Origin of the sequence: Cryobacterium sp. TMT1-2-2 (assembly GCF_004403505.1) — a bacterium.
Taxonomy (GTDB): domain Bacteria; phylum Actinomycetota; class Actinomycetes; order Actinomycetales; family Microbacteriaceae; genus Cryobacterium; species Cryobacterium flavum.
This window is the reverse complement of record NZ_SOGS01000006.1, coordinates 112,700-225,752: the sequence shown is the minus strand read 5'-3', so window position 1 is coordinate 225,752 and position 113,053 is coordinate 112,700. Positions and strand designations below refer to the sequence as shown.

The 113,053-nt window shown below is 66.9% G+C and carries 104 protein-coding genes, 1 tRNA gene, 1 other RNA gene, 2 pseudogenes and 1 riboswitch (1 of these 109 only partly in view); of the genes and pseudogenes, 44 read left to right on the top strand and 64 right to left on the bottom strand.

Translation table 11 applies throughout. From position 1 onward, the window contains the following. Positions 1 to 60: 60 nt before the first annotated feature. The 6 genes from E3T35_RS05065 to E3T35_RS05040 all read right to left on the bottom strand — a co-directional run bounded on the left by E3T35_RS05065 (position 61) and on the right by E3T35_RS05040 (position 8,054). Positions 61 to 2,439, bottom strand: a complete 2,379-nt coding sequence (locus E3T35_RS05065; protein ID WP_134378023.1) for a sensor histidine kinase — start codon at positions 2,437 to 2,439, stop codon at positions 61 to 63. Then, the gene (locus tag E3T35_RS05060; protein WP_134378022.1) at positions 2,439 to 3,092 is read right to left on the bottom strand and encodes a response regulator transcription factor; all 654 of its coding nucleotides are present in this window, start codon (positions 3,090 to 3,092) and stop codon (positions 2,439 to 2,441) included. The genes E3T35_RS05065 and E3T35_RS05060 overlap by 1 nt, the downstream gene beginning before the upstream one ends. A gap of 200 nt (positions 3,093 to 3,292) precedes the next feature. Then, positions 3,293 to 3,922, bottom strand: coding sequence for a thymidine kinase (locus E3T35_RS05055; protein WP_104089025.1), 630 nt, complete (start codon positions 3,920 to 3,922; stop codon positions 3,293 to 3,295). Then, positions 3,922 to 5,337 (bottom strand): hypothetical protein, encoded by a 1,416-nt coding sequence (locus tag E3T35_RS05050; RefSeq protein WP_134378021.1) that lies wholly within the window; start codon positions 5,335 to 5,337, stop codon positions 3,922 to 3,924. Before E3T35_RS05050 ends, E3T35_RS05055 begins: the two co-directional genes overlap by 1 nt. 49 nt (positions 5,338 to 5,386) lie before the next feature. Next, the gene (locus E3T35_RS05045) at positions 5,387 to 6,688 is read right to left on the bottom strand and encodes an ATP-binding protein (RefSeq protein WP_134378020.1); all 1,302 of its coding nucleotides are present in this window, start codon (positions 6,686 to 6,688) and stop codon (positions 5,387 to 5,389) included. 124 nt (positions 6,689 to 6,812) lie between these two features. Then, on the bottom strand, positions 6,813 to 8,054 hold the full coding sequence (locus E3T35_RS05040; protein WP_134378019.1) for an Rv2578c family radical SAM protein: 1,242 nt from the start codon (positions 8,052 to 8,054) through the stop codon (positions 6,813 to 6,815). Positions 8,055 to 8,445: 391 nt separating this feature from the next. Between E3T35_RS05040 and E3T35_RS05035 the strand changes: the two genes are divergently transcribed. The 3 genes from E3T35_RS05035 (at position 8,446) to E3T35_RS05025 (ending at position 10,415) form a co-directional block, all read left to right on the top strand. Beyond that, complete coding sequence (locus E3T35_RS05035; RefSeq protein WP_134378018.1) at positions 8,446 to 9,621, top strand: DNA topoisomerase IB; 1,176 nt, start codon at positions 8,446 to 8,448, stop codon at positions 9,619 to 9,621. Between the two features lie 85 nt (positions 9,622 to 9,706). Beyond that, positions 9,707 to 10,099, top strand: coding sequence for a hypothetical protein (locus E3T35_RS05030; RefSeq protein WP_134378017.1), 393 nt, complete (start codon positions 9,707 to 9,709; stop codon positions 10,097 to 10,099). Between the two features lie 34 nt (positions 10,100 to 10,133). Continuing rightward, positions 10,134 to 10,415, top strand: a complete 282-nt coding sequence (locus E3T35_RS05025) for a hypothetical protein (RefSeq protein WP_092340305.1) — start codon at positions 10,134 to 10,136, stop codon at positions 10,413 to 10,415. A 21-nt stretch (positions 10,416 to 10,436) separates the two neighbouring features. On the opposite strand, the gene E3T35_RS05020 is transcribed toward E3T35_RS05025, so the two are convergent. The 6 genes from E3T35_RS05020 to E3T35_RS04995 all read right to left on the bottom strand — a co-directional run bounded on the left by E3T35_RS05020 (position 10,437) and on the right by E3T35_RS04995 (position 16,317). Further along, positions 10,437 to 10,745 carry a hypothetical protein gene (locus E3T35_RS05020; RefSeq protein ID WP_134345434.1) on the bottom strand — a complete coding sequence of 103 codons (309 nt, stop codon included), beginning with the start codon at positions 10,743 to 10,745 and terminating at the stop codon, positions 10,437 to 10,439. A 123-nt stretch (positions 10,746 to 10,868) separates the two neighbouring features. Continuing rightward, a complete protein-coding gene (locus E3T35_RS05015; protein ID WP_134378016.1) occupies positions 10,869 to 12,347 on the bottom strand; it encodes a malate:quinone oxidoreductase in 1,479 nt (492 codons plus the stop codon). A 44-nt stretch (positions 12,348 to 12,391) separates the two neighbouring features. Next, positions 12,392 to 13,582: a PP2C family protein-serine/threonine phosphatase gene (locus E3T35_RS05010; RefSeq protein WP_134378015.1), complete on the bottom strand. Its 1,191-nt coding sequence runs from the start codon at positions 13,580 to 13,582 to the stop codon at positions 12,392 to 12,394. Next, positions 13,579 to 14,019: an ATP-binding protein gene (locus E3T35_RS05005; RefSeq protein ID WP_166789834.1), complete on the bottom strand. Its 441-nt coding sequence runs from the start codon at positions 14,017 to 14,019 to the stop codon at positions 13,579 to 13,581. Before E3T35_RS05005 ends, E3T35_RS05010 begins: the two co-directional genes overlap by 4 nt. Position 14,020: 1 nt before the next feature. Further along, positions 14,021 to 14,353: an STAS domain-containing protein gene (locus E3T35_RS05000; protein WP_134378013.1), complete on the bottom strand. Its 333-nt coding sequence runs from the start codon at positions 14,351 to 14,353 to the stop codon at positions 14,021 to 14,023. After that, entirely contained in the window at positions 14,353 to 16,317 is a 1,965-nt protein-coding gene (locus E3T35_RS04995) for a glycosyltransferase (RefSeq protein WP_241988736.1), read from the bottom strand. The genes E3T35_RS05000 and E3T35_RS04995 overlap by 1 nt, the downstream gene beginning before the upstream one ends. A 316-nt stretch (positions 16,318 to 16,633) precedes the next feature. Here E3T35_RS04995 and E3T35_RS20155 point away from each other — a divergent pair. Then, positions 16,634 to 16,747, top strand: a pseudogene (locus tag E3T35_RS20155) (helix-turn-helix domain-containing protein); the annotation flags it as partial. Positions 16,748 to 17,015: 268 nt separating this feature from the next. On the opposite strand, the gene E3T35_RS04985 reads toward E3T35_RS20155, so the two are convergent. The 5 genes from E3T35_RS04985 to E3T35_RS19705 all read right to left on the bottom strand — a co-directional run bounded on the left by E3T35_RS04985 (position 17,016) and on the right by E3T35_RS19705 (position 23,467). Continuing rightward, entirely contained in the window at positions 17,016 to 18,083 is a 1,068-nt protein-coding gene (locus E3T35_RS04985) for an aspartate-semialdehyde dehydrogenase (RefSeq protein WP_134378011.1), read from the bottom strand. A 102-nt stretch (positions 18,084 to 18,185) separates the two neighbouring features. Next, a complete protein-coding gene (locus tag E3T35_RS04980; RefSeq protein ID WP_134345442.1) occupies positions 18,186 to 19,463 on the bottom strand; it encodes an aspartate kinase in 1,278 nt (425 codons plus the stop codon). A gap of 334 nt (positions 19,464 to 19,797) precedes the next feature. Beyond that, positions 19,798 to 20,397 (bottom strand): recombination mediator RecR, encoded by a 600-nt coding sequence (gene recR, locus E3T35_RS04975; RefSeq protein ID WP_092340318.1) that lies wholly within the window; start codon positions 20,395 to 20,397, stop codon positions 19,798 to 19,800. A 3-nt stretch (positions 20,398 to 20,400) separates the two neighbouring features. Further along, positions 20,401 to 23,232 (bottom strand): DNA polymerase III subunit gamma and tau, encoded by a 2,832-nt coding sequence (locus E3T35_RS04970; RefSeq protein ID WP_174777080.1) that lies wholly within the window; start codon positions 23,230 to 23,232, stop codon positions 20,401 to 20,403. A gap of 4 nt (positions 23,233 to 23,236) precedes the next feature. Continuing rightward, complete coding sequence (locus E3T35_RS19705; protein ID WP_174777079.1) at positions 23,237 to 23,467, bottom strand: hypothetical protein; 231 nt, start codon at positions 23,465 to 23,467, stop codon at positions 23,237 to 23,239. Positions 23,468 to 23,659: 192 nt separating this feature from the next. On the opposite strand from E3T35_RS19705, the gene E3T35_RS04960 reads away from it, so the two are divergent. The 3 genes from E3T35_RS04960 to E3T35_RS04950 all read left to right on the top strand — a co-directional run bounded on the left by E3T35_RS04960 (position 23,660) and on the right by E3T35_RS04950 (position 25,395). Further along, positions 23,660 to 23,842, top strand: a complete 183-nt coding sequence (locus tag E3T35_RS04960; protein WP_134378009.1) for a hypothetical protein — start codon at positions 23,660 to 23,662, stop codon at positions 23,840 to 23,842. 130 nt (positions 23,843 to 23,972) lie between these two features. After that, entirely contained in the window at positions 23,973 to 24,167 is a 195-nt protein-coding gene (locus E3T35_RS04955; protein WP_134378008.1) for a hypothetical protein, read from the top strand. A gap of 367 nt (positions 24,168 to 24,534) precedes the next feature. Beyond that, entirely contained in the window at positions 24,535 to 25,395 is an 861-nt protein-coding gene (locus tag E3T35_RS04950) for a hypothetical protein (RefSeq protein WP_134378007.1), read from the top strand. 108 nt (positions 25,396 to 25,503) lie between these two features. On the opposite strand, the gene E3T35_RS04945 is transcribed toward E3T35_RS04950, so the two are convergent. The 4 genes from E3T35_RS04945 to ffs all read right to left on the bottom strand — a co-directional run bounded on the left by E3T35_RS04945 (position 25,504) and on the right by ffs (position 31,928). Further along, positions 25,504 to 26,754 carry an acetate/propionate family kinase gene (locus E3T35_RS04945; RefSeq protein WP_134345446.1) on the bottom strand — a complete coding sequence of 417 codons (1,251 nt, stop codon included), beginning with the start codon at positions 26,752 to 26,754 and terminating at the stop codon, positions 25,504 to 25,506. Further along, positions 26,751 to 28,961 (bottom strand): phosphate acetyltransferase, encoded by a 2,211-nt coding sequence (gene pta / locus E3T35_RS04940; RefSeq protein WP_134378006.1) that lies wholly within the window; start codon positions 28,959 to 28,961, stop codon positions 26,751 to 26,753. The genes E3T35_RS04945 and pta overlap by 4 nt, the downstream gene beginning before the upstream one ends. Before the next feature lie 125 nt (positions 28,962 to 29,086). Then, entirely contained in the window at positions 29,087 to 31,552 is a 2,466-nt protein-coding gene (locus E3T35_RS04935; RefSeq protein ID WP_134378005.1) for a phosphoketolase, read from the bottom strand. Positions 31,553 to 31,831: 279 nt separating this feature from the next. Beyond that, positions 31,832 to 31,928, bottom strand: an RNA gene (gene ffs, locus E3T35_RS04930) — signal recognition particle sRNA small type. 122 nt (positions 31,929 to 32,050) lie between these two features. Here ffs and E3T35_RS04925 point away from each other — a divergent pair. Next, positions 32,051 to 32,138: transfer RNA gene (locus E3T35_RS04925), tRNA-Ser, on the top strand. 305 nt (positions 32,139 to 32,443) lie between these two features. Here E3T35_RS04925 and E3T35_RS04920 read toward each other — a convergent pair. The 5 genes from E3T35_RS04920 to E3T35_RS04900 form a co-directional block, all read right to left on the bottom strand. Further along, positions 32,444 to 32,956, bottom strand: a complete 513-nt coding sequence (locus E3T35_RS04920) for a DUF664 domain-containing protein (RefSeq protein WP_134345448.1) — start codon at positions 32,954 to 32,956, stop codon at positions 32,444 to 32,446. Positions 32,957 to 33,320: 364 nt separating this feature from the next. Beyond that, positions 33,321 to 34,484 carry a sulfate/molybdate ABC transporter ATP-binding protein gene (locus E3T35_RS04915; RefSeq protein ID WP_134345449.1) on the bottom strand — a complete coding sequence of 388 codons (1,164 nt, stop codon included), beginning with the start codon at positions 34,482 to 34,484 and terminating at the stop codon, positions 33,321 to 33,323. After that, positions 34,481 to 35,263: an ABC transporter permease gene (locus E3T35_RS04910; RefSeq protein ID WP_134378004.1), complete on the bottom strand. Its 783-nt coding sequence runs from the start codon at positions 35,261 to 35,263 to the stop codon at positions 34,481 to 34,483. The genes E3T35_RS04915 and E3T35_RS04910 overlap by 4 nt, the downstream gene beginning before the upstream one ends. 163 nt (positions 35,264 to 35,426) lie before the next feature. Beyond that, complete coding sequence (gene modA, locus E3T35_RS04905) at positions 35,427 to 36,200, bottom strand: molybdate ABC transporter substrate-binding protein (protein ID WP_134378003.1); 774 nt, start codon at positions 36,198 to 36,200, stop codon at positions 35,427 to 35,429. Beyond that, entirely contained in the window at positions 36,197 to 36,601 is a 405-nt protein-coding gene (locus E3T35_RS04900; RefSeq protein ID WP_134378002.1) for a molybdopterin-binding protein, read from the bottom strand. Before E3T35_RS04900 ends, modA begins: the two co-directional genes overlap by 4 nt. A 319-nt stretch (positions 36,602 to 36,920) precedes the next feature. Here E3T35_RS04900 and E3T35_RS04895 point away from each other — a divergent pair, with 319 nt between their 5' ends. The 6 genes from E3T35_RS04895 (at position 36,921) to E3T35_RS04870 (ending at position 41,664) form a co-directional block, all read left to right on the top strand. After that, a complete protein-coding gene (locus E3T35_RS04895) occupies positions 36,921 to 38,222 on the top strand; it encodes a ThiF family adenylyltransferase (RefSeq protein ID WP_134378001.1) in 1,302 nt (433 codons plus the stop codon). Positions 38,223 to 38,225: 3 nt separating this feature from the next. Further along, positions 38,226 to 39,803: a gephyrin-like molybdotransferase Glp gene (gene glp, locus E3T35_RS04890; RefSeq protein WP_134378000.1), complete on the top strand. Its 1,578-nt coding sequence runs from the start codon at positions 38,226 to 38,228 to the stop codon at positions 39,801 to 39,803. Beyond that, positions 39,800 to 40,309 carry a cyclic pyranopterin monophosphate synthase MoaC gene (gene moaC / locus E3T35_RS04885; RefSeq protein ID WP_134345454.1) on the top strand — a complete coding sequence of 170 codons (510 nt, stop codon included), beginning with the start codon at positions 39,800 to 39,802 and terminating at the stop codon, positions 40,307 to 40,309. Before glp ends, moaC begins: the two co-directional genes overlap by 4 nt. Before the next feature lie 160 nt (positions 40,310 to 40,469). Next, entirely contained in the window at positions 40,470 to 41,156 is a 687-nt protein-coding gene (locus E3T35_RS04880) for a molybdenum cofactor guanylyltransferase (RefSeq protein ID WP_134377999.1), read from the top strand. Then, positions 41,153 to 41,425: a DUF6457 domain-containing protein gene (locus E3T35_RS04875; protein WP_134377998.1), complete on the top strand. Its 273-nt coding sequence runs from the start codon at positions 41,153 to 41,155 to the stop codon at positions 41,423 to 41,425. Before E3T35_RS04880 ends, E3T35_RS04875 begins: the two co-directional genes overlap by 4 nt. Next, a complete protein-coding gene (locus E3T35_RS04870) occupies positions 41,425 to 41,664 on the top strand; it encodes a MoaD/ThiS family protein (RefSeq protein WP_134377997.1) in 240 nt (79 codons plus the stop codon). The genes E3T35_RS04875 and E3T35_RS04870 overlap by 1 nt, the downstream gene beginning before the upstream one ends. A 109-nt stretch (positions 41,665 to 41,773) precedes the next feature. Here E3T35_RS04870 and E3T35_RS04865 read toward each other — a convergent pair whose 3' ends face one another. Then, positions 41,774 to 42,238 carry a molybdenum cofactor biosynthesis protein MoaE gene (locus tag E3T35_RS04865; RefSeq protein ID WP_092340341.1) on the bottom strand — a complete coding sequence of 155 codons (465 nt, stop codon included), beginning with the start codon at positions 42,236 to 42,238 and terminating at the stop codon, positions 41,774 to 41,776. Then, the gene (locus E3T35_RS04860; protein ID WP_241987763.1) at positions 42,238 to 42,753 is read right to left on the bottom strand and encodes a molybdenum cofactor biosynthesis protein B; all 516 of its coding nucleotides are present in this window, start codon (positions 42,751 to 42,753) and stop codon (positions 42,238 to 42,240) included. Before E3T35_RS04860 ends, E3T35_RS04865 begins: the two co-directional genes overlap by 1 nt. Positions 42,754 to 43,077: 324 nt before the next feature. On the opposite strand from E3T35_RS04860, the gene E3T35_RS04855 reads away from it, so the two are divergent. The 3 genes from E3T35_RS04855 to E3T35_RS04850 all read left to right on the top strand — a co-directional run bounded on the left by E3T35_RS04855 (position 43,078) and on the right by E3T35_RS04850 (position 46,032). Continuing rightward, positions 43,078 to 44,403, top strand: coding sequence for an MFS transporter (locus E3T35_RS04855; RefSeq protein ID WP_134377995.1), 1,326 nt, complete (start codon positions 43,078 to 43,080; stop codon positions 44,401 to 44,403). A gap of 98 nt (positions 44,404 to 44,501) precedes the next feature. Next, the gene (locus tag E3T35_RS19150; RefSeq protein ID WP_166789833.1) at positions 44,502 to 44,639 is read left to right on the top strand and encodes a hypothetical protein; all 138 of its coding nucleotides are present in this window, start codon (positions 44,502 to 44,504) and stop codon (positions 44,637 to 44,639) included. A gap of 163 nt (positions 44,640 to 44,802) precedes the next feature. Further along, entirely contained in the window at positions 44,803 to 46,032 is a 1,230-nt protein-coding gene (locus tag E3T35_RS04850; RefSeq protein WP_134345459.1) for an NAD(P)/FAD-dependent oxidoreductase, read from the top strand. 126 nt (positions 46,033 to 46,158) lie between these two features. On the opposite strand, the gene E3T35_RS04845 is transcribed toward E3T35_RS04850, so the two are convergent. The 7 genes from E3T35_RS04845 to E3T35_RS04815 form a co-directional block, all read right to left on the bottom strand. Further along, the gene (locus tag E3T35_RS04845) at positions 46,159 to 47,580 is read right to left on the bottom strand and encodes a dicarboxylate/amino acid:cation symporter (RefSeq protein WP_134345460.1); all 1,422 of its coding nucleotides are present in this window, start codon (positions 47,578 to 47,580) and stop codon (positions 46,159 to 46,161) included. A gap of 135 nt (positions 47,581 to 47,715) precedes the next feature. Then, the gene (locus E3T35_RS04840; protein WP_134345461.1) at positions 47,716 to 48,069 is read right to left on the bottom strand and encodes a DUF488 domain-containing protein; all 354 of its coding nucleotides are present in this window, start codon (positions 48,067 to 48,069) and stop codon (positions 47,716 to 47,718) included. A 9-nt stretch (positions 48,070 to 48,078) separates the two neighbouring features. Next, positions 48,079 to 48,837, bottom strand: a complete 759-nt coding sequence (gene narI / locus E3T35_RS04835) for a respiratory nitrate reductase subunit gamma (RefSeq protein WP_134345462.1) — start codon at positions 48,835 to 48,837, stop codon at positions 48,079 to 48,081. Beyond that, entirely contained in the window at positions 48,834 to 49,532 is a 699-nt protein-coding gene (narJ, locus tag E3T35_RS04830) for a nitrate reductase molybdenum cofactor assembly chaperone (RefSeq protein ID WP_241988735.1), read from the bottom strand. The genes narI and narJ overlap by 4 nt, the downstream gene beginning before the upstream one ends. Before the next feature lie 38 nt (positions 49,533 to 49,570). Further along, positions 49,571 to 51,238: a nitrate reductase subunit beta gene (narH, locus tag E3T35_RS04825; protein ID WP_134345463.1), complete on the bottom strand. Its 1,668-nt coding sequence runs from the start codon at positions 51,236 to 51,238 to the stop codon at positions 49,571 to 49,573. Beyond that, positions 51,238 to 55,011 carry a nitrate reductase subunit alpha gene (locus E3T35_RS04820; protein ID WP_134345464.1) on the bottom strand — a complete coding sequence of 1,258 codons (3,774 nt, stop codon included), beginning with the start codon at positions 55,009 to 55,011 and terminating at the stop codon, positions 51,238 to 51,240. Before E3T35_RS04820 ends, narH begins: the two co-directional genes overlap by 1 nt. Positions 55,012 to 55,116: 105 nt before the next feature. Next, positions 55,117 to 55,824: a metalloregulator ArsR/SmtB family transcription factor gene (locus tag E3T35_RS04815; protein WP_166789832.1), complete on the bottom strand. Its 708-nt coding sequence runs from the start codon at positions 55,822 to 55,824 to the stop codon at positions 55,117 to 55,119. Positions 55,825 to 55,976: 152 nt separating this feature from the next. On the opposite strand from E3T35_RS04815, the gene pdhA reads away from it, so the two are divergent. From pdhA to E3T35_RS04800, 3 genes are read left to right on the top strand one after another with little or no spacing between them, the layout of a single operon-like run. After that, positions 55,977 to 57,053 (top strand): pyruvate dehydrogenase (acetyl-transferring) E1 component subunit alpha, encoded by a 1,077-nt coding sequence (gene pdhA, locus E3T35_RS04810; protein WP_092340351.1) that lies wholly within the window; start codon positions 55,977 to 55,979, stop codon positions 57,051 to 57,053. Then, on the top strand, positions 57,050 to 58,072 hold the full coding sequence (locus E3T35_RS04805; RefSeq protein ID WP_241987765.1) for an alpha-ketoacid dehydrogenase subunit beta: 1,023 nt from the start codon (positions 57,050 to 57,052) through the stop codon (positions 58,070 to 58,072). Before pdhA ends, E3T35_RS04805 begins: the two co-directional genes overlap by 4 nt. 9 nt (positions 58,073 to 58,081) lie before the next feature. Then, positions 58,082 to 59,377: a dihydrolipoamide acetyltransferase family protein gene (locus E3T35_RS04800; RefSeq protein WP_166789831.1), complete on the top strand. Its 1,296-nt coding sequence runs from the start codon at positions 58,082 to 58,084 to the stop codon at positions 59,375 to 59,377. Here E3T35_RS04800 and E3T35_RS04795 read toward each other — a convergent pair. Genes E3T35_RS04795 through E3T35_RS04785 form a run of 3 tightly spaced genes read right to left on the bottom strand, consistent with a single transcriptional unit; the run spans position 59,374 to position 61,683 of the window. After that, on the bottom strand, positions 59,374 to 59,610 hold the full coding sequence (locus tag E3T35_RS04795; protein WP_134345151.1) for a ferrous iron transport protein A: 237 nt from the start codon (positions 59,608 to 59,610) through the stop codon (positions 59,374 to 59,376). The genes E3T35_RS04800 and E3T35_RS04795 overlap by 4 nt on opposite strands. Further along, on the bottom strand, positions 59,607 to 60,305 hold the full coding sequence (locus E3T35_RS04790; protein WP_233197457.1) for a TrkA family potassium uptake protein: 699 nt from the start codon (positions 60,303 to 60,305) through the stop codon (positions 59,607 to 59,609). The genes E3T35_RS04795 and E3T35_RS04790 overlap by 4 nt, the downstream gene beginning before the upstream one ends. Beyond that, complete coding sequence (locus tag E3T35_RS04785; protein ID WP_241988734.1) at positions 60,298 to 61,683, bottom strand: TrkH family potassium uptake protein; 1,386 nt, start codon at positions 61,681 to 61,683, stop codon at positions 60,298 to 60,300. The genes E3T35_RS04790 and E3T35_RS04785 overlap by 8 nt, the downstream gene beginning before the upstream one ends. Before the next feature lie 186 nt (positions 61,684 to 61,869). Here E3T35_RS04785 and E3T35_RS04780 point away from each other — a divergent pair, with 186 nt between their 5' ends. After that, entirely contained in the window at positions 61,870 to 62,397 is a 528-nt protein-coding gene (locus tag E3T35_RS04780; protein WP_134377992.1) for a hypothetical protein, read from the top strand. A gap of 34 nt (positions 62,398 to 62,431) precedes the next feature. Here E3T35_RS04780 and E3T35_RS04775 read toward each other — a convergent pair. The 4 genes and pseudogenes from E3T35_RS04775 to E3T35_RS04760 all read right to left on the bottom strand — a co-directional run. After that, positions 62,432 to 62,713, bottom strand: a pseudogene (locus E3T35_RS04775) (FAD-dependent oxidoreductase); the annotation flags it as partial. A 137-nt stretch (positions 62,714 to 62,850) separates the two neighbouring features. Continuing rightward, positions 62,851 to 63,555 carry a phosphatase PAP2 family protein gene (locus E3T35_RS04770; RefSeq protein WP_134345148.1) on the bottom strand — a complete coding sequence of 235 codons (705 nt, stop codon included), beginning with the start codon at positions 63,553 to 63,555 and terminating at the stop codon, positions 62,851 to 62,853. Between the two features lie 173 nt (positions 63,556 to 63,728). Next, positions 63,729 to 65,006 (bottom strand): multidrug effflux MFS transporter, encoded by a 1,278-nt coding sequence (locus tag E3T35_RS04765; RefSeq protein ID WP_241987729.1) that lies wholly within the window; start codon positions 65,004 to 65,006, stop codon positions 63,729 to 63,731. Next, on the bottom strand, positions 65,003 to 66,259 hold the full coding sequence (locus tag E3T35_RS04760; protein WP_134378074.1) for an ROK family transcriptional regulator: 1,257 nt from the start codon (positions 66,257 to 66,259) through the stop codon (positions 65,003 to 65,005). The genes E3T35_RS04765 and E3T35_RS04760 overlap by 4 nt, the downstream gene beginning before the upstream one ends. A 145-nt stretch (positions 66,260 to 66,404) precedes the next feature. Between E3T35_RS04760 and E3T35_RS04755 the strand changes: the two genes are divergently transcribed. From E3T35_RS04755 to xylA, 3 genes are all read left to right on the top strand, one after another. Continuing rightward, the gene (locus E3T35_RS04755) at positions 66,405 to 67,409 is read left to right on the top strand and encodes an aldo/keto reductase family protein (protein WP_092340357.1); all 1,005 of its coding nucleotides are present in this window, start codon (positions 66,405 to 66,407) and stop codon (positions 67,407 to 67,409) included. 36 nt (positions 67,410 to 67,445) lie between these two features. Continuing rightward, positions 67,446 to 68,291, top strand: coding sequence for an NAD(P)-dependent oxidoreductase (locus E3T35_RS04750; protein WP_134345147.1), 846 nt, complete (start codon positions 67,446 to 67,448; stop codon positions 68,289 to 68,291). A 509-nt stretch (positions 68,292 to 68,800) separates the two neighbouring features. After that, entirely contained in the window at positions 68,801 to 70,000 is a 1,200-nt protein-coding gene (gene xylA / locus E3T35_RS04745) for a xylose isomerase (protein ID WP_134377991.1), read from the top strand. Between the two features lie 241 nt (positions 70,001 to 70,241). On the opposite strand, the gene E3T35_RS04740 is transcribed toward xylA, so the two are convergent. Beyond that, a complete protein-coding gene (locus E3T35_RS04740) occupies positions 70,242 to 71,438 on the bottom strand; it encodes an ROK family transcriptional regulator (protein WP_174776412.1) in 1,197 nt (398 codons plus the stop codon). A gap of 141 nt (positions 71,439 to 71,579) precedes the next feature. Beyond that, the gene (locus E3T35_RS04735) at positions 71,580 to 72,572 is read right to left on the bottom strand and encodes an IS1595 family transposase (RefSeq protein WP_134377990.1); all 993 of its coding nucleotides are present in this window, start codon (positions 72,570 to 72,572) and stop codon (positions 71,580 to 71,582) included. 249 nt (positions 72,573 to 72,821) lie between these two features. Here E3T35_RS04735 and E3T35_RS04730 point away from each other — a divergent pair, with 249 nt between their 5' ends. Further along, complete coding sequence (locus E3T35_RS04730) at positions 72,822 to 74,984, top strand: PQQ-dependent sugar dehydrogenase (protein ID WP_134377989.1); 2,163 nt, start codon at positions 72,822 to 72,824, stop codon at positions 74,982 to 74,984. Between the two features lie 34 nt (positions 74,985 to 75,018). Then, positions 75,019 to 76,011, top strand: coding sequence for a sugar phosphate isomerase/epimerase (locus E3T35_RS04725; RefSeq protein ID WP_134377988.1), 993 nt, complete (start codon positions 75,019 to 75,021; stop codon positions 76,009 to 76,011). 153 nt (positions 76,012 to 76,164) lie between these two features. Here the strand turns inward: E3T35_RS04725 and E3T35_RS04720 are convergent, their stop codons facing one another. The 7 genes from E3T35_RS04720 to E3T35_RS04690 are packed head-to-tail and all read right to left on the bottom strand — an operon-like array spanning position 76,165 to position 84,515. After that, positions 76,165 to 77,577: an alkaline phosphatase family protein gene (locus E3T35_RS04720; RefSeq protein ID WP_134377987.1), complete on the bottom strand. Its 1,413-nt coding sequence runs from the start codon at positions 77,575 to 77,577 to the stop codon at positions 76,165 to 76,167. Next, positions 77,574 to 78,443 carry a TatD family hydrolase gene (locus E3T35_RS04715; RefSeq protein ID WP_134345141.1) on the bottom strand — a complete coding sequence of 290 codons (870 nt, stop codon included), beginning with the start codon at positions 78,441 to 78,443 and terminating at the stop codon, positions 77,574 to 77,576. Before E3T35_RS04715 ends, E3T35_RS04720 begins: the two co-directional genes overlap by 4 nt. A 9-nt stretch (positions 78,444 to 78,452) precedes the next feature. Then, complete coding sequence (locus E3T35_RS04710; protein WP_134377986.1) at positions 78,453 to 79,160, bottom strand: EboA domain-containing protein; 708 nt, start codon at positions 79,158 to 79,160, stop codon at positions 78,453 to 78,455. Between the two features lie 43 nt (positions 79,161 to 79,203). After that, complete coding sequence (locus tag E3T35_RS04705; protein WP_174777078.1) at positions 79,204 to 80,076, bottom strand: SCO3242 family prenyltransferase; 873 nt, start codon at positions 80,074 to 80,076, stop codon at positions 79,204 to 79,206. A 7-nt stretch (positions 80,077 to 80,083) separates the two neighbouring features. Further along, the gene (locus E3T35_RS04700; RefSeq protein ID WP_134378072.1) at positions 80,084 to 81,961 is read right to left on the bottom strand and encodes an FAD-dependent monooxygenase; all 1,878 of its coding nucleotides are present in this window, start codon (positions 81,959 to 81,961) and stop codon (positions 80,084 to 80,086) included. Between the two features lie 2 nt (positions 81,962 to 81,963). Further along, positions 81,964 to 82,998 carry an ABC transporter permease gene (locus tag E3T35_RS04695; RefSeq protein WP_134377985.1) on the bottom strand — a complete coding sequence of 345 codons (1,035 nt, stop codon included), beginning with the start codon at positions 82,996 to 82,998 and terminating at the stop codon, positions 81,964 to 81,966. After that, on the bottom strand, positions 82,995 to 84,515 hold the full coding sequence (locus E3T35_RS04690; protein ID WP_134345137.1) for a sugar ABC transporter ATP-binding protein: 1,521 nt from the start codon (positions 84,513 to 84,515) through the stop codon (positions 82,995 to 82,997). The genes E3T35_RS04695 and E3T35_RS04690 overlap by 4 nt, the downstream gene beginning before the upstream one ends. A 198-nt stretch (positions 84,516 to 84,713) precedes the next feature. Between E3T35_RS04690 and E3T35_RS04685 the strand changes: the two genes are divergently transcribed. The 4 genes from E3T35_RS04685 (at position 84,714) to E3T35_RS04670 (ending at position 89,092) form a co-directional block, all read left to right on the top strand. Continuing rightward, positions 84,714 to 85,760: a substrate-binding domain-containing protein gene (locus E3T35_RS04685; RefSeq protein WP_134345136.1), complete on the top strand. Its 1,047-nt coding sequence runs from the start codon at positions 84,714 to 84,716 to the stop codon at positions 85,758 to 85,760. A gap of 72 nt (positions 85,761 to 85,832) precedes the next feature. Then, positions 85,833 to 87,023 (top strand): Gfo/Idh/MocA family protein, encoded by a 1,191-nt coding sequence (locus E3T35_RS04680; RefSeq protein ID WP_241987728.1) that lies wholly within the window; start codon positions 85,833 to 85,835, stop codon positions 87,021 to 87,023. Positions 87,024 to 87,031: 8 nt separating this feature from the next. Continuing rightward, positions 87,032 to 88,036 (top strand): sugar phosphate isomerase/epimerase, encoded by a 1,005-nt coding sequence (locus tag E3T35_RS04675; protein WP_134345135.1) that lies wholly within the window; start codon positions 87,032 to 87,034, stop codon positions 88,034 to 88,036. 174 nt (positions 88,037 to 88,210) lie between these two features. Then, on the top strand, positions 88,211 to 89,092 hold the full coding sequence (locus E3T35_RS04670; RefSeq protein WP_241987727.1) for a thioredoxin domain-containing protein: 882 nt from the start codon (positions 88,211 to 88,213) through the stop codon (positions 89,090 to 89,092). Positions 89,093 to 89,201: 109 nt separating this feature from the next. On the opposite strand, the gene crcB is transcribed toward E3T35_RS04670, so the two are convergent. From crcB to E3T35_RS04650, 4 genes are all read right to left on the bottom strand, one after another. Next, complete coding sequence (gene crcB / locus E3T35_RS04665) at positions 89,202 to 89,582, bottom strand: fluoride efflux transporter CrcB (RefSeq protein WP_134377984.1); 381 nt, start codon at positions 89,580 to 89,582, stop codon at positions 89,202 to 89,204. Further along, on the bottom strand, positions 89,579 to 90,016 hold the full coding sequence (locus E3T35_RS04660; RefSeq protein WP_134377983.1) for a CrcB family protein: 438 nt from the start codon (positions 90,014 to 90,016) through the stop codon (positions 89,579 to 89,581). Before E3T35_RS04660 ends, crcB begins: the two co-directional genes overlap by 4 nt. A gap of 41 nt (positions 90,017 to 90,057) precedes the next feature. Further along, positions 90,058 to 90,127: riboswitch (Fluoride riboswitch) on the bottom strand. Positions 90,128 to 90,136: 9 nt separating this feature from the next. Further along, a complete protein-coding gene (locus tag E3T35_RS04655) occupies positions 90,137 to 90,637 on the bottom strand; it encodes a universal stress protein (protein WP_241988733.1) in 501 nt (166 codons plus the stop codon). A gap of 72 nt (positions 90,638 to 90,709) precedes the next feature. Next, positions 90,710 to 91,084, bottom strand: a complete 375-nt coding sequence (locus tag E3T35_RS04650) for a helix-turn-helix transcriptional regulator (RefSeq protein WP_233197461.1) — start codon at positions 91,082 to 91,084, stop codon at positions 90,710 to 90,712. A 180-nt stretch (positions 91,085 to 91,264) separates the two neighbouring features. Between E3T35_RS04650 and arsB the strand changes: the two genes are divergently transcribed. The 3 genes from arsB to E3T35_RS04635 are packed head-to-tail and all read left to right on the top strand — an operon-like array spanning position 91,265 to position 93,352. Further along, the gene (gene arsB / locus E3T35_RS04645; RefSeq protein ID WP_241987734.1) at positions 91,265 to 92,293 is read left to right on the top strand and encodes an ACR3 family arsenite efflux transporter; all 1,029 of its coding nucleotides are present in this window, start codon (positions 91,265 to 91,267) and stop codon (positions 92,291 to 92,293) included. A 16-nt stretch (positions 92,294 to 92,309) separates the two neighbouring features. Then, the gene (locus E3T35_RS04640) at positions 92,310 to 92,711 is read left to right on the top strand and encodes an arsenate reductase ArsC (protein WP_092340365.1); all 402 of its coding nucleotides are present in this window, start codon (positions 92,310 to 92,312) and stop codon (positions 92,709 to 92,711) included. A gap of 2 nt (positions 92,712 to 92,713) precedes the next feature. Next, the gene (locus E3T35_RS04635) at positions 92,714 to 93,352 is read left to right on the top strand and encodes an arsenate reductase ArsC (protein ID WP_134377981.1); all 639 of its coding nucleotides are present in this window, start codon (positions 92,714 to 92,716) and stop codon (positions 93,350 to 93,352) included. 228 nt (positions 93,353 to 93,580) lie between these two features. Here E3T35_RS04635 and E3T35_RS04630 read toward each other — a convergent pair whose 3' ends face one another. The 5 genes from E3T35_RS04630 to E3T35_RS04610 form a co-directional block, all read right to left on the bottom strand. Continuing rightward, positions 93,581 to 93,871 carry a metal-sensitive transcriptional regulator gene (locus tag E3T35_RS04630; protein ID WP_092340367.1) on the bottom strand — a complete coding sequence of 97 codons (291 nt, stop codon included), beginning with the start codon at positions 93,869 to 93,871 and terminating at the stop codon, positions 93,581 to 93,583. Position 93,872: 1 nt separating this feature from the next. Further along, positions 93,873 to 94,175, bottom strand: coding sequence for a rhodanese-like domain-containing protein (locus E3T35_RS04625; RefSeq protein ID WP_134345127.1), 303 nt, complete (start codon positions 94,173 to 94,175; stop codon positions 93,873 to 93,875). Then, on the bottom strand, positions 94,172 to 95,836 hold the full coding sequence (locus E3T35_RS04620) for an FAD-dependent oxidoreductase (protein ID WP_134377980.1): 1,665 nt from the start codon (positions 95,834 to 95,836) through the stop codon (positions 94,172 to 94,174). Before E3T35_RS04620 ends, E3T35_RS04625 begins: the two co-directional genes overlap by 4 nt. Positions 95,837 to 96,010: 174 nt before the next feature. Beyond that, a complete protein-coding gene (locus tag E3T35_RS04615; RefSeq protein ID WP_134377979.1) occupies positions 96,011 to 98,251 on the bottom strand; it encodes a cation-translocating P-type ATPase in 2,241 nt (746 codons plus the stop codon). Then, positions 98,251 to 98,472: a heavy-metal-associated domain-containing protein gene (locus E3T35_RS04610; protein WP_134345125.1), complete on the bottom strand. Its 222-nt coding sequence runs from the start codon at positions 98,470 to 98,472 to the stop codon at positions 98,251 to 98,253. The genes E3T35_RS04615 and E3T35_RS04610 overlap by 1 nt, the downstream gene beginning before the upstream one ends. 136 nt (positions 98,473 to 98,608) lie before the next feature. Here E3T35_RS04610 and E3T35_RS04605 point away from each other — a divergent pair, with 136 nt between their 5' ends. Both E3T35_RS04605 and E3T35_RS04600 read left to right on the top strand, forming a co-directional pair. Next, a complete protein-coding gene (locus E3T35_RS04605) occupies positions 98,609 to 98,917 on the top strand; it encodes a metal-sensitive transcriptional regulator (RefSeq protein ID WP_104089193.1) in 309 nt (102 codons plus the stop codon). 93 nt (positions 98,918 to 99,010) lie between these two features. After that, positions 99,011 to 99,697: a response regulator transcription factor gene (locus E3T35_RS04600; RefSeq protein ID WP_134345124.1), complete on the top strand. Its 687-nt coding sequence runs from the start codon at positions 99,011 to 99,013 to the stop codon at positions 99,695 to 99,697. On the opposite strand, the gene E3T35_RS04595 is transcribed toward E3T35_RS04600, so the two are convergent. Together E3T35_RS04595 and E3T35_RS04590 are read right to left on the bottom strand one after the other, a co-directional pair. Then, positions 99,597 to 101,351 carry a GAF domain-containing sensor histidine kinase gene (locus E3T35_RS04595; protein ID WP_134345123.1) on the bottom strand — a complete coding sequence of 585 codons (1,755 nt, stop codon included), beginning with the start codon at positions 101,349 to 101,351 and terminating at the stop codon, positions 99,597 to 99,599. The genes E3T35_RS04600 and E3T35_RS04595 overlap by 101 nt on opposite strands. A gap of 63 nt (positions 101,352 to 101,414) precedes the next feature. After that, a complete protein-coding gene (locus E3T35_RS04590; RefSeq protein WP_134345122.1) occupies positions 101,415 to 102,269 on the bottom strand; it encodes a universal stress protein in 855 nt (284 codons plus the stop codon). Positions 102,270 to 102,525: 256 nt separating this feature from the next. On the opposite strand from E3T35_RS04590, the gene E3T35_RS04585 reads away from it, so the two are divergent. From E3T35_RS04585 to E3T35_RS04575, 3 genes are all read left to right on the top strand, one after another. Further along, positions 102,526 to 103,581: a zinc-dependent alcohol dehydrogenase family protein gene (locus E3T35_RS04585; RefSeq protein WP_134345121.1), complete on the top strand. Its 1,056-nt coding sequence runs from the start codon at positions 102,526 to 102,528 to the stop codon at positions 103,579 to 103,581. 26 nt (positions 103,582 to 103,607) lie between these two features. Then, a complete protein-coding gene (locus E3T35_RS04580; RefSeq protein WP_134377978.1) occupies positions 103,608 to 104,168 on the top strand; it encodes a flavodoxin domain-containing protein in 561 nt (186 codons plus the stop codon). A gap of 127 nt (positions 104,169 to 104,295) precedes the next feature. Then, positions 104,296 to 105,159, top strand: coding sequence for a universal stress protein (locus E3T35_RS04575; protein WP_134377977.1), 864 nt, complete (start codon positions 104,296 to 104,298; stop codon positions 105,157 to 105,159). A 164-nt stretch (positions 105,160 to 105,323) separates the two neighbouring features. On the opposite strand, the gene E3T35_RS04570 is transcribed toward E3T35_RS04575, so the two are convergent. Beyond that, positions 105,324 to 105,503 (bottom strand): hypothetical protein, encoded by a 180-nt coding sequence (locus E3T35_RS04570; protein ID WP_134345118.1) that lies wholly within the window; start codon positions 105,501 to 105,503, stop codon positions 105,324 to 105,326. Positions 105,504 to 105,723: 220 nt separating this feature from the next. Between E3T35_RS04570 and E3T35_RS04565 the strand changes: the two genes are divergently transcribed. Both E3T35_RS04565 and E3T35_RS19700 read left to right on the top strand, forming a co-directional pair. Further along, positions 105,724 to 106,677 carry a hypothetical protein gene (locus E3T35_RS04565; protein WP_241988732.1) on the top strand — a complete coding sequence of 318 codons (954 nt, stop codon included), beginning with the start codon at positions 105,724 to 105,726 and terminating at the stop codon, positions 106,675 to 106,677. A gap of 41 nt (positions 106,678 to 106,718) precedes the next feature. Then, positions 106,719 to 107,888 (top strand): hypothetical protein, encoded by a 1,170-nt coding sequence (locus E3T35_RS19700; protein WP_241988731.1) that lies wholly within the window; start codon positions 106,719 to 106,721, stop codon positions 107,886 to 107,888. 5 nt (positions 107,889 to 107,893) lie between these two features. Here E3T35_RS19700 and E3T35_RS04555 read toward each other — a convergent pair whose 3' ends face one another. Continuing rightward, positions 107,894 to 108,652, bottom strand: coding sequence for an NUDIX hydrolase (locus tag E3T35_RS04555; RefSeq protein ID WP_134377976.1), 759 nt, complete (start codon positions 108,650 to 108,652; stop codon positions 107,894 to 107,896). Between the two features lie 152 nt (positions 108,653 to 108,804). Between E3T35_RS04555 and E3T35_RS04550 the strand changes: the two genes are divergently transcribed. From E3T35_RS04550 to E3T35_RS04535, 4 genes are all read left to right on the top strand, one after another. Then, positions 108,805 to 109,860, top strand: a complete 1,056-nt coding sequence (locus E3T35_RS04550) for a 2,3-butanediol dehydrogenase (RefSeq protein WP_134345116.1) — start codon at positions 108,805 to 108,807, stop codon at positions 109,858 to 109,860. 64 nt (positions 109,861 to 109,924) lie between these two features. Further along, positions 109,925 to 110,689: an MBL fold metallo-hydrolase gene (locus tag E3T35_RS04545; RefSeq protein WP_134345115.1), complete on the top strand. Its 765-nt coding sequence runs from the start codon at positions 109,925 to 109,927 to the stop codon at positions 110,687 to 110,689. Positions 110,690 to 111,300: 611 nt separating this feature from the next. Then, the gene (locus tag E3T35_RS04540; protein WP_134345114.1) at positions 111,301 to 112,254 is read left to right on the top strand and encodes a hypothetical protein; all 954 of its coding nucleotides are present in this window, start codon (positions 111,301 to 111,303) and stop codon (positions 112,252 to 112,254) included. Beyond that, on the top strand, positions 112,255 to 113,053 hold the 5' portion of the coding sequence (locus tag E3T35_RS04535) for a hypothetical protein (RefSeq protein ID WP_241988730.1). 776 nt of this gene lie beyond the right edge of the window; the window shows 799 of its 1,575 coding nt (coding positions 1–799); its start codon is at positions 112,255 to 112,257; its stop codon lies off the right edge, out of view. It begins immediately after the preceding gene.

The following is a 113,053-nucleotide window of genomic DNA, read 5'->3' as shown; positions in this document are numbered from 1 at the left end:
TGGCAAATCATCGTAGAAACGCCCTTAAGCACCTGTAGTGGGGGTAATTGAGGCAGACGATCACGTTTCCCGCACGATGCCGTCCCTGGCAATGAGCAACAACCGGCTCAGGGTGACGTCGTTCACGGAGGTCTCTACGATGATGGTGGCAAATTCTGGTCGACCAGGCGGGAGCACCCGCACCGTGAGCCGACCCTGCGTGAGCCGCTCGAGCTCACCACTGACGATCGCGGCCGTCAGCGCAACGGATGCCGGTGGCCGATCGCCGCTGTCGTCGAGCAGCACGACCTCGACCCCGCGGGAGCGTGCCGCCCAGGCTGCCCCGATAATGGGTTCGACGAACAGACAGCGCGCTCGAATGGCGTCGCGCAGGCTGGCCTCGACCAGTAGGAACTCGTCGCGCTGAAAATCCGTCACCGGGTCGATGCGGGTGAGACGTTCGAGCGAGGGTCGCGCCAACGCGTTCAGTCGGGCGACCTGCACCTGACGTTCGGAGGTGGTCGCGCCGGTACGCGCCACAAAGGTTTCCCTCTGCAACCGATCGCGGTACAACTCGTCGAGATTGTGTGAGTAGTGCCGCAGGGCCACGGCGAACAAGGTGCCCACCAGGAGGGTACCCGCGTGGCGGCTCGCCTGCAGGAGGCCGTCGCCGACGGTGAGCCCCGTGTGCACCGCCACAGCGATGGAGCTGAAAGCCATCATGGCGTACCCCGCCCAGGCCCAACCGGTGCGTCCACGGGCGACCAACACGACCAGCAGCAGCGTGATGGCGCCCAGGTGCCAGTGGGCGAACGGTCCAACCGGCCCGCTCGGAATGTGGAAAAACATCAGGACGGCAGCGACCGTGCAGAGCAGGAGAACACCTACCGTGCGGATCATCGGCATCGGATCAGCGGCGTCACCGGTGACCAGAATCGCCGCGCTGGAGAGCGCGAGAAAGGCAAAGATGCCCAGCGGCATCATGGTGATGCGATCGGAGTTGGCGGCGGCGAGTACCGAGTGCACGACGACGAAGAGCACGACGACGAGCCGGGACAGGCGCACGGAAAGACCGAGCGACGCCGAGAACGACAGGGGACGCGGTGCCGCCCCTGGCATGCGGGCGAAAAGAGCCGTCGCCGCGGTCACGGCCACCGGAGTGGCCGCTGGCGGGGCCCCGATCGGCGCTATCGTTCGAACCCAGAACAGATCGACAGTGACTCCGTGACCCGGCCGGCTCGTGATGACGGCGCTTCCGCCCGGCACGCGTTCCATGCGACCGACGATGCTCTCCACGATTCCCAGCCGGTTGTCGGGCACGCGGGCGCTGTCGAACCCCACCCCGTCATCGGTGACCGCCAGGTGGATCGCATTCCGGTCCGCGCTCAGAGCGACCCGACGGCGCACCTCATACGGATGCCCGACTCCGGCGGCGGCGACCGAGTTGCGCAGGGCCTCGCCGGCGGCACCGAGCAGCGCGAGTACGACCGGCGCGGGGATCGGCTCGAGATCGTTCTGCAGAATCGTGACGTGCACCTCGGCCGCGAGCTGCTGGCACTGGTGCCGCAATTGATTCGCGAAGTCAGCCCCGCTGACGGGGGCCGTCCGGGCATCCGTGCCGAGAGCGTCGAGCTGGTCCAGCGTGAAACGCGCTTGGCGGGCAACCACGGTGGGCGAGGCACGGTTCAGGCCCGCCATCAGCAGGGTGGAGAGCACGCTGTCGTGCACGAGGGCATTGATGGTCTGCCGCTCCGCGCGCCGGGCAAGCCGGGCGGCCTGCTCGGATTCGGCGGCCCGTCGCACGTATTCCTCCCCGTCGACTCGAGCGGCGCTGCGTCGGATGGTCAGCGTCAGCCCCACCAGAACGCTCGACAGAAGGAGCATATAGAGGGCGTCCTGCAACCCCACGAGCAGTGGGTCGGCTGCCGGCGAGGTCGCGCCGCGAATGAGTCCGCTCGCGATAGACGCCAGCACGGCATAGATGCGCGCTGTCCAGGGCCGCACGATGATGGCGATGGTAACCGTGGGAATGCCCGACAGCATGAGCACCCACGGCACATCGGTACCGGCCGGGAGGGGTTCGAGCCGCATGACCAGCCACCAGCAGAGGATGAACGAAAAGGTGAAGCTTTCAGTGATCGCGATGCGCCGTAATACCCGCAGCGGCACCAGATGGGAGAGAAAACCGAGGGCGGCCGGCAACCCCACAATGAACAACCAGCCGACGGTCGACGCGACCGGGAACGGGTTGTAGACCTGGCGCAGGAACACGTCGAGCGACAGCACGCCGAAGATCAGCGCGGTGGCGCCGACGCCGAGGTAGAGCATTCGGGTGAGACGTTCGGTGGCGGATACGTCGTCGAGCTCGGTGGCGCAGGCGCTGGCGGCCGTGTCGGCGTCGGGACGCGCTCTCGGCGGGCGAGGCGGAGCATCCGCTTCGTGCGAATTTCGCTGGGGCATTAGGAGCGGCCGGGAACCGGCAGGATGCCGTCTTCCAGAGCGCGCTTGTATAGGTCGATCTTGGTGTTGGCCGGGCGTCCGACGCGCTCGTACTTGGAGCGAACGCGGCGGATGTAGTCGATGACGGTGGCCTCGGAGAGTGCGGTGCGGGACGCCACGAGGGGCGCTTTCGCGCCGGCCGCGTAGAGCGCGAGTACCTCGCGCTCGCGCGGGCTGAGGCCCGCGTCAGCGAGGTCGGGGTCGCCGTCGAGGGCGGCGGCCCAGTCGGTGGAGGCGATGGTTTCACCGCGCGCGGCCCGCGTGATGGCGTCGAGCAGCACGGCGGCCGGCTCGGATTTGCGCACGACGCCGAGCACGCCGGCGCGGGCTGCGGCCCGCATGAGCTGGGCGTCGTCTCCCCCGGTGAAGGCGAGTACGGCCGCACCCCGGGCGCGAAGCCGGTCGACATTGCTCATGACCGTTGAGCCGTCGGAGAGACGCAGGTCGAGGATGACCAGGTCGATGCGGGTGCCGTGCGGCGTGGTTTCAAGCAGTTCGGTCACCGTGGCGACGGTGCCAGCGACGTCGATCTCGGGGATCGTGGAGAACAATTCGGCGAATCCGCGCGCGACGATCTCGTGGTCATCGATGAGGGCCACTCGATAGCGGTACATGGATTTTACCCTAATGTCTCCTTTCACATCCGACAGCACCCCATTGTGGGTTTCTGTCCCCTGTCAGAGGGCCCACAAATCTGGTGGCTGGACCGGCCTGCTCCAAATTTTTAGGTTGGAGGAGGGAGCTGGGGGACGCGGGGCGCTCGGAGCAACCACGAGCGCCCCGCCGCTTCAGGCGGGCGCTTTATTCGGGCGGATTATTCGGGCGCTGGCCGGCTGCGATTGTTGAGCACTCCGTGGCTCTCGTCGAGATAGCAGCTGCCGCAGAGCGACTCGTAGGTGACCTCTTCGCCGTCGATGGCCACCTGGTCGCCGTCGAACACAAACGCGCCGTCGATCTTGCGCCCGTTGAACACCGCTTTGCGCCCGCAGCGGCAGATGGTTTTGAGCTCTTCGAGGCTGTGGGCAACCTCGAGCAGGCGGCGGCTTCCGGGAAAGGCGACGGTTTGAAAGTCCGTGCGAATACCGTAGGCCAACACGGGTACGTTCTCGATAATGGCGATGCGCAGCAGGTCGTCGACCTGGGTTTCGGTGAGAAACTGGGCTTCGTCGAGCAGTAGGGCGCTTACGTCACGGCCGGACTGTTTTAAGACCTCGCCGCGGTGCTGCTGGAAGGCGGCGTAGGCATCCGTTTCGGGAGTGAGCAGAAAGTCGACGGCGCGGGTGACGCCCAGCCGGGAGAGAATGCCGCGGTCACCCTTGGTATCGACGCTCGGCTTGGCGAGCAGTACGTGGTGGCCGCGCTCCTCATAGTTATATGCCGCCTGCAGCATGGACGTGCTCTTGCCGCTGTTCATGGCTCCGTATCGAAAGTACAGTTTCGCCATTATTCGATGCCTTTGGTCGTGGTGCGTTCAGCGTCAAATTCTAGCGTGAGCAGCGGATGCCGGCTGGTCACCCGCACCCGGGTGAACACGGCGCGCAGCACGCTGAGGTACGGGCGCAGGGCTCGGCGGCGGTGAAACGGCGGCAGGGAGATGCCGGCCTGGATCGTGATGGTGTCGATGGCGCTCAACCCCGTTGTGCGCGGCCTGGGGGCGGTGGCGGCGTGCACCTGGGCCTGCGCGCGGGCCTGGGCCTTGGCCAGGGTGGCGGCCTGTTCTTCGGCGGCGGTGACGATGGCAATGGTCGTGGTGTCGGCGGCCGGTGTCGGCCGGGTTCCGCGGTGGCCGAAGGCCTGGGTGATTTGGTCGGTGTCGGCGGGGGCTTCGCCGGATCCGTCGATCTGCACGACCAGGCTGGTGGGGTCGAAGCCCTTGAGCCGGCAGAGGGCCACGATCAGGGCACCGACGGCGGCGCGCTGATCGGAGTCGAAACCGGTCGCGCGGCGTTCGGGGTCGGCGATCACGCACAGCGGGTTGAGGCCGCGCTCGGTGAGTTTGAGGCGTTCGCGGTCGATGAGGTCGTCGAGCCAGGTGTGGTCGACCTCGGCCACGAGCACCCGCCGCACCTGGAAGGCGAGGGAGCGCGCCCGTTTGATGTCGGCCGGGGTGAGTTCTTGCCGCTCGAGTACGTCGGCCAGAAAGGGGAGCACGTCGGCGCCGAGGTTTTTCAGGCGCTGATCGACGACCTCGGTGGCGAGGAGACCCCGGCTCTCTTCGGTGCGCGCGCGGATGGCGCGGCGGGCATCCGTTTGCCAGCGGTGAATAGAGTTGACGACCTGGCGCGAATACGCCGCCGAGGCGAGGGCGGGGGCGAGCACCTGGGTCATGGCGATGATGGCGAAGAGAAAAGGCGGGGTCTGGATGCCGAGAAACGGCGACTGGGCCAGGGCCGTGACGCCGACGACGAGGGCGGAGGAGACGCCGAGCGTGAGGATTTCTTTCCAGGGACGGAATGGGGCGAGGGCGAGGAGCAGCAGGCCGAGTCCGATCGGGGCGAAGTCGTCTTGGATCATGCCGTTGAACTGCCAGGTGCTCGCCGCGGCGAGCAGGTGCGCCGCGAGGCCGAGGGCCACGATCACGACGGCGCGGGTGCGGGTGAACGGCGCCAGATCGGGGCGGGCGGCCCAGACCAGCACGGCGGCCGCGATCATGAGCACGGCAACGGAGGCCGCGGCGAGCTCAGTGATCTGGATCTCGTGCATGCGCGATATCGTCGCGACGATGGCGTAGGTCACCACGATGAGGGCGACGACCGGGGCGAGGGGCCAGACGGCGAGCCCTCCGATGGGGTCAAGGCGCTGCTGCGAAGCGGATGCCGGCGCGCGCGGCCGGCGCGGAGTGGGGGTCGCGCGGGTCATCGGGGGTTCCGTGGCGTCGCCGGGTTGTGGCTGGGCGGGGTCGCGCGGGTCATCGGGGGTTTCGCGGGGTCGGGCGGTTTCGCGCGGTCTGGCTGGTGGCAGGGTTCGTGGGCGTGTGTGTGGCGGCCGGAACCGTCAGGCGCACGCTCGTGCCGGCGCCGGGGCGGCTCCAGATCAGCACGGATCCGCCGAGCTGTTCGATGCGGCGCCGCACGGACTGCCGTAGACCGAGCCGGTCGGAGGCGGATTCCGATTCGGTGAAGCCGCGGCCGGCATCCGTTATGAGCAGTGAGATTGTGCTCAGGTCGGATTCGATAGCGACCTCGGCGGAGGCGACTCCGGCGTGCAGGATGACGTTCACGAGGCACTGCTCAACGGCGAGGCCCACGTCGCGGTCGCTGCCGGCGTCGAGGCGCGCGAGGGCGTCGCGGTCGCCGGTGACTTCGACAACGAGTCCGCGGTCGCGTGTGCGTTCGATGGCGGTGTAGACGGCGCTCGACAGCCAGGCGTCGCTGACGGGTGATTTCGGGGTGTTCTCAGTGGCTGTGCCGGTGAGGGTCGGTTGCGGGTCGGTGTTGGTGCGGGCGTCGATGTCGGTGAGCCAGTTGGTGTCGTGCAGGGTGGCGAGCGTGTAGTTGAGGCTCGCGCGGAGGCCCGGCGAGAGGGCGCCGGGTTCGGCCAGGGACAGGGCGACGAGCTGGGCCACGGTCGTGTCATTGAGTAGGGCGATGGCGCGGGTGTCGAGGGCGTCGCGGAGCTGGCGGTTGGATCCGTCTTGCACGGCACGGTGGATCGCGGGCTGGGCGGCGTTGCTCGCGCGGCGGTCGATTCCGGCGAGCACCATGACGCCGACCAGCACGAGGTAGGTGGAGAGGGTGAACAGGTCGGGCCGGTAGGGCACTGCGGTACCCAGGATGGCGAGGAACGCGGCGGTCTCGGCGAGGATGAACGCCGCGGTGCTCCAGAGCACGCCGGCGAGGGCGGTGGTTCCGGCGCCGCCGACCATGACGAGTGCCATCTTCGGCAGGGCAACGAGGAACATATTCGACGCGGGGAATACGTCGGGAACGCCGAGCACGGTCGTGGTGAAGACGTAGACGCCGAGGGTTCCGACGATGAGATAGGCGACCGCCAAAGTGATGCGGCGGTGCCGGGTGAAAAGAATGAGCAGGGCCCCCATGGCGGCCACGACCACGATGGTGATCCAGAGTTCGGGGCTGCGGGTGAGGCTGAGAATGCCGACGGACACGATCGCGGCCATCAGGCAGGTCAGTGCGAACCAGTGCGCGGCCCGCGCGAGGGCGCGCGCGAGCGTCAGCTGCACTAAGTGGCCGGGTAGACCCAGAGACATATTTTCCCCCTGGTCAAGTATGCCACCGGGGTTGAGTGGGGGCGGGTGGTGGTTGGGCGGGTGGCATAGCCGTGGGTCGATCATGGGCCCAGTTTCCCGGCCCCGGCCCGGAAAGTCTGACCGGTCAGAACAGGGTGGGCGCGAGTTCGGGCGGGAGCTCGGCGGCGATCAGCGACCGCGGGGACTTGGAGCCCTGGGCCCACCTTGTGACCCCGGGCCCAGTTTCTAAACTGGGCCCGGGGACGGGGCCCGGGCCCGTGCCCGTGCCCCGACTAGGGGAAGCGCCCGGTGCAGAGGCGAGCGCAGAACCCGGGCCCGGCGCAGGGAGAAGGGCGGGCGCGTGGGAGGCGGGCATCCGTTCCGGGGAGGACGGAAGGGCGCTGGAACGCAGCCCGCCGGTGGACGGGTCGACGACCCCGCGCTCGAGGCCGTGCGCTCGAATGAGTGGTTTGATGCGGGCGGCGAGCCAGGTGCGGTATTCCTTGGGGGCGTACTGGCCGCGGGCGTAGAGCTCCTGGTAGCGGCCGACCAGTTCGGGATGCTCGCGGCCGAGCCACTGCAGGTACCAGTCCTTGACTGCGGGCTTCAGGTTGAGCCCCGAGTAGAGCACGCTCGTCGCCCCGGCAGCCTTGGCCTGGCGCAGCGCCTCATCGAGGTGGGCTCGGGTGTCGGTGAGAAACGGCAAAATAGGCATGAGAAAGATGCCGCAGTCCAGACCGCGTTCGCGCACCGCGGTGACCGTGGCGAGGCGTGCCGTGGTGGTGGGGGTGCCCGGCTCGACGGACTGCTGCAGCTCGTCGTCGTAGATCGCGATCGACATGGCCAGATCGACCGGAACGTGCGTGCTCGCCTCGACCAACAGGTCGAGATCGCGGCGCAGCAGGGTGCCCTTGGTGAGAATGGAGAAGGGCGTCTTGCTGTCGGCGAGGGCCGCGATGATGCCCGGCATCAGCCGGTAGCGTCCCTCGGCGCGCTGATACGGATCGGTGTTGGTGCCGAGCGCCACAGGATGCCTCCCCCACGTCGGTTTCGCCAGCTCTTTTCGCAAGACCTCGGCCACGTTGACCTTCACAATGATCTCGCTGTCGAAATCCTTGCCGGCGTCGAGGTCGAGGTACTGATGCGTTGGGCGGGCGAAGCAGTAGGTGCAGGCGTGGGAGCATCCGCGGTAGGGGTTGATCGTGTAGCCGAACGGCAGCGCGCTCTGCCCGGGCACGTGGTTGAGCGCCGACTTGGCGAGGATCTCGTGGAACGTGATCCCGGCGAACTCGGGCGTCTGCACGCTGCGCACGAGGTTGTTCAGGCGGGCCAGCCCCGGCAGGGCGCCGGGCCGCTCGGTCTGTAGTTCTTGTGAGCTCCACCGCATGCGTCAAGTCGAACATAAGTACGACTGAATTGCAAGTGTCTGCCGAAAAAACCGGAGTGAGCGGATGCCCGCGGCCCGCGCCAGGCTCGCGGCACTCAGCAGAGTTCGCGGCACTCCTACAGAGGGGGGCCGCGAACGCGTTCGAAGGTCGCGAGCGGGCGAGCCGGGCGCGAGCAGTGGCATCCGCTCGCGGCACGCGTTGGGGAAGTTGGCACTGGTTTGAACACCTGCGGGCTTCCTCAACACGTGCCACGAGCACGCCGGAAGGGCTCGATGGGCGAGCGCGCCTGAGCGGCTCGATGGCCGCGAGCGCGCGGACACCGGCGCCGCGGCATCCGCTCGGAGGGGAATCGCACTATTGTGCCGACATGCGATCAGAAGCCACACCGGCATGACCCGGCTGCGACGCAGTGACCCGACCCGGCCGGGGTACACGCGAAAGCGCGCCGGCACGGGCTTCAGCTACCGCGACCCCGCCGGGCAGAAGGTGACCGAGACGGCGCTGCGCGAGCGATTCGCGGCGCTCGCGATTCCGCCCGCGTGGAACGACGTATGGATCTCGCCGCACGCGAACGGGCATATCCAAGCGATCGGCATCGACGCCGCCGGGCGCCGCCAGTACATCTACCACCCGGTGTGGCGCGAACAGAAGGACCGCCTCAAGTTCGAGCGCGCGCTGCAGCTGGCCGAATCGCTGCCGCGGGTGCGCGGCCAAGTCACCCGTGAGCTTCGCGGCGACGGCCCGCCGCGCACCCGGGCGCTCGCTGCGGCGTTTCGCATGCTCGACCTCGCCTCGCTGCGCATCGGCAGCGAGCGCTACGCCGATACATACGGCAGCCACGGCCTTTCGACCCTGCTCTGCTCCCACGTAACGGTGCGCGGCGATGTGGTGCGGCTGAATTTTCCGGCCAAGAGTGGGCAACAGTTTCAGGGCGTCATAACGGATGCCGACCTCGCGTTGTATCTGCGCGCCCGCCTGCGCGAGCGGCCGGCCGCACCGCTGCTGTCCTGGGTACTGGATGACATCGAGGACATCGTGTCGGCCGCCGACATCAACGATTTCATCAAGGAACGAACCGGCGGGGAGTTCACGGCGAAGGACTTTCGCACCCTGCGGGGCACGGCCGCCGCCGCGCAGAGCCTGGCGGCTAGTCTCGCCGAGAGCTTGAAGGTGACCTCGGAGGCGACCAGCCGGCCGGCCGTATCCGGTGTGGCGGGCTCTGCCGGGCGGCCACGATCGTCTGGCGGCACGGATGATGCGGGTGCTGCACGTGCGCCGGGCGCGCAAGCCTCAGCTGCTGGGCCGGCGGGATCGGTCGCGCCCGCGGCATCCGCTGCCCGGCCGCCACGTGCTGCGACGCGCAGCCGTCGCCAGGACAACCGTGCCATCGCCGCAGCCATGCGTCAGGCGGCGGATGCGCTGGGCAACACGCCGGCGATCGCGCGCACGAGCTACGTGGATCCGCGCGTGGTTGACCTCTATCTCGCCGGTGAGACCATCGACCCCGCAGGCCGGGTCTCGGTCGAGACGGCGCTGCGCACACTTTTACTCGGCGAAGCGACCTGATGAATGTCACCCGTTCGGGGTATAACTTGAGTGCCACCCGCCGGTCGCCGCTGCGACCGGCCGTCCCCATGAGAAAGGTAGACCTGTGACTTACGACTCCGACCCCGACAACCAGCCGCCGCTCGATGCCCCCGACACCCCAGAAACCGAATCGGCGCCCGAGGCCCCGGCTTCGCCGACCAACCCCGATCAGCTGGTCGGGCCGGATGGGCCCGACGGGCCGGACGACGAACACGCGGGCTCAGCCGTTCCGGTCGCAAGCGCGGGCACCGGTCCCGATGGGCCGGCCCCGAGCGACGACGGCTCGACAGCCGGGGAGGCCGCCGCGCCCGACAGCGATGCCGAAGACGATCAGGACAACGTCGACAACGAGCCCAACCTCGACGACATCGACCCCGCCGACAACCCGTCGAACCCCGATCTCGTCGGGCACGACGTCGACGCAGAAGACCCCCGCCTCGCCGAACCCACCGCGTGACGTCCCCGTACCACGCAACCCCTAAGGAGTCCCCATGAAAGGCAAGTTCTTGTTCCTCGCCGGTACCGCGACCGGCTTCGTTCTCGGATCCAAGGCCGGCCGCCAGGCCTATGACCGGCTCAGCGCGAAAGCCCACGAAATGTGGGGCGACCCCGCCACGCAGAAAGTCATCTCGCAGGCCGAGACGATTGCGCGCGACGCCGCCTCCGTGGCACAGAACAAGGTGAGTGACCTGCTCGACCGCACCGAAGCATCCGTCAAGAAGGAGCAGCACCACACCAATCCCACCACGGGTGCCGACGGCCACGAAATGTAGACCGCGGGCCGACCGTCTCGGCTAGTCCGTGACGCGTGAGACCTGGCGGCTGCCGGGCCGCATTGGTGCGCCCGGGCCGGGTGCACCGCGCACCAAAAAACTGGCTTGGGCCCGGTCGAAGGATGAGTAGAACCACCTCGTGGTGAGCACGCCGAGCTTGGTCACCTCATAGGCGTCCCCGCTCTGCTGGATAACTCCGAGCAGGGCGGCCGGGTCGCCATCGAGCATGTGCGAATCTCGCACCAACCATTCGGTCGGGGTGAGCTGGAGAATGCCGAGCTGCGATACGCGCAGATTCTGGGCATCCGAAACGCCATTGTTCGGGTTCACGTGCCGCCTCCTGGCCGCCATTGGGCTTTAAGTAGACATCCGCTAACTCCCGCATTCAAGGGGTTGACAACGCCCTCCTACGCGATCCCCACCCGGCTCCAATCTTCCTTCCGCGAGCTGGGACTAGTTCGTGAGGTTCAAGACCTCGGCGGTCGCGGCGAGGGACGCGGCAGCAGCAGCCGGGTCGTCGGAGAGGCGGGTGCCGTAGCTGGGGATCATCTGGCGGATCCGCGGCTTCCAGCCCTCGATGCGGTCGGGGAAGCAGCGGGCCAGCAGGTCCACCATGATCGGCGCGGCCGTCGAGGCTCCCGGCGAGGCGCCGAGCAGGCCGGCGATCGAGCCGTCGCTCGAGGTGATGACCTCGGTGCCGAACTGCAGCACTCCCCCGAGCTTGGGGTCCTTCTTCATGACCTGAACGCGCTGGCCGGCCGTGATGAGCTCCCAGTCCTTTGAATCCGCGGCGGGAATGAACTGGCGCAGGGCCTTGATCTTGGCGTTCCGCGACGCGAAAACCTCGCCGATCAGGTATTTCATCAGGTCGAAGTTGTTCTTCGCGACGGCTAGCATCGGGCCGAGGTTGTGCGTGCGAATGGAGAACGGCAGGTCGAACCAGGTGCTCGTCTTCAAGAACTTGGGGCTGAACCCGGCGTACGGGCCGAACAAAAGCGACATTTCGCCGTCGACGACGCGGGTGTCGAGGTGCGGAACCGACATGGGCGGGGCGCCCTTGGCCGCCTTGCCGTAGACCTTGGCCTGGTGCTGGGCGACGAGCTTCGGGTTGGTGGTGCGCAGGAACTGGCCACTGATCGGAAAGCCACCGAAGCCCTTGATCTCGGGAATCCCGCTCTGCTGCAGCAGAGCGAGTGCGCCGCCACCGGCTCCGACGAACACGAAGCGGGCGTTGATGGTACTGCGGGTCTGCCCGACGTGGCGCAGCAATTTCAGGTTCCACGTGCCATCCGCTTTGTGCCCCAGGCCGACGACCTGCTCGTTCATGTGCATCGTGGCCCCCTTCCGGGAGAGGTTCGCGAACAGAAAGCGGGTGAGGGCACCGAAGTCGACGTCGGTGCCGCTCGTGATGCGGGTGGCGGCGATCTTCTGGCCGGCGGGGCGCTTGCGGGTGAGCAGCGGAGTCCAGGTGCCGATGGTGGCGGCGTCATCGCTGAATTCCATGCCGGCGAACAACGGCTCGGGAGCGAGCACGGCGTGGCGCTTGCGCAGGTATTCCACGTTGGCTTTGCCGTGCACGAAGGTCATGTGCGGGGTGGAGTTGATGAACTTCTCTGGCTCGGGCAGGGCGCCGATCGAAACCAGGTGCGCCCACAGCTGGCGGCTGATCTGGAACTGCTCGTTGATAACGACGGCCTTGTCGGCGGTGACCGAACCGTCGGGCGCCTGCGGCATGTAGTTGAGTTCGCATAGCCCCGCGTGGCCGGTGCCGGCGTTGTTCCACGGGTTCGAGCTCTCTTGGGCCAGCTCGCCGAGGCGCTCGTACACCTCGATGCGCCAGTCGGGCTGCAGCTCCTTCAGGAGCGTGCCGAGGGTGGCACTCATGATGCCGCCACCAATGAGGACTACGTCAACGGTTCCCTGAGAATTCACACTGTCGAGTGTATCGCTGCGAGCGGATCCGCCTGACCGCACACTCACCGCTCGCCCGCGCGCCGAATGACGATGACCGTGACATCGTCGGGGGCGCTGAGCCCGGCCCGCAGCATCAGCGAATCCACAGCGTGCTGGGCAGTCGGCGCCCCACGCACCAGCCGGTCGACCGCGTCGAGGGAGGCGAGCGTGCCGTCAAACAGGTCGAGCACACCGTCGCTCACCGACACCAGCGTGCTGCCCGGCGCGAGCACGACGGTCTGCTCCTGCCAGGGCGAGTCGTCGCCGGCGCCGAGCGGCAGCCGCAGCGACGTGAGCCGCTCGGTCGTGCCGTCGGCGTGCACGACCAGGGTGAGGCCGTGGCCGGCATCGACGTAGCTCACGACACCGGTGTCCATGTCGAGTCGGGCGTGGAATAGCGTCACGAAACTGCCCGCCTCGTCGAGGTCTGGGTCGAGCGTCGCCGCGGCGATACGCGCGACCTCGGCCACACCATCGAGACGAGATCCGGCTCGCAGCACTGCCCGCACGGTCGCCGCGATGATCGCCGCACCCACCCCCTTGCCCATGACGTCAGCGAGGGTGAAGGCCGCGCCCTCCCCCACCGGATACCAGTCGTAGAAGTCGCCGCCGACGGCGCGCGCCGGCGAACAGGCCCCGGCCACCTCGAACCCCGGCAGGCTCACGAGTTTCTTGGGCAGCAGGCCGCGCTGCACCGCGGCGGCCTGGTCGAGTTCCTGCGAGGCGTTCAGCTCGTTCTGCACCCAGAACGCCAGGTCGCGTAGCAGATTCTGCTCGAGCGCCGAGAACTCGCGCGGCACGGTATCGAACACGCATAGGGCGCCGATGCGTTCGCCGCCGTGCGCTTCGAGAGCATGACCGGCATAAAAGCGGATGCCCGGTTCCCCGGTCACATAGATATTGTCGCGAAACCGCGGGTCCAGCCGGGCATCGGGCACGATCAACGTGCCGCAGGCGTCGATGGTGGAATCGCAGAAGGCACTGGACCGCGGATACTCGAGGGGCTGATCGGGCTCGATGCCAGCGCTGGACTTGTTCCACTGCCGGTCGTGGTCGATGAGCGAGATGATGGCGATCTGCACATGGAAGAGCTCTTTGACCAGCCGGGTGATGCGGTCGAAGCGTTCCTCCGGCGCGGTGTCGAGGATATGCAGGTCGTCGAGCGCGCGCTGGCGGGTGAGTTCGGTGTGCTGGAAAATAGTCGACGCAGTCATGACCGCAGCGTTCGCACGATGTGCCAGCGATTCACGTCGCCGTCGCGGGTGTATTCGAGCTCGTCAACGAGGGCCTGGATGAGCGCGATTCCCCGGCCCGATTCGCTCAGCGCATCGGGCATCTCACGGCTGTCCACCGCACCGTCTGATACGGGGTCGGCGGACGCCGCGAGCAGCTCCACTACCGTCCCCCCGGTATCGCTCAGCCGCGCGTCGATCGAGACAGTGCTCACCTCGAGCCGCAGTGCGCAGGTCACCCCGCTGCCGGTGTTGCCGTGGCGCAGCACGTTCGAGGCGAGTTCGATCAGGGCCGTCTCGAAACTGAAACGGTCTCTCGGGGAGACGTGCGCGGCATCCGCCCAGACCGTTTCGAGCAGGGCGTGCACGGTGTTCACGTCGTCGGGCGGTGACACCAGCGTGAGGGTGTGCGCGCTCACGCTAACCATGGAACGCGCTGCTCGCGGCGGGATACGCGGTGAGGACGCGTTCCATGTTGGTCAGCTGCAACACCAGGCGCACCTGCTCGTTCGGCGCGGCGATGCGCAGGTCGCCGCCGGCCTGCCGGGTGGCCTTGAGGCCGCCGATGAGAGCGCCGAGGCCCGAGGAGTCGATGAAATCCACGTCGCTCAAGTCGACAGCCACCCGATTCTGGCCGGCGGCGACGGATGCTGCCACCACCTCCCGCAGGCGCGGTGCGGTGACCATATTCAAACGTCCCATGATGTGCACGACGGCGATGCCGTCGCCCTGGTCGGTGACCGTGAATTGCATTAGCGGCTTGTCTCCTTCGGGGTAAAGCCTTGATAGTGGGCGGCGGGTACCAGCACGCTGAGAATGACGAGGTCGAACACGACCCAGGCGAGGTTCACGAACGTGCCGATGGGTTCGCCGACGCCGAGCGCCAGCCGGGTCACGCCGATGATGGTGGCCACGACGAGCACGATGGCGACGATGATCTGCGGCCGGATCAGATGCCAGGGGGCGGCGCCCTCCTGCCGGGTTTTCGGGGTGACCACGAAGCCGAGCGGCCGGTGGAAGACCACGTTGGCGACGGCGGTCGTGGTGGCTTTGATCCAGACCGGGAACAGGGCGAGGCTGTACTGCTGGCCCCGCCAGGTCGAGATTCCGTGGCTGGACAGGATGAACAACAGCTGGTTGGCGATCATGAACGGCAGAAAGCGCAGAAAGAATTCGAGGGCCGTCGTATTGACCGGCAGAATGCCGAAGCAGAGAAAGACGGCGGGGGCGGCGAAGTAAACCAGCGCGGCGTAGCCGCTGAGATAGCTCCACATGGTCGAGAAGTACATCAGTCGCTGCGGCAGGGTGAGGCCGCGCTGCACCAGCGGGTTCTCGCGCATCATGACTTGCATCGTGCCCTGCGCCCAGCGCAACCGCTGGGTGAGCATGGTGCCGAGGTCTTCGGGAGCGAGTCCGATGGCGAGGGTTTCGTGGTGATAGACGGTGCTGAAGCCGAGGCCGTGCAGGCGCATGCTCGTAGCCATGTCCTCGGTGACGCTGATCGTGGCGAGCGGCATGAGCGGCTGGGCCTCGTCGGCGCGGTCCACGTCGATCGACCGCAGCAGCACCTGCACCGATTCGAGGGCTCCGAGCGGGGACAGGTCGCGGGCGGCGAGCTGCTCGAGGCTGTGTGCGGGAATGGCGCTGTCGGCATCCGTTTCGAGCTGCAGTTCGGCGATGACGGCCAGGTCGAGGGTGAGTAGGTGCAGGTCGACGGCCACCAGGTCGCGCGACACCGCCGTGATGCGGTTCTGCAGCGTGTAGGTGGCAGGCCCGATGGTCTCGCCGGCGGCGATCGCGGCGCGCGTGTCGCTGATCGCCGCGCCCACCTCGTGCAGGGCGGCCTGGACGACCGGGTCCTGCGCGTCGTCGGCCCGGCCGGCCCGGGCGAGCACCCGGGCGGCGCCGGTGAGGGCGCGGGTGACGGCGCGCTCCATTTCGAGCACGTAGCGGGTGATGCCGAGCTGCATGAGCGCTTCGCGGCGCAGGAGGGCGTTGGAGCCGCAGAAGAACGCGGCGTTCCAGCCGTCTTTGCCCTGCTGGATCGGTCCGTAGAACAACGGAGCCTGGCTGCCGAGCGGGTCGCCGGCCGGCACATTCTCGAACACCTGCGGCGTCTGTACCAGAGCGATCTTCGGGTCGGCGAAGTAGCCGAGCGTGTGGTCGAGTATCTGCGGCAACGGCACCTGGTCGGCGTCGAGAATGAGTAGGAACTCACCGTCGGTGCCCATGAGTGCATTGTTGAGGTTGCCGGCCTTGGCGTGCAGCGGGCGATTCTGCCAGTCGACTCCGCGGGTGATGTAGCCCACGCCGAGCTGGTCGGCCGCCTCGCGCATTTCGGGCCGGTTGCCGTCGTCGAGGATGAACGTGGAATGCGGGTAGCGGATGCCGCGCGCCGCCAGCGCGGTGCGCCGCACCATCTCGACGGGCTCGTTGTAGGTCGTGATGAACACGTCGACGGTTAGGTCGGCGGCCGGCGCGGTAGGAAGCTCGCGCTCGCGCGCCCGCCACATGGTGAGGCCGAACAGGGCGACGTCGATCAGGCTGTAGGTTTCGGCGAGCACGAGGGCCACGGCGATCCACCAGGCGTCCCAGTTGAGTGAGAAGAACCAGCGCCACAGAATATAGTTCGCGCCGAGGGCGACGGTGACCAGCACGGCCACGCGCACGAGCAGGAGATGCGCCGCGGATCGGGCGGGGCGAACCGGTTTCCCCACATTGCTCCCTGATCCCAGGCCGCTAAGACAGGCGGATTCTGACACCAGAATAAACCCGCATGCGACTCCGCACCGATTCCCGAAGTGGGCATTGTGCCGTAATTCGGACTGCGCTACAGGCGCGCTCGTGGTGGGGGCTACTAAAGGTATGGTTTCTGACAACGACGAGCGGCGCGTGGCCGTCATCATCGAGGATGACGCCGACATTCGCAACCTTCTGGAAGCCGTGCTGACCCAGGCCGGGGTCGAGACCATCGCCACGAGCAATGGCCTCGACGGCATCGCTGCGGTGCGAGCTTACGATCCAATCGTCACCACCCTCGACGTGAGCATGGGCAACCTGCGCCGCAAACTCGGTGACAGCAGCATGACCCCACACTGGTTGGAAACCGTGCGCGGCGTTGGCTACCGCCTGGCAGCAAAGGAGTAGCGACCCCGGGATTAGACGGGAACTCGGCGCCCGGCGCCGTGCCGCGCGCTGAAGTTCTCACTCGCTGAAGGCCTCCGGGCCCACCTTGCGACCCCGGGCCCAGTTTATAAACTGGGCCCGGGGACGGGGCCCGGGCCCCGTGCGCCACCAGGGCCGGCCGGAGCTGCCGGGCCCACCTTACGAAAGCTGGCCCAGCTTCTATCATGGGCCCACTTTCCGGGCCCGGGCGAGGCAAGCACAGGCGCGCGGCAGGGCAGTTCGGAACGGGCTAGGCGGCTCGTGCGGCGGCGATGAGCTCGGCGATCTGCACGGCGTTCAGGGCTGCACCCTTGCGCAGGTTGTCGTTGCTGATGAAGAGGGCGAGGCCACGGCCATCCGGTACGCCTTCATCTTGACGGATGCGACCGACGAAGCTGGCGTCCTGGCCGGCGGCCTGCAACGGGGTCGGGATGTCGGTGAGTTCGACGCCGGGAGCCACCTTCAACAGTTCCTCGGCGCGGGCGACGCTGATCGGCTTGGCGAACTCCACATTGATCGAGAGCGAGTGGCCGGTAAAGACGGGCACGCGCACGCAGGTTCCGGAAACCAGCAGTTCGGGCAGTCCGAGGATCTTGCGGCTCTCGTTCCGCAGCTTCTTCTCTTCGTCGGTTTCGAACTGACCGTCGTCGACGATGCTGCCGGCCAGCGGAATCACGTCGAACGCGATCGGCCGGGCGTAGATGGTGGGCTCGGGCAGGGTCACCGCGCTGCCGTCGTGCACGAGCTGGAACAGGTTCTCGTCCTGCGCGGCAACCCGAACCTGGCTGGCCAGTTCGAACGCGCCGGCCAGGCCACTGCCGGACACGGCCTGGTAGGTGCTCACAATGAGGCGCTTGAGGCCGGCTTCGTCGTGCAAAACCTTGAGCACGGGCATGGCGGCCATGGTGGTGCAGTTCGGGTTGGCGATGATGCCCTTGACGGCCTGCTGGATGGCTTCGGGGTTGACCTCGCTGACGACGAGGGGAACGTCAGGGTCCATGCGCCAGCCGCTCGAGTTGTCGACGACGAGCACACCGGCCGCGGCAAACCGGGGCGCCTGCGCTTTGGAGAGCGTGGCGCCGGCCGAGAAGATGGCCACGTCGAGCCCGGTCGGGTCTGCAACCGAGGCGTCTTCGACCGTGATCTGCTCACCCTTGAAGGTGAGGCTGGTGCCGGCCGAGCGTGCTGACGCGAAAAAGCGGATGCTCTTCACTGGAAAGTCGCGCTCCTCAAGCAGACGACGCACCACGGCGCCGACCTGTCCGGTGGCGCCGACGACGCCGATGTTGATGCCGGGGGTGTTGGCTGAGCTGGTCACGTGTGGTTCCTAACGTCTGCAGTGGGGGTGAGGCGGGGCATCCGCTTGGTGAGGTGTGAGTTTCGAGACCATTCAGGGGCTCGAACTCACACCTCGGCGAGACTAGCGGCCGGAGCCACCGTGCACGACGGCTTCGATCTCACCGTCGAGCCCGAACGCGGTGTGTACCACGCGGAGGGCCTCGTTGATGGTGTCGGCGCGGGTGACGACCGAGATGCGAATCTCACTGGTCGAAATCATCTCGATGTTGATCCCGGCCTCGTAGAGCGCCTCGAACAGCTTCGCCGAGACGCCGGTATTGGTGCGCATACCTCCGCCGACCAGGGCGAGCTTGGCGATCTGGTCGTCGTACTGCAGGCTCTTGAAGCCGATGAGCTCTTTCTCGTTGGTCAGCGCGGTGAGCACCTGCTGGCCCTCCGACTTGGGCAGGGTGAACGAGATGTCGGTGAGCCCGGTGGCGGCGGCCGACACGTTCTGCACGATCATGTCGACGTTGGCGTTGGTGCGCGCGACGATCTTGAAGATGAGCGCGGCCTTACCGGGAATGTCGGGCACACCGACCACGGTGACCTTGGCTTCGCTCAGGTCAGCGGCGATTCCGGCGATGATTGGCTCTTCCACAATTACTCCATTTTCTCGCGCGGTCGCGGCGTTGTACACGATGGTGCCGGTGTTGTTGTTGAACGAGGAGCGCACGTGCAGGGTGACGCCGTGCCGGCGGGCATATTCCACAGCGCGAATATATAGGACTTTGGCTCCGGCAGCGGCGAGTTCGAGCATCTCCTCGCTGGTGACGCGCTCGAGTTTGCGGGCACGGGGAACGACCCGCGGATCCGCGGTGAAGACGCCATCGACATCCGTGTAGATTTCGCAGATGTCGGCGCCGAGGGCCGCGGCGAGGGCGACGGCGGTGGTGTCCGAACCGCCGCGGCCGAGAGTCGTGATGTCCTTGGTATCGCGATTGAAGCCCTGGAAGCCGGCGACGATGGCGACGGCGCCCTCGTCGAGGGCCGAGCGGATGCGGCCGGGCGTGACGTCGACGATGCGCGCGGAGCCGTGGCGGGCATCCGTGATCATGCCGGCCTGGCTGCCGGTGAAGGAGCGGGCGTCGTAGCCGAGGCTCTTGATGGCCATCGCGAGCAGCGCCATCGAGATGCGTTCGCCAGCGGTGAGCAGCATGTCGAGCTCGCGCGGGGCGGGAAGCGGCGTGACCTGGTGGGCGAGGTCAAGCAGTTCGTCGGTGCTGTCGCCCATCGCCGAGACGGCGACGACGACCTCGTTGCCTGCCTTGCGGGTGTCGACGATGCGCTTGGCGACCCGCTTGATGCTTTCGGCGTCGGCGACGGATGATCCGCCGAACTTCTGCACGATCAAGGCCATGGGACTCCTGAGATGGGGGTGTGCGGCCTGTTGTGCGGGCCGCGTCCAAGTTCCCATCCTAAATGCTGGTGCTGGCGGGCCGGTGCCATGTGACGTTGCGCGGCAGAGGGGGTGCGGCGGTGGGTGGGGTGTGCGGGGCCGGGTGGGGTGTGCGGGGTCGGGTGGGGTGTGCGGGGTCGGGTGGGGTGTGCGGGGGTCGGTGTGCGGAGGCGGCATCCGCTCGCTGGGCCCACCTTATGGCCCGGGGCCCAGTCTATAAACTGGGCCCAGGGACGGGGCCCGGGCCCCGTCCGCAAGAACGAGGGGTGCGCTAGGCGCAGCGGAGGCGACCGGGCTAGTGGGTGACCTCGCGGCGGCCCTCGAAGGCGCGGCCGAGCGTGACCTCGTCGGCGTACTCGAGGTCGCCGCCCACGGGCAGGCCGGAGGCCAGACGGGTGACCTTGATCTCCAGGGTGGTGAGCAGGCGGGAGAGATAGGTGGCGGTGGCCTCTCCCTCGAGGTTCGGGTCGGTCGCGATGATGACCTCCTGAACGGTGTTGTCGGCGAGGCGCTGCATCAGCTGGCGGATGCGCAGGTCGTCGGGTCCGACGCCGTCGATCGGGCTGATGGCCCCGCCCAGCACGTGATAGAGGCCCTTGAACTCGCGGGTGCGCTCGATCGCAACGACGTCCTTGGCCTCTTCGACGACGCAGATCGACGTGGGATCCCGGCGAGGATCCCGGCAGATCAGGCAGGTAGGCTGCTCGGAGACGTTGCCGCAGATGTCGCAGAACCGCACTTTGTCGCGCACCTCGAGCAGCACGTTGGCGAGACGGGTCACGTCGAATTTTTCGGTCTGCAGGATGTGAAACGCGATGCGCTGCGCCGACTTCGGGCCGATACCAGGAAGCTGGCCGAGCTCGTCGATCAGTTCCTGAACGATTCCTTCATACATGGTTTAGTGGTCGTTTCTGGTTCGGGGCGCCGCGGAGTACGGCTGCTCTTCGATGAAGGTGGCACCGAGAATCTCGCGCACGACGGCCTCGCCGTAGCGCTGCTTCTCAGCGAAGGACGGCGCCCGCGACGGGTCCTTCGTGGAGCCGCGCTGGCCGGACGCGTTCGGGTGTTGCCGCGTCGCTGGCGCGCTCTGACCGAGGTTGGGTTGACCGAGGCTGGAGCGATCGGCATTCTGCTGGACAGCGGTCTCGTGACCGGCGGTCCGCTGGCCTGAGTACTGCGGGCCTGACTTCTGTTGGGGCGCGCCCTGGGGCTGCCGACTCTGCTGGGCGTTCGTGGGAACAGCGCTTACGGGCACAGCGGATGCCTCGGCGTGCGCCTCGTAATTCGGCACGCGTTCATCGGCGGGGGCGTCCATCTCGGGCGGAACGTCGTCGTCGAACGGCGGCGGCACGTCATCGTACGGCGGCTCGTCGTGGGACGTCGATACGAAAGCAGTCGCGGCCCAGGGTTCGTCTGACGCCACGCCCGCGGATGAACCCGCAGTCCCAACCGACTGTGTCGACACTGGCGATGACGATTCGGGGGCCTGAGCTGCTGGCGGCGCAGCGGTTTCGGGAGCCGGGGCATCCGTTGCGTCATCGTCGAGAGCGGGCAGTGCCGGGCCGTTCGGTGAGCCGGGGATGGCTACGGTCGCCCATCCGCTGGTGGATGCAGCGACGGGCGACGCGCCTTCAGCGGCCGGCGAGGCTGGCTCGCGCGGCGCAGCGGGAGGGGCAGGCATAGTGCGGGGAGTTACGTCGGGTTTCTGGGCAGACGGCGCGGTCGCAGTGTTCTCAGTCGCAGACGGCGCAGACGGCGCGCTTGTCGGGGACGCCGGCGAATCCGCTGCCTCGAGATTGGGGACGGCCGAGCCGACAGCATCCGCTGCTGCCGAGGGCGATTCGGGTGCCGGGCCTGCTGGCGCAGGCTCCGCGGCGGCTGCGGGTGCGGCACCGGACGCCGCGCTCGGCGAGGAAGTCTCGCGCCCAGCGTCGACGCGCGCGATGAACTTGACCCGCAGGCCGAGCACAGCGACGATCGCGGTGCGCAAGAAGTCGCTCGTTCCCATTCCGGGGACCTTTTGCTGCTTGAAGCTCTCGACATCGGCGTGACTCGGGAACGACAGGGCGAGTACGTCGCCGTTCAGGCTGAGTACGTGGGCGGTGTAGACGACAAGCCACGCGGTGGTCTTCTCGTTCTTGACCGCTTCGAGAATCTCGGGCCAGGCGTCCTTGAGCTGTTGCAGGGAGACCGGAGCACCGGGGACGATGGGCGGTTTGGGCGCGGAGGGCGCGTCCGCAGCCAACGGTGCTCGCGTTCCCGACGCAGCCTGCGTTCCCGGAATGGCGGTCTCGACCGGATCGACCGACGCATTGGCGGCGGGCTCGCGGGTAGCAGCGGCGCCACCGGCAGCGGCACCGGTAGCAGCAGCGCCACCGGTAGCAGCAGCGCCACCGGCAACAGCAGCGCCACCGGCAACAGCAGCGACACCGGCAGCGGCGGAGCTGGCAGCCCGCGTTCCCGGGATGGCGGTCTCGACAGGCTCGACCACCGCATGGGGGGCGGACTCGCGGGCAGCAGGAGCACCAGCAACGGCGGCCACAGCGGGCACAGCCGCCACGCCGTCGACGCCGATACGACGCTCCAGGCGCTCGACCCTCGCGAGGGCGCCGCGAGTTGAGTCGTCGGTCGCGGGAATCAGGGACCGCGCGATCATGAGCTCAAGATGCAGGCGCGGCGAGGTGGCCCCGCTCATCTCGGTGAGCGCCGCGTTGAGAATGTCGGCGGTGCGCGAGAGTTCGGCCGGCCCGAAGGCGGCGGCCTGCACGGTCATGCGTTCCAGCTCGTCTTGCGGCACGCCGCGCAGCACGGCCGCGGCCCCCGCGACGCTTGTGGCCGCGACGATGATGAGGTCGCGCATGCGCTCGAGCAGATCTTCGACGAAGCGGCGCGGATCTTGCCCGGTCTGGATGACCCGGTCGACCGCGTCGAAGGCTGCAGCGGAATCACGGGCACCGATGGCCTCGACGGCCTCGTCGAGCAGCGATGCACTCGTGTAGCCGAGCAGCGCGACGGCGCGATCGTACTCAATGGACTGGCCATCAGACCCGGCCATGAGTTGGTCGAGCAGCGACAGGGTGTCGCGCGGCGAGCCGCCGCCGGCGCGCACCACGAGCGGCAGCACGCCGGGCGCGACGACCATCTTCTCGGTATCGCACATCTGCTGCACGTACTCGAGCATCGGCCCCGGAGGCACCAGCCGGAACGGATAGTGATGGGTACGCGAGCGGATGGTTCCGATCACCTTTTCGGGTTCGGTGGTCGCGAAGATGAACTTCACGTGTTCCGGCGGCTCTTCGACAATCTTGAGCAGCGCGTTGAAACCCTGCGGGGTGACCATGTGGGCCTCGTCGAGGATGAAGATCTTGTAGCGGTCGCGGGCGGGCGCGAAGATGGCGCGCTCGCGAATGTCGCGGGCATCGTCGACACCGTTGTGACTCGCCGCGTCGATTTCGACGACGTCGAGCGAACCGCCGCCGTCTCGGGCGAGCTCGACACAGCTCGGACAGACACCGCACGGGGTGTCCGTCGGGCCCTCAGCACAGTTGAGACAGCGGGCCAGGATGCGCGCCGATGTGGTCTTGCCACAGCCGCGGGGGCCGCTGAACAGATAGGCGTGGTTCACTCGGTTGGTGCGAAGCGCCGTCATCAGCGGATCAGTCACTTGGGACTGGCCGATCATCTCGGCAAAGGTCTCTGGCCGGTAGCGGCGATACAGGGCGGTAACCACGATCTCAATGGTACTTGCCGCAACCGACACTCGCCCCCGCCGCGGCATCCGCTGCGACAATCGTGAAGCGGATGCCGCGGCGCGTTGAACCGACGACGGCGACATCAACGACGCCGACACCGGCCGGGCTGACCGCGCTGATGGTGGTGCAACCCTGGGTGCTCGCCGTGCTCGCGATCGGGGCTGCGGTGCTCGTGACCTGGACGTTCTGGCCCCGCAGAGAACGGGAAGACACCGACCGGGATGACGATCGTGATCGATCGGCCGATGCCGTTCCGGTTGGCGTCCGGGCCGCCGACTCCGACGCCGCTGAGGCCTCCCCCACTCCCCCGGGGTCAGCTCCGGATCCCTCCGCTGCCGCGACGGAGGCCTCGGCCGCGTCCGCTCCCGGGGGCTCGTCAAACCATCCGAGCGGCCGGCCAGTGCAATGATCGCCCGGCAGCTCGTCCTCGCGTTTGCGGCGCTTCTCGCCGCCGCGCTCGTTCCCGCCGACTCGAGGTGGACCGACGCGACGTTTACGGATTCTGAATTCGTCGCATCCGCTGTGACAGCAATCGTGGTGCCAGCACCGGTGATCGACACCTGCACGGCGGCGAGCGTGCTCGTGTAGCTCAGCCTCGTGCCGCGGATCGTGCTGACCTGGCACTATCCGACCACCGGATACGCGGGGGGCCAATGCCCGCTACTACGAATCGAACACCGGGGTCGGCGGGCTCATAGAGGTCTCGCTCGGCAGCGGGGTGAGCACGTCTGAGCCGGCATCGGGAACGTTCACGTCGACCTGCGAGGGTGCGCTGCTCGGCGGGGCGGGCGACGTCGGGGTCGCTGCGGCCCACTCGAGCGGGCTCGCTCATCTCGAGCGCGCACGCCACGTTCCCGCTGCTGGTCGGCGCCGGAACCTGCACGATCGTGAACGCCTGACCCATTACCGCTGAGGTTCCCGCTTACAACTGCGGAGATTCGGCCCCGCCGGCCCAAAACGCAGCGAAACTGGCCGCCGCCATGGAAAATCTCCGCAGTACTGAACGGCCCGAGAGTAGAACACGTTGGAGCCTGCCGGTCGCCGCCATCTCCCGCATCTATCGCGTGCCGACCGGCCCCAGTGCAGGTCTGCGGAGATTCTCGGCGATCTCAGCCCAGTCAGGCCACAAGCGACCCCAGGAGGGCGTCTTCTTCGCACTTCTGAACCGCTGCTGAAGCATACGGGGCCGGCCTCTCCTCCCCAGTCACCGAATTCTGGTGGCAATCCACAACTTGCGCGCACCTCGCCGAGCACAGCGTCATTCGTCGCACTATGCAGTCATGAGCCACGACCTTGTCACTGTTTTGTGCCACTTGGGGCACGTCGCGACGTCACAGCAACTGGCGGGTATCGGGGCCAGCCGACGATCAGTGAAATCTGCAGTGGATTCCGGGCTGATCAGGCACGTTGCCCACGGCGTATTTTCCTGCGCGCACCTCGACGCGCCGACTCTCACCGCACTGCAAGTTGGCGGGCGGGTCGATTGTCTGACTCGCCTGTCGCAGCTCGGCATCTGGAGCGGAATCGCGCGGCCAGGACTACATCTCCGCTTGCGCCCGCACCACCACCAGCGACGATTGGCCCCCGGCGCATCGATCCATTGGAGTCGCGCCTTCCACTGCTGGGCACCGGTGTTCGAAGTATCACCGTTTGACGCCGTGCTGCAAGCGTTGTCATGCCTCGACGATGTCGACGCGCTGGCATGCCTGGAGTCCGCGCTTTTCATGAGGTTCATCACGGAGGACGACCTCGAAGAGCTCCTCCGTCTGGCCCCTGACCACCTGCGCGCGTTGCTGCGCCTCCTCGATCGCGGGGCGCAGTCCGGATTTGAAACGTTCAGCCGGGTGGGGTTCATCCGCGCGGGCTTTCGGGTCGCGACACAATTTTATGTGACAGGTGCTGGCCGCGTCGACATGCTCGTGAATGGGTGCGTCGGGATAGAGACCGACGGTGAAGAATGGCACGGTCCGGAACGATTTCTGCCCGACCGCAGCAAAGATCGCGAAGTTGAACGGCAGGGGATTCGGGTCCTCCGCTTGGCCAGGCCACACATCTTCGACACGTGGCCCACTACCCTTGAGACGGTGCGTCGCATGGTGAACGACGCCGAGGACGCAGCAGCCTGGAAGCGCCGTTCGTAACGGCGGAGATATGGCAGAAATCGCCCCAATCACGCCAGATTCTAAGCTGAACGCGAAAATCTCCGCAGTTCTGCACGGCGAGCGCGGGAGGCCAAGCCTGGGGCGGGGTCAGCGCACCGTCGCCAGGGTCTGGCGGGCGATCTCGAGCTCCTCGTTGGTCGGAATCACGAGCACCGTGACCGCGGAGTCGTCGGCGCTGATCACGCGGGCGCCGCGCGCGGCGGCAGCATTGCGCTCGGGGTCGATGCGAATGCCCAGGGCCTCCAGCCCGGCAAGGGCGCGCTCGCGCACGAGCGGGGCGTTCTCGCCGACACCGGCGGTGAAGGAGATCACGTCGACCCGGCCGAGCTGGGCATAATACGCCCCGACGTAGCCCTTAACCCGGTGCACGTAGACGTCGATCGCGAGCTGCGACGGCCCGTCGCCAGCGGTGGCGGCCACGATCACGTCGCGCATATCGCCCCGCCCGGTCAGACCGAGTAGTCCGCTGCCCCGGTTGAGTAGTTTGTCGATCTCGGGAAAGTCGAGTCCGGCCCGTCGATGCAGGTGGAACAGCACGCCCGGGTCGATGTCGCCGGAGCGGGTGCCCATGACGAGTCCCTCGAGCGGTGTCATGCCCATACTGGTCTCGACCGAGCGGCCGCCCTCGACCGCGCAGGCCGACCCGCCATTGCCGAGATGCAGCACGATCTGGTTCAGGTCTTCGACCGGTCGCTGCAGAAAGTTCGCCGCCTCGCGCGCCACAAAGCCATGGCTGGTGCCGTGAAAACCATAGCGACGGATGCGATACCGCTCGGCCAGATCGGCATTGATCGCGTAGGTGAAGGCTTCGGGCGGCAGCGTCTGGTGAAATGCCGTGTCGAAAATTGCCACGTGCGGCACGTCAGCGAATGCCTCGACGGCCGCGACGATGCCCTGCAGCGCGCCCGGATTGTGCAGCGGCGCCAGCCCCGACAGCTCGTCGATGTCCTTCTCAACCTGCGGCGTGACGAGGGTCGGCTGGTGAAAGCGGGCTCCGCCGTGCACGACGCGGTGCCCGACGGCCACCGGAACGTGCCGCGCAAGCGACGGCCCATGGGCCCGGAACGCTTCGAGCATCACGGCGAATCCGGCCGTGTGGTCGGGAATGGGCAGCTCGCGCTTCCACTTTCGATCAGCGGATGCCGGAACGTGCGTCTCCGCAGAAGCCTCCGCCGCCGATACCTCGGCCTTCACCCCGGCGATGGAGTGCACGGAATCGCCGACGACCTCGCCGATGCGCTCCACCAGTCCGCTCGCCAGGGTGGTCTCGGTGTCCATCTCAATGAGCTGGTATTTGAAGGAGCTCGACCCGGAGTTGACGACCAGAACGGCGGTCATCGGGTGGCTCCGGCCGGGGTGGCGTCAAGGGCTGGCGCCGCGGCATCCGTCAGGCCGGCAGCCTGGATGGCGGTGATCGCGACGGTATTCACGATGTCCTGTACCAGGGCGCCGCGAGAGAGGTCGTTGATCGCCTTGCGCAAACCCTGCAACACGGGGCCGATCGCGACCGCGCCAGCGCTCCGCTGCACGGCCTTGTACGTGTTATTGCCGGTGTTGAGGTCGGGGAAGATGAACACGGTGGCGCGCCCGGCCACGCTGGAACCGGGCATCTTTGTGGCGGCGACCGCGGCATCCGCTGCGGCATCGTATTGAATCGGGCCCTCGACCAGCAGGTCCGGGCGGCGCTCCCGCACGAGGGCGGTGGCGGTGCGCACCTTCTCGACGTCGGCGCCCTCTCCGGAAGACCCGGTGGAGTACGACAGCATGGCGATGCGCGGCTCGATGCCGAACTGCACCGCCGTGGCGGCAGCGGAGATGGCGATGTCGGCGAGCTGCTCGGCGGTAGGTACCGGAATGACGGCGCAGTCACCGTAGACCAGCACGCGGTCCGCGAGCGCCATGAGGAACACACTCGACACCACGCCGACGCCGACCTGCGTCTTGATGATCTCGAAGCTTGGCCGAATGGTGTGCGCGGTGGTGTGGGTGGCGCCGGAGACCATGCCATCGGCGAGCCCGAGCTGCACCATCATTGTGCCGAAGTAGCTCACGTCGGTGACGGTTTCGTTGGCCTGATCCAGCGTGATTCCCTTATGTGCCCGCAACTGCATATATTCCTGCGCGAATTTGAGGCGCAGCAGGTCGTCATAGGGGCTCACCACGTGGGCCTTGGAGATATCGAGACCCAGGCCGATGGCGCGCGAGCGCACCTCGAACTCTTCGCCGAGAATGGTCAGCTCGACCACATCGCGGGCAAGCAGGGTGGCGGCAGCGCGCAACACGCGGTCGTCCTCCCCCTCGGGCAGCACGATGTGCTGGCGGTTCTGGCGCGCCCGCTCGAGCAGCGCGTACTCGAACATGAGTGGCGTGACGACCTCGGCCCGACTCACATCGAGCCGGTCGAGCAGGGCCGCAGCGTCGACGTGCGTCTCGAACAACGCCAGCGCAGTGTCGTGCTTGCGCTGCGAGTCGGCGGCGAGGCGTCCGCGAGTGCGGGTGATGCGCATGGTCGTGTCGTAGGAACCGAGCGAGGTGCGAATGATCGGCAGCGAGGGCGCGAGGCCCTCCATCAGCTGCTGGATAGCGTCGGGGAGGTCGAAACCGCCGTTCAGCACGATTCCGGCAATCGAGGGGAAGGTGGCGGAGGCGTTGGCCAGCAGCACGGCCAGCAGCACGTCTTCGCGGTCGCCCGGCACGACGACGACGGCGCCCTCGATGAGGCGCGGCAGCACGTTGACCATGGACATGGCCGCGACAACGACGCCGAGCGCCTCGCGGGCGAGCAGAGCGGGGTCACCCTTGATCAGGGTGCCCTCGGTGGCCTCCATGATGCTCTGCATGCTCGGGGCGACAAGGTAGGGATCTTCGGGAATGGCCCAGATCGGCACGCCGAAGGCTCCGCCCGAGCGCGCCGGCTGGGCGTTGGTCGTAGCCCGCACCGAGTCGATAATCTCGGCCAGGGCGGTTTCGTCGGCCCGGTTGACGATGATCGCCAGAATGGATGCGTGTTCGTCGCGCAGTTCCGCCAGCGCCACGTCGGTCTGCTGGCCGATATCCACGGCCGAACGGGCGTCGCTCTGGCCGAGGCGTTCGCCCTCGCCGGGGCCGACGCGACCGCCGAGCACGAGTAGCACAGGGGCTCCGAGGTTCGCGGCGATGCGGGCATTGAAAGCCAGCTCGGTAGGACTGCCGACGTCGGTGTAGTCGCTGCCGATGACGACGACCGTGTCGCAGTTGGCTTCGATCGCCTTGTATCGGGCGACGATCACGGCCAGGGCCGCGTCGGGGTCGGTGTTGACGTCGTCGTAGCTGACACCGATGCTCTGCTCGTAGGTCTGCCCGGCCGCGGAACCGGGGCCGGCATTGGCCTGCAGGTGACGCAGCAGGAGCTCGACGACGTAGTCGGGTTCGGTTGCGGTGCGAGCGACCGGGCGGAACACGCCGACCCGTTCCACCAGGTGGGTGAGCGTGTCGACCACGCCGAGCGCAATCGAGGATTTGCCGGTATTACCTTCGGCGCTGGTGATATAGATGCTTCGAGCCACGATGTCCATTCAAGCGTATTCGGGTTGGGAGAGTGTGGGGCGTGGGTCAGACGCTGGGAACGACACCCGGCCTTCGCGGGGCGCGAGCGAACGCGTCAAACCAGCCACGCGACGCGGTGCCGCGGCTAGACATTGTCGGCGCCGGTCTCGGCGGCGGCGGCATCCGCTTGGGAAGACCAGGACCAGTTCGTGATGGACGGAACGTCTTCGCCGTGGTCGCGGGTGTATTGGCGGGCGGCGAGGCGGGCATCCTGCATCTGCTGCCGCAGCAGGCCAGCGCGGGCGGCGAGCCCGGGGGTGCGGTCGATGACGTCCATAACGAGGTGGTACCGGTCGAGGTCGTTGAGCATGACCATGTCGAACGGGGTCGTCGTGGTGCCGATCTCCTTGTAGCCGCGGGCGTGCAGGTTCTCGTGGCCGTGGCGCTTGTAGGTGAGCCGATGAATGAGCCACGGATAGCCGTGATAGGCGAAGATGATGGGCTTGTCCGGCGTGAAGACGGCGTCGAAGGCGCTGTCGCTCAGGCCGTGCGGGTGGTCATCCTCGGACTGCAGGCGCATCAGGTCGACGACGTTCACGACCCGCACCATGAGCCCGGGCAGGTTCTCGCGCAGAATCTCGGCGGCGGCGAGCACCTCGAGCGTGGGCACATCGCCGGCGGCGGCAAGCACGACATCGGGGGCGAGACCGGCAACCTCGGTGCCAGCCCAGTCGAAGATGCCGAGGCCACGGGTGCAGTGCGCGACGGCCTGCTCCATCGTGAGCAGGTTCGGCGCCGGCTGCTTGCCCGCCACGACGACGTTGACATAGTTGACGCTGCGCAGGCAGTGGTCGTAGGTGGAGAGCAGCGTGTTCGCATCGAAGGGCAGGTAGACCCGCACGACGTCCGCGCTCTTGTTGACGACGTGGTCGATGAAACCCGGATCCTGGTGGCTGAACCCGTTGTGATCCTGCCGCCAGACGTGCGAGCTGAGCAGGTAGTTCAGACTCGCGATCGGTGCCCGCCACGGGATCTCGGCGGTCACCTTGAGCCACTTGGCGTGCTGGTTGAACATGGAATCGACGATGTGGATGAATGCTTCGTAACAGTTGAACAGCCCGTGCCGCCCGGTGAGCAGGTAGCCCTCGAGCCAGCCCTGGCACTGGTGCTCGCTCAGCATTTCCATGACGCGGCCAGCGCGGGCCAGGTTGGTGTCGCCGGGTTTCAGCTCGGCGTTCCACTGCTTGTCGGTTACCTCGTAGACCGGCGGGGCCAGCCGGTTCGACGCGGTCTCATCAGGCCCAAAGATGCGAAAATTCTGCGGATTCAAACGGATGACCTCGGCCAGGTAGCCGCCCAGCACTCGCGTCGCCTCATTCAGCGTTGCACCCGGCTCGGGCACGTCGACGGCGAAATCGCGAAAGTCGGGCAGGTGCAGGTCGCGGCGCAGGAGTCCGCCGTTGGCGATCGGGTTAGCGCTCATGCGCAGGTCGCCCTGTGGGGCGAGGTCGGTGATCTGTTTCACGGGAGCGCCGCTTGCGTCGAACAGGTCTCGCGGACGGTAGGACAGCATCCACTGTTCGAGCAGGGCGGTGTGCGCCGGGGTGTCGCGGGCGTTTGCCAGCGGAACCTGGTGCGCGCGCCACGTGTTCTCGACCTGCACATCGTCGATACGGGCGGGGCAGGTCCAGCCCTTGGGGGTGCGGAGGATGATCATGGGCCAGCGCGGGCGGGCGAAGTCCTCGTTGTTTGCGGCAGCCTGGGCGGCTGCTGCCTTGATGTCGGCGATCTGGTTGAGCACCAGGTCGAGGGTCTCGGCCATGCGCGCGTGCACGAGCATCGGATCTTCGCCGTCGAAGCCGCCGCTCACTATATACGGAGTGTGACCGTAGCCGCGCATCAGATCGAGCAGCTCGTCTTCGGGGATGCGCGCCAGCACCGTGGGGTTGGCGATCTTGTACCCGTTGAGGTGCAAAATGGGCAGCACGACGCCGTCCAGCAGCGGGTTGATGAACTTGTTGGAGTGCCAGCTGGTGGCAAGCGGGCCAGTTTCGGCCTCACCGTCGCCGACCACCGCGGCCACGAGCAGGTTCGGGTTGTCAAACGCGGCGCCGTAGGCGTGGCTGAGGGCGTAGCCGAGTTCGCCGCCCTCGTGGATGGATCCGGGCAGCTCGGGCGAGGCGTGGCTGGGGATGCCACCGGGAAAGGAGAACTGGCGAAACAGCTTCTGCACGCCGTGCTCGTTCTGCTCGATGTCGGCGTAGACCTCGGTGTAAGTGCCGTCGAGGTAGGCGTTGGCGACCATGCCGGGGCCGCCGTGGCCGGGGCCGGTGATGTAGATGGTGCTCTGGCTGCGTTCGGCGATCGCACGGTTCAGGTGCGCGTAGAGAAAGTTGAGGCCGGGCGTGGTTCCCCAGTGGCCGAGCAGGCGCGGTTTGACGTGGTCGCGGGTCAGCGCCTCTTTCAGCAGAGCGTTGCCGAGCAAGTAGATCTGGCCAACAGCGAGGTAATTAGCGGCCCGCCACCAGGCGTCGATGCCCGCCAAGGCCGCTGCGCTGAGGGGTTTTGGCGCGCGCGAGGGCCAGGTCATGGTGCCGGAATCGTCGATCATCGCTCCTCCGCGTTGTCGCGCGGCGACACAGCCGCGCTTCTTCCATCCTATTGAGCCGCGCCGACCGGCCAAGTGCCAAAGGTCCCAACAACCGCGTACTCGGCCAAATGGGGGCCACGATCTCCACGCGATCGTCGCGCGAAAGCGCAAAAAGTGCCCGTTTGAGACCCTCAATCGGGCACTTTTTGCGCTCTCGCGGGCAGAATGGGCATAGAAAAGACTCCTCGCGCACCTCGGCACAGTGGCGCAGCCCCGGTTACCCTTGCGGGTCGTGGGTACGAAAAAGACTCCTCGCGCACCCGCCAGAGCCCGGTTACCCTTGCTACGTTTCCGTCCTGGGGGAATTGGCCAAGGTGGCGCCACGCGAGGAGCCGAAGTTCAGTTTAGGGTACGACGCTGGGCGGCACCAACCGGGGGGCGGTCTGCGGAGGTGGCGGTGGGATCCGCTGGAAACAGGTAAGATTCTCTGGTGCCGTTGCTTTATTGCAACGGCGGCCAGGAGAATTCGCCTAGTGGCCTATGGCGCACGCTTGGAAAGCGTGTTGGGTGAAAGCCCTCGGGGGTTCGAATCCCCCATTCTCCGCCAAACGGATGCCCGCAGCGTGTTGGGTGACGCACAAACCCCATTCGCAGGGTTCGAATCCCCCATTCTCCGCCAAACGGATGCCCGCAGCGTGTTGGGTGAAAGCCCTCGGGGGTTTGAATCCCCCATTCTCCGCCAAGCAGTCCAGCAGCGAGCCCGAGCGGATGCTCGACTTCCCGTTTCGCAGACCGCTTGCGTCGCGCCATGCGGTCTCGACGAGCTCGACCAACGACACACGTCCGGGTTTCCCAGACCGCTCGCGTCGGCGGACGAGTCTCTTCAGCAACCGCTCCGGCGGGGCGGCGACGCTAGACGCCGGCGCGGTCGGCGAGGCCGCGCACGAAGGCGGCCTGCCCGGCGTGCTGCAGGTCGTCGGAGAGCACACTGGCCAGACGCACGCCGAGCGTGACGACGGGGGTCCAGGACGCGTCGACGACCCGGTCGAGGTCTGCCGAGCTCAGCGTGGCCAGGTACGCGACGGTCGCGGTGTGCACGGCGTCGTAGTAGCCGCCGAGCAGGACGGCGTCGGCTCGCACGGCCGCGACGTCGGCGGAGGTATGCCCGTAGCCGGTCGCCGTCGGCCCGAACGGCAGGTCGAATCGTTCAGCCCAGCCCTGGCCGATGTACACCTGCTCGATACCGGCGAGGTCCGCGAGGTGGTCGTCCTGCACGCGGGACAGGTGCCAGGTGAGCCACGCAATGGTGTTGGCGTCGGCATCCGCTCGAAAGGTGAGCGTTGCGACGGTGGCATTTTTCAGGGTGCGATGCACCGTGCCCTGGATGCGGGAGAACTCTTCAATGAGAAGTTCGGTGGGGGTCATGGGTCTCCTTGGTCGTGCTTTTAACGTACCCCGGCTGGCTATTCTGCCGCCCTAATACTCATCCGACGGATGCTGCCCCTCCTCCATCTCGAAACACGGTGAGAAGGAGGTGATTTGAAGTTCGGTGCCGGGAGCCCAGATCGACGCACTATAAAAGTCTCCCTGAACGCCCGTCGTGTCTACACTCGGTGCACCCTGCCTGGTCAGACGAATGCCATGGTGTCAGGATGACTAAAGACGAACCATTGAGCTGCACTGCAGCCCCGGACAGGGTCGTCGACAGGCCGTCCAGCACCGAATCAGTCACCCGCAAAGTCGGCATCAGCATCCCCCGGCTACAAATCGACGTGCCCCTTGCTCGAGGTTAGCGGCGGTAGGCGCTGACCTCGGTGGCTTTGACCGAGAGCCAGACGGTGGAGCCGAGTTGCAGGCCGAGGTCGGCAACGGCGGCGGGGGTGAGTTCGGCGATGACCTCGGGGTCACCGCTGGTGCGCAGGCGCACTCCGCCGCTGCCCGGCTCGATGCCGGTCACCCGGGCCGACCAGACGTTGCGCGGGCTCGCGTGACGCGGCTGTTCGGTTTGCACGACGACGGATGCCGGGCGAAAGACGGCCGCGGCTGGAACGTTCTGGTCGGCCCCGCCGAGGGTGATGGCGCTCGCCGATGCCGGAGTGCCGGAAGACGCGGGCGCGAGGGCGACGGCATCCGCTGGGCGAACGTGGAAGATGCGGCCGTCGGGGGCGGCGACCGCGCCGTTCTGCACGCTGCCGACCACGAGGTTGACGCCGGCGAGGGCCGCGACGAACGGGTTGCGCGGGGCAGCGAGCACCGCTGCGGTCGTACCCTCGTCGATGAGGGCGCCGTCGTGCAGCACAGCGACGCGATCGGCGAGCACGACCGCGTCAACGATGTCGTGGGTGACGATGATGGCGCTGGTTCCGGTTTCGGCGAGCTGCTCGCGAATGAGCTGACGCATGAACGGCGCGGTCTCCGCGTCGAGGGCGGCAAGGGGTTCGTCGAGCAGGAGCACGCGCGGCCCGGCCGCGAGGGCCCGCGCGAGGGCGACGCGCTGCTGCTGTCCGCCGGAGAGGGCGCCGGGTTTACTGCCGCCGAAGCCGTGCAGGCCGACGCGGTCGAGCCAGTGGTCGGCCGCTATTCGGGCCTGGGCGGCGCTCAATTGGGCCTCGCCGACGCGCAGCGCGAACGCCACGTTGGCGCGGGCACTGAGGTGCGGGAACAGCAGCGGGTCCTGCCCAAGCAGCCCGATGGCCCGGCGCTCTGGGGCTACGAAGCGGCCGGGTGCGGTGAGCACGGCGCCGTCGATGGTGACGGTGCCGTGCTCGGGGGTGGCGAGGCCGGCGAGCAGATCGAGCACGGTCGATTTGCCCGAGCCGTTCGGTCCGAGCAGCGCGAGCACCTCGCCGGGCGCGAGGGAGAGCTGCACGTCGAGGGTGAACGAGCCGCGAGTGAGCTGCAGGTTCGCCTCGAGCAGGGCGTTGGCGGCGGATTTCCAGAGGGCCGGGGTCATGAGAGCACGCTCGCCCGGCGGGTTCCAACCAGCACGAGGATGATCACGGCGACCGCGATGAGCAGCAGTGACAGGGCGACGGCCTGGTCGGTCGTGACGCCAGAACCGTTGAACGCGGTGTAGATGGCGAGGGGCATGGTGCGGGTGACTCCGGCCTGGTTGCCGGCGAACAGGGCGGTCGCGCCGAACTCGCCGAGGGCGCGGGCGAAGCTCAATACCGTGCCGGCGAGCAGACCGGGACCGACGAGCGGCAGCGTGATGCGGGCGAAGACGGTGCCGCGGTGGGCGCCGAGGGTGGCCGCGACGCGTTCGTAACGCACGCCGGCGGTGCGCAGCGCGCCCTCGACCGCGATCACGAGAAAAGGGAGGGCCACAAAAGTTTGCGCGATCACGACCGCGGTCGTCGTGAACGGAATGCGCAGCCCGGCCAGCTCAAGGGTGTTGCCGAGCACACCATTTCGGCCGAGCAGGGAGAGCAGTGCAATGCCGCCGACGAGGGGCGGCAGCACGAGCGGCACGGTCACGAGTGCCCGCAGCAGGCCGGCCACCCGCGGCTTCGATCGGGCGATGACGACGGCCAGCGGCACGCCGAGCAGTAGGCACAGCACGGTCGAAACGGATGCCGTCGCGAGCGAGAGTCCCAGCGGCCGCAGGGCTTCCGGCGAGAGGAGCAGGGAGGGGAGGCCTGGCCAGTCGACCTTGAGCAGGAGTCCGGCGAGCGGAAGCACGAGCAGAGCGAGGCCGATGCTCGCGGGCACATAGAGCAGGCGCGGGATCATATGCTCGCCCTCCGGTGCGGCCTGCGCGAGTGCGCGCTCCGGGTCCGGTAGGTAACGGACGGGGCCCGGGCCCCGTCCACGGGCCCAGTTTCTAAACTGGGCCCGTGGCCACAAGGTGGGCCCGGTGTCCCGCGGATGCCTGGGCGGCAGGGCAGAAGAACCCTCACGGAGCGAGAAAACCGTGGGCGGCCAGCACGGCCTGCCCGGCGGGCGAGAGCACGAGGTCGACGAAGGCCTGGGCGGTCTCAGCGTGCGCACTCTCCTTGACGACGGCGATCGGATAGTGCCCGACGACCGCGTCCGCTCCGGCCGAGGTCACGCCCTCGATGCGGCCGGGGTTCGCGGCGACGTCCGTCGCGTAGACGAGGCCGGCATCCGCTTCGCCGCTGGCGACCTTAGTGACCACAGCCGTCACATTCTGCTCCTCACTCGCGGGCGTGAGAATGACCCCAGCATTGGTGAGCAGGGTAGCGGATGCCGCCCCACACGGCACCTGCGCCGCGCACAGCACGGTGATTACACCGGAGCGGGCGAGATCTTCGAGGTTCTCGATGCCCAGTGGGTTGCCGGGGGCAACCGCGATGCGAAGCGTGTTGCCGGCGAATAGGGTGGCCGGGCCGGTGAGCCCGCCGTCGGCCAGCGGCTGCATGTTTTTCTGGTCGGCGCTCGCGAACACGTCGGCAGGGGCGCCGGCCGTGATCTGGGTAGCGAGGGTGGAGGATCCGTCGTAGGTGACCTGCACGTTGACGCCAGGGTTCTGCTTCTCCAGCAGGGTGGCGAGCTCGTCGAAGGCCGGGTTGAGGGAGGCGGCCGCGTAGACAGTGAGGGTTTGGTCTGCGGTCGCGCTGGCAGCGGCGATACCCGGGGCGGTTGACGGCGCGCAGCCGGTGAGGGCCAGGGCGAGCACGGCCAGGGCGGCGAGGGCCAGGCGGGTCACAGCATCCGTCCCGGAGTTTCGACGATCACGTTGGTGGCCTTAATCACGGCCACGCTGAGCGAGCCGACCTCGAGGCCGAGTTCGCGCACGGCCTCGCTCGACATGAGCGAGACGACGCGGTGCGGGCCACACTGCAACTCGACCTGGGCCATGACCGTGTCCGTGGTGATGGCGGTGACGATGCCGACAAACCGGTTGCGGGCGCTGCGGCCCACTGTGGACGGGTCGGTCGGGGTGCTTGCCTGGTCGACGGCGAAGGCGGCGAGCGCGGCTCCATCGACGGCGAGACGACCGGATGCGTCGGCATCCGCGGCGAGACGACCACCGTCTACCCAGCGACGCACGGTGTCATCGCTGACACCGAGCAACTCGGCGGCCTCACTGATCCGATATTGCGTCATAAATGGCACAATAGCACCGCATCTGCGGTTTGGGCAGCCTGTCTGTTGAACGGTGTCCCCGGCGCCCGTGGCTACTTCAGGAAATCCCGGTCGAACCTGCCACGTTGAGGCTGCTTGGGCTCATCCGGCCGACGATTTTCTGATTTAGCCACCGAGGCATCCGTCATAACTCCTGCACATTGCTCGCCGGCGCTCTCGACTCCCGCTGAAACAGGGGCCTGTCGGCTCGGGCCTCGAGAAATTGCAGGAGTTATGCCGGTGGAACACCGATGAACGGATGCGGGTGGCCGCGAGGCCCCGCAGCGCCTAGCGTTAAGCCATGGCTATTCCTCCCCTTGTTGAGCCCATTGATCAGCTCAGCGCGTCCGAATCCGCGCGTACTGCCCGGCAGCGTCGCCTCCCCCAGCTCAATGAACTCGGCCAGCGCCGCCTCGCCAACGCCCGGGTGCTCGTGCTCGGCGCCGGCGGGCTCGGCTCGCCCGCCCTGCTCTACCTGGCCGCGGCCGGCGTCGGCACCATCGGCATCGTCGACGGCGACGACGTGGAACCCAGCAACCTGCAGCGCCAAATTGCCCACGGGCAAGCGGATGTCGGCCGCCCGAAGGTAGACAGCGCCGCCGAGCGCATCATTGAGATCGCCCCCGAGACCAGGGTCGTTCGGCACGCCGAACGCCTCGTCGCGGCCAACGCAGCCGAGATCATCGGCGGCTACGACGTGGTCATCGATGGCACCGACAACTTTCCGACCCGGTTCCTCGTGAACGACACCTGCGCGCGGCTCAGGCTGCCGCTGGTGTGGGCATCCGTTTTGCGATTCGACGCCCAGCTCTCGGTGTTCTGGGCCACTCCGCCGGAGGGTTCCGGCGTGACCGGTGTGCACCTGCGCGATCTGTTTCCCACGCCGCCAGCCGCGGGCGAAGTGCCGAACTGCGCCGACGCGGGTGTGCTCGGCGCGCTGTGTGGCCAGGTCGGGTCGCTCATGGCGACCGAAACCATCAAGCTCATCACCGGGATCGGCTCGCCGCTGATTGGCCGCGTACTCGTGATCGACGCGTTGTCGGGCCGGTTCAGCGAGATTCCGTTGCTCGGGACCGGCATTGCCGCCGAGCCGACCGCTGCCGAACGAGCCGCCGAACAAGCCGAGGAAGCCGCGCGAGTGGCGATGACCAGCACCCCCGAGGTCACCAGCGTCGAGCTCGTCGACCGCCTCGTCGCCCAGGGCGCCGGTACCGACAACTTTCTCGTCGTGGACGTGCGCGAGCCGAGCGAATTCGCTGAAAGCTCGATTCCCACAGCCCGACTGTTGCCGCTCGGCGAACTGTTGACGGACGGCGTGCTGTCGGCCAGCGGCCGCGCCGCGCTGCCGACGGACATGCCGCTGATTGTGCACTGCCACGCTGGCGGTCGGGCAGCGCGGGCCGCGAACGCCCTGCGTGAGGCCGGATTCACCGATGTGTCGGTGTTCACCGGAGGGATCCTCGCCTGGGATGACCTCGTCACCGCCGGGCGAGCTCCCGGATTCGGTAGTCGCTGGGCCGCGCCAGAGCCCGCCCCGGCCGGGCGGCACGCCTCGGCGCGCGACGACGCTGGCAGTGCCAGCCAGTCCGACAGCCTGGTCTGAGCGGTGACCGACAACGAACGACACGCCGCCTCCTCGGAAGCTCCAGCTTCGACCGACGCGACTGGCTCCTCCGATTCACGCGAGGTCACGTCCGGCCATCGAGAGAACGATCACGCACACCCCGACCGAGCGGATGCCTGTGCCCCCGCCGCGACCGCGCGCACCGTTTCCGAGCAACTCGCGGTCGTGCTCGGCAGCGTGGCTCCGCTGCTGCCCGTGCGGGTCGAGCTCGACGCCGCCCGCGGGCTGGTGCTGGCCGAAGACGTGCTCACGGTGACCGACACGCCTCCGTTCGACAACTCCGCGATGGACGGCTACGCTGTCATCCGCGCTGACCTGCTGGGGGCATCCGCTCAGAATCCGATCACCCTGCCGGTCGTCGCCGATCTCGCTGCCGGCACCGCAGAGAACCCACGCCTCGTTCCCGGGCAGGTGGCGCGCATCATGACGGGCGCGCCGATTCCCGACGGAGCGGATGCCGTCGTACCGATCGAAGACACCGACCAGGGCACCGAACTGGTCACGATCGTGCAAGCGCCCAATGTCGCAGCTCACGTGCGTCGTGCCGGCGAAGACGCCCACGCGGGCGATCGGGTGCTGCGCGCGGGCAGCGTGCTCTGGCCCACCCGGGTCGCCGCAGCGGCGAGCGCCGGAACCAGCTCGGTGCTCGTGCACCCCGCTCCGCGCGTGGCCGTTATCTCCACCGGAAGCGAACTCGTCACCCCCGGCAGCCCGACCCGCCGCGGCCAGATTCCCGACTCCAACTCCTTTCTGCTCTCGGCGGCCGTCGCTGAGGCCGGCGGTATTCCCGTGCGGATCGGCGCCGAGCCCGACGACGACGACGTGCTGCGCGCCCTGCTGACCGAGCTGGCCGGCACGGTCGACGTGATCGTGCTCTCCGGCGGTGTGAGCGTCGGAGCGTACGACGTGGTCAAAGCCGTACTGAAACCGCTCGGCACTGTGGATTTCGGCCCGGTCAAGATGCAACCCGGCAAGCCACAGGGCTTCGGACGCTGGCCCGCCACGGGCGATGTGCCCGGACCGCTAATCTTCGCCCTGCCCGGCAACCCGGTGAGCGCGTACGTGTCCTTCGAGGTGTTCGTGCGGCCGGCGCTGCGGCGTCTGCTCGGCCATGGCCTCGCCGACCCGATCGACCCAGCAGACGAAACGGCGACCGCACCGAACGACGGGGCCATGCGCACCGACACCGAGGCTCCTACCGTCGGCACCATAGCCACGTCGCTCGATCAACCGTCACCAGACCACCCGGCCCTGCACCGCCGCACGATCACGGCCACCGTCGCCGACGGCTGGAACTCGCCGCCCGGACGCGCCCAGTACATGCCCGTGATCGTGACGCACCGAACCGTGATCGAGCATGCACCCGCCGTCATCACCGCCGAGGGGAGCACGAGTGCCAGCACCGGCAGCATCCGCTCCGAAGTACGCCCAGCCTCCCGCGGAGGGTCGGGTTCGCACCTCGTCGCCGGCCTGGCGCAGGCCAACGGACTCGCCATCGTGCCCGAAGACACGACTCACATTCGCGGCGGCGACCGCGTCACTGTCATGCTGACATCATGACGCACACCACCGACGCGGCCGGCGCGACCGTTCCCGCTCAGCTGTTCACCCACCTCGACTCGGCCGGACAGGCCCGCATGGTCGACGTGACCAACAAAGTTCCCACCGTGCGCAGCGCCACCGCCGCCGGCTTCGTGCGCTGCGGCCCGACCGTGATCGCGGCCCTCCGTGACGGCACCGCGCCCAAGGGCGACGTGCTCGCCGTGGCCCGCATCGCCGGAATCCAGGGCGCCAAGAAGACCGCCGACCTGCTCCCCCTCGCCCACGTGATCGGCGTGCACGGCGCCGTCGTCGACCTCGTCGTCGAGGATGACCGGGTGAGCATCACAGCCACAGTGCGCACCGCTGACCGCACCGGTGTCGAGATGGAGGCATTCACCGCCGTCTCGGTCGCAGCCCTCGCCGTGGTTGACATGGTCAAGGGCCTCGACAAATCGGTCACGATCGAGAACGTGCGCCTGCTCGCCAAGAGCGGCGGCAAGAGCGGCGACTGGCTGCGCGCGTGACTCTGCCGGCGTCTGCTCCTGCGTTGATGACGCATTTCTTCGCCCAAAACGGATGCCCCGCACCCGCCACCACCGTGAGCGCGCCCGAAACGGGTGGCCGCGACGCCGGTTACCGTAGCGCGCACCAGTATCGGGCGCGGCCATCCGCTCGCCAAGCCTCATGACTGTACAACCCGACCTGATCGTACTCGCGGGCGGCCGCGGCACCCGCCTTGGCGGCGCATTCAAGCCGGCGGTCGAGGTGGCCGGACGCACGCTCCTCTCCCGCGTGCTCGACGCCCGTCCCCTCGCCCGCCACACGATCGTGGTCGGCCCGCCCAGTGCTCGGGCCGCCGCTACGCAAACCCCCACCGCGCCGACACCGGACTCCGCAATCATCTGGGCACTGGAAGACCCGCCATATGGCGGACCGGTCGCTGGCATCGCGGCCGGACTCGCCGCACAGGGGGCACAGGGCGAGCAACATTTCGACGAACCGGCCGATTGGCTGCTCGTGCTCGCCTGCGACCTGCCCCGGGGAGCGGATGCCGCGCGCCTGCTGGTTGCGGCAGCATCCGCTTTCGAGAGCATCGGGGAGCAGTGCGACGGTGTGCATCTCATCGACAGCAGCGGCCACGCCCAGTGGCTCGCCGGAATCTATCGCGGCACCGCCCTGCGCGCTGCTGTGGCAAGCCTGGGCGACCGCGTCGACGGCGCCAGCATGCGGCAGCTGCTCGCCGGACTCAAGCTCAAGGGACTGCTCGACGAATCCGGAGCCGGAATCGACGTGGACACGTGGCAGGATGTTGAGAGAAGTTCCGCACGTCTCACCGAGATTCAGCCCAACCCGAGGAGTGACCCCCAATGAGCTCAACACCGCTGCCTCCCGAAGCGCTCGACGGCTGGCTCATGGCACTCGCCGATCGGCTCCAGCTTGACCCGGCCGACGTTCCCGTCGGCGATCTGCTCGACGTCGCCCGCGACGTCGCCCACAATGTGGCGCGGCCGGCCGCACCGCTCAGCACTTTTCTGATCGGGCTCGCCGCCGCGAAGAACGGTGGAACCGGAGCCGACATTGAAGCCGCCTGCGCCGCCGCGAGCGAACTCGCCCGCGACTGGGCACCCGAAAAACTGTGATGGCGACCCTGCGCTTCTTCGCCGGAGCTGCCGAAGCCGCCCAGACGGAGACGGCCACGCTCGAGGCTGGCACGATCGGCGAACTCCGCGCCGAGCTCGGTGAGCGCTACGGCAGCGAGTTCGTGCGCGTGCTCCGGCTGTGTTCCCTGCTCGTGAACGGTACGCGCGCCACGGATGACGCGGTCCCGCTCGCGCCCACCGACGCGGTCGACGTGCTGCCGCCCTTCGCCGGCGGGTGAGCACCGTTCACAACCGCGGAGATTTCCGCTGAATGCCCCTGATCGCGCGCTGAATCGGCCGATTTCGCGCAGGTCTCCGCAGTTCTGCACACCCACCCGGCTACAAACGCTACAAACCGACCCAGGAATGCGTTCCGTCGACCTCATACTGCTTCTTCCAGATCGGAACCTCAGCCTTCACGGCCTCGACCAGGCTCTCGCAGGCCGCGAAAGCGACGCCGCGGTGCGCACTCGCGACCGCCGCCACCAGGGCCAGGTCGCCGACGTCGAGGTGTCCGATACGGTGGCTGACCGCCAAAACCACGAGCGGATGCTGCGCCCGCATCCTTTCCGCGATTTCGCCGATAATGCGCTCAGCGTCGGGGTGCGCGCTGTAATCGAGGCCCGTGACGCGGCCGGTGGCATCCGGGTCGTGGTCGCGCACCTGACCGATGAAGGTCACGACTGCGCCGTGCGACCGGCCCGATACGGCCGAAATGTGCTCGCTGACGTCTAGGCGTGATTCGGTCACCCGGGCGAAGCCGAGCCCTGCCGCATCTGAGTTACCCGAGAGGTCCGAGGTGCCAGCGCCCATCAGTGGTCTCCTCCGTCGAGCTGATCGATGACGTGCCGCACCAGCGGCGCGAGAATGGCCACACCGTCGCGCACCGCGCCCGCCGAACCGGGCAGGTTCACGACCAGCGCGCCGTTGTTGCCGACCGAATCGGCGATGCCGGCGATGCCGCGGGAGAGCACGGCGGTAGGGATCGTCGCGACGCTGACGGCGCGCATCCGCTCGGAGATGCCCGGCAGAATCGTGTGCAGCAGCGTGGCAGTGCCCTCGGGGGTGAGGTCGCGCGACGAGACCCCGGTGCCGCCGGTCGTCACGACGAGGCGAGCGCCGTCGCCGAGCGCGCCCGAGATCGCCCCGGCCACGCTCTCAATGCCGTCGGGCACTACGCGCGGTGGCCCGCAGGGAATGCCAACCTCCCCCAGCGCATCGACGGCGGCCGGGCCTGATCTATCTTCGCGTTCGCCGCGCGAACAGCGATCAGACACGGTGATCACGACGGCCCCGAGTTCGGCCCCGAGCTTGAGCTGAGTTTTCACCGTTCCACAGTACCGCGGCGAGCGGATGCCGCCCCCCGGCGACCGCAGACAGTGTCGCATTGGACGACGGCGATCTCGGCACGCTCGATCAACGGGTGGCGGCACCAGCAGATGGGTCACGGCACGTATTGGGGAACATGGCACTGGTTTGAACACGTGCCAACGGAGCGAACGAGTGCCACGAGCGGTCGCAGCGGGGCGCACGCCAGCCATCGGCATCCGCTGGAATCATTTGTCACGGTGTTTGCCCAATGCACCCTGAAGCCCGAACGAACAAGCTGGTTGCGAACCGGGCGGCCTGCCCGACAACCAGCCGAGGAAAACATGTCAACCGTCTCACCCCCACGCGTCACGTCCACGCTGAAGCCGGACCTCTCCAACTGGGATCCGGAGAACGAGGAAACGTGGGATTCCCATCTCGCCTGGCGCACCCTGTGGATCACTACCTTCAGCATGACCCTCGGCTTCGCGGCCTGGTACCTGGTCAGCGCCATCGCCCCGCGGCTAAATGACATCGGCTTCGACCTGAGCACCAGCCAGCTGTACTGGCTCGTCGCGCTGCCCGGCCTCGCTGCCGGCCTGCTGCGGCTCGTCTTCATGTTCTTGCCGCCGATTCTCGGCACCCGAGTGCTCGTCGCCCTGTCCAGCGCGCTGCTCCTGCTGCCGATGATCGGCTGGACCCTCGTCGCCCGCGACGTCTCCACCCCTTACTGGGTGCTGCTCGCGCTGTCGTTCGCGGCCGGTATCGGAGGAGGCAGCTTCTCCGGTTTTATGGCTTCGACCAGCTATTTCTTTCCGAAGCGCCTGGCCGGAACCGCCCTCGGTCTGCAGGCGGGCCTCGGCAACTTCGGCATCGGCCTGATTCAGCTGCTCACCCCGTGGGTGGTCGGTTTCGGTCTGCTCGGCACCGCCACCCTCACCCCGGAGAGCGACTCGAACGGCGAACTGGTCTGGCTGCACAACGGCGGACTCGTGCTCATTCCCTGGGTGATCCTCGCGGTCATTCTCGCCCTGCTCTTTCTGAAGCGCGTGCCGATCAAGGCCAACTTTCGTCAGCAGCTCGACATCTTCAAGGTCAAGCACACCTGGATCATGACCGCCATCTACCTCATGAGTTTCGGCGCCTTCAGCGGCCTGGCCGCGCAGATGGGCCTGATCATTCTCAACGTCTACGGCGACTTTCCGGATGCACCCAACCCGCTCGCCTTCGCCTTCATCGGCCCGGTGGTCGGCGCCCTCGTGCGCGCGGCCTGCGGCCCGCTCTGTGACCGGTTCGGCGGCGCCATCTTCACGTTCATCGGCGGCGCGGGCATGACGGTCGGCACGATCGTCACGGTGTTCTTTCTCACTCCGACGAGTGTTGACGAGTTCTACGGCTTTCTCACCGGCATGATCATCATCTTCTTCTTCTCCGGACTGGCCAACGCCGGAACGTTCAAGCAGATGCCGATGATCTTCCCCAAGCGCCAGGCCGGCGGCGCGATCGGCTGGACCGCAGCGATCGCCGCATTCGGACCCTTCATCGTGGGCATGGCCCTCACCGCCATGAGCCCGACCGCCTTCTTCATCGGCTGCTCCGCGTTCTGCGTGCTCTGCACCGGGCTGGCCTGGTTCTACTACGCGCGTCCCGGCGCACCCAACCCGAGCTAACGCTCCCTCCAGCGACCCGAAGTCCCCTTCTCCTCCAGCGGGGGGCTTCGGGTTTTTTCCTGCCAGCAGGGGGTCATACTGAAGCGAGGAGGTCAACGATGACCAGAGAAGACGAGTCGATCGGTGGCGACCCGGTCTGCTGGCTTGAGCAAGTCTGCCCCGAGTGCGGCGCCTACGTTTCCGGCGAGCTCCCCGCGGCCTGCTGGCGCTGCGACACCGTGGTCTCGCCGTCGTGACCGGGGGCATCCACTTTTAGACGGATGCTTCCCCGCCGCCTGCGCAAACCGTCCTCCACCCGGCAACTCGCGTCACGACTGAGTTCCCCGGGTACGATTGCACCGCGCCCCAGCGGGCAAACTCTCGTACAGTCAAGAGCACACCTCCGAGGAAGGACCAGTCATGGCGGGCCAGCAGATTTTTGTCATCGTGGGAGCAGCGCTTGCGGGGGCCAGCGCTGCCCGAGCCTTGCGAGAGGAAGGCTTCGACGGGGAGATTCACTTGATCGGAGCCGAAGAGCACCCTCCATATATTCGTCCGCCGCTGTCGAAGGATTATCTGGCCGGCACGGCCGAACGCGACTCAGTCTTCGTGCAGAGTGCGAGTTGGTATCCCGACCATGAGGTGCAGTTGCACTCCGGCACCCGCGCGGTGAGCCTCGACCTCGGCGCGCACCTGCTCGACACCGACGACGGCGCGCAACTGAGCTACGACCGACTGCTCCTGACCACCGGCTCCCGGCCGCGACGCCTGACGGTGCCGGGTGCAAACCTCGGCGGGGTGCACTACCTGCGCACCCTCGACCACTCCGACCTGCTGCACTCCGTTCTGGCTGACGGCGGCAAGCGGCTCGTCGTCGTGGGATCCGGCTGGATCGGCATGGAGGTCGCCGCGACCGCCCGCACACTCGGCAACGAGGTCACCATCCTGGAACGCGGCCCGGTACCGCTTGCTGCGGCGCTCGGCGACGAGCTCGGCGATATGTTCGCGAGCCTGCACGAGCGCAACGGAGTGGTCATCCGCCGCTCCGTGACCGTCGACGGCCTGGTCGGAACGGATGGCCGGGTGACCGGAGTGCTCCTGGCTGGCGGCGAAACCGTGCCGGCCGACCTCGTTCTGGTGGGCATCGGTGCGGTTCCAAACGTCGAACTTGCCCAGAAGGCCGGGCTCGCGGTCGACAATGGAATCCTGGTCAGCGCGAGCCTGAAAACCAGCGATCCCCACGTCTTTGCGGCGGGCGATGTGGCCAACGCGGAGCATCCGCTCATCAAAGCGCGACTGCGCAGTGAGCACTGGGCGAACGCCCTGAACGGCGGTTCGGCTGCGGCCCGAGCCATGCTCGGCCAGAGCGTTTCGTTCGATGCCATTCCCTACTTCTACACCGACCAGTTCGACCTCGGCATGGAATATTCCGGATTCGGCATATTGGCCGACGGCGCCGAGCTGGTCTACCGCGGCAACCGGGATTCCCGCGAGTTCATCGTGTTCTGGCAGCAGGCCGGCCGCGTCGTCGCAGGCATGAACGTCAACGTCTGGGACGTCAATGACACCGTTCAGGCTCTGATTCGTCGGGACGAGCCGGTCGATCCTGCTCGCCTCGCCGACGAGTCGATCCCCCTCGACCAGGTCTAGCGGCCCTGGCTCACGACGGCGGCAAGCGGATGCCCACGCACCAGCCGTGAGGGGGCGCAAATCGACCTTTTACGGCCGGTTATAGATCGATTTGCGCCCCCTCGGTCCCCACCCAGCGCGGGTGAGCTAGACCCGAGCTTCAGCCCGCTCAGTCGGCGTCGATTCGATGGAGACGTCCGAATCGTCCGTAAAGGGCTGCGAGGTTCGCGGGGCGTTGTACAGCGTCTCGTCGAGGATGCCCTGGCGCTTGGCCACGATCGTGGGCACGAGGGCCTGTCCCGCCACGTTCACGGCGGTGCGACCCATGTCGATGAGCGGATCGATGGCCAGCAGAAGGCCAACCCCGGCCAACGGCAGACCCAGCGTTGACAGGGTCAGCGTCAGCATGACGACGGCGCCAGTGGTGCCGGCCGTGGCGGCAGAACCCAATACGGAGACCAAAACGATAAGAAGGTACTGGGTGAAGTCCAGCTGAATTCCGAAGAACTGTGCCACAAAGATGGCGGCGACGGCGGGGTAGATAGCCGCGCAACCATCCATCTTGGTCGTCGCTCCCAGCGGAACAGCAAAGGATGCATATCCGCGCGGTACGCCCATGCTGCGCTCCGTGACGCGCTGCGTCAGCGGAAGGGTACCGATGGATGAGCGCGACACGAAGCCCAGCTGAACGGCCGGCCAGACACCGGAGTAGTACTGCTTGACGGACAGACCGTGAGACTTGATCAGCACCGGGTAGACCACGAACAGCACCAGGATCAGGCCAATGTAGATGGTGACTGCGAACTTGCCGAGCGATCCCATGGTGTCCCAGCCGTAGACCGCGACGGCATTACCGATCAGGCCGATCGTGCCGAGCGGCGCGATGCGAATAATCCACCACAGCACCTTTTGAATGACCGCGAGGGCTGACGCATTGAGATTCAGGAATGGTTCGGCAGCTTTACCCACCTTCAACGCGGCAATGCCCACCACGATGGCGATGACGAGAATCTGTAACACGTTGAAGTTGACGGTGGTGCTCGCGACGCCATCAACGACGGAGGTATTGGCGCCGAGTCCGAGGAAGTTCTTCGGGAAGAGCCCGGTCAAAAATGCCCACCAGTCCCCGGTCTTGCCGGTGTATTCGGCATTCTCGGTGATGCCCGTTCCTGCTCCCGGTCGCACCAGAACGCCCAGCCCGATGCCGATCAGAACCGCAATCAGCGCGGTGATAGCAAACCAGAGAAGCGTGTTCCAGGCCAGCTTCGCCGCGTTCGACACTTCGCGCAGGTTCGCAATGGAACTGACCACGGCCGTGAAGATGAGCGGTACGACGGCAGCCTGCAGCAGCGAGACGTAGCTCGACCCGATAATTTTCAGGGTCGCACCGAGACCGTTGGGATTCGCCTCGGTACTGCCGGTGTATTTCGCCACGAGTCCGAGGCCCAGACCGATGATGAGAGCAGCGATGATCTGAACGCCGAACGAGCGCACCCATTTGGGAAATCTGCTGCCGCGGGTACTGACGGGAACTACTGAAGTCACTGGTTCGACACTTTCTATTGTCATTCGTGAGTCACACTGACGCCCCCGGTCCCGCGAGACGGGAGCCCCTTGAGATTCCACCGCCGCGTGCAGACGCCTTTATCCCCAAGGCTGGAACGGGGCCCAGTATTCCTTCCAGCGGAATGTGACCTCGTGTGTCTACTTCTCCTGCAGGTATTCGGCGAGCACCCGCGCATGGTTCACCCGCGGGTCCTTGGCTCCGTAGATCAAGGTCGTCACGCCGGCCGCGGCGAGCGCGCGAAGCTGCACGACGGCCGCCTGGGTCTCGGTATTGCCGTCTAGTTCAGCGCGGTAGCGCACGGCGAACTCGTCCATGCGCTTCGGGTCGTGCTTCCACCAGGTGCGGAGCGCCGGTGACGGTGCGACCTCTTTCAACCACTCATCAAGGTCGGCGCTCTCCTTGGAGACACCGCGCGGCCAGAGTCGATCAACCAGCACCCGACATCCATCGGAAGCGGATGCCGCCTCATACGCTCTCTTGATCCGCACCATGAACTGAGACTACTTTCTAGAGCGCTCCAGCGGGCGCTCGCTTTTCTCCCAGCCGCGACGTGGTGCTCGCGAACCGGCGCCACGAGGGTTGTCGCGGGAACGGTACACCACGTAGGGGCGCACGAGGTAGCCGAGCGGCGCCGAGAACACGTGCACCAGCCGGGTGAATGGCCAGAGCAGAAACAGAGCGGTCGCCGTGAGCACGTGCAGCTGAAAGAAGAACGGTACATCACTCATGAGCGACGGATCGGGCTGCAGGCTGTACAGCGAACGAATCCAGGGTGAGATCGACCCTCGGTAGTCGTAGCCCCCACCGAAGATTTGGTACAGCACGGTGGCCGTCGTGCCGAAGGTGATCGTGCTGGCCAGGAACACGTACATGACCTTGTCCATCACCGTCGTGACCAGCAGCACCCGCTTGGTCAGGCGGCGTCGGTAGATCAAAATGGCGAGCCCAGCAACGGTGAGCACGGCCGCGAAGCTGCCCAGCCACGTGGCACCGAGGTGATACATGTGTTCGGTCACACCGAAGAATTCCAGCCACGGCTTGGGAATGAACAGGCCAACGACGTGCCCGCCGATCACCATGAGAATGCCGTAGTGGAACATGGGCGAGCCCCAGCGCAGCAGGCGGTTCTCGTAGGTCTGGCTCGACCGCGAGGTCCAGCCGAACTGGTCGTAGCGGTAGCGCAGCAGGTGGCCGACCACGAACACGCCCGTTGCGGCGTAGGGAAAAGCGACCCAGAGCAGGTAATCCCAGGCGGTCATCGGCTGACATCTTCGTTTGCGTGCGCGGAAAACGGTTTCAGATTGCCCAGGTAGGTCATGCCGACCGTCTCGGTCGGCGGCCCTTCATTGACCAGATTGAGATAGCGTTCGCGAGTCTCGTCGTCGATCATCGGCAGCGACAGGCACACCGCCTCCACCAGGTGGGCGTAGGGGCTGTCGAACTTCTCCAGGGCGGAGCGCAGCACCTCGATGCCGTCGCGGTGTGCTGAGAGCAGTTCCTGCGCGATCGGCGAATCCGACAGCGCCGAGAACTCAAGCACCATCGGCAGGTAGTCGGGCAGTTCGTCGGCGTCAACCTGCCAGCCGGCCGCCCGATAGGCCTCCACGAACCGCACCAGCGCCATGCCGCGGCGACGGGTATCGCCGGCTGCGTAGTAGGTGAGGTACGGGCAGCATTTGCGTTTCAGGTCGAAGGTCGCGGTGAAGTGCGTCTCGAGCTGCTGCTCATTCCAGCCGGCGATCCCCGTGAAGAACGCATCGAACGCGGCCCGCAGTGGGTCGGGCAGGCCAACAACGCCTGAACGCACCAGTGAAAACTGCCGCTGCCGCTTTGGAGTGGGATAGTCCAGCAGAATCGAGGCCGCCATGTGCGCGATGACCCCCTGATCCGCCGTCAACGGCACGGCGGCGATGAACCGCGGGGCCATCTTCGGCGCCCGAAAGCCGAAGTTCACCCGCGCAGCGAGTGCCGCGGGGAGACGGGTGGCGGTGCTCATGCCGCACTCCCGGCATCCGCTACCGGCGGGAACATGCCCTTGGGCACCCCACCGCCGTTCCAGTTGAGCAGGTTGACCCGGCCCGGAGTGGTCGGCGCGGTCGGGCTGGCGCGGCCGGTCATCTCGTTGTAGTTGTCGACCGTGGCGCCAAGCGGCATGCCGACGGTGTTGCCGTAGGGGCCCGAGTGCCCGGCAGCTCCCGGCCCGCCCATGCCGGGGCCGCCGTCGGTGTCGAGCGAGCAGCCGAGTTCTTCGAGCTCCCGCGCGGTCTCCACGTGCGCCTTCGGAATGACGTAGCGGTCTTCGTACTTGGCGATCGCGAGCAGGCGATACATGGCCTGGATGCTCTCCCCGGTCATTCCGACCGCGTTCGGGATGCGCTCGTCGGGCTCGTTGCCGAGGTTGAGGTCGCGCATATACGCCCGCATCGCGGCGAGCTTGCGCAGTGACAGTTCGACCGGAACGACGTCGCCGGCCGAGAACAGTCCGGCGAGGTATTCCACCGGAATGCGCAGTTTGTCGATCGCGGCGAACAGGGTGCGGGCGTCTTCGCCGTCGCTGCCGGAGTTGCTGACCACGTCGACGACCGGCGAGAGCGGCGGGATGTACCAGACCATCGGCATGGTGCGGTATTCCGGGTGCAGCGGCAGCGCGATCTCGTACTCGGAGATGAGCTTGAAGATGGGGCTGTTCTGAGCCGCTTCGATCCAGTCGTCGGCCATGCCCTCCGCCTTGGCTGCGGCGATGACCTCGGGGTCGAACGGGTCGAGAAAGCAGGCACGCTGCGCATCGAGCAGGTCCTGATCGTTTTCGATCGAGGCTGCTGCGAGTACAGCATCGGCGTCGTAGAGCATGAGGCCCAGATAACGCAGACGTCCGACACAGGTTTCGGAGCAGATGGTGGGCTTGCCCTGCTCGATCAACGGGTAGCAGAGCGTGCACTTCTCGGCCTTGCCCGTTTTGTGATTGAAGTACACCTTTTTATAGGGGCAGGCGCTGACGCACATGCGCCAGCCGCGGCATCCGTCTTCGTCCACGAGCACGATGCCATCTTCTTCACGCTTGTACATGGCACCGGAGGGGCAGGCCGCAACGCAGGCGGGGTTCAGGCAGTGCTCGCAGATGCGCGGCAGGTAGAACATGAAGGTCTCTTCGAACTCCATCTTCACGTGCTCGCTCATCGTGGCGAGAATGGGGTCTTGGGCGGCCGTTTCCTGCGAGCCGCCGAGGTTGTCGTCCCAGTTGCCCGACCACTTGATGTCCATGTTCTGGCCGGTCAGGAGCGACTTCGGGCGTGCGACCGGGCTTTGCGTGCCGGCCGGGGCTGTGGTGAGCATGTCGTAGTCGTAGGTCCACGGCTCGTAGTAGTCGTCGATCTGCGGCAGGTTGGGGTTGTTGAAGATCTGCGAGAGCTTCTTCAGCCGCCCGCCGGCCTTCAGCTGCAGCCGGCCGCGCCTACCCAGCACCCAGCCGCCCTTCCACTTCTCCTGGTTTTCGTATTCGCGCGGGTAGCCGATGCCGGGCCGCGTCTCCACGTTGTTGAACCAGGCGTACTCGACGCCAGTGCGGTTGGTCCACACCTGCTTGCAGGTGACGGAGCAGGTGTGACACCCGATGCACTTGTCGAGGTTCATGATCATCGACATCTGGGCCATGACACGCATTAGTAGTCCACTTTCTGGCTGCGACGACGAATCACGGTGACCTCGTCGCGTTGGTTCCCGGTGGGTCCGAGGTAGTTGAAGGCGAACGACAGCTGGGCGTAGCCGCCGATCAGATGAGACGGTTTCAAGAGGATGCGCGTGAGCGAGTTGTTGGTTCCGCCGCGCATACCGCTGGTTTCGGCGACCGGCACGTTGATGGTGCGATCCTTCGCGTGGTACATGTACACCGTCCCCTCCGGCATGCGGTGCGACACGATAGCCCGCGCCACGACGACACCGTTGCGGTTGTACGACTCGATCCATTCGTTGTCGCGCACGCCGATCTTGTCGGCGTCCTGCGGGCTCATCCAGATGGTCGGGCCGCCGCGGGAGAGCGAGAGCATGAGCAGGTTGTCCTGGTATTCGGAGTGGATGGACCACTTCGAGTGCGGCGTCAGGTAGCGCACGGCAACCTCGGCATGACCGGCAGAGCCTGTCGCCCCGGCGCTGGAGACGCTGGTCGCGCCGACGATCGAGTCGTCGAACAGGCGGTGCATGTCGAGCGGCGGCCGGAAGATGGGCAGCTGCTCGCCGAGCTCGATCATCCAGTCGTGGTCGAGGTAGAAGTGCTGGCGGCCGGTGAGGGTGTGCCAGGGCTTCAGGTGCTCGACGTTGATGGTAAAGGCGCTGTAGCGGCGACCACCGTGCTCTGAGCCCGACCATTCCGGAGAGGTGAGCACCGGAACCGGCGCGCCCTGAACATCCGGGTAGCTGAAGCGGCGGCCCTCGTTGTCGCTGGCCAGTTGGGCCAGCTTGACGCCGGTGCGTTCCTCGAGCTGCCGAAAACCCTGCGTGCCGAGGCGACCGTTGGTGGTGCCAGAGAGAGCAAGCACCATTTCGCAGGCGTGAATCGCCGTCGACAGGCGCGGGCGGCCGGCGGCGGGTCCGCTCGGCACCAGACCGTTCTTCTTGCCGAGGTAGGTGACCTCCACGTCGGGGTTGAATTTCACGCCCTTGGTGACCATTCCGAGCTTTTCGGTGAGTGGCCCGAGCGCGCCGAGCTGTGCGGCGAACGCCGGGTAGTCGCGTTCCACGACGACGAGCTTGGGCATGGTGACCCCGGGAATGAGCGGCTGGTCGCTGCGCACGGTGCCGTGCGGGGTGGCCATGCCGTCGGGGGTGTCGTGTTGCAGCGGCGCCGCGACGAGGTCCTTGCGCTTACCGAGGTGCTTCACCGACATCTCTGAGATCTTCGCGGCAAGCACGTGAAAGATGTCGAAGTCGGTCTTGGCCTGCCACGGAGGCGCGATCGCCGGGTTGAACGAGTGAATAAACGGATGCATGTCCGTCGTCGAGAGATCGTTCTTCTCGTACCAGGTGGCCGGCGGCAACACCACGTCGCTGTAAATAGTCGTCGAAGTCATGCGGAAGTCGCTCGTGACCATCAGGTCGAGCTTGCCCTCCGGCGCGCTTTCGTGCCATTTCATGGTCTTCGGGCGGCGAGCCGGCATGGATTCGACGGCGCGCACCGCGGAGGGCGCGCCGAGCAGGTGCTTGAGAAAATACTCGTTGCCCTTGCCCGAGGAGCCGAGCACGTTGGCCCGCCACACCACGAGCACCCGCGGAAAGTTTTCGGGCGCGTCGGGGTCTTCACAGGAGAACTCGAGCGAGCCGTCCTTCAGCGAGTCGACGACGTATTCGGCGGGCTCTACGCCCGCGGCCGCGGCGTCGTCGACGAGGTCGAGCGAGTTGCGGTTGAAGGTGGGGTAGCTCGGCATCCAGCCGCGCTTGGCCGATTCGACCATGGTGTCCGCGGTGGTGCGTCCCTTGAATATCCCGGCGCCGAGCGGGCTCGCGAGGGTGTCGGCGCTCAGGCCGTCGTAGCGCCACTGGTCGGTGGCGAGGTAGAAGAAGCCGGTGCCGATCATCTGGCGTGGCGGGCGCACCCAGTCCAGACCGAAGGCGTACTGGCCGTAGCCGGTGAGCGGGCGCACCTTTTCCTGGCCGACGTAGTGGGCCCAGCCGCCGCCGTTCACGCCCTGGCAGCCGGTCATGGTGGTGAGCGCGAGAAAGGCGCGGTAGATGGTGTCGGAGTGGAACCAGTGGTTGGTACCGGCGCCCATCAGAATCATCGAACGCCCCTCGGAGTCCTCGGCGTTCTGCGCGAATTCACGGCCGATGCGCGCGGCGGCCTGCCACGGCACGGAGGTGATCTCCTCCTGCCAGGCCGGGGTGCCTGGCGTGGAGGCGTCGTCGTAGCCCGTTGGCCATTCGCCTGGCAAGCCGTCGCGGCCGACGCCATACTGCGCGAGAAGCAGGTCGAACACGGTCGTCACGAGCACACCGGCGACCTCGCGCACGGGCACGCCACGGCGCACGATGCCGGCGGCACCGGCGTGGCGCTCACCGACGCTGTCAGCACCCGGCGTGATGTCGAAGCGGGGCAGGTCGATCGCGACGGATGCACCGTCGTAGTCCGGGGCATCCGCTATGGAGAGCAGCGGGTCGCGACCCTCGAGGTCGAGGTTCCACTTGCCTTTGTCGGCCTCGCTGAACCGGTGGCCGATCGAACCGTTCGGCACGAAAGCCTCACCGTTCTCGTCGAGCATGACGGTTTTGAAAGCGGCGCTCGAAACGGATGCGTCGGTTCCGGGCAGCGCGTCGGCCGTCAGAAATTTGCCGGGAACCCAGGCATCCTGGCGCGGGGTGAGGGCGATCAGGTAGGACGAGTCGCTGAACTTTTTCATGTACTCGCCGAAACGCGGGGTGCGGCGATCGACCAGGAACTCTTTCAGAATGACGTGGCCCATGGCCAGGGCGAGGGCGCCGTCGGTGCCGGGGTGCACGGCCAGCCACTCGTCGGCGAACTTGGAGTTATCGGCGTAGTCCGGCGAAACCGTGATGACCTTCTGGCCACGGTAGCGGGCCTCGACCATAAAGTGTGCGTCGGGGGTGCGGGTGACGGGAACGTTGCTACCCCACATGATGAGGTAGCTGGAGTTCCACCAGTCGGCCGATTCCGGCACGTCGGTCTGGTCGCCGAACACCTGCGGACTGGCCACCGGCAGATCGGCGTACCAGTCGTAGAACGAGAGCATGGTGCCGCCGAGCAGCGAGATGAACCGGTTGCCGACGCCCTGCGACACGATCGACATGGCCGGAATCGGGCTGAACCCGACGACCCGGTCTGGCCCGTACTGCTTGATGGTGTGCACGTGGGCGGCGGCGACGATCTCGGCCGCTTCGTCCCAACTGGCGCGCACGAGGCCGCCCTGGCCGCGGGCGCTCTTGTACTGGCGGGCGGTGTCTGGGTTACCGGTGATCTCGGCCCAGGCCAGCACCGGGTCGCCGAGGCGAGCCTTGGCCTCGCGGTAGAGGTTCAGCAGTACGCCGCGCACGTAGGGGTAGCGCACCCGGGTGGGTGAGTAGGTGTACCAGCTGAACGCGGCGCCGCGGGGGCAGCCGCGCGGTTCGTACTCGGGTGAATCGGGGCCAACGCTCGGGTAGTCGGTCTGCTGGGTTTCCCAGGTGATGATGCCGTCCTTGACGTACACCTTCCAGGAACAGCTGCCGGTGCAGTTCACACCGTGGGTCGAGCGCACCTCTTTGTCATGGGTCCAGCGGTCACGGTAGAACGCGTCGGCGGCGCGACCGCCGGTCTTGAACACGCTGCGCAGGTCTTCGCTGGTTTCTGAGCTGCGCAGAAAACGGCCGAGCTTCAGCAGCGAGTCGGCGACCGGGCCGTCGGTGCCGGGCTTGCTGGTGGTGCTGGTTGTTCCTGTGCGCGTTTTCACGGCTGCCCCTTGCCTGCCGGGGAATGCCGCAGTGGCACTCACCCTCAGAACGAGCTAAGCCGCTGCCTTCGAGGCCGACAACCGCAAACCACCGGTAATAATGTTTTACCCCGGTTCGCGAGAGCGCAAAAAGTGCCCGTTTGAGGTGTCCAATCGGGCACTTTTTGCGCTCTCGCGTTCAGCGGGGAGGGGAGCAACGTCGATCACGCAGAGGTGTGGGGCGTCGATGAGGTTCAGGCCGATCGCGCGCAGCGGGCCGTCGGCCTGTTCGAGCACGCCCTGGATCAGGCGATAGTGCACTCCGCAGACCTCCGGGTGGTCCTTGACCATCTCGGAGTACGGGCAGTCGCGCAGGTTGAGCTGTTCGCCGCTTGCGGCGACGCTCGCGTCGAAGCCGGCCTGGTCGAGATGGTCGTCGAGGGCATCGAGTTGCCGCTGGGCGGCCGGACCGGAGCAACCGGCCAACGCGCTCTGGCCTACGGGCAGAAGGGGCAGCATCCGTCGCAGCTGGTCGGCGCGCTCCTGCGCGGCCTCGATCTTGCGAGCGCGAATAGACCCGAGCTCGGTGCTGACCCCGCCGGCAGCGCTGTAGAGCACCTTCGGGCGACCCTTGCTGTCACGAGCTTCGGGCGCACAGGTGACGAACCCGTCGTTGATCAGCCGGTCGAGGTGTTCGCGGGCGGTGTTGGGGTGCAGGCCAGCGGCTTCGGCGAGGTCGTTCACGGTCATCGTTCCGCGGCTATGCAGCTGGTAGAGCAGGTTCATGCGGCTCAGACTGGCGAGCGTTTTGTAACTCGGGGGTTGGGCGGCCATGACTCCATTATGTGCCCCCATTTTGGGCAGCCGCAGAATTCGCGAATTCACCCCAACTCTCCCGTAGATCCTTCCGCTGACCGCTTAGAAAGGAAACTATTCAGCACAAAGTAATAGTCTTAACAAACGAAACACGCAGGAAGTGGGACCACATGGCGGCAAAAGCCCGCACGCGACCGAAGGCAGTAGTCGAGTCAACGGGTGGTGAACCCGCTGACACCCTGCGTGACTATTACGAACGGATGTCGCTGGTGCGGGCCTTCGAGCTGCGCTCCAGCGAGATGTACGCCCGGGCCAAGATCGGCGGTTACTGCCACCTGAACCTCGGCGAAGAAGCCACCGTGGTCGGCCTGATGGCTGCCATCGAGGCCCGTGACTACCTGTTCACCGGATACCGCGACCACGGCTATGCGCTGCTCCGCGGCCTTGCCCCCGAACGCGTCATGGCCGAGCTGTTCGGCAAGGTCACCGGCGTCTCCGGCGGACGCGGCGGCTCGATGCACCTGTTCGACGAAGAAACGCGCCTGTTCGGCGGCTACGGCATTGTCGGCGGGCAGCTTCCACCGGCCACCGGCGCGGCTCTCGCCTTGAAAACCCAGGAAACGGCAGGGCCCGACGCTGCGGCGGTAATGTGCCTGCTCGGCGATGGCACCACCAACATCGGCGCGTTCCACGAATCGCTCAACCTGGCCGGCCTGTGGAAGCTGCCGATCGTCTACGTGATCGTCAACAACGGCCTCGGCATGGGAACGACGGTGGAGAAGGCATCCGCTGAACCCGAGCTGTACAAGCGCGGCGCGTCGTACCGTATGCCCGGCATTCGGGTCGACGGCGACGACGTGCTCGCGGTGCGCGACGCCGCCCGAGACGCCCTCAAGCAGGCCCGCGAGCAGCGCCAGCCGGTGCTGCTCGAGGTCATGTGCTACCGGCTGCGCGGCCATTCCGTGGTCGATCCGGCCCGCTACCGCTCGCCCGAAGACACGACGATCGCCCAGCAGTCCGACCCGGTACCGAGCTTTCGCGCCGAACTGATCGCTTCCGGCGTGCTCACTGAAGCGGATGCCGCCGCTATCGACGAGGCCGCCGACCTGCGCGTCTCCGAGGCGGTCGTTTTCGCCGACGAGAGCCCTGAACCCGACGTGGCCGACCTGTTCAAATATGTTTACGCAACCCCGGTGGCGAATGCGCCATCCGCTTTGCCCGGAGAACCCGTTATGGACGCACTGTGAATACCAACGTAGAGTCAACAACCCGCACGATCACCTACCGCCAGGCCCTCAACGAGACGCTGCGAGCCGAGCTCGAACGCGATGAGAAGGTCTTTCTGGTCGGCGAAGAGATCGGGGTGTTCGAGGGGTCCTACAAGATCACCGCCGGGCTGCTCGAAGACTTCGGACCCGAGCGGGTGCTCGACGCCCCGATCGCCGAAGAGGGATTCGTGGGAGCAGCCCTCGGCGCCGCGATGCTCGGCATGCGGCCGGTGGTCGAGATTATGACCATCAACTTCAGCCTCATCGCGATCGATCAGATCGTGAACCATGCCGCCAAGATGCGCTCGATGTTCGCCGGTCAGGTCTCCATTCCGCTGGTGATTCGCATGCCCGGCGGCGGCGGCCAGCAGCTGGCCGCGACCCACTCGCAAAACCTCGAGGTCTGGTACGCGCACATTCCCGGGCTCAAGGTGGTCGCCCCGTCGACCCCGGCCGACGCGAAGGCGCTGCTGACCGCGGCGATTCGCGACGACGACCCGGTGATCTTTCTGGAGAACCTCTCGCTGTACAGCGCCAAGGGCGAAGTGCCTGACGGCGAACAGGTCGCCGAAATCGGCAAGGCCGCGGTCGTTAAGACCGGCACGGACCTCACCATCGTGAGCTACTCGCGTGGCACTACGACCGCCCTCGAAGTGGCGCATCAACTCGAAGCCGAGGGCCTCTCGATCGAGGTCGTCGACCTGCGCAGTCTGCGTCCGCTGGACCGCGACACCATCTGCGCCTCCGTTCGCAAAACCGGCCACGCCGTGGTCTTCGAAGACGACTGGCTCAGCTACGGCATCGGCGCCGAGATCTCGGCGACCATCAGCGAGGGCGTGTTCGATTTTCTCGACGCCCCCGTGCGTCGCGTCGCCGCCGCCGAGGTGCCGTTGCCCTACGCCAAAGCCCTCGAGAAGGCCGCGCTGCCCAGCGCAGCCGACCTTGCCAAGGTCGTGCGAGAGGTCCTCAACATTTCATCTACCCCCAACGACAAGTAGGAGCCGGCCATGCCCGACGTCATCATGCCCCGCCTCTCCGACACCATGGAGGAGGGCGAACTCAGCCGCTGGATGAAGCAGGTCGGCGACGAGATCCACAAGGGCGACGTACTCGCCGAGATCGAGACCGACAAGGCCACCATGGACCTCGAAGCCTTCGATAACGGCATTCTCGAGCAGCTGCTCGTCGTCGCCGGCGCGCTCGTGCCCATCGGGGCACCCGTCGCCCGTATCGGTGACGGCAGCAACATCGTCGAGGGCGCAACGACGCCCGCCGCGCCGGTAGCGGATGCCGCGGCTGCGGCAACGCCCGCCGCCGCCGTTACCGCTGCGGCAACGCCCGCCGTCGTGGCACCCGCGTCGGCAACGCCCGCCCCGGCAGCGCCCGCTGCCCCGGTGTCAACCGGCGAGCTGCGCACGTCGCCGCTGGCCCGCAAGATCGGCCGCGAGCACGGCATCGACCTGCACACTATCGCCGGCACCGGGCCGCAGGGCCGCATCACTCGCACCGACGTCGACACGGCCATCGTCGCGCAGGAGGCCGCAGCATCCGCTTCGACGGCACCGGTCGCTCCCGTCGAAGCGCCAGCCGCAGCACCAGCCCCAGCCGCCGTGTCGGCGGACTCGGTCTCCGTGCCGGTCAGCCGCATTCGCGCCGTCACGGCCCGCCGGCTCACCGAGAGCCAGGCCGTGCCGCACTTCTTCCTCACCAGCGTCGTCGATGTGGCACGCCTGGTCGCGTTCCGCGCCGAGGTGAACGAATCACTCGCCGCGCTCGGCACCAAGGTCAGCCTGAACGACCTGTTCGTGCGGGCCAGCGCGGTCGCGCTCCGCGCACACCCCGAGGTGAACGCATCCTGGGGCGACGGCGTCATCCTGCGCCACAACCACGTCAACGTCGGCGTGGCGGTCGCGACCGATGACGGCCTGCTGGTGCCGGTCGTCGCCGACGCCGACCAGAAGTCGCTCGCCGCCATCGCCGTCGAAACCCGCGCCCTGGCCGGCCTCGCCCGCACCGGCGGCCTGTCGCTGGCTCAAATGTCGGGCGGCACCTTTACGATCAGCAACCTCGGCATGTTCGGGATCGATTCGTTCACCGCCGTACTCAACCCGCCGGAGGCCGGAATTCTGGCTATCGGTGCGGCCAGTGACGTTCCCGCCGTTCGTGACGGCGTGCTTGTGTCGGTGCCCACGGTGAAGATCACCCTCACCGTAGACCACCGGGTACTCGACGGAGCCGTCGCCGCCGCGTTCCTGCGCGACCTGACCCAGCTGCTCGAGAAACCGCTGCGCATCGTTCTCTAACCCGGGCCGCCCCGCCTCCCGCGCGGCTCGGGCGCCGGCGGCACCTCTTTGGCCGCCACGACGTCGACCATGGCGAGCGTGACCAGCCCGCGCTTGGTTTCCACCGAAACGGATGCCGCGCCTCGGCCGCGCAGAAAGCCCAGCGCGTCGGTATAACCACCCGGGATGCGGGTGCGCACGACGACCCTGGTGCCGAGCGGGGCATCCGCTAGAAAGGCGAAGGGGGAGGTCATCGCATGAGGCTGTACTCTTCGACCCGCGCCGATTCGCCGGCGATGAGAATGATGTCGCCGTCTTCGATCACGGTGTCGAGCGAGGTGTAGCTCCAGCCCGCGCCGGGCCGGTGAAACGCCGTGACGGTGATGCCGTAGCGGGCCCGTACCTTGGCCTGGCCGAGGGGCACGCCGATCAGCGCGCGCGGCGGCGCTGTCTTGACCAGCGCGAAGTTCTCGCCGATCTCGATGTAGTCCTGCATAGCGCCGCGCACCAGGTGGGCGACCCGCTGCCCCATGTCTTTCTCCGGGTAGATGACGTGGTTGACGCCGAGCTGGGTGAGGATCTCCCCGTGCGGGTCACTGACCGCCTTGGCCCAGATGTTGGGAATGCCCAGCTTGAGCAGCAGTGAGGCGGTGAGAATATTCGCCTGGATGTCGCCGCCGATCGCCACGACCACGCTGGAGAAGTCCGGCACTGAGAGCTCCCGCAGGGTCGCCTCCTTGGTCGAATCGGCGCGCACCACGTGGGTGAGCAGGCGGTTGTGCAACTGCACGACCTCTTCGTCGCCGTCGATGCCGAGCACCTCGGTGCCGCTCTTCATGAGCTCGAGGGCCAGGGCGCTGCCGAACCGGCCCAGCCCGATGACGACGACCGACTCAGCCTCGGCGAGGCGGGAAGGGTCGCGATGCCCGAACATCGAATATTTAGCCAATGATCGGCCTTTCTTTGGGGTACTCATAGGTAGAACGCCGCTCGCGCAAAGCAATGGCCGAGGCGAAGGTGATGGGTCCGAGCCGACCGATGAACATGAGCAGAATCAAAATGATCTGCCCCTCCCACGGCAACCCCGCAGTAATGCCGGTGGACAGTCCCACGGTTGCGAAGGCGCTGATGGTCTCGAACAGCAGCGCATCGAGGGAGATATCGGTCATGAGCATGAGTGCCGCGGTGGCGGCGATGATGACGCCGACGGCGAGCAGGGCGATCGTGATGGCCTCCCGGTGCACCGCCCGCGAGAGCCGCTTGCCGAACACGTTCACGGCTACCTGGCCGCGCACCTCGGTCCACAGAATGAAGAACAGCACGGCGAAGGTCGTGATCTTGATCCCGCCAGCGGTTCCGGCCGGGCCCCCACCGACCAACATTAGAATGTCCATGCCGAGCAGGCTCGCGGAGTCCAGCTGGCCAATGTCGACGCTGTTGAATCCCGCAGTACGAGTCTGCACCGACTGAAAGAAGCCGGCCAGTAACTTGCCCGACCAGTCCAGCGGACCGAGCGTATTCGGATTCGACCATTCAACCGCGGTTATGTATACCGTTCCGAGAACGAGCAGTGCAATCGTGCCGGCGAGGACGATGCGGGTGTTCATGGTCCAGGTGCGAATGGACCAGCTGAACGGACGCGTGCGCAGCTGCCGCGTCAACTGCACGATCACCGGAAAGCCAAGGCCACCGAGAATAACGGCGGCGCAGATCGGCAGGCAGATCCAGGCATCCGTTGCGTAGCCCATGAGATTGTCGCTGAACAGGGCGAAGCCGGCGTTATTGAAGCTCGACACCGAGTGGAACACGCCCAGCCAGATGGCCCGACCCACGGGCTCGCCATAGCCAAGCATGAACCGCAGCGCGAGCACTACGGCCACGGTGAGTTCAATCGCGAGTGAGATGCGTACGACGCCGAAGACGAGCCCCTTCACGTCTTCGAGCCCGACGCTTTTGGTTTCGGCAGCCGCCGTGATGCGCGATCGGAGGGAGAGCTTGCGGGCGATCGCCAGACCCACCACCGAGGCGAACGACATGATCCCGAACCCGCCGATCTGAATCAGCAGCAGAATGACGATCTGACCGAACGGCGTCCAGTACACCGCGGTATCAACGACGGTCAGCCCGGTGACGCAGACCGCGCTCGTCGCGGTGAACAGCGCCTCGAGAAACGAGGCCCCGCCCGGTCCGACCTTGGCGTTGGGCAGCATCAGCAGCGCCGTACCACCGAGAATGGTCAGGGCGAAGCCCGAAACGACGACTTGCGCCGGATGCAGCCGGTGCCGCTTCGTTGTATTGCCGCGTTCGCGGACGGCCCGTGAGTGCACGCAGCCAACTCTACGCCGAGCGTGCCACATCGGGTCGTTGTCGATTCGTCGTCATAGAATTTACTCGTTTCAGACCGCTTCGTCTACCCCCTCGGGGTAGGAGAGGAATACCGCTCGAAGTGCGGGATACTGAACCTGAGGGGTGAGACGAAACACATGGTGCGCGAGGGGAACGAGCCGGACGGAATGCAGATTTTGCGACCCCGGCGAAAGCTGGTGGCGCGGTCGATCATCGCTGCGCTGTCATTCATCGTGCCCCTGCTGATCGTGCTGTATTGGCTCGCCATTCCCCGCGACACTTGGATGTTTGTCGCCGCCATTCAGCTCGGCCTGACCGTTCTCGGAGCGGTCGCCGTGTTCGGAGCCCGCAACATGTGCGTCACCGTGACGGGTGCGCGCTTGGAGAGCCGAGACCTGTTGGGCCGACTGACCACGATTGGCACGGCTGATATTGCCACCGTCGTGCTCGTCGATCTGTACCAGAACGGGACGGTCGACACGCTCCCGCACCTGTACCTGCTAGACGCCGCCGGCGACGTGCTGCTCCGCCTCCGGGGTCAGTTCTGGCCCCGATCGGGCTTCGAGAACATGATCGACACGCTCGGGGTGACCGTCGTGCGCCCGCCCGACCCGCTCACCGCGGCCGAGCTTGGGCGACTCCGCCCGCAGCTGGTGCATCGCTGTACGCGGCACGCTGCTCGCCTGGGCCTCTAGAGCCTCCGCCGGTAAGTGCGGCTGGCCCCCGGTTTTAGTGCCCCCGGCCAGACACGACGTCGGCTACCCGCGCGAGCGGCGACGTCGTGCGTCGCCCGGCGAGCTCGGCTCGATCCGCCAGCGAATAGGCCCGGTAGAGTGCGGTGACGGCGAGCCAGCGCAACGGTTCCGGCTCCCACGCGCGCACCCGGTGGTTCACCCACGGCAGGTGCACGAGGTTGCTGTCGCGGCCGAGAATCAGATCGGTCAGTGTGCGCCCGGCCAGGTTCGTGGTGGCGACTCCGGTACCCACATAGCCGCCGGCCCGGGTCGACCCGGCCCGGGGGCGCGCGCGGCACTGGCCGACCGAGCTGGTTCCACCAGAATGAGACATCGCCGTTGCGCGCGGCTGCGTGCAGCACGTCGGTCATGATCCCGCCCGACGCTGGCGCCGAGCGGGGAGCGGCACATCCGTCATGCTGGGGTCCCCTTCTGGCGTGCGCGCTCAAGTCTTCGCCGGGCGGCAAGTTCTCGTTCACCGTCGAGCTTGGCCGCAACCGGAGCCCACAGTACGACAGCGACCCCGGCGCCGAGCAGCAGGCCACCGATGGTGTCGGTGAGCCAGTGCGCGCCGAGGTAGGTGCGGCTGAGCAGCATCACGATCGTGTACGCGGCTCCGGCGAGCGCCACCCACAGGCGGGGAAAAATGATGGCGAGGCAGACGGCCATGGTCGCCGCATTCGCGACGTGCCCGGACGGAAACGAGCCGAAATCCGAGGTGACCAGCATATCTTCGGGTCGAGCTCGTCCGAACAATTGTTTCAGGAGTTGCACCCCGCCCGCACTCAGCACGGTCGCCACGAGGTAGTACCCGGCGGCCCAGGGCCGTTTGATGAGCACAATCGCGAGGGTGATGGCCAGCGGAACGATGAGCACGCCGAACAGTCCGCCGCCGAGCGCGTTCATAAACAGCGACGGAATTTCCCAGATCGGCGAGCGGTGCTCGATGATCTCGTCCATCCACTCGGTGTCGACCTCGAGGGCGACGCCGTTCGCGCGCACGACCACGACGAGGCCGAGCAGGGCCGCCAGGGCCACGGCGGAGAGCCCGCTAATGACGGGCCAACGGCGGGAGATGCGGCGGGCCGCTCGGTCTGCGGCGCGCTCCGGGTTAGTCATCCCGCCATCGTAGGGCTGCCCGCTGTATTCGGCCACGCACCGGGCCGAGCCCGCGGCCATCCGCTCAGTATTCTGTGTCTGCTCGGGCCGCGCACATTGCGGACGGGGCCCAGGCCCCGTCCCTGGGCCCAGTTTATAGACGGGGCCCGGGGCTACAAGGTGGGCCCGGGCGCCTAGCGGTCGAGGGCTGGCACGGTGCGCGGGCGCACGATCAGCCAGAGCGAGAGGAGCGAAACCACCGCGGTGACGCCCATAACGGATGCCATCGGTATCGCCGTTCCCACTCCGAGCACTCCCACAATCGGCGAGATCAGACCAGCCACCCCGAAGTTGGCCGCACCGAGCAGTGATGCCGCGGTGCCGGCCTCATGTCCGTGCGCGTTCAAAGCGATGACCTGCACGCTCGGCAGCGTGAAGCCGCAGGCCGCAATGAAGAACCAGAGCGGAACCAGGGTTCCCCACAGTCCCATGCCGGCCAGGTCGAGCAGCACAATGGCAGCGGCGGTGAGCAGCAGCACGACCGTGGAGACCGAGAGAATCCACTGGGGTCCAATATTGAACCGGTGCATCAGGCGCGAGCTCAGCTGCACGCCGGTGACCACACCGAGGGAGTTGACGGCGAACAGTAGACCGTATTCCTGCGGGCTGAACTGGTACACATCCTGAAACAGAAACGGCGACGCTGACAGGTAGGAGAACAGCCCGGTGAACGTCATCGCCCCGATGATGGCGACGCCCACGAAGGTGCGGTCGCTCAGCACGGCCTTGTAGCGTTGGGCCAGGGTGTTGTGGCCCTTGGCGTGGCGCTCGTTTTCGGGCAGGGTCTCCACGATCCAGAAGGCGACGGCCAGAATCACGATGACACCGTAGGCGGCGAGCACCCAGAAGATGCCGCGCCAGTTCATCACGAGCAGCAGCTGCGACCCGATCACCGGCGCCAGCACGGGCGCGAGCCCGCTGACCAGGGCGAGGCGGGAGAGCATGCGCACGAGCGGCTTGCCGCCGAACAGGTCGCGCACCATGGCCATCGCGACGACCGCGCCGGCCGCGGCGCCGAAGCCCTGCAGCACCCTAAATACAGCGAGCATGACGATCTCGTTCGACAGCGCAGCGCCGACACAGGCCAGAATATGCACACCGGTCGCGAGCATCAGCGGCAGCCGGCGCCCGACCTTGTCGCTCCACGGCCCCACCACCAGCTGCCCGAATCCGAAACCGATCATGGTGCCGGTCAGCGTCAGCTGAATGACCGACGGCAGCACCCCGAATTCGCTCTCCAACGTCGGAAAGGCGGGCAGGTAGAGGTCGATCGTGAACGGGCCGAGAGCCGTGAGCGCGCCGAGAATGAGAATGTAGACGATGCGCTGACGCCTGGTCAGTTTGTCCCCGGGGTGCGCGGCTTTGGAAGCGAGTTGCGCGGCGCTAACCACGGGAATGCTGGCAGTAATCACGAAAGCGGATGTCCTTGGCTGGTTGAGAAAGTTGGTGCGGCCGTGTCGGCCGCTTTAGAGCCAAGCGGGGGTAGACCCGTAGTATTCCCTCGATCCTGCTGCGGGTCCACCAGCAGTGCCTCGAAAGCGAGTTCGGCCGCCCCGATCATGAGCAGGTTGGAGCCGAGCACAGCTGGCGCGATGCTGACCTCTGCGAATGCGGCGGGAAGAGTCAAGGCGGCGACGGCAACGTTCAAACGTTCCGGGTCAACCGCGTGGAGTGCGGCGAGAAAACCGCCGAGCACGATGAGCTGCGGGTTGAGCATGTTGACGGCGCTGGCCAGGGCGATGGCCAGGAAATCGAGCTGTCGATTCACCAGGTTGCGCACGATGAGCGAGTCGGAGGCGAGCAGCGCGCGTTCGAGGGTGTCGGCATCCGTTTCGCCGGCCTGCAGGCCGAGCGCGGCGAGCAAGGCGTGGCGGGTGACCTCGGCTTCGAGGGTGCCCGCGATGCCAGCCGAATCGGTGTCGATGCCGTCGCTCACCCGAGTGTGGCCGAACTCCCCCGCATACCCGGCCTGGCCACCAGCGGCGACGCCCCCGATCACGAGGCCGCCTCCGATGCCGCTCGACCCGCCGTTGAGATAGACGAGGTCGGTCAGGCCTTGACCGGAACCGAAATAGCGTTCGGCCGTGACACCAAGGCTCGCGTCGTTGGCCGCAACGACCGGAAGGCCCGTCGCAGCGGCAAGCAGGTCGCACAACGGCTCGTCGACCCAACCGAGATGCGGGGCGTGACGCACCAGACCGTCACTCGCACGCACGAGACCGGGCACCGCCACTCCTATTCCGATTATGGAATATTCGCCGAGGTCGCGCTTCAGCTCCGCCACAATGCCCGCGGTGATCGTGACGGCCTCAGCGATTGACGGCGACGACGGCGTGGCATAGCGGATGAGCCGGTGGACGACGCCGCTGAGGGCGACGGCTCCCACTGTGATCGCGTCGATTTCAGGATTCACCGCAATGGCCACGATTCGGTCGCTTGCCGCCACGATCGGGCTCGGTCGCCCGGCGAGCTTCGTGGGGTCGGGAGTGCGTTCCTCGACCAGGCCGCGCTCGACCAGCTCCGCGACCAGCGCGCCGATCGTCGACCGGTTCAAGCCGGTAAGTCGGGTGAGCTGGGCGCGCGACGCTGCGCCGCCGCGATGCACGAGGCGCAGGATGATCGACAGGTTGTGCCTGCGCACATCGTCATGGTTATTGCCCTGCATGGCGTCCACTGCTCTCGGCTTCCGGCTCGCTTTTTTCGGTCAAAAGTCAGGTTACTGCGCCGGATGAGCTCGACGGGTGATACGTTGCCAATGTCAACAAATCATCAAGGGTGCTGACAGACTTGCGGCGCCAGACAGGGACGTCATGGAGTTTCGATACCTCGGCAACAGCGGATTGAAAGTTTCAGAAATAACCTACGGCAACTGGCTCACCCACGGGTCTCAGATCGAGAACGACACCGCGACGGCCTGCGTGCGCGCGGCCCTCGACGCCGGAATCAGCTCGTTCGACACCGCAGACGTCTACGCCAACACCGTCGCCGAACAGGTATTGGGCGACGCCCTACGCGGCGAACGCCGACAGTCCCTCGAAATCTTCACCAAGGTCTTCGGCCCGACCGGCCCCAAGGGACACAACGACACCGGCCTCTCCCGCAAGCACATCCTCGAGTCGATCGACGGCTCGCTCAGCCGACTGCAAACGGATTACGTCGACCTCTATCAGGCCCACCGGTACGACGTGGAGACCCCGCTCGAGGAGACGATGCAGGCCTTCGCCGACGTCGTGCGCCAGGGCAAGGCCCTCTATATCGGGGTAAGCGAGTGGAACGCGACGCAGCTACGCGCCGGCCACGCCCTCGCCACCGACCTCGGCATTCAGCTCATCTCCAACCAGCCGCAGTACTCGATGCTGTGGCGCGTGATTGAATCCGAAGTGGTTCCGGCCGCCGAGGAGCTCGGCGTCTCTCAGATCGTCTGGTCCCCCGTGGCTCAGGGCGTGCTCACCGGCAAGTACCTGCCTGGTCAGGCACCACTGAACGGCAGCCGGGCAACGGATGCTCAGGGCGGCGCCAACATGATCAAGCGTTGGATGAGCGAGCCGGTGCTCACCGGTGTGCAGAAATTGCGCCCGATCGCTGACGAGCTCGGCCTCACCATGGCGCAGCTCGCGCTCGCCTGGGTGCTGGCCCATAAGAACGTCGCATCCGCAATCATGGGGGCGTCCCGGCCCGAGCAGGTCGCCGACAACGCGAAGGCCGCCGGTGTGCACCTCGACGCGGACGTGCTCACGAGAATCGACACCGCCGTGCGCGACCTGGCCGAGTTCGACCCGCGCAAGACCACCTCGCCGGAGCAGCGCGAAGCGTAAGCCAGCGGCATCCGCTTTTAGAATCAAGGAGTATTCATGAGAATCGCCGTCACCGGCGGCAGTGGCAAGCTCGGGCGCAGCGTTGTTGCGCGCCTGACGAACGAGGGCCACGTCGTCACCAACCTCGACCGCACGGGTTCTCGCGGTTCGGGATTTACTACGATCGACCTTACTGATTATGGCCAGGTCATCGACGTGATGTTCGGCATCGACGACCGCACGGACGGATTCGACGCCGTCGTGCATCTGGGGGCCATCCCGGCTCCTGGCCTTCTGCCCGATGTGGCCACCTTCCACAACAACATGCTCGCGACCTTTAACGTCTTTCAGGCCGCCCGCCGGGCCGGAATCAAGACGATCGTCTATGCCTCGAGTGAGACGACCCTCGGTCTGCCATTCGATGTCGACCCGCCCTACATTCCCGTCGACGAGGAGTACCCGGCCCGGCCGGAGAGCACGTATTCACTCGTGAAACACCTCGAGGAGCAAATGGCTATCCAGCTCGTGCGCTGGGATCCGCTGTTGAGTATCACGGCGCTGCGCTTCTCCAACGTGATGGACGAGGACGACTACGCGGCCTTCCCCGCATTCAACGACGACGCCACCCTGCGCAAGTGGAATCTGTGGGGCTACATCGACGGTCGCGACGGCGCCCAAGCCGTGCTGCGGGCGCTCGAACGAGCCCAGCCGGGTTTCGAGACGTTCATCATCGCGGCCGCCGACACAGTGATGAGCCGGTCGAGCGCGAGCCTGGCCGCCGAGGTCTTTCCGAGCGTCAGAGTCGTCAAGGCGGTCGGAGAACACGAGACCCTGTTATCGATCGACAAGGCCAAGCGGATGCTCGGCTTCGCCCCCGAGCACAGCTGGCGCGACCACGTGTAATGCGCCACTATCGGTAGTCAACGTGGGCGCTCGACAAACGCGTTCCGAAACTTGCCCGCCGGATCGAGCCGATCAACAAGGGCTCGAAAATCGCCGAGCCGGGGGAAGCTGGTCGCAAGCGTCTTGGCATCCGTCTGAGAGTTTGCCCCAATGCGGCCGCACCGCGAAGGGGGCCAGCGCCGCTTCGCGGGCCGGCAGCAGCGGCGCGATCCGGGCGAAGAGCGTGCGCATCGTTTCGATCGCTGTCGGATGCACGATCGGAGCCCCGTAGCGGTAGTTCCGAGCCCAATTGCGTTCATTCGCCTGCTTCATGCCGGCCGCTTCACGAGATGTGATGTTTGGGACAACTTACCGGACCCGTAGGTTCACCTGGGCTTGATGGCACTCGAATTCTGGAGCTACCCGGATGCGGCGGATTCGTTAGTCCGGCTATTGACGACTGCACCCACTCTCGGTATATGTTTGAGTAATCAACAAATCATCGATGCAGCGGAATTGGACGTCCTGACATGACACCGAGCGACCTGACCCCCACCCGTGACGACAAGTTCTCCTTCGGGCTCTGGACCGTCGGCTACAACGGCAGCGACCCGTTTGGAGGTCCTACTCGCCCCAAGCTCGACGTCGTCGATGCCGTGACCAATCTGGCCGAGCTCGGCGCCTACGGCCTCACCTTTCACGACGACGATCTGTTCGACTTCGGTTCAACGGATGCCGCCCGCCAGCAGCAGATCGACCGCCTCAAGCAGGCGCTCTCCGACACCGGGCTCATCGTGCCGATGGTCACCACAAACCTATTCAGCGCCCCGGTTTTCAAGGACGGCGGATTCACCTCGAACGACCGCGCCGTACGCCGGTTCGCGCTCCGCAAGGTGCTGCGCAACATCGACCTCGCTGCTGAGCTGGGCGCGAAGACATTCGTCATGTGGGGCGGCCGCGAGGGCGCCGAGTATGACGCGGCCAAGGACATCCGTTCGGCGCTCGAGCGTTACCGCGAGGCCGTGAACCTACTCGGGGACTATGTCACCGACAAGGGCTACGACATCCGCTTTGCCATTGAGCCCAAGCCCAACGAACCCCGCGGCGATATTCTGCTGCCGACCGTCGGCCACGCAATGGCGTTCATCGAAACGCTCGAGCGGCCCGACATGGTCGGCGTGAACCCCGAGGTCGGGCACGAGCAGATGGCCGGGCTCAACTTCGCCGCCGGCATCGCGCAGGCGCTGTACCAGGGCAAGCTGTTCCACATCGACCTCAACGGTCAGCGCGGCATCAAGTATGACCAGGACCTGGTCTTCGGCCACGGCGACCTGCAGAACGCGTTCGCGCTGGTCGACCTGCTCGAAAACGGCGGCCCGAACGGTGGCCAGACCTACACCGGGCCGCGCCACTTCGATTACAAGCCGAGCCGCACCGAAGACGTCGCCGGAGTGTGGACCAGCGCTGCGGCCAACATGCGCACCTACCTGCTGCTCAAGCAGCGGGCCGCCGCCTTCCGCGCCGACCCCGAAGTGCAGGCAGCCCTCGCCGCCTCGAAGGTACCTGAGCTGTCGAACAACACCCTCGCCCCGGGCGAAAGCTACGACGACCTGCTGGCCGACCGCGGCTCCTACGAGGACTTCGACACCGACGCCTACTTCGGCGGCAAGGGCTTTGGCTTCGTGCACCTGCAGCAGCTCGCCCTCGAACACCTGCTCGGCGCTCGCTAGCTCCACCATTCGCACCTACGTGGCAAATTCCAAAGAACCGAATGCGACCGCCCCGCTCACCATCGAAAAATCGGGGCCCGGGTCTTTTCTGAACTAGCCACCGTGTACCGGGGCATAACTCCTTCAAATCGTCGACGGACCACCTAGACACCCGCGTCATTTCGCGCAAGTCGGTTGGCGGCCGCTCAGATTGCAGGAGTTATGCCTCCTGACCTCGCCACTGGACAGGTCAGGACGGGCGTCAGCCGGCGAGCCCCGCGACCATGGCCTCAATGCGCTCGGGCGAGAGTGCATGGTGGATGGCGAGCATGCTCGCGCCCAGAATGGCGGCGTTCGCCCCCGCGCTGGACTGGGTGATCTGCAGGTGCTGGGTGGCGAGGGGGTTGGAGCGCGAGTAGACGACTTCCCGCACGCCCGCAATCAGGTGCTCCCCGGCCTGAGCCATTGATCCGCCGAGAACGATGACGGATGGATTGATCAGGTTGACGCACATGGTGAGCACCTCGCCCATGTCCCGTCCGGCTTGGCGTACGGCTCGGATCGCCTCGAGATTGCCCTGTTTCACCAGGTCGACAACGTGCTGGCTCGTGGTCACCGGAAGGCCCTGAGCGCCCAGCAGGCGGGTGAGTGCCGCCCCGGAGGCCACGGCCTCGAGACATCCCTCGTTGCCGCAGCGGCACGGCACCCCCGCACCGCGGGCGATCTGCACGTGCCCCAGGTCACCGGCGATACCCTGCGCGCCGCGCTGCAGGTAGCCACCGGATATGACGCCGGCACCAATGCCGGTGGCTATCTTCATGAAGATGAGGTGGTCAGTTTCTGACCAGGCGAATTCCCGTTCGCCGAGCGCCATCAGGTTGACGTCGTTGTCAACGAGCACGGGAACATGAAAATGCTGCTGAAGCCAGCCGGGTACGTCGAAGCGGTCCCAGCCCGGCATGATCGGCGGGTTGATCGGCCGACCGCTGGTGTGTTCCACCGGCCCGGGCAGGCCAACGCCGATCGCGAGCAGATCGGCCGTTGACCGCTTGCTGTCGCTGAACAACCGCGCCCCGGCCTCGATGACCCAGTTCAACACGACCTCTGGCCCCTCCGATATTTCCAAAAAGGTGGAGTCCTGCACGAGGGTTTTTCCACCCAGATCGCTCAGTGCGATCCGAATATGGCTCGCACCGATGTCCACGGCCAGCACGAACTTATTGCCCGATTGCAGGGCGAACTGCGACGAGGGTCGGCCTCCGGTGGAGGTGGCGTTACCGGCCGGACCGACGAGGCCGAGGCGCGTGAGCGCGTCAACCCGCAGGGCTACGGTGGAGCGGGCCAGTCCGGAGAGGTCGGCCAGTTCCGTACGGGTGCGTGGTTGCCCGTCCCGCAACACTTGAAAAAGATCGCTGGCGCCGGCCGAACCGAGGGCATTGACGTGACTTATGTCGATCATCAGGCAATTCAACCATACGAATCATTCGAACCTCGATACTTTCCGAGCGGATGCCGCTGCTGCGGCCTCAAAGAGAACCCCAGCACCACGACGGCACCGTTCAATGCCGTTCAGCACCGTTCAGCGCCGGGGTAGCGCCGGTCAGCGCCACGGAAGCGCCAGGGAACCTGATTGGGCTGCTTGGTTCGGCACGCCGGCCGCGGGCCGGGTGCGTCCGGTCTTCAGCAGCGATTGATAGGTGACGGGCCGCCCGGCCACGGCGTACCCCAGCAGTGTGTGAAAAAGCTGCCCACGACTCTCGGAGTGCCGATGATTGAACCGAAACACCCATTCGTCGACGTAGGCGGGCAGGTGTTCCGCGCTGACCGCTCCCTGCCTCGGCCCCATCAGCCAATGGTTAGCCTGAAAGACCACCCGGCGCACGGCGGGCAGCACCTGGCGGGTTGGGGAACCTGGCGCGGACAGTGGCCGTGCGACGTGAGCGTACCGGTCTCGGATTCCCACCGGATACGCGGACCAGTCGTGGGTCACGACTCGGCTGCCGGGCTCGACAGAATCGAGCATGAAGGCGGCCAGCTGCGCTGTCCCGGCGCTCGGGATCACCGCAACGCGGGTACGGCCGAGACCATCGGCATCCACTTCGACAGCGACGGCGAACAGCACCCGGCCCAGTGAACCCCGACCGGGAACCGAGCCGCCGAGGTAGGACACGTCGACCTCCACGTTGCCGCGCAGGCGTTCCCGGCCCGGTTGCACCATGACCGATCGGTAGCGGTGCAACATCGCCCAGGCGGTCTGCAACGATCCGAGCCCGGTCTCCCGATGCAACTGCGTAGCCGACAGCCCGACCTTGCTGTTCACGAGCAGCCAAGCCGCACTGAACCAGACGGCGAGCTCGGTGCGGGTGCCGTGAAAAATGGTTCCGGCTGTTGCAGAAACGCGTTTGCCGCAGCCCGCGCATCGCCACCGCTGGTGCGCCTCGCGCCAGCCGTGCTCGTGTGCACAGTTCGGGCAGTGAAATCCGTTCGGCCACCGCAACCAGTCGAGATAGTCGAGGCACTTCCACTCTTCGTCAAACCATAGGCGCAGGTCGGCGTAGGAGTTGGGGTAGGCGGGTCGTGCCGGCGTTGGCATACCCCCCAGACTAGGGCACTGAACGCGAAACCCCGTGCGGTCAAAAATAAGGGGGTTTGTAGTTCGGTGCCGTCGTGTGAACCCCCGGTGCGGTATCCCAAGCCGGCCACAAAACTTTCTCACGGCACCAAGCGGCAAATAGGTACTGGGTCTTCCGGTTATTCAGACACCGAAGTGTGCACTTACCGTGGCGACACCGGCACCGCTCACCTAAGAGTCGCGCCGTGATCTCAACGAGGAGAACCAGATATGCGAACGAAGCACAGACTTCGACTGACCGCGGGGGCGGCGATGGCCACCCTCGTGGTCGCCGCCCTCACCGCGACGCCCGCAGCAGCGGCCCCCGGCGACACAGCACCCCCGGGCAAGCCCGGCGAACCCAGCCCGACGGCCCCCGCCGATTCGAGCTTTCAGAAGGTCACCCTCGACGCCACCCCTGGCGAGCCGCTCGACCTGGCCGTACTGCCCAACAACGACGTGCTGCACACCACCCGGGCCGGCGACATCTGGCTCAACGACGCACAATCGGGGCTCAACACGCTCGCCGCGACGATCGACGTCTATCAGCACGACGAGGAGGGCCTGCAGAGCATCGCGCTCGACCCAAAGTTCGGCACACCGGGCAACAACTGGATCTACCTGTACTACTCCGCACCGCTGAACACACCGCTCGACGACCCGGCAACCGCCGGCGTGAACGAGGGCGATGCCCCGCTCAGCGGCACAGTGGCTGACTTCGCACCGTTCAAGGGCTCCATCACCCTCTCGCGCTTCCAGTTCGACGGCGCCGTCTTCGACCTTGCAAGCGAGCAGAAGATCCTCGACGTCGACGTGGATCGTGGCATCTGCTGCCACGTCGGCGGCGACATCGTCTTCGACACTGTCGGCAACCTCTACCTCTCCACCGGCGACGACTCGAACCCGTTCTCCTCCGACGGTTTCGTACCGATCGACGAGCGCATCGAACGCAACCCGGCCTTCGACGCGCAGCGCAGCGCAGCCAACACCAACGACCTGCGCGGCAAGATCCTGCGCATCACACCCACAGCAGACGGCGGCTATACGATCCCCGAAGGCAACCTGTTCGCCCCCGGCACCGAGCTCACCCGCCCGGAAATCTACGTGATGGGCATGCGCAACCCGTTCCGCATCGAGCTCAACCAGAAGACTGGGGAGCTGTATGTGGGCGACTACTCCCCTGATTCCCGGACCGCCGATCCCCTGCGCGGCCCGGCCGGCACCGGCAAGTGGACGAGTATCACCGAAGCGGCAAACTACGGCTGGCCGTACTGCGCCACCGCCGATCTGCCCTACGTGGACTTCGACTTCGCCACCGGCATCTCCGGTGAAACGTTTGACTGCGCCGCTCCCGTGAACGATTCGCCCCGCAACACGGGCCTGCGCGAGTTGCCTCCCGTTGTGCAGCCCCACGTCTGGTACGGCTACGGGTTGTCCGAGGAATTCCCGGAGCTTGAGACCGGCGGCATCGGCCCGATGGCCGGCCCCGCGTATGTCTTCGACAAGACGGCGTCAAAGGGTAAGGCATCCGTTGCCTGGCCCGAGTACTACGACGGCATGTCGATGATGTACGAGTGGACTCGCGACTACATCAAGGGCATGACCCTCACCGACGGCGAGCTGGAGAAGATCGAGGCCGTCGTGGATTCGATCATCGTCGACAACCCGATCGACATGGAGTTTGGCCCAAACGGCGCGCTCTACGTTCTCGAATACGGCGACGGGTACTTCGCGCAGAACCCCGACGCGCAGCTCTCCCGAATCGACTTCGTCGGAGACAAGGGCAACCGCTCGCCCCTCCCGATGGCCTCCGGCACGCCGACCGCTGGCGCCTCGCCCCTCACCGTCGAGTTCTCGAGCGAAGGAACCACCGATCCAGAGGGTGACACGCTCAGCTACGCCTGGGACTTCGAGTCCGACGGGGTCGTCGACTCTCGCGAGCTGAACCCCACCTTTACCTACGAGACGGATGGCGCCTTCACTGCTTCCCTGCAGGTGACGGATGCCGGCGGCAAGGACCGCGGGCGCTACGCCTCCGCAGAGGTCGAGATTGAGGTGGGCAACCAGGCCCCGGTCGTGACCTTCATCACCCCCGTGGTCGGCCAGGACTTCCAGTTCGGCGACACGGTGACCTACGAGGTTCTCGTGACCGACGACCAGCCGGTCGACTGCTCGCTCGTGACCGTGACCTACATCCTGGGCCACGATTCGCACGGCCACCCGATCACAACCTCTGGCGGTTGCACGGGAACCATCACCACCACGGTTCCCTCCGGCCACAACCCGGAGACCGACGACCTCTCTGGGGTCTTCAACGCCTCATACACGGATGCCGGCGGCGACTCCTCCGGGCCCCTCACCGGCTCCGCCGAGGTAGCACTGCGCTCCAACTAATTTCTGCCTCGCACACCTAACGAAAGGTACTCACATGTGTTTCGGATTTGACGGCGCGAGCGAACTGAACAAGTCGCTCGAAGGCAAGAAGAATCTCAACCGCCGCAACTTTCTGCGCGGCGCACTCGCGGCGGGAGCCGGAGCCGGTCTCGCCGTGGCCGGCGCAAGCTCGGCCACAGCAGCACCGGGCGGAATGCCCGGCAAGCCGGGCCCCGAAGGCAAGCCGGGCCCCGAAGGCAAGCCGGGCAAGGGCCGCAAGGTTCCGCCGGGGCTGATCAGCATCCAGCTGTACACGCTGCGATCGATCATGAGTGGCGACGGCGTCGACACCACGTTCGAAGCGCTCGCGGACTACGGCTATACCAAGGTCGAACTCGCCGGTCTCTACGGCCGTACGCCGGAGGCGATGCGCGCCTTCCTCGACGAACTCGGTATCACGCCGAGCTCGAGCCACGACGGCATCAGCGGCTCGCCCGCTGCGCTGCAGGCCAAGATCGCCGGCGCGGTGACGCTCGGGCAGACGTACATGAATGTTCCCTATCTGGCCTCGAGCGTGGCCGATGACTGGCGCCAGTGGGCTGACCAGATGAACGCCGAGGCATCCGTTGCCCAGGGGGCGGGGATCAAGTACGGGTACCACAACCACGCGCACGAGTTCACGACCGACCTCGGTGGCGGGCTCACCCCGTGGGACATCTTCACGACCCGCCTCGACCCGAAGCTCGTTCACCTCGAGGTGGACCTGTACTGGGCCGTGACCGGCGGTGTCGGTGTCGGCGCTGCCGACCCGGTGCAATTCGCGATCGACGTGATCAAGGATGCCCCGCAGCAGGTGCTCGAGTACCACGTGAAGGACCGCGATGCGGCCGGTGGATTCGCCGACCTCGGCACCGGCACGATCGACTTCCCACGCATCTTCGACGCCCACCCGGTGAAGCTGTACGCGGTCGAGAATGACCAGCCAGACGTGACCGCGCTGCAGACCGCAGAGGTCGGTTACAACTACCTGCGGAACGTGCGCTTCTAGCACTAACTCAGGCATGACAACGGCGCCCCTGTGAGGGGGCGCCGTTGCTGTGCGCCCTCGGAACGCTCGTGGCACGTGTTTGCCTGCCGGGCACTCGTTTGAACGAGTGCCACGTTCTGAAACGAGTGCCACGAGGGGGTCGGGGCGGGCGGGCTAGACGGGGGCGGGCTGCGCGAGGCCGGCGAGGGCGAGCAGCAGGTCGCGCACCTCGGTGGCGGCGAGGCTGGAGCGTGCGGCCGCCGGGTCGGAGCAGAGCAGCACCGGGCCGTCGGCGGCAGTCTCCGGCAGCCGGCCGTGAGAGCCTCGCACGCAGGAGGGATCGAGCGGCACGACATCCATCGCGTAGCGCAGCCCCAACTTCTTCTTCGCGAGGTTGCGGGCCGCCCGCAGCTTCACGAAACGGTCGTCAGGGTCGAAGAACAGCTCGGCTGGGTCGTAGCCGGGCTTCTTGTGAATCTCCACGCCTCGCGCGAAGTCCGGCGCCTTCGCATCGTCGAGCCAGTAGTAATAGGTGAACCAGGCGTTCTTCTCGGCCACGACCACGAGTTCGCCGCTGCGTTCATGGTCGAGGCTGTAGCCGGCCTGGCCTTCGGCGTCTAGAACCTCGGCCACCCCGGGCAGCGCCTCGAGCAGCGCGCGCACCCGAGGCACATCGGCGGGGTCCTGCACGTAGACGTGCGCGAGCTGGTGGTCGGCGACCGCGAAGGCGCGGGAGGTCCACGGGTCGAGCAGTTCGCCGCTCGCGTTCGTGTGCACCTCGAGCAGGCCTTCGCGGCGCAGCATCCGGTTCACGTCGACGGGCTGGTCCACGTTGGTGATGCCGTATTCGCTGAGCACCACGACGGTCACGCCCCGCCGATGCGCATCATCGAGCAGCGGCGCGAGCACCGCATCGAGCTCGCGCGCAGCGTCGAAAGAGCGCGGGTCGTCGGGGCCGAAGCGCTGCAGGTCGTAGTCGAGGTGCGGCACGTACACGAGCGTGAGGTCGTGGTCGGGCAGCACGTGCCGGGCCGCGCCCACGATCCAGCGCGAGGAGGCCATCCCCGCGGTCGGGCCCCAGTAGGTGAACAACGGAAAGGCACCGAGCTTCTTGACCAGTTCGTCGTGCAGCTCGGGCGGGCGGATGTAGGCATCCGGTGATTTGCGTCCGTCGGCGTGATAGACGGGGCGCGGGGTGATCGTGACGTCGGTCGTGGCGCCCATGGCGTACCACCAGCACACGTTCGCCACCCGGTAGCCGGGATTGGTGCGGCGGGCGGTCTCCCAGACCTTCTCGCCGCCGACCAGCCGGTTGTGCTGGCGCCAGAGGTTGACCTCGCCGATGTCGCGCAGGTACCAGCCGTTGCCGACGATGCCGTGTTCGGCGGGCCTGAGGCCGGTGAGAAAGGTGGACTGTGCCGAGCAGGTGACGGCGGGCAGCACGGTGCCGAGTTCGGCGGAGAATCCGCGGGCCGCAACGGCCCGCAGCTGCGGCATCACGGCGAGCAGGCGCGGGGTCAGCCCGGCGACGTCGATCACGAGCAGCGGCGTGGGCCCGTTCGGTGCGCCGGGCACGGGGTCGGTCATGCGCGGGCACCCCGCATAATGGAGTTGCCGGCGAATTCGGCCGGCACCGCGGTATCCGTTGTGTCGCTGGGTTCATCGAGATCGAGGCGGCCACTCTGGCCGTAGAACTCGACCGGGTTGCGCCAGAGGATGCGGTCGACCGCGTCGTCGTCGAAACCGGCGGCCAGCATGGCCTCACCGGTTCGCAGCGTGGTGAGGGGGTCGCTGCGCCCCCAGTCGGCGGCCGAGTTGACGAGCACGCGGTCGAGGCCGACGTCTTTCAGCACGGCGACCATGCGGGTGGGGTCCATCTTGGTGTCGGGGTAGATGCTGAAGCCCATCCAGCAGCCGGAATCGACGACCTCGTGCACGGTGACCTCGTTGAGGTGGTCGACGACGACCATGCCGGGCGCAATGCCGCTCTCCCGCACCACGTCGAGGGTGCGGCGGGTGCCGGCGACCTTGTCGCGGTGCGGGGTGTGCACGAGCGCGGGGAGTTCGTGGGCCACGGCGAGCGCGAGCTGGGCGGCGAAGGCGCGGTCTTCCTGTGGGGTCATCGAGTCGTACCCGAGCTCGCCCACCGCCACGACGCCGTCCTTCTCGAGGTAACGCGGCAGAATATCCAGCACGGCGGCCAGGCGCTGGTCGCCGGCCTCCTTCGGGTTGAGCCCGATCGTGCAGAAGTGGCGGATGCCGAATTGGCTGGCCCTGAAGGGTTCCCAGCCGACGAGGGCGTCGAAGTAGTCGATGAACGAGTCCACGCTCGTGCGCGGCTGGCCGAGCCAGAAGGCCGGCTCCACCACCGCGCGCACCCCGGCCGCGTACATGGCCTCGTAGTCGGTGGTGGTGCGGGAACTCATGTGAATGTGCGGGTCCATGATGCGCATGTCGAGTTCTTACTCCTTATATAGGGGAATGGCTGGTTGCAGTGCGAAGAGCAGGGCGGCCGGGAGGTCCGCGCGGTGAAGATACTCGGGAAACGCGGCGACCACGGCGGGAATATCGGCGGGAATATCGCGCCCCGCTGCGCTGCGTTCGTGGGCGAGGTCAACGAGCATGCGGGCGAGTTCGGCGTCTTGCCGCTCGGCGAGATTCGCGATGACGTGCAGGGGTACACCCATGAAGACGCACTTGACCACGGCCTGGCGGTACGCCTCGAGGCCGAGGTAGTGCGCGCCATACGGTTGCAGGGCAGCCGCGACCAGGCGCACGTCATTGGTGCGGAGGGCGTCTTCGACGAGGGTCAGGAGCTCTGAACCGATGCCAGTGCCGCCAGAAGCGTCGGGATCATCGAGCAGGTGCAGCCCGCGCAGCACCCCGCGTTTCTCCCCGGAATCGCCGTGACGATACAGGTCGTCCAGTAGATCAACGCGGGTTGGGCCGGCGAGTGCGCCCAGCAGCACTCCGCGAGCCGCGTCGTCGATGGTGCCGTAGCGCAGGCCCCGCGGATCGTCGTCCCGGAGCGGGGTACGCCCACAGCGCCGGGACACAGCCGGGAAGTACCGGGTGATCGCTGCCGAATGACGCTCAACGTCGCCCCGGGCGACTTCAAGCCAGATCGAACCGGCGTCGTTCAAGTGGTCGTGCAGGGCGGTGGCGCTCACTGGAACGCTCCCGAGGTTTCGCTCGTGGTGACACAGGTGACAATCATGTGGCGGATACCTTCCGGCTGAGGCGCAGACCGAGCGGCAGCAGGGCGGCAACGGCCAGCCCGGTTCCAACGAAGCCGGACCGCGCGATCAGCGCTGCCTGCAGTCCGATCGTGCCGATGACCGAGGCACCGACCGCGCGGCGCACGTCGCCAGCGGCGCGCGTGTTGCGCGCGCGCAGTTGGGCTGGCGCGACGGAGCCGAGGTAGACGGTGACTAGGGCGGCCCCGACGGCCCTGGGTAGCCATCCGTTGGTCGGCCGGATGGCGGGACCGGCAGCGGCGACGACGGAAGCACAGACGGTACCCGCGACGGCCAGGGTGCCGACGAGTGTGCTCGTGGATCCGTGCACCTCGTCCCGGCTGAGGGTGGTGGTGCCGAGGGTGTGGGTGAAGACCGTGAGCGCCGTCGGCAGCGCTGATCGCACCGATTCGGCGCCGAGCAACACGTCGAGCAACCGGGTGGCCGCCATCGAGACCGGACCGAACGGGGTGGATTTGAACACCAGATCGTAGGCCCAGACGCTCGCGGCGAGCGGGAGCGCGACCGCAAGGGCACGCCGTCCGCCACTCAGTGCGGCGATGCCGATGCCGGCCGTGGTGAGCACGATGGCCACGGTAAGGGCCTCGGCGGGCGTCACGTCGCCGGCCGGAATTGGTCGTTCCGGGCGCTCGACCGCGTCCAGAGCCCGGTCGGCGTAGTCGTTCAGGGCCATGCCCGCCCAGTAGATGAGGGTTGAGCAGAGCGGGAGCAGAACGGTGTGCGGGCCGAGGGAGCGCCCAGTGGCTGCGGCGCCGGCCAGGGTGTCGCCGGGCGCGGTGAGCGCGGCGGGGAGCCGCACGAGGCGGGCAAAAGCATTCGGGTTCATCATGCGCGACTCAGGCCGACTGACCGGCGAAGACGCGGCTGTCGGCACGGCTGTCGGCACGGCTGTCGGCGCGGCTGTCGGCGCGGCTGAGCATCGCCGTCATCGCTGCGAACACGGCCTCTTCCGGGTTCTCGGCGAGCTGATCCGACCGCCAGCCGATGTGCTTGTCGGGGCGCACGAGCACCGCGCCGTCTTCGGCCACCTCGCGCAACCTGGCCCAGTCGAAGTACAGGTCTGTGACGGGCTGGCCGGGACCGATGATCACGGTTTCAAGCTTGACACCGAGCCGCGCGCCCACCCGCGCCGCGGCATCCGCCCAGGCTGAGCCAGTGATGCCGGTGATCAGCGTGAACTGCGAGAAGGGAGCGAGATCGTGGGTCGAGATCTTGTGCACGCTGTCGCCCACCCAGGCGTGCGGCAGGCGCGAGCCTGGCACGGTCGAGGCTTGGTAGTACAGTTCGGGATCGCGCTCGGGTTCCGGGCGCCGTGAACCATCGCCGACGATGGCCGTAGATTCGTAGAACTGCCCGACCTCAACGCCGTGGGCGTTGAACTCGTAGTCCTTGACCTCCATCGCGGCCTGAATGGCCTGCCGTTTGGCTGCGCCCGCCGGGGTGTTTGCCTTGCGTTCCTCGATCATTTCGATCATCTCCGATTCGGTGCGCGCGGTGGTCACACCGAGGGCGTCGAACAGCTGGCCGAACTCGCGGGCCGACTTGTTCGCGCGCAGGACGATCTGGCTGGCGACCGGGGCACGCTCCGTGGAGTAGGTTTCCAGCAGGTCGGAGCCCGCCGTGCCGGCGAGCACGGCGGCGAGCTTCCAGGCCAGGTTGTAGGAATCCTGAATGGAGGTGTTCGATCCCAGCCCATTGCTCGGCGGATGCTTGTGCACCGCGTCTCCCACGCAGAACACTCGCCCGCACTGCAGCCGGGTGGCGTACTGGGCGTTGTTTCCCCACAGCGACGTTCCGGTGATCTCTACCTCGAGGTCGGGCAGGCCGAGCAGGTTGCGCACGATCTGCGTGGCTGCGGCCTCATCGATCACCGGAGCCGGTTGCGTGATGTCGTAGCCCCACACGACGAGCCACTGGTTCCACGGCCGGATCATGCGAACGAGGCCCGTTCCGATACCGCCGATGTTGGACCCGGGCTGCACCACCCAGTAGAGCACCGAGGGTCGATGCCCGACGAAGGGCGTGATGTCGGCGGTGAAGGTGATGTTCATCGATCCGGCGATATCCATTTCCCCTTCCATCGGCAGGTCGATGTCGGCGGCGACCTGGGAGCGTGCTCCGTCGGCGCCGATCAAATATCTCGCACGGATGCTGAACTCGGTTCCCGTAAGCCGGTCCAGGACGCGCACGGTCACGCCGTGCGCGTCCTGCACGTGGGAGAGGTACTCGGTCGAGAACCTGGTCTGTGTTCCCCGCATCGTGGCGTTCTTCACCAGAATTGGCTCGAGGTAGGTCTGCGGAATGTCGCAGGTGCTGGCCGGGGAGGCCAGTTCGTAGTCGGCGTGGCGGGCCGGGTGCGTACCGAAGGTGAGAATTCGCCCGAGTTCTTCGCCGGCGATCGACGTGCAGAACACGGTGTCACCCATCAGTTCGTTCGGCGTCGACTCTGCACGCACCGCGTCTTCGATACCGATGTCCCGGAAGATCTCCATCGTGCGCTGGTTGGTGATGTGGGCGCGCGGGGTGTTGGCCGTCCACCGGTACTTGGTGATCATCATGTTGGCGACGCCGAGGGTGGAGAGGAACAGAGCCGCGGCGGCGCCAGCGGGGCCCGACCCGACGATCAGCACCTCCGTCTCGACCAGGGCGCCGTGCGGTAGAGCGGTCTCGCGAATCCCGTCATCGAAGACGACCGGCGCCCTGCTGCCCGGCACGGTCACTTGCTGCGGCTGCCGCGGGAGGCGAATCGCTGTTGCAACAGCACGGCGCCCACGATGATGACGCCCTTCGCCACGTTCTGCACCGAGGTCGAGAGATTGTTCTGAGTGAAGACGTTCGTGAGCGTGCTGAAGATGAGTATCCCGAGCACGGATCCCACAATGGTGCCGCGGCCGCCGATGAGCAGGGTGCCGCCCACCACGACGGCCGCGATCACGTCGAGCTCAAGGAGCGTGCCGTGCGTCGAGGTACCGACCGTGGTGCGGCCGAGGAACATCACCCCGGCGATGCCGGCGGTGAGGCCCGAGAGCATGTAGACGTACACCATGTGGCGCTTCACCTTGATGCCGGCGAGGCGGCTCGCCTCGGCATTGCCGCCGACGGCCACTGTACGTCGGCCGAAGGTGGTGCGGTTGAGCAGCACCCAGCCGGCCACCGCCACGACCAGGAAGATCCAGATCAGAATCGGCACGCCGAGCAGGTCGGCGCGAAAGAAGTCCAGGAAGCCCTGGTTGTTCACGATCTGGGTCGACCGGTTCGAGATGAGTTCGGCGAGGCCGCGCGCGCCGACGAGCATGGCGAGCGTGGCCATGAACGCCACGACGCCTCCGTACGCAATCACCACGCCGTTCACGAAGCCGGCCAGGGTACCGACGAAAAGCGCGACCACGCCGATCAGCAGCCAGGACGACTGTGCGGAGGCGAGCTGCACCGCGGTGAGGCTCGCCACCACGCTCGACAGGCCCACCACCGACCCCACCGACAGGTCGATGCCCCCGGCCGTGATCACGAAGGTCATTCCGACGCAGACCACACCGACGATCGAGGCGAAGCGGATGATCGTGACGAAGTTGTCGAAGCTGGCGAATCGGTCGCCCGCGGTGAGGATTCCCACCAGGATCAGCAACCCGAAGGCGATGACCAGCCCGAGGTTGCGGCCGACCGATCCGCCCAGCATCCGCTTGACGATGCCGGGTGGTGTGTCCGGCGTAACGGGGGTCGGCGGGGCCGCCTGGGTGATTTGCTCGCTCATGCGGCACTTCCTCTCATGACCAGATCGAGCACACCGGGCTCGTCGATTTCGTTGGCATTGGTAGTGGTGAGAACCTCGCCGTCGCTGACGACCAGCACGCGGTCGGCCAGGCCGAGTACCTCGTCGATCTCGCTCGAGACCACGATGATGGCGGTTCCGGCCTCGGCGAGACGTCGAATGAGACCGTAGATCTCGGCGCGCGCGCCCACATCGACACCGCGGGTGGGTTCGTCGAGCAACAGCACAGCGGTTCCGTGCACGAGCCAGCGGGCGAGCAGAATCTTCTGCTGGTTTCCACCAGACAGTGTTCGAGTCACCCGGTCGGGATCTGCCGGTCGCAGCTCAAGGGCCTCGATCTGCTCTCGCGCGGCCTGGCGCTCGCGGCGCTCGTTCAGAAACCCGCCGCGGGCGAACCGACCGAATGACGACAACGTGACATTTTTGAAGATCGGTTCGTCGAGGATGAGTCCCTGGCTCTTTCGCTCCTCGGGAGACAGCCCGATGCCGGCACGCACGGCGGCCTCGACCGAGCCGGCGCGCAGTACGGTGCCGTTCACGGTCACGGTGCCGCCCGTGCTGCGGCGAGCGCCGTAGATGGCCTCGAGAATTTCGGAGCGACCAGATCCCACGAGGCCGGCGAGCCCCACGACCTCGCCAGCCCGCACCTCGAGGGAAACATTGCTGAACACGCCGCGCACGCTGAGCCGGTTGCAGGCCAGCACCACCGGCGCATCCGCCGCGATCGGCGTGGCAGCGGGAAAAACGTTGGCCACGTCGCGGCCTGTCATCAGGCGGATGAGGTCGGGCGTCGGTGTGTCGGCCACGATCAGGCCCGACGCCGTGGTCTTACCGTCTTTGATCACGGTGATGCGGTCGCCAATGCGGCGAATTTCAGCGAGTCGGTGGGAGATGTAAACCACGGCGATGCCCTGCGCGGTGAGCTCGGCGACAACGCGAAACAAATTCTCCACTTCCTGAGAATCAAGTACCGCGCTGGGTTCGTCCATGATGATCAGCCGGGTGTCCCGGCTCAAGGCCCGGGCCATGCTCACGATCTGCTTGTTCGCGGCCGAGAGCAGGCCCACCTCCGTGCGCGGCGAGATTTCGCTGTGGCCGAGACGGGCGAGGATCTGCTCGGTTCGGGCATTGGCTGAGGCAACGTGAAGCAAACCGCCCGTGGATTGTTCGTGCCCGAGAAATACGTTCTCCGCGATAGTCAGGCCGTCGACCACGTCGAGTTCCTGATACATGGTGGCGATACCGAGTTCGAGCGCGGCGACCGGGCCACCAATGGTGACCGGGTTGCCCTGCCAAAAGATCTCACCGGAGTCGGGCTGGTACGCACCGGACAGCGTCTTGATGAGGGTGGATTTTCCCGCGCCGTTTTGGCCGAGTACGCAGTGCACCTCGCCGGGTCGCACAACAAGATCGACGCCCTGGAGCGCCTTCACCCCGGCGAAACTCTTTCTGAGCCCGCGAACTTCGAGCAATGGTGCGGAATGGTCGACAGTGATCATGCGAAAAACCTAACACAACGTGGGTACTTACGTCGATGAACAGCAATAAGTTGCACGCAAACCGTCATCATCTGCTATCGTTCAACTCGTCAGCGCCGACGACAGCTCAACTGATCGACAATTGCCCGCACCCGTCGCTGACAGAATTCGCAGCGCCACTTCCATACCCGCAGCAATTACCGAGTCAGAGGGAAAATCATGCTTGCACCACGCACCGTCCGTCGCAAAATTCTTTTGGCCGCCGGCACCTCGCTGGCCGTCGTCGGCCTCATCACCGGTTGCACTGCGGGCGGTGCAACGACGAATACCCAGCCCACAAACGCGAGCGTCGAGGGCAACGAAGCCCAGGGCGACACCATCACCATCGGTTACTCTGGCCCCGCGGCCGACCACGGCTGGCTTGGTGCCATCAACAACGCCGCTATCGCCGAGGCCGCCAAGTACCCCGACGTCGACCTGAGGATCGCTGAGGGCACCAACGACGCCAACCTGCAGATCAGCCAAGTCGAAAGCTTCATCAACGATAAAGTCGACGCCATCGTGCTGCTGCCCACCGACGGCGCCGCGTTGACCCAGGTGGCCATCCGCGCCATGGAGGCCGGCATCCCAGTGATCAACGTGGACCGCGAGTTCTCGAGCACCTTCGCCGCCCGCGCCACCATCCTCGGTGACAACTACGGCATGGGCGTCAGCGCCGGCACCTACATCTGCGAGGAACTCAGCGACAATCCCGACGCCGTGGTCGCCGAGATTGCCGGTATCGATTCGCTCCCCCTCACCCAGGAGCGCAGCGCCGGCTTCGCCAAGGCGCTCTCCGACTGCGGTCTGTCGGTCACCAACCGCGTCTCCGCTGACTTCACCGTGGCGGGCGGCGAGGCCACGACCTCGCAGTTGCTCGCCGCCGCCCCGCAGATCGACGCGCTCTGGAACCACGACGATGACCAGGGAATCGGCGTGCTCGCTGCCATCGACGCCGCCGGACGCGACGAGTTCATCATGGTCGGCGGTGCCGGTTCTGCCAACGCCATGCGCCTGATCCAGGCCGGCGACAGCGTGATGAAGGCCACCGTGGTGTATCCGTCCACCCAGGCGGCCGACGGTATCCGTCTGGCCCGCCTGCTCGTGCAGGAGAAGGCAATGAGCGACCTCGTCGAGGTCGAGATTCCGAACCGGATCGTGCTCAACGCCCCCGTCGTGACCAGTGAGAACGTGGAGCAGTACCTGCCGACCGCCTTCGAGTCCTAAGCACTACAGGCGCGTCGCACGGGGAGCAAGCGAGTCTTGCTCCCCGTAACCATCTACAGGAAGAGTCTTCACATGAGCGCACCGCTTCGCGTCGCAATGATCGGCCACGGGTTCATGGGCGCCGCGCACTCCCAGGGCTGGCGCGTCGCCCCGCGCTTTTTTGACCTGGCCGTGCAGCCCAAGATGAGTATTCTCGTGGGGCGCGACGACGCTAAAGCCGCGGAGGCCGCCACACGCTGGGGCTGGGCCGAGTCGTCCACCGACTGGCGGGCGGTGATCGACCGGCCGGATATCGACGTGATCGACATCGTCACCCCTGGCACGTCGCACGCCGAGATAGCGATCGCCGCCCTCGACGCCGGCAAACACGTACTCTGTGAAAAACCGCTCGCAAACACGGTCGCCGAGGCCGAGGCGATGACGAATGCCGCCACCCGCGCCTTCGCTCGTGGCGTCTATGCCATGGTCGGGTTCACCTACCGTCGTGTTCCCGCCGCCACGCTCGCCCGCGACTTCGTCGCCGCCGGCAAAATCGGAAAGATTCGCCAGGTGCGGGTGAACTACCTGCAGGACTGGCTGGTCGACCCGCAGTCCCCACTCACCTGGCGGCTGCAGAAGGAGCTCGCTGGCTCAGGGGCGCTCGGCGACATCGGTGCCCACGCCATCGATCTGGCCCAGTTCATCACCGGCCAGCGCCTGACCAGCGTGTCGGGCACGCTCGAAACCCTCGTCAATGAACGCCCGCTACTCGGCACGAAGCAGGGCCTCTCCGGCACCGCAACGACCGAGCGCGGCGCCGTAACCGTCGACGACGTTGCCCTGTTCACCGGGCGTTTCGAGGGCGGCGCCCTCGGAAGTTTCGAGGCCACCCGCTTCAGCACCGGCCGCAAAAACGCGTTCCGCATCGAGGTCGCCGGCTCCGAGGGCGCGATTTCTTTCGATTTGGAAGACCTCAACGCGCTGAGCTTCTTCGACGGGAATGCCGCGAGCGGGCAGCAAGGCTTCACCAAAATTCTGGTGACCGAGCCGCAGCATCCGTATTTGGCCGCCTGGTGGCCGCCCGGGCACACGCTCGGCTACGAACACGGCTTCACCCATCAGGCCCGAGATTTTGTCGAAGCTATAGCGGCCGGCGCGCAGCCGACCCCGTCGTTCGCCGACGGCCTTCAGGTGCAGCAGGTGCTCGCCGCAGTCGAGGCCAGCTCCGACAATGGAAGCGCCTGGACATCCACCCTCGCCCCCGTACTCGCAGCACAGAACTAGGAGAACTCATGACCCGCCCGATCACCCTGTTCACCGGCCAGTGGGCCGACCTTCCCTTCGAAGATGTGGCCAGGCTCGCCGCCGGCTGGGGCTACGACGGGCTTGAGATCGCCTGCTGGGGGGACCACCTCGACCCGAATCGTTGGGACGACGCCGACTATGTCGCCGGCAAGCTCGCCGTGCTCGAGAAGTACAACCTGAAAGTGTGGGCAATCTCTAACCATCTCAAGGGGCAGGCCGTCTGTGACGACCCGATCGACCAGCGTCACCGCGACATCTTGCCGGATTCGGTCTGGGGCGACGGCGACCCGGAGGGTGTGCGCCAGCGCGCCGCCGAGGAGATGAAGAATACCGCGCGCCTCGCTGCGAAACTCGGCGTGAAGACGGTCATCGGCTTCACCGGCTCGTCGATCTGGAAGTACGTGGCCATGTTCCCGCCGGTGTCGCAGGAGCTCATCGACGCCGGATACCAGGATTTCGCTGACCGGTGGAACCCGATTCTCGACGTGTTCGACGAGGTCGGCGTGCGGTTCGCCCACGAGGTGCACCCGAGTGAGATCGCCTTCGACTATTGGACCACCCAGCGCGCCCTCGACGCCATTGCTCACCGCCCCGCCTTCGGCCTCAACTGGGACCCAAGCCACTTCATCTGGCAGGATCTCGACCCGGTCAGTTTTCTCTGGGACTTTCGCGATCGCATTTATCACGTGGACTGCAAAGACACCAAGAAGCGGATGTCTAACGGCCGCAACGGCCGACTCGGCTCGCTGCTGGCCTGGGCCGACCCGCGCCGCGGCTGGGACTTTATCTCCACCGGTCACGGGGACGTGCCTTGGGAAGACAGCTTTCGCATGCTCAACACGATCGGCTACGACGGCCCGCTCTCGGTGGAATGGGAGGATGCCGGAATGGACCGCCTGGTCGGCGCTCCCGAAGCGCTCTCCTTCGTGCGGTCGCTCGCCTTCGACGCACCGACCGATGCCTTCGATGCGGCGTTCAGTACGCGCCGATGACCGCTCGCGTGCGCCGGGCATCCGTTTGTTACTGCCCCCCCCCCATTCGGGCCGTCAGGGCCGGCTCCCAGCCGCCTTTCAGCCAGCATGAACCTGGCCGTTAGGCGGGAGCGCTAACGTCGTAGGCAACGGCTGCTCCGGCAGCACAGCGACGAACGAATGGTGAACTCCCGCATGAGCACTTCCGGCCAGGCCCGTCCGCCCAAGAAAGACCGCCGCGAGGAGGCCCGCGAACACGCCAGGCTGATGCGCGCCGAGCAGGTCAAGCGGGACAAGCGCCGTCGCCTCTTTCTGCGCGGCGGCATCGGCATCGGCTTGCTCGCCGTGGTCGCCATCGTGACCCTCGTTATCGTGAACAACGTCACCGCGCCGGCGGCGCAGGGGCCGGCCAACATGGCCAGCGATGGAATTCTGCTCGGCAGCGACGGAACCACCGTCTCCGCGGCCACCTCGACCCCCCTCGCCGCCGACGCCGATCCGGTTGCGACCGACCAGAGCGCCCTGACCGACACGGCGAACATCGTGATGTACGTCGACTACCTCTGCCCCATCTGCGGCAACTTCGAGACCACCAATGGCGAACAGATCACGAACTGGGTCACCGCCGGGAATGCATCGGTCGAGATCCACCCGATCTCGATTCTTGACCGCGCCTCATCGGGCACGAAGTATTCCACCCGGGCTGCCAACGCGGCCGCCTGTGTAGCCGACTACGACCCCAACAACTTTCTGGCCTTCAACTCGGCCATGTTCGCCGACCAGCCCACCGAGAACTCCACCGGCCTCACGGATGCCGAACTGACCACCCTCGTTGAAGGCGCCGGGGTGACCTCCACCGACGTTGCCAGCTGCATCAAGGATCAGACCTACGCCGACTGGGTCGACGCCTCAACCCAGCGCGCGCTCAACGGCCCCATCCCCAACTCGGACATCGAGAAGGTCAAGGGAACGCCCACCGTGCTCGTGAACGGTGTCAGCTACACCGGTTCCTTCACCGATGCCGCCGCCTTCGAGGCCTTCGTGACCGCGCAGACGACCGCCGCGGCAGGCGAGTAGCCCGCCCGCTTCCACTCTGCACGGGGCCCGGGCCCCGTCCACGGGCCCAGTTTATAAACTTGGCCCGTGGACGGAACAAGGGCCCGATGCCGCGGCGGGGCTTTAGCCCTTAGCCGAGAGCGAGCCCGGCCCAGAGCCCGAGCGCGGCCGCCAGAACAGATGCCGCGAGCATACCGACTCCATTCACCAGTGCGGCCAGATACCGGTGCGCCTGGGCCAGCCGCACGGTCTCGAAACTGGCCGTGCTGAATGTCGTGTAGCCGCCGAGCAGGCCGACGCCGAGCACCAGGCTCCACTCCGGCGTGAGCAGGAGGTTCATGGCGAGGCCGGTGACGAGGCCGAGCAGCAGCGAGCCGCTCACGTTGATGATCGTGGTTCCATACGGAAACGCGCCGCCCAGACGGGTGCGCACGAAGCCGTCCAGAAACAGGCGTGTGGACGCGCCCACGCCGCCGGCCGCAGCGATGCCTAAGAACAGGAGCGGGGTCATCCGTTTTCCCCCCGAGAGGATTCGCCGCGCCGGTGCAGTGCCGCGCCCAGCACGATTCCGAGCCAGGTCGCGAGGCTGCCGAGCAGAACCGTGCCGAGCGCATAGGCGATCGCCAGTCCGATGGCGCCGCCGTGAAGGAGCAGAGCGCTGTCGGTGGCGAGGGCGCTGTAGGTCGTGAATCCGCCGAGCAAGCCGGTACCGAGCAGCAGGCGCGCGCTGCGGCGGCCGCCGGCGTCGTGGCCGAGGCGCACGAGCGCTTCGAGCAGCAGCCCGAGCAGCAGGGCTCCGAACAGGTTGATGCCGAGAGTGGTCAGCGGCAGGCGGGCGCCGGCCAGATCGATGGGCGGCAGCACCAGCCCGAGCGTCTCCCGGAGGGCGGTGCCCGCGGTGCCGCCGAGAAAGACGAGGCCGAGGTAGCGCCAGTTCAGGTGCACGGCTCGTGGCGTGATCGTGGCGATGGTTCACCTACCTGTTGCACTCAGTAGGAACCATCAGCGCAGGCAGTTTGAGCGGATGCTCGGGCGGGATCCATCGCCGTGGCCAGAATACACGCCCTAATCGGTGGACTCCCACGGCAGTTCGTCGCGAAAGGCCACCGGTGCCAGGGGAATGACCACGACGGGTCGGTGCTGCCGGTGCGCGAGGTGCACGGCCACGGAGCCGCCGAAGAATTCCTGCACGCTGGCTCGCACGCCCCGCTCGCGGGTGCCGACCACGATCATTGCGGCGTCCAGCGTGTCAGCGAGGTGGGCCAGGGCGCGGGCCGGGTCGCCCGCGACAGCCCTGGTCGACCAGGTCAGGCTGCGGCCGTCGAGCAGCGTCGTCAGGTGGGCTCGCAGGGCAACCGGAAAGCCCTCGTCGTCCAGATCGAGCAGGTCGGGGTCGACCGGCAGCGACAGGATGCTGCCGTCGGCGAACTCATCGAGCACATAGCGGCAGGGCTCGACCGTGGCGCAGACCAGCTCGGCGTGAAACCGGTCCGCGAAGGCGGCGGCCTCGAGCACGACCGCGTCGGGCTGGCCGGGTGTGACTCCAACAATCACGTAGGTGCTCACGATCGGCTCCTTTCAAGGGCTTCCGGTACCAGCTTGGCCGCGTTGCCGCCATAGGGATAGTGGCGCCGGGCGTCAGACGGCCGCGAGCACTCCGGCGACGGAGTTCAGCGAGCCGGGTACCAGGCTGTAGTACGACCAGGTGCCTCGTTTGGCGCGGGCCAGGAAGCCAGCCTCAACGAGTACCTTGAGGTGGTGTGAGATGGTGGGCTGGCTCAGGGTCAGCTGGTCGGTCAGGTCGCAGACGCAGGCTTCCTGGTCGGTGTGGGCCGAGACGATCGAGATAATGCGCAGCCGGGCCGGGTCGGCGAGGGCTTTGAGCGAGCGGGCCAGGGCGTCGGCGTGGTCGGGGGCGAGGGTCGCGCGCGCCTGGGGTGAGGAGCAGGCATCCGCTTCGTCGGTTGAACGGCGAGAAATGTCGGTCAGTGGCAGGGTCTGGGTAAACGACACGTGAACACACTCTCCTTAGATTGACATCGGTCGATGAAGTGTTCTAGCGTAGACATCGACAACGATCAATGTTACCGCGAATCGCTGTCCAAGAATTGGAGATTCGTGAGCAGCACCGCCCCAGCCCCCACCCGACTCGGCGCGATCGACCGGCTGCTGCCGGTCTGGATCCTCGCCGCCATGGCCCTCGGCCTACTGCTGGCTCTGTACGTTCCCGCCGTCGGCGAGCTGCTGCACGCCTTCACGATCGGGTCGATCAGCGTGCCGATCGCCATCGGGCTGCTCATCATGATGTACCCGGTGCTGGCCAAGGTTCGCTACACGGATGCCCGTGCCGTCGCCTCCGACAAGCGCCTGCTGGTCTCCTCCCTGCTGCTGAACTGGCTGGTCGGGCCGGCGCTCATGTTCGCCCTGGCCTGGATCTTTCTGCCCGACCTGCCGGAATACCGCACCGGCCTGATCATCGTCGGGCTCGCCCGCTGCATCGCCATGGTGCTGATCTGGAACGACCTGGCCTGCGGCGACCGCGAAGCCGCCGCCTTTCTCGTGGCCGTGAACTCGGTGTTCCAGGTCGTCGCGTTCGGCGCGCTCGGCTGGTTCTACCTGCAAGTGCTTCCGGCCTGGCTCGGCCTGCCCACGACGAGCGCCGAGTTCTCGATCTGGGCGATCACCGCGAGCGTGCTGATATTCCTGGGAATTCCGCTGCTGGCCGGGTATTTGTCGCGCCGCATCGGCGAGGCCCGCCGCGGCCGCGACTGGTACGAGGCGCGTTTTCTGCCCCGGGTCGGCCCGTTCGCGCTCTGGGGGCTGCTGTTCACGATCGTGATGCTGTTCGCCCTGCAGGGGCAGCAGGTCATCGACCACCCCGGCGACGTCGCCCGCATCGCACTGCCGATGCTGGTCTACTTCGCGGTCATGTTCCTGGTCGGCTTCGTCACCGGACGCCTGCTGCGCCTGAGCTACGAGCGCACCACGACGCTCGCCTTCACCGCCGCCGGCAACAACTTCGAGCTCGCCATCGCCGTCGCGATCGGCACCTTCGGCGCGCTCAGCGGCCAGGCCCTGGCCGGCATCGTCGGTCCGCTGATCGAGGTTCCTGCATTGGTCGCCCTGGTCTACGTGGCGCTCTGGCTCAAGCCCCGACTGTTTCCCGAGCGGATGCCGGCGGCCGCGCCGCCGACGCCCGCCGCGGCATCCACTCTCGTCTAAACGAAAGAAGACCCCAATGAAACCCTCCGTACTCTTCGTCTGCGTGCACAACGCCGGCCGCTCGCAGATGGCCGCCGGCTATCTGACCGCGCTCGCGCAGGGACGCGTCGACGTGTTCTCGGCCGGCTCCGAGCCGAAGGACCAGATCAACCCGGTCGCGATCGCGGCGATGGCCGAAGAGGGCATCGATATCGCGCACAACGTGCCAAAGATTCTCACGACCGAGGCGGTCAAGCAGGCCGACGTCGTCATCACCATGGGCTGCGGCGACGCCTGTCCGATCTTTCCGGGCAAGCGGTATGAGGACTGGGAGCTGGCCGACCCGGCCGGCCAGGGCATCGAGAGCGTGCGCCCCATTCGCGATGAGATCAAGGCGCGCATCGAGGCGCTGCTGGCCGAGATTCTGCCGGTCGCCTGACGATGCTGCCCGGCCTGACCTATCCCGAGGAGTCGCTGCGACGCCTCGCCGCCGATCTCGCTGAGCAGTTTCACGGAGTCTTCGCCGCCGAGACCGTTGAGCGCTACGTGCTCGAGAGCTATACCGGGCTGCTGCGCACGTCGAGCGTGAAGGCGCACCTGACGACCCGCACCGCGCACTTTGCCCGGGAGCGCCTCACCGCCCTGGCCCAGGCCAAGGGTGCGATCGACCGTTCGGTTCCCGAGGTATTGTTCGTCTGCGAGCAGAATGCTGGCCGGTCACAGATGGCCGCGGTGTTCACCAACGCTTTGTCGGGCGGCGCGGTGCACGTGCGTTCGGCCGGATCGATGCCCTCCTCGGCGCTGAACCCCACCATGGTGGCGGTTATGGCCGAACTCAATCTGTCGCTGGACGAGGCGTTCCCCAAGCCGCTCACCGACGACGTCGTGCAGGCAGCGGACGTCGTCATCACCATGGGCTGCGGCGACGCCTGCCCGATCTACCCGGGCAAACGCTACGTCGACTGGGAACTCGTCGACCCGGCCGGCCAGCCGATCGAGGAGGTGCGGCGCATCCGCGACCAGATCAAGGCACATGTCATCGAAATGCTCGCCGGCCTCGGCGTGACGCCCGTCGCCTGACCCACCCTGCGGTCGGGGCCAGGTGGGCCCGGCGAATGGATGCCGCCCCACCAGGACGGGGCCCAGGCCCCGTCCCCAGGCCCAGTTTATAAGCTGGGCCCGTGGCTATAACGTGGGCCCGGTGGTCGCGGCGCGTTTGCGGGGCGCGCCCGCGGCATCCGTTCTGCTGACGCGGCGAACGGGCGGCGCGACACATGCGCAAACGTGGCGAAACGGAGGCCCGCCCCGCTACGCGAGCGTCAGGAACAGCTTCTCGAGCTCGGGCACCGTCATTGAGTTCTCGTTGTCGGGATTTGCGATGCAGTCGCGCATCGCGGTCGACACGATGACGAAACCGGCCTTGTCGAGCGCGCTCGACACGGCGGCGAGCTGCGTGACGACGTCGCGGCAGTTGCCGCCACCCTCGACGGCGGCGATCACCGCCGTCAGCTGCCCCTGCGCCCGGCGCAACCGGTTGAGGATCTTCTTCTGCTCGGCGGCCCTGGCCGCCGTGTCATCGGTCACCGACGAGATCGCCACCTCAGGCCCCCTGCTCGGTGGGAAGCCCGGCCTGCTGCCAGGCCGTCGTGCCGCCGGCGATGTTCACGGCGTCATGGCCGTGGGCCGCCAGATACTCGGCGACCTGGGCGCTGCGACCGCCGAGGGCGCAGATGACGTGCACCGGGACATCCGCTGGGATCTCACCGATTCGCTCGACAACCTCGCCCATCGGAATGTGCACGACGCCGGGCACGTGGGCTGCTTCGTACTCCCACGGTTCGCGCACGTCGATGACGACGGGTTCGGTGAGCGCGTTCAGCTCGGTGACGGTGATCTCTTTCATACGAGGACCCTTTCAGCAATGGGGGAAACAACAAGGCTAGACGTTCCGGCCAGCCAAGTGCGATAGCCGCCGTCAAGATTGCGCACGTCGAATCCGTTCTGGGTGAGAATGCGCGCGGCGGTATGCCCGCGCTGGCCCACTTGGCAGTGCACGATCAGAGGCACGCGCGGCAGCTCGTCGAGCCTGGCGCGCAGGTCGTCGAGCGACACGTTGAGCGCGCCCGGAATGCTGCCGGCCGCGAATTCGCCGGCCGACCGCACGTCGACGAGCACGGCGCCGTTCGAACGAGCCTCCTCCAGCTCGTGCCACTGCAGGTTCACGCTCGTGCCCTCGGCGAGGTTCGACGCGACGTAGCCGAGCTGGTTGATCGGGTCTTTTGCCGAGGCGTACTGCGGCGCATAGGCCAGTTCGAGGCGCGTCAAAGCGGATGCGCTCAGCCCCGCCGCCATCGCGACCGCGAGCACGTCGATGCGCTTGTCCACCCCGGAGCCGCCCACGATCTGGGCGCCGAGGATGGCGTCGGATTCGGCGTCGATGAGCAGCTTGATGGACATCCCCTCCGCGCCGGGAAAATAGCCGGCGTGGTTGGCGGGGTGCGTGTGCACGATGCGGTGGGTGCGCCCGGCGGCTATGAGACGTTTCTCGTTCCAGCCGACCAGGGCCACGGTGAGACCGAAGATGGCCACGATCGACGTACCGCGCGCCGGGGCAGCCTGCCCGGGGGTGCCTGCGATGCTGTCGGCCACGGAGCGGCCGTGTCGGTTCGCGAGGCCCGCCATGGTGACGAGCGTGCCGGAGCCGCTGACGGCATCCGTTTTCTCGACGCCGTCGCCGACCGCGAAGATGTGCGGGTCGCCCGTGGCCTGGGTGCCGTCGACCCAGATGCCGCCGCTCTCGCCGATGCGGAGGCCGGCCTGCGCGGCCAGGGTAACGTCGGGGCGCACGCCGCTCGCGTCGATCACGAGGTCGGCGGGCACGGTGCTGCCGTCGCTGAGCATGATGCCGACGGCCGACGTTCCGGTGACCGTGGCGTTCAGGCGCACGTCGACACCGCGCTCACGCAGGCGATCGAGTACGGGAGCGGCCATCTCGGGATCGAGCGGGGTGAAGATCTGCGGCCCGCGCTGCACGAGGGTCACGTGCACGCCACGGTGCACGAGGTTTTCGACGGCTTCGAGGCCGATGAATCCGCCGCCGATCACCACAGCGGATGCCGCTGCGACGCTCGCCAGCACCGCGGTGATGTGATCGACGTCATCGACCGTGCGCAGGGTGTGTGTGGGGACGGTGCTGTCTTCAGATGCGTTGGACCTGGCCGAAGCGCCGGCCGCGAGCACGAGCCGGTCGTAGTGTTCGACGCTCGTTTCATCGGTCAGCAGGTCGCGCACCGCGACGGTCTGGGCTTTGCGGTCGATCTGCACGACCTCGGTGTCGACACGCACGTCGAGTGCGAAGCGTGCCCCGAGGGATTCGGGGGTCTGCAGCAGCAGGTCACCGCGATCCCGAATGATTCCCCCCACGAAATACGGCAGCCCGCAGTTCGCGAACGACACGTAATGGCCGCGCTCGAACACGATGATCTCGGCGCTCTCGTCGAGTCGGCGCAACCTGGTCGCCGCCGACATTCCGCCCGCAACTCCGCCTACAATGATGATTTTCACGTGTGCCTCCGGGTCAAGGATACCCGAGGGGTATGCGCGCACAAACCTGCGGGCGGAGCAGGCATCGGTGAGGGCCGCGCGGCCGCATCCGCTTGCCCGGGCCCACCTTATGAACACGGGCCCAGTCTATAAACTGGGCCCGTGGACGGGGCCTGGGCCCCGTCCACAAAATGCTCAAGCGGGTTGGTCTCGGAAACCGCGCAGGCGCAGGCTGTTCGTCACCACGAAGATCGACGACAGGGCCATCGCGGCCCCGGCGATCAGGGGGTTCAGCAGCCCGGCCATTGCAAGCGGTATCGCCGCGACGTTGTAGGCGAAGGCCCAGAACAGGTTGGCCTTGATCGTCGTGAGGGTGCGGCGGGCCAGCCGTATCGCATCCGCTGCGGCGAGCAGGTCGCTGCGCATGAGCGTCAAGTCGCTCGCCTCGATGGCCACGTCGGTGCCCGACCCCATGGCGATGCCGAGGTCGGCGGTGGCGAGCGCGACCGCATCGTTCACGCCGTCCCCGACCATCGCGACCACGTGCCCCTGCGCCTGCAAAGAAGCGATCACCCGCGCCTTGTCGGCCGGCAGCACCCCGGCGGTCACGTCGGTAATGCCGACGAGAGCGGCCACGCTCTGCGCCGCGGCGAGATTGTCACCGGTCACGAGCATCGGCGTCAGCCCGAGGGCACGAAAACGTGCGATCGCCGCAGCGCTCGTGGGCTTGAGGGTGTCGGCGACGGTGAGCACGCCGCGCACCTTGCCCTCCCACGCCACCATGACGGCCGTCTTGCCGAGCGCCTCGGCCATTCCCATCACGGCCTGCATCTCGATCGGCACCACCAGCCCCCATCGTTCGACCAGCCAGACGGGCCGTCCAACCAGCACCAGGCGTCCGTCAACCAGCGCCTGCACGCCCAGGCCCTGCTCCGACAGAAACTCCGACGCAGCCGGCACCGCGCCCAGGCGCGATAACGCGCCGGCCGTGATCGCCCGGGCGATCGGATGCTCCGACCCGCTTTCCGCCGCCCCGGCCAGCCCCAGCAGCTCATCTTCAGAGCCGCACTCGTGCATATCTGCGGTCGACAGCGTCATGCGCCCGGTGGTGACCGTGCCGGTCTTGTCGAGAACGATCGTGTCGACCCGGCGCGTGGATTCCAGAACCTGCGGCCCCTTGATCAGAATACCGAGCTGCGCGCCGCGCCCGGTTCCCACCAGCAGTGCGGTCGGCGTGGCCAGCCCGAGCGCACACGGGCAGGCAATGATCAGGGTCGCGACGGCCGCGGTGAACGCCATCGCGGCGCCGGCGCCGACCAGCAGCCAGCCGGCCAGGGTCGCCAGCGCGAGGAGGATCACGATCGGCACGAACACGCCGGAGACCCGGTCGGCCAGGCGCTGTACCTCGGCCTTGCCGGTCTGCGCCTGCTCCACCAGCCGGCCGATGTGGGCCAGCTCAGTGTCGGCACCCACCTTCGTGGCTTGCACGACGAGTCGCCCGCCGGAGTTCAGCGTGGCGCCCACAACACTGTCGCCCGGACCGACCTCGATCGGTACGGATTCGCCGGTGAGCAGGCTCGCATCGATAGCGCTCGCGCCATCAACGATCACCCCGTCGGTCGCGACCTTCTCACCCGGCCGCACTACGAACTGGTCGCCGACCGCGAGCAACGCGGTGCTGATGCGACTCTCCACACCATCGCGCCACAGCGTAGTCTCCTTCGCACCGAGCTCGAGCAGCGCCGCGAGGGCCGCGCCGGAGTTGCGCTTGGCCCGCGCTTCCGCGTACCGACCGGCCAGAATAAACACGGTGACAGCGGATGCCACCTCCAGGTAGATCTCGTGGGTGCCGGCCCCCGGGGTAGCCGAGAAGGTGAAACTCATGGTCATGCCCGGCATGCCGGCCATGCCGAAGAACAGGGCGTAGAGCGACCAGCCCAAGGCGGCGAGCACGCCGACGCTGACCAGGGTGTCCATGGTGGCGGCGCCGTGCCGGGCGTTCACCCAGGCGGCGCGATGGAACGGCCAGGCACCCCAGATGGCGACCGGGGCCGCGAGAGTCAGGGCCAGCCACTGCCAGTTCGTGAACTGCAGCACGGGAATCATCGACAGGGCGGCGACCGGCAGGGTCAGCGCGGCGGAGATCAACAGCCGCTGCCGCAGCGACGCAAGCTCAGGGTCGACGGCGGCCGCGGCGGGGGTCACGGTGACCGGAGCCGGCTGCACTGCCGTGTAACCCGTGGCTTCGATGGTCTTGATGGCATCGTCGACACTCGTGCCGGCCGGCACGAAAACGCTCGCCTTTTCGGTGGCGTAGTTGACGCTGGCTTCGACCCCGGGCATCCGGTTGAGTTTCTTCTCGATGCGGGACGCACACGAGGTGCAGGTCATGCCCCCAACGAGCAGATCAACTTGCTGGCCCACATCGGCAGACATCAGGCGGCTACCAGTTGGTAGCCCGCCTCCTCGACGGCCGCGGCAACCAGGGCGCGGTCCAGCGGGGCGGCGCTCGTGACGGTGACCTGCGAGGTACCGCCCTTGACGAGGTCGACCGTAACGTTCTCGGCGCCCGCGAGAGCTGTAATCTCTTCGGTCACGCTGGCGACGCAGTGGCCGCAGGTCATTCCATCAACGCTGTAGGCGGTCGTGGTGCTCATCGAAAATTCCTAACTGTTTTCTACCCCCGAATGGGTATTCATTCGAGCATACCCCTTGGGGGTACCTTTACCCCTACTATACCCCGAGGGGGTACAGTTACGCATGGGGTTCACGAACGACGCAGAGGACAATGTCATGACCGAGTCAGAGAGCCACGACGGCCCGCACGGCTATATCTCCAACAAGGACGCCTACCTCAAGCGCCTGCGCCGCATCGAGGGTCAGGCCCGCGGCCTGCAGAGCATGGTCACCGACGACAAGTACTGCATCGACATTCTCACGCAAATTTCGGCCATGACGAGCGCCCTCGAATCGGTCGCTCTCGGCCTGCTCGATGACCACCTCAACCACTGCGTATTGCACGCGGCCATGGCCGGCGGCACCGAAGCCGAGGCCAAGCTGCAGGAGGCATCCGCGGCCATCGCTCGGCTGGTTCGCTCCTAAAGGACCGGACCTTTGGCCCTAGTCGCCGGGCTGCGCCGCGCGCGACACTGTTAATACATATAGAGCCAGCGTGCCCATTCGGGAAGGACCACCATGAACCTGCCGCACAGCGCGCCCCAGACGACGACCGAGGCATCATTCGCCGTTCCGATCCGCGTTTTCATTCTCGACGACCACGAACTGGTGCGCCGGGGCCTGCGTGAGCTCCTCGAGGGCGAGGGCTTCGACGTCGTCGCCGACACCGGTTTGGCGGCGGAAGCCACCGTGCTGATCCCGAAGCTGCGCCCCGACGTGGCCATTCTCGACGCCCGCCTGCCCGACGGCACCGGCATCGAGGTGTGTCGCGACGTACGCTCGGTCAATCCGGCCCTGCAGTGCCTCATTCTCACGAGTTACGACGACGAGCAGGCCTTACGTGGCGCCGTGCTGGCCGGTGCGGCAGGCTACGTACTGAAGGAAATTCGCAGCACCGACCTGCTCGACAAGATCCGTCGCGCGGCCGCCGGTGAGTCGCTGTTCGACCCAGCGGTCAAGGCGGGCATCATCACCGGCCTGGCCGACCCGCTAGACGCCCGTCTCGCGTCGCTCACCGCGCAGGAGCGCAAGGTGCTCGACCTGATCGGCGAGGGACTGACCAACCGTGAAATCGGTCAGACCATGTTCCTGGCCGAGAAAACGGTCAAGAATTACGTGTCGTCGATGCTGGCGAAGCTGGATTTTCAGCGCCGAACCCAGGCTGCCGTGTACGTTGCGAAACGTGGAGACGAACACCAACGGTAATCTCCGGCACCGGCGCAGACCAGCGCAGCCGGGTGCCCTCGCCGGGGGCGCTGCGCACCGAGAATTTGCCGCCGAGCAGCGCCGCTCTTTGTTTGAGGTTGTCCAGGCCGCTGCGCCGGGTGGGTTTACTGAAACCACAACCGTTGTCGGCGATGACGAGCTTGATGCGGTCGTCTTGGGCATCGACCGAAATGTCGATCATGCTCGCCTGCGAATGCCGCGCAGCATTACTGAGGCCCTCCGAGATCACGGCGAGCAGGCTGCTGGCGAGGTCATCGGCGAGCGGCGCATCGATCGGCCCGGACAAACGGATGCGCGGCGCATACGGCAGGCTCGCCGCCCCCTCCTTGATCACGGCCAGAATGCGACTGCTGAGCGTGCCGGTGTCTTGCGCCATGCCGCGCAGCGAATAGATCGTGTCGCGCAGTTCCCGAATGGTGTCATCGAGCTCGTTCGTGACGGCGTTGATGCGGTCGAGCGCTACGGAATCGTTGGTGAACCGCCGCAGGCTCTGCATGCTCAGCCCGGCGGCGAACAGCCGCTGAATGACCAGGTCGTGCAGGTCGCGGGCGATGCGGTCGCGGTCGCCGAGCACGGCCTGCTCTTCGCGCATGCGGTGCACGGAGGCCAGTTCGAGCGCGAGTGACACCTGCGTGCCGAAGACCGCGCTCATCTCCACATCGGTGACGCTGTATCGAGCGGATGCCGGTGCGCGCGACAGCAGAATCACGCCCTGCCCGTCGCCGGCCGGCCCCAGGGCGGCAATGAGGGTGGACCCCAGGTGCGACCACTGGGCGGCCGAGCCGGTCGCGGCATCCGCTATCTGGAGGGGCGCAGTGGCGAGCGTGGCGGAGCGGCCGGTGGCCTGCAGCTCGGCCAGCACACCGGGTTGCAACAGCACGGTCGTGCCGAGCAGTCCCGCCGCAGTCGTGCCATCCGTGCCGGCCGCAGCCGCACAGTACAGGCTGTCGTCGGTGGGAAAACCGATCACGGCCAGTTCGGCACCGGAAGCATCGAGTACTCGCTGAACGACGAGGTCGAGGCCGTTGTCTTCACCGTCGACCGGTCGCAGCAGGTCGCGGCCCATCGCGGCGACCGCTTCGAGCCAGCGAGAGCGAGCACGGGCCTCGTCGTAGAGTCGGGCGTTCTCGATCGTGACGCCGGCGGCCGCGGCGAGCGCCACGGCCAGGGTCTGGTCTTCGTCGGTGAAGTCCCCGCCGCCCTCTTTCTCGGTGAGGTAGAGGTTACCGAAGACCGTGTCGCGCACCCGCACTGGAACCCCGAGGAACGACTTCATTGGCGGATGGTGGGCGGGAAAGCCGAAGGAGTCGGGGTGATCGTGCAGGTCGTGCAGGCGAATGGGGTGCGGTTCTCGAATGAGCAGGCCGAGCACGCCGTGTCCGGTGGGTAGCGCGCCAATCTGGCGCACGGTCTCTTCGTCGAAGCCCACGGTGACGAAGTGGCTGAGCGCCTGGCCATCGCCGATCACGCCGAGCGCGCCGTAGCGGGCCTGCACGAGCTGGCAGGCCGCGGTGACGACGCGTTCGAGCACGGCTTCGAGGCTGAGGTCTTCAGCCACCGAGACGACTGCGTCGAGCAGACCGCGCATGCGATCCTGGGTGAGGGCAAGTTCGGCGGCGGTCTGATCCGTCATCGTCGTCCCCCACCCTCATGCCATCCGGTGGTCTAACTTTGGCATGATTTCGGGTGCATGAGGCTACTTATGGGTGGTTCTGGTAACAATTGTCGGGCAGGAGATGTGCAGCAGCACTTCGTGGCTGACCGAACCCATGAGCAGGCGCTGCAGCGAGCCCCGGCCGCGACTGCCGACGACGAGCAACTGGGCGTGCTGCGCCGCGGCAACGAGTGCGCGGGCCGGCGATTCGTCGGTCTCCAGAACCTGGTGCACCACGAGGTCAGGGTACTGCGTGGTCAGACCGGCGACGGACTCGGCGAGCACAACGCGCTCCTCTTCCATGCGCTCGGTCACGGCGTCGGCCGGAATGCTGCGCAGAACGCGACGATTCGGCAGGTGCACTGCGTAGAGCGCGTACAGTTCCTGGCCGGTGCGGTCGGCCTCGGCGGCGGCGAACGCCACGGCGGTCAGCGAGTCGGCCGAGCCGTCGACGCCGACGTAGACGCCGGTTCTCTCGGTCTCGGGCAGCGAGGGAATCACGGCGACGGGGCAGGTTGCCAGCGCGGCGATCTGCAGGCTCACGCTGCCGAACAGTTCGCCCTCGACCCGGCCCTTCTGGTCGGTTCCGACGACGACCAGGTCGGCGTCCTTCGAGAGTTCGCTCAGCACGCGCGGTGCGCTGCCGGTGCGCAGTTCGGTGTGGGTGGTGACGCCGGGGGCGAGGGCCACGGCGCGGGCGCCGGCTTCGGTGAGCAGCTTCTTCTCGGCGTCGAGGATGGAGTCGTAGTAGCCGTAGCCATCGGCCAGCCAGGTTTCGTACACGGTGTGCATGAGCGTCACCGGGCTCTTGACGTTCTCAGCGCGGGCCATGGCCCACGCGAGGGCGGTCTCGCCGGCGGCCGAATCGTCGATGCCAACCACAATCATCCGGTTCATTGCTCTACCTCGTTCTTGATCACAGGTCGCAGCAGTGGAGTCCCCCGCCACGAGCGCGGAGCTGATGCCCCATCGCCTCACCCCCATCCTGTCAGCAACGGGTTGCAACAAGTAGGGCCGGAAGTCCCGATTAGGTGCCCAATCTGTGGCCGCACAGGGCGGGACTTTCGGCCCTAGCCGACCTCGGCCCGCCGGTCTTAACGTAGTTCTGACGGGCCTTCTGCCCGCCCACATTCTAAGAATCAAGGAGATACCCGTGAAGGCATTGGTTTATGGCGGTCCCGGTCGAAAGAGCTGGACCGACGTTCCCGACCCGAAGCTGCACAGTTCGATGGATGCCATCGTGCGCGTGGACACCACCACGATCTGCGGCACCGACCTGCATATTCTCAAGGGCGATGTGCCCGCCGTCACGGTCGGGCGCATCCTCGGCCACGAGGGCGTCGGCACGATCACCGAGGTCGGCTCAGCGGTGAGCAACCTCAAGGTCGGCGACCGGGTCATCATCTCCTGCATCAAGAGCTGCGGCCACTGCAGCAATTGCAGCAAAGGGCTGTACTCGCACTGCCTCGGCGACGAGGGCGCCTCCGGCATCGGCTGGGTCTTCGGCCACCTCATCGACGGCACCCAAGCCGAGTTCGTGCGCGTTCCTTACGCCGACAACTCCCTGCACAAGCTGCCCGAGGGCGTCAGCGACGACCAGGGCGTCATGCTCAGCGACATTCTGCCGACCGGTTTTGAAATCGGCGTGCAGTACGGCCGGGTCAAGCCCGGCGATGTCGTCGCCGTGATCGGCGCCGGCCCGGTGGGACTGGCCGCCATCGCCACCGCCGGCCTCTACGGCGCCGCGAGCATCATCGCCATCGACCTCGACGAAAACCGCCTCGAACGGGCCCGAGACTTCGGCGCCACCGACACGGTCGTCTCCGGTGCGACGGATTGGAAGGAACAAGTCCTCGCGCTCACCGACGGCGCCGGCGTCGACGTCGCCATCGAGGCCGTCGGCATACCGCAGACCTTCACCATGGCCACCGAGATCGTGCGCCCCGGCGGCAACGTCGCCAACGTCGGCGTGCACGGCAAGCCCGTCGACCTGCACCTGGAGAACCTGTGGATCCAGAACATCAACATCAGCATGGGCCTGGTCAACGCCAACACCACGAAGATGCTGCTGAAGCTCGTTGCGAGCAAGAAGCTGGCGGCCGAGAAACTCGTCACGCACCACTTCAGCTTCGACCAGTTCCTCGAGGCCTACGACACCTTCGGCCGCGCGGCCGAAACCAAGGCCCTCAAGGTCGTCATTTCCCGCTAGTTCCGCGCCCACTGCCTGGAGGTTTCATGCGCGCCCTGATCGTCTACGAATCGATGTACGGCAACACTCGTCTCGTCGCCGAGGCGATCGGGCGCGGCCTGGCCCCGGCCGAGGTGATCCTCGTGCCCACGAATCAGGCCGCGGGCGTTGACCTGTCGCAGGTCGACCTGCTCGTGGTCGGCGGCCCCACCCACGTGCACGGCATGAGCCGACCGAGCACCCGTCAGGGCGCGATCGACGCCGCCATCACGCCCCAGCACACTCTGCACCTCGAAGCGGATGCCGCCGGCTCCGGCGTGCGCGAATGGCTCGCGTCCCTGAACGGGCTGGCCTGCCGCGCTGCGGCGTTCGACACCCGGCAGGAGGGCCCGATCCTGCTGACCGGGCGCGCCGCCAAGAGCATCAGCAAGAACCTGCTCGCCGCCGGTGCCGACGTCATCGCCGACGCGACGAGTTTTCTGGTGAACAAGAGCATTGCGCTGGTGCCGGGCGAGGTGCGGCGCGCCGAGGCGTGGGGCACCATGTTGCGGGAGCGGTCGGCGCCGGGCCCCCAGCATCCCTTTACGGGCGCAATCACCACCGCGTAAATCTCACGGGGATGTGACTTAAGGCCCTACTCGGGGGTGCCGCCGATGGCTAACGTGAAGAACACTCGTTGGTGACGCTCACACGACATTCCCGCTCGTGGCCCGCCCCCGAAGAAGGGATTTTCTCATGACACACACGCTCACACGGAGCCAGACGGTCGTCGCCTGGGACGGGTCGGAACCCGCCAGGGCAGCCCTCGATTGGTCGCTCGCCCGCAACAACGACGGCGAACTCAACCTGGTGCGCATCCTCGATCGCACCGTGTCATCGGCTGATTACTTCACCGAGGAATCCACCACGGTGCGCGCCCGGGAGGTGCTCAAGGACGACGCCGACCGGGTGAGCGCAAAATTCCCGGATCTCACCGTGCATGCCGATCTGCGCTCCGGCGACCCGATCACCGAACTGCGTGCCCTGAGCGGAGCCGATACCCTCGTCGTGGTCGGAACGCACCGCCGCCGCGGGTCGACCCTGCGCTACGAATGGTCGATGGGCGCCAGGCTGGCCGGTTCGACCAACGGACCGATCGCGATTATCCCGGAGGGTGACAACAAACCTCACTCGGGCATCGTTGTCGGCGTCGACGGTTCGGCCGCGTCGAATGCCGCCGTGGACTTCGCCGCCGAGGAGGCCGACCGCACCGGTCAAGAACTGTACGCGATCCACGCCTGGCAGGAACCGCTGGTCTGGCGCGACACGACCGAACCCGACGCCTGGTTCCTCCAGACGCTCGAGACCTCCCATCGGCGCATCCTCGACGAATCGCTGCTGGCCGTGGCTCGCCGCTTTCCGTCGCTCGTTATTCGGGCCTCACTGGTGCGGGGAGCCCCGCAATCGGCGCTGCTCGATGCGGCCCGTGGGGCTGCGCTGCTCGTCGTTGGTGATCACGGGCAGAAGGGCATCTCGAAACTGCTGCTCGGGTCGGTGAGCCACTCGATCGTGCTCAACATCCAGTCGCCCATGGTGGTCATCCCCGCGCCGTCCGCGTGAGCGGTCGCCGGGTTCTTCGGCTCGCTGCGCCGGACTTGCGCCGGTGCGCGGGAGTTGTGGCCTGGCCGGTACTCCCGCGCCTCGCGCCGCGCTGGACTTGCGCCAGTGCGCCCCAGTTGCGCCTCGCGCGCAGCGGCGCAGCTCCCGCGTAGGCAGAAACAGGGCTAATAGACCTCGCGAAAGTGCCCGATGAAGGTGATCGTGTTGCCCTCCGCGTCGACGATGGTGGAGAGCTGCACGCCCTTGTTCGCCTGCACGATCTCGCCCGGTTCCAGCCCGCGACCGTGCAGTTCGGCGAGGTGCGCCGGCAGGTCATCGACGGCGAGAAGATGATTGATGGTCATGGGGCCTCCACGGTTCACGCTTGGTGTCGCCACCGTACCCCGACCGGCCGCGAATGGCCCGGGTCGCGCCGGTCGGAGTCGCCGGGCGAGCTCGCGGCACTCGTTGGAGATGGCGGCACCCGTAGGAGTGAGTGCCCGGTTCTCTGAGGAGTGCCACGACGAGCGGATGCCCGGCTCCCGCAGGTGCCACAAGCCCGCCGAGCCCGGTTAGGGTTTTGATATGAGCTCCTTTGCGCTGCCCCGCCGTTCCCTGCGCATTCTGGCGACCGGAGTGGCCCTCGTCGGGCTCGCGGCGACGCTCATCGCCATCCCGGCCCCGCCAGCCACAGCCGCCGCTCCCGCTTCCACAGTCGCCCCAGCCGCCGCTGCCACCGCCCCGGACGCCTCCGACCCAACACCGATCGACCCCGAGCCCTTCAGCCCCGGCCTCATCATCAGCGACTACAACTTTTTCAACCCGGACGCCCTCACCGAGAGCGGCATCCAGGACTTTCTCGAGGCGCGCTCCTGCCGGCCGAGCGACGGAGTGCCGTGCCTCTGGGAGTACCGCGAGACGACGACCAGCCAGCCGGCCAAGGGCGACGGGCACTGCCTGCCCTATCCCGGCGCTGAGAACGAATCGGCCTCCCGCATCATCGCGAAGATCGCGGCGGCCTGCACGATCAGCCCAGAGGTCTTGCTGGTGCTGCTGCAGAAGGAGCAGTCGCTGCTGACCCGGCCCAGCGCATCCGGTTATCTGCGCGCCACCGGCTACGCCTGCCCGGACACCGCGGACTGCGACGCCCAGTACTTCGGCTTCTTCAACCAGGTCTACAACGCGGCCTGGCAGTTTCGGCAGTACACCCAGGAGCCCGACCGGGCGTTCCAGATCGGCAGCGTCGACGTGGGCTTCAACCCCAACACCGAGTGCGGCGCCTCCACCGTCGCCATCAAAAATCAGGCCACCGCCAATCTGTACAACTACACGCCGTACCAGCCCAACCCGGTCGCCCTCGCGAAGGCCGGCGACGAGGGCGACGGATGCTCGACCTACGGCAACCTCAATTTCTGGCTGTTCTACAACGCCTGGTTCGGAGACTCCACCCTCGAACCGTTCTCAGTACTGTTCGACGACTGCCTCAACTATGTCGGCGGCCAGGGCTGCCGTGTTCCGACGCTGATCCCCACACCGTGAGTCAGTTCGCGCGCGGTCCAAGTCTGCGGCGACTGGCGCGAGTGACCTGCCTCGCCGTTGTCCTCGCGTCGATCGTTGCAGCAGCGCCCTCGGCGTCGGCAGCCGACGATTACCCCACCTGGGCCGAGGTTGACGCCGCCCGGTCGAGCGAGACCGCCACGGCCGCCGAGGTGAAACGGATCGAGTCCGCGCTCGATGGCCTGCAGGCGCGCGCAGCCGCTCTCGGCGATACGGCCGTGACCGAGACCGCGCTCGCTGCGGTGGCTCAGGCTGAGCTCGAGAAGGCGACCACCCAGCAAACGGTGCTGACGGCCCAAGCGGATGCGGCATCCGCTCGGGCTGATGCGAGCGGTGAGCGCCTCGGCGTGCTCGGCGCCCAGCTCTACCGTTCCGGCGGCAGCAGCCTCGCCGTGGGCGCCCTCTTCGATGGCGGGAAGGCCAACGACCTGCTCTTTCAGCTCGGCACCATGTCCCGGCTCACGGAGCAGGCGGGCCTGGTCACCGAGCAGGCCGATACCGAGCGCAACGCGGCGGCAGCCCTCACCGCTCAGACCGACATGAAGACACGGGAGCGCGACCGCCTGCACGACGAGGCCCTGTCAGCTCTGGCGGCTACCGAGACGGCGCAGCAGTCAGCGGATGCCGAAGTTGCCCGCAAGCAGGCGTCCAGCGATGTTCTCTATGCCCAGCTGGCCTCCCTCAAGAACACGTCCGCGCAGGTGGAACGGCAGTACCGCACCGGCGTGACCGCGCAGCACGACTACGAAGAGCAACAGCGGCAGGCCGCAGAAAACGCCGGAGCCTGGGATGCGGGCGAGCAACCGACCGTTCCCAGTGTCCCGACCAGCCCGGTCGTTCCGGTCGTTCCGGTCGTTCCGGTCGTTCCCCCGACCGGCGGTACCGTCGACCGCCCCGGCGCCCAGCGCATTGCAGCGGCCCAGGTGGCAGCCAGGGGCTGGGGCGACGCCGAGCTGACCTGCCTGGTCTCCCTGTGGCAGCGCGAGTCCGGCTGGCGAGTGAACGCCTACAACGCCAGCAGCGGCGCGTACGGAATTCCGCAGTCCCTGCCCGGAAGCAAGATGGCTTCGGCCGGCGATGACTGGCAGACCAACCCGGCCACTCAGATCAGCTGGGGCCTCGGCTACATCGCCTCACGCTACGGCACGCCCTGCGGCGCCTGGGCGCACTCCGAGACCAACAACTGGTACTGAGAAGGTCACTCCCGAACGCTGTACACCCACGGTACCTGGCCGATTTCGAGACGGTGCCGCCCGCCATCCCGCTCAGCGAGCGCGTCATCGGCGTAGGCGACGTCCCCCGCCCAGAACAGCGCCGGCCCGCGCTCGCTCGCGCCAAGCCGGGTTTCGTAGTGCGCCAGTCCGCGCTGCCCGGCACTGGCCACGATTTCGGCCACCGTCCCATACCCTTGCAGCCCGTGCAGGGTCACCCAGGTCGGCGCGACCAGGGTCATCACAGCGGTTGCGTGCCGCTGAAGCGCCGCTTCCGGCCGCAGCCAGGCGTAGTCGATGACTTCGTCTTCGGCGAGCGCGATGGAACCGGGCGGTGCCGTCGTGACGTAGAACCAGGTGCGCAGCCGCTTCGGGGCGCTCGACGGCGGAACCCACAGCGCCGTCGCCACGAGAGAGTCTGGCTCGACCTCGAGCCCGGTCTCCTCTCGCACCTCGCGCACGGCCGCCCGACGGGCGGCGAGTTGCTCGACGGTCTCGGCCCAAGCCGCCGAGCGGCGGTCGGGAGCCTGCACGGCGGGGCTGGCGCTGCCGGCTGGCGCTGCGGCATCCGCTTGCCGTCGATCGCCCGGGTCGACGCCGCCGCCCGGAAACACCCACGCCCCAGCGAAAGACCCGCGGTGACGGGGGCGTTCGAGCAGCAGCACTTCCGGCCCGGCGGAGCTGTCACGCAACAGAACGACGGTCGCCGCGACCCCCAGGGGAACTGGTTCGGTATCGTGCGTCATCGCCGGTCCTTTGGTGTCAGGTCGTGCAGTGTGATCCACCCTAACGCCCGGTATCGGAACGACCCGGCAAGTAGGCTGAAAGTGAGCCGAAGCGTATCGCCGGTGCCACGAGGGTACCGTCGCTGTTTCGGTGCAAGGAGTAGTGAAGCATCATGAAGGCAGCTCGTTTTCACGGCCCGGCAGACATTCGCATCGAGGACATTCCCGCACCCGAACTTCGACCAGGAGCCGTCGCCATCGACGTCGCCTGGTGCGGAATCTGCGGAACCGACCTGCACGAGTACCTCGAAGGGCCGATCTTCATTCCGGCCGAGGGACACCCCCACCCGCTCTCGCACGAAGAAGAACCGGTCACGCTCGGGCACGAGTTCTCCGGCACCGTCACCGCGCTCGGCGAGGGTGTGACCGACCTCGCCGTCGGCGACAACGTCGTGGTCGAACCCTATTTCGTCTGCAACGAGTGTGCTCCCTGCCTGGCTGGCAATTACCACCTCTGCACGAAGATGGGCTTCATCGGTCTGGCCGGCGGAGGCGGCGGACTCAGCGAGAAGGTCGTCGTCGACCGCCGCTGGGTGCACGCGATCGGCGATATCCCGCTCGACGAAGCCGCGCTCATCGAACCGCTGTCCGTTGCCCACCACGCTTTCGTGCGCAGTGGAGCCAAGGCCGGCGATGTCGCCCTCATCGGCGGGGCCGGCCCGATCGGCCTGCTCGTCGCCGCAGTGCTCAAGGCCGAGGGCCTGACCGTGATCATGTCCGAGCTCAGCGAGGCTCGCAAGGAGAAGGCGCGGGTCACCGGGGTGGCCGACCACGTGCTCGATCCCAGCAAGGAAGACGTCGTCGCCCGGGTGCGCGAACTCACCGGCGGCAACGGAGCTGACGTCTGCTTCGAGTGCACCAGCGTGAACGTTGTGCTGGGCCAGTTGTTCGACGCGGTTCGGCCCGCCGGCGTCATCGTGAACGTGTCGATCTGGGGCAAGCCGGCCAGCGTCGACATGCAGAAACTCGTTCTCAAGGAGATCGACCTGCGCGGAACGATCGCGTATGTGCGCGATCACCCGGCCACGATCAAGCTCGTGCAGGACGGCCGGGTCAAGCTGGCTCCCTTCATCACCGGGCGCATCGCCCTCGATGACCTGATCACACAGGGCTTCGACACGCTGATCAACCACAACGAGACCGCGGTCAAGATCATCGTGCACCCGTAACCCGGGTTAACCGGCGGCGCCTCCAGTCGGGGACGCCGCCGATCGCGGCAGTAGGCTGCCTTCTATGCCCGCCATCCTGCGCACGAGCCCGCTCACCCGCAGTCTGCTCGCGCCGAACGCCGGGCCGATGACGCTCGACGGCACCAACAGTTATCTCATCGGAGCACCCGACTCGAGCGGCATCGTCGTGGTCGACCCGGGGCCGCTTGACGAGGGCCACCTCGCGGTCCTCGCCGCGGCCGGCCGGGTGGAACTCGTGCTGATCACGCACCGGCACGCCGACCACACCGCGGCGAGCGTTCGTTTCGCCGAGCTCACCGGAGCCCCGGTGCGGGCGTTCGATGCGGCCTTCTGCGTGAATGGTGACCCACTCAGCAACGGGGAGCTGCTCGCGGTCGCCGGCACCAGCATCCGCGTTCTCGCCACCCCCGGCCACACCGACGACTCGGTCTGCCTATACCTGCCGGGCGACGGCGAAGCCGGCTCTATACTCACCGGCGACACCATTCTCGGCCGCGGTACGTCCATCATCGACGACAGCCTCGCCGACTACCTGGCCTCGCTCGAGACCCTGCGCGCGCTCGGGTCGGCCACCGTTCTGCCCGCGCACGGCCCCGTATTGCCCGACCTCGCGGCCATCTGCACGGTCTACCTGGCGCACCGCCACGAGCGTCTCGATCAGGTGCGGGCCGCGCTTGGCGAGCTCGGTTCCACAGCGACGGTGGCACAGGTCACCGATCTCGTTTACGTCCAAACGGATGCCGCGGTGCGGTTCGCAGCCGAGGCCTCCGTCACAGCGCAGCTGGCCTACCTGCGCGCCGAGCGCTGACTGAGCTCGCGAGCCTACTGGTCGGGCTTTTTGTCGTCAGTAGTCCGAGCCGCACGTGCCCGGGCCTCGAGGGTCCGGGCCGTCAGGGCGCGCGCCCGCGCAGCGGCAGTGTCCGCTGCAGCGCTAAATCGGGCATTTCTGCCCCCTGAGCTGGCTGCGCGGGCAACCTTGTTGCTCTGTTTGGGGTTTTGGGCCATGGTGCATTCTCCAATCACGTGAAAACGGAAGATGACTCCTGGTTGAACCCTATCCGCCCGACGTCGACGGCGCCTATGTGACGTTCGTCGGTGCCTCGCTCATCCCCTCCACGTCATAACTCCTGCAATCTGACTCGTTGGTTTTCAGTTCTCCCGTCATTACGCGGATCTTCTCATCCGAGTTCAGAAATTGCAGGAGTTATGCGGGAAGCCTCAGACGTCCCCCGTAATCTTCCGCTACGACGCGCCACCCAGGGCCGCCTTGCATCTGAAACAGACCGAACGGTATGGTTAATGTAGCGCTGCAACTCGGCGTTCACCCCTATTCGCCGTCGCGATGCGCTAGCTTATGGGGAGATCGGGGGCGGCGATCGATACCCGGCGCAGCCCAGACCATGCTCAAAGGGGAACTTCATGCGCCATCGCTCACTACTCACGACCATCGCCGCCGCCGCTCTGCTGTCGTTGACGCTCGCGGGCTGCAGCGCCGAGAAGGCCGCCGAGAAGCTCGACCCGGCCGAAGGCCCTCTGCAGAAGTACATGTCGGGAATCTACGAAGGCTTCGACGAAGACTCGGCGATCGCGGGGCAGAACGAGCAGGAAGAACTCGTAGCTGCCTGCATGTCCGACGAGGGCTTCGACTACTCTCCCGTCGACGCCTCGCAGTACAGCGGCATGATGACCGACACCGACGAATACGGAACCGAGAAATGGGTGGCCGAAAACGGCTACGGCATGAGCCAGTCCCCGGAGCAGATCGCTGAGCAGGAGGCGCAGAGCGCGGAATTCGTCGACCCGAACCAGGACTACCTGGCGTCGCTGTCCGAGAGCGAGCAAACCGCCTACAACGAAGCACTCTACGGTCCACAGCCCAGTGAAGAGGAGCTGGCCGACGGTTCCTACGTCGACAGCTACGAAATGGCGGGCTGCTACGGCTCCGCCAGTCAGGAAGTCAACGGCGACCAGCCATCGCAGGAAGAACACGCGGCGGTCTACGACGCGATGAGCCTCATGTATGAAGACCTGCAGGCGTCCCCCGCGATCGTGAAGCTCGACGCCGCATGGGCGGCCTGCATGGCCGATGCCGGGTATGCGACCTTCGCGAAGAAGGCGGACGCCCAGGAGTCGATCATGAATGAGCAAAACGCGCTCTACGAAGACCAGACGGGCGCTGCCCCCGACGAGACGATCCTCGCCGACCTCCGTGACAAGGAACTCGCGCTGGCCATGGCCGACTTCACCTGCGCCGAAGATGTCGACTACACCGAAGCAACAACCAAGGTGCAGTTCGAGTTGGAAGAGCAGTTCATCACCGATCACAAGTCCGAGCTCGACGCGCTCATCGCGGACTACGAGCAAGGCAAGTAGGTGTCGCGCCTGTTCGGACGACGAGCAGCTACAGAGCAAGACGCGACCGAGGTGATCGACGCGATCGACCCCAGCACCTCGCCGGCCCGGTCGCGCAGCCAGGGCTGGCGACGCCTGTTCGCCGGTAACCGGGTGATCTGGGTCATGGCCACGGTGGCCATCGTGGCGCTCGTTGCCGGCCTCGGGCTCGGGCAGCTGATCGTCTCACCCGGGCAGGCCGCAGCCGATGCCGATGCTCCCACCGGCGGTCTCATCACCGTGCCCATCGAAAACCGCACACTGGCCAACGACGTCACCATGCGCGGCGACGCGACCTACGCCGATTCGGTGGAGGTCAGCATTGAGACCGGCGAACTCGCCGGCGCGCCCATTGTCACCGGGCAGGTCCCCGAGGTCGCCGCCATATTCGATACCGCGTCGATCGCGCTCGAGGTCACCGGGCGCCCAGTGATCGTCTTGCCCGGCGACCTGCCGGTCTATCGCACCCTGCGGGTCGGCGTTTCCGGCCCCGATGTTCTGCAGTTCAAGCAGGGTTTGAACGCGGCCGGAATCGATGCCGGCGCGCTCGACTCCGACGTGTTCGACGCGAAGACGGCGAGCGCGGTCACTGCCCTCTACGCCAAGGTCGGCTACCCGGCACCCACCGGCGGCACCGACGTCGCGAGCGCGGTGAGCAGCGCCGAAGCCGGGGTCACGAGCGCGCAGGCATCCGTTGACAGTGCCAACGGCGCGCTGACCATCGTGCAGGGCACGAGCGCGAACGTTGACGTGGTCGAACAGGGCAACCTGGTGCGCAGCG

Coding starts and splice junctions, on each gene's coding strand:
- E3T35_RS04595 (WP_134345123.1), bottom strand. CDS start 101,351: ATGACGGATCAGACCGCCGCCGAACTTGCCCTCACCCAGGATCGCATG.
- E3T35_RS04740 (WP_174776412.1), bottom strand. CDS start 71,438: ATGATCGACATAAGTCACGTCAATGCCCTCGGTTCGGCCGGCGCCAGC.
- E3T35_RS04580 (WP_134377978.1), top strand. CDS start 103,608: ATGCGCGCCCTGATCGTCTACGAATCGATGTACGGCAACACTCGTCTC.
- E3T35_RS04750 (WP_134345147.1), top strand. CDS start 67,446: ATGAGAATCGCCGTCACCGGCGGCAGTGGCAAGCTCGGGCGCAGCGTT.
- xylA (WP_134377991.1), top strand. CDS start 68,801: ATGACACCGAGCGACCTGACCCCCACCCGTGACGACAAGTTCTCCTTC.
- E3T35_RS04550 (WP_134345116.1), top strand. CDS start 108,805: ATGAAGGCAGCTCGTTTTCACGGCCCGGCAGACATTCGCATCGAGGAC.
- E3T35_RS05050 (WP_134378021.1), bottom strand. CDS start 5,337: ATGACCCGCGCGACCCCCACTCCGCGCCGGCCGCGCGCGCCGGCATCC.
- E3T35_RS04870 (WP_134377997.1), top strand. CDS start 41,425: ATGGCGACCCTGCGCTTCTTCGCCGGAGCTGCCGAAGCCGCCCAGACG.
- E3T35_RS04800 (WP_166789831.1), top strand. CDS start 58,082: ATGCCCGACGTCATCATGCCCCGCCTCTCCGACACCATGGAGGAGGGC.
- E3T35_RS04590 (WP_134345122.1), bottom strand. CDS start 102,269: ATGAACCGGATGATTGTGGTTGGCATCGACGATTCGGCCGCCGGCGAG.
- E3T35_RS04770 (WP_134345148.1), bottom strand. CDS start 63,555: ATGACTAACCCGGAGCGCGCCGCAGACCGAGCGGCCCGCCGCATCTCC.
- E3T35_RS04910 (WP_134378004.1), bottom strand. CDS start 35,263: ATGATCCCGCGCCTGCTCTATGTGCCCGCGAGCATCGGCCTCGCTCTG.
- E3T35_RS04935 (WP_134378005.1), bottom strand. CDS start 31,552: ATGATCGACGATTCCGGCACCATGACCTGGCCCTCGCGCGCGCCAAAA.
- moaC (WP_134345454.1), top strand. CDS start 39,800: ATGACGCACACCACCGACGCGGCCGGCGCGACCGTTCCCGCTCAGCTG.
- E3T35_RS04980 (WP_134345442.1), bottom strand. CDS start 19,463: ATGGCCTTGATCGTGCAGAAGTTCGGCGGATCATCCGTCGCCGACGCC.
- arsB (WP_241987734.1), top strand. CDS start 91,265: ATGGCCCTCGGCCTACTGCTGGCTCTGTACGTTCCCGCCGTCGGCGAG.
- E3T35_RS04575 (WP_134377977.1), top strand. CDS start 104,296: ATGACACACACGCTCACACGGAGCCAGACGGTCGTCGCCTGGGACGGG.
- E3T35_RS04815 (WP_166789832.1), bottom strand. CDS start 55,824: ATGGCCGCCCAACCCCCGAGTTACAAAACGCTCGCCAGTCTGAGCCGC.
- E3T35_RS04950 (WP_134378007.1), top strand. CDS start 24,535: ATGAGCCACGACCTTGTCACTGTTTTGTGCCACTTGGGGCACGTCGCG.
- E3T35_RS04960 (WP_134378009.1), top strand. CDS start 23,660: ATGATCGCCCGGCAGCTCGTCCTCGCGTTTGCGGCGCTTCTCGCCGCC.
- E3T35_RS04715 (WP_134345141.1), bottom strand. CDS start 78,443: ATGCGCATCATGGACCCGCACATTCACATGAGTTCCCGCACCACCACC.
- E3T35_RS19150 (WP_166789833.1), top strand. CDS start 44,502: ATGACCAGAGAAGACGAGTCGATCGGTGGCGACCCGGTCTGCTGGCTT.
- E3T35_RS04945 (WP_134345446.1), bottom strand. CDS start 26,754: ATGACCGCCGTTCTGGTCGTCAACTCCGGGTCGAGCTCCTTCAAATAC.
- E3T35_RS04900 (WP_134378002.1), bottom strand. CDS start 36,601: ATGACGCAATATCGGATCAGTGAGGCCGCCGAGTTGCTCGGTGTCAGC.
- E3T35_RS04845 (WP_134345460.1), bottom strand. CDS start 47,580: ATGACAATAGAAAGTGTCGAACCAGTGACTTCAGTAGTTCCCGTCAGT.
- E3T35_RS05000 (WP_134378013.1), bottom strand. CDS start 14,353: ATGCAATTCACGGTCACCGACCAGGGCGACGGCATCGCCGTCGTGCAC.
- E3T35_RS04600 (WP_134345124.1), top strand. CDS start 99,011: ATGAACCTGCCGCACAGCGCGCCCCAGACGACGACCGAGGCATCATTC.
- E3T35_RS04625 (WP_134345127.1), bottom strand. CDS start 94,175: ATGAAAGAGATCACCGTCACCGAGCTGAACGCGCTCACCGAACCCGTC.
- E3T35_RS05010 (WP_134378015.1), bottom strand. CDS start 13,582: ATGACTGCGTCGACTATTTTCCAGCACACCGAACTCACCCGCCAGCGC.
- E3T35_RS04720 (WP_134377987.1), bottom strand. CDS start 77,577: ATGACCGACCCCGTGCCCGGCGCACCGAACGGGCCCACGCCGCTGCTC.
- E3T35_RS04555 (WP_134377976.1), bottom strand. CDS start 108,652: ATGACGCACGATACCGAACCAGTTCCCCTGGGGGTCGCGGCGACCGTC.
- E3T35_RS05035 (WP_134378018.1), top strand. CDS start 8,446: ATGACCCGGCTGCGACGCAGTGACCCGACCCGGCCGGGGTACACGCGA.
- E3T35_RS04675 (WP_134345135.1), top strand. CDS start 87,032: ATGACCCGCCCGATCACCCTGTTCACCGGCCAGTGGGCCGACCTTCCC.
- E3T35_RS04540 (WP_134345114.1), top strand. CDS start 111,301: ATGCGCCATCGCTCACTACTCACGACCATCGCCGCCGCCGCTCTGCTG.
- E3T35_RS04635 (WP_134377981.1), top strand. CDS start 92,714: ATGCTGCCCGGCCTGACCTATCCCGAGGAGTCGCTGCGACGCCTCGCC.
- E3T35_RS04755 (WP_092340357.1), top strand. CDS start 66,405: ATGGAGTTTCGATACCTCGGCAACAGCGGATTGAAAGTTTCAGAAATA.
- pdhA (WP_092340351.1), top strand. CDS start 55,977: ATGGCGGCAAAAGCCCGCACGCGACCGAAGGCAGTAGTCGAGTCAACG.
- narI (WP_134345462.1), bottom strand. CDS start 48,837: ATGACCGCCTGGGATTACCTGCTCTGGGTCGCTTTTCCCTACGCCGCA.
- E3T35_RS04610 (WP_134345125.1), bottom strand. CDS start 98,472: ATGAGCACCACGACCGCCTACAGCGTTGATGGAATGACCTGCGGCCAC.
- E3T35_RS05040 (WP_134378019.1), bottom strand. CDS start 8,054: ATGCGGTGGAGCTCACAAGAACTACAGACCGAGCGGCCCGGCGCCCTG.
- E3T35_RS04760 (WP_134378074.1), bottom strand. CDS start 66,259: ATGCAGGGCAATAACCATGACGATGTGCGCAGGCACAACCTGTCGATC.
- E3T35_RS05055 (WP_104089025.1), bottom strand. CDS start 3,922: ATGGCGAAACTGTACTTTCGATACGGAGCCATGAACAGCGGCAAGAGC.
- E3T35_RS04690 (WP_134345137.1), bottom strand. CDS start 84,515: ATGATCACTGTCGACCATTCCGCACCATTGCTCGAAGTTCGCGGGCTC.
- E3T35_RS04855 (WP_134377995.1), top strand. CDS start 43,078: ATGTCAACCGTCTCACCCCCACGCGTCACGTCCACGCTGAAGCCGGAC.
- E3T35_RS04605 (WP_104089193.1), top strand. CDS start 98,609: ATGACCGAGTCAGAGAGCCACGACGGCCCGCACGGCTATATCTCCAAC.
- crcB (WP_134377984.1), bottom strand. CDS start 89,582: ATGACCCCGCTCCTGTTCTTAGGCATCGCTGCGGCCGGCGGCGTGGGC.
- E3T35_RS04780 (WP_134377992.1), top strand. CDS start 61,870: ATGCAGATTTTGCGACCCCGGCGAAAGCTGGTGGCGCGGTCGATCATC.
- E3T35_RS05060 (WP_134378022.1), bottom strand. CDS start 3,092: ATGTACCGCTATCGAGTGGCCCTCATCGATGACCACGAGATCGTCGCG.
- E3T35_RS04795 (WP_134345151.1), bottom strand. CDS start 59,610: ATGACCTCCCCCTTCGCCTTTCTAGCGGATGCCCCGCTCGGCACCAGG.
- E3T35_RS04895 (WP_134378001.1), top strand. CDS start 36,921: ATGGCTATTCCTCCCCTTGTTGAGCCCATTGATCAGCTCAGCGCGTCC.
- narH (WP_134345463.1), bottom strand. CDS start 51,238: ATGCGTGTCATGGCCCAGATGTCGATGATCATGAACCTCGACAAGTGC.
- E3T35_RS04545 (WP_134345115.1), top strand. CDS start 109,925: ATGCCCGCCATCCTGCGCACGAGCCCGCTCACCCGCAGTCTGCTCGCG.
- E3T35_RS04565 (WP_241988732.1), top strand. CDS start 105,724: ATGAGCTCCTTTGCGCTGCCCCGCCGTTCCCTGCGCATTCTGGCGACC.
- E3T35_RS05025 (WP_092340305.1), top strand. CDS start 10,134: ATGAAAGGCAAGTTCTTGTTCCTCGCCGGTACCGCGACCGGCTTCGTT.
- E3T35_RS04880 (WP_134377999.1), top strand. CDS start 40,470: ATGACTGTACAACCCGACCTGATCGTACTCGCGGGCGGCCGCGGCACC.
- recR (WP_092340318.1), bottom strand. CDS start 20,397: ATGTATGAAGGAATCGTTCAGGAACTGATCGACGAGCTCGGCCAGCTT.
- E3T35_RS04705 (WP_174777078.1), bottom strand. CDS start 80,076: ATGATGAACCCGAATGCTTTTGCCCGCCTCGTGCGGCTCCCCGCCGCG.
- E3T35_RS04695 (WP_134377985.1), bottom strand. CDS start 82,998: ATGAGCGAGCAAATCACCCAGGCGGCCCCGCCGACCCCCGTTACGCCG.
- E3T35_RS05045 (WP_134378020.1), bottom strand. CDS start 6,688: ATGTCTCTGGGTCTACCCGGCCACTTAGTGCAGCTGACGCTCGCGCGC.
- E3T35_RS04640 (WP_092340365.1), top strand. CDS start 92,310: ATGAAACCCTCCGTACTCTTCGTCTGCGTGCACAACGCCGGCCGCTCG.
- E3T35_RS04730 (WP_134377989.1), top strand. CDS start 72,822: ATGCGAACGAAGCACAGACTTCGACTGACCGCGGGGGCGGCGATGGCC.
- E3T35_RS04725 (WP_134377988.1), top strand. CDS start 75,019: ATGTGTTTCGGATTTGACGGCGCGAGCGAACTGAACAAGTCGCTCGAA.
- E3T35_RS05065 (WP_134378023.1), bottom strand. CDS start 2,439: ATGCCCCAGCGAAATTCGCACGAAGCGGATGCTCCGCCTCGCCCGCCG.
- E3T35_RS04685 (WP_134345136.1), top strand. CDS start 84,714: ATGCTTGCACCACGCACCGTCCGTCGCAAAATTCTTTTGGCCGCCGGC.
- E3T35_RS04680 (WP_241987728.1), top strand. CDS start 85,833: ATGAGCGCACCGCTTCGCGTCGCAATGATCGGCCACGGGTTCATGGGC.
- E3T35_RS04570 (WP_134345118.1), bottom strand. CDS start 105,503: ATGACCATCAATCATCTTCTCGCCGTCGATGACCTGCCGGCGCACCTC.
- E3T35_RS04670 (WP_241987727.1), top strand. CDS start 88,211: ATGAGCACTTCCGGCCAGGCCCGTCCGCCCAAGAAAGACCGCCGCGAG.
- E3T35_RS04865 (WP_092340341.1), bottom strand. CDS start 42,238: ATGGGCGCTGGCACCTCGGACCTCTCGGGTAACTCAGATGCGGCAGGG.
- E3T35_RS04875 (WP_134377998.1), top strand. CDS start 41,153: ATGAGCTCAACACCGCTGCCTCCCGAAGCGCTCGACGGCTGGCTCATG.
- E3T35_RS04850 (WP_134345459.1), top strand. CDS start 44,803: ATGGCGGGCCAGCAGATTTTTGTCATCGTGGGAGCAGCGCTTGCGGGG.
- E3T35_RS04915 (WP_134345449.1), bottom strand. CDS start 34,484: ATGACCCCGGCCCTCTGGAAATCCGCCGCCAACGCCCTGCTCGAGGCG.
- E3T35_RS04615 (WP_134377979.1), bottom strand. CDS start 98,251: ATGTCTGCCGATGTGGGCCAGCAAGTTGATCTGCTCGTTGGGGGCATG.
- E3T35_RS04735 (WP_134377990.1), bottom strand. CDS start 72,572: ATGCCAACGCCGGCACGACCCGCCTACCCCAACTCCTACGCCGACCTG.
- E3T35_RS04920 (WP_134345448.1), bottom strand. CDS start 32,956: ATGACCCCCACCGAACTTCTCATTGAAGAGTTCTCCCGCATCCAGGGC.
- E3T35_RS04840 (WP_134345461.1), bottom strand. CDS start 48,069: ATGGTGCGGATCAAGAGAGCGTATGAGGCGGCATCCGCTTCCGATGGA.